The 110,274-nt window shown below is 63.9% G+C and carries 121 protein-coding genes and 2 tRNA genes (2 of these 123 cut by a window edge); 72 read left to right on the top strand and 51 right to left on the bottom strand.

The window, feature by feature from the left end; all coding sequences use genetic code 11:
- Nucleotides 1-138: the beginning of a M20/M25/M40 family metallo-hydrolase gene (locus P6U24_RS25890; protein ID WP_407155294.1), read on the bottom strand. The gene continues 993 nt to the left of window position 1, outside the view; 138 of the gene's 1,131 nt are visible here — the first part of the coding sequence; the start codon lies at nt 136-138; its stop codon lies beyond the left edge, outside the window.
- Nucleotides 139-429: 291 nt separating this feature from the next.
- Between P6U24_RS25890 and P6U24_RS25885 the strand changes: the two genes are divergently transcribed.
- Nucleotides 430-2,040, top strand: a complete 1,611-nt coding sequence (locus P6U24_RS25885; RefSeq protein ID WP_407155293.1) for an ABC transporter substrate-binding protein — start codon at nt 430-432, stop codon at nt 2,038-2,040.
- Between the two features lie 81 nt (nt 2,041-2,121).
- Here P6U24_RS25885 and P6U24_RS25880 read toward each other — a convergent pair whose 3' ends face one another.
- Nucleotides 2,122-2,268, bottom strand: coding sequence for a hypothetical protein (locus P6U24_RS25880; protein WP_407155292.1), 147 nt, complete (start codon nt 2,266-2,268; stop codon nt 2,122-2,124).
- A 205-nt stretch (nt 2,269-2,473) separates the two neighbouring features.
- Between P6U24_RS25880 and P6U24_RS25875 the strand changes: the two genes are divergently transcribed.
- A complete protein-coding gene (locus tag P6U24_RS25875) occupies nt 2,474-4,081 on the top strand; it encodes an ABC transporter substrate-binding protein (RefSeq protein WP_407155291.1) in 1,608 nt (535 codons plus the stop codon).
- 4 nt (nt 4,082-4,085) lie between these two features.
- On the opposite strand, the gene P6U24_RS25870 is transcribed toward P6U24_RS25875, so the two are convergent.
- The 3 genes from P6U24_RS25870 to P6U24_RS25860 form a co-directional block, all read right to left on the bottom strand.
- Nucleotides 4,086-4,292, bottom strand: a complete 207-nt coding sequence (locus P6U24_RS25870; RefSeq protein ID WP_407155290.1) for a hypothetical protein — start codon at nt 4,290-4,292, stop codon at nt 4,086-4,088.
- Nucleotides 4,289-5,482, bottom strand: a complete 1,194-nt coding sequence (locus P6U24_RS25865; protein WP_407155289.1) for a PepSY-associated TM helix domain-containing protein — start codon at nt 5,480-5,482, stop codon at nt 4,289-4,291. Before P6U24_RS25865 ends, P6U24_RS25870 begins: the two co-directional genes overlap by 4 nt.
- Before the next feature lie 138 nt (nt 5,483-5,620).
- On the bottom strand, nt 5,621-7,975 hold the full coding sequence (locus P6U24_RS25860) for a TonB-dependent siderophore receptor (RefSeq protein WP_407155288.1): 2,355 nt from the start codon (nt 7,973-7,975) through the stop codon (nt 5,621-5,623).
- A gap of 319 nt (nt 7,976-8,294) precedes the next feature.
- Here P6U24_RS25860 and P6U24_RS25855 point away from each other — a divergent pair, with 319 nt between their 5' ends.
- Complete coding sequence (locus P6U24_RS25855; protein ID WP_407155287.1) at nt 8,295-8,954, top strand: glutathione S-transferase family protein; 660 nt, start codon at nt 8,295-8,297, stop codon at nt 8,952-8,954.
- A gap of 77 nt (nt 8,955-9,031) precedes the next feature.
- On the opposite strand, the gene P6U24_RS25850 is transcribed toward P6U24_RS25855, so the two are convergent.
- Both P6U24_RS25850 and P6U24_RS25845 read right to left on the bottom strand, forming a co-directional pair.
- Nucleotides 9,032-10,387 carry a cytochrome-c peroxidase gene (locus P6U24_RS25850; protein ID WP_407155286.1) on the bottom strand — a complete coding sequence of 452 codons (1,356 nt, stop codon included), beginning with the start codon at nt 10,385-10,387 and terminating at the stop codon, nt 9,032-9,034.
- A gap of 87 nt (nt 10,388-10,474) precedes the next feature.
- Entirely contained in the window at nt 10,475-12,124 is a 1,650-nt protein-coding gene (locus P6U24_RS25845) for a phospholipase C (protein ID WP_407155285.1), read from the bottom strand.
- Between the two features lie 556 nt (nt 12,125-12,680).
- Here P6U24_RS25845 and P6U24_RS25840 point away from each other — a divergent pair.
- From P6U24_RS25840 to P6U24_RS25830, 3 genes are read left to right on the top strand one after another with little or no spacing between them, the layout of a single operon-like run.
- Complete coding sequence (locus tag P6U24_RS25840; protein ID WP_407155284.1) at nt 12,681-14,204, top strand: hypothetical protein; 1,524 nt, start codon at nt 12,681-12,683, stop codon at nt 14,202-14,204.
- Nucleotides 14,205-14,218: 14 nt separating this feature from the next.
- Complete coding sequence (locus P6U24_RS25835; RefSeq protein WP_407155283.1) at nt 14,219-14,659, top strand: SitI3 family protein; 441 nt, start codon at nt 14,219-14,221, stop codon at nt 14,657-14,659.
- Nucleotides 14,660-14,710: 51 nt separating this feature from the next.
- Entirely contained in the window at nt 14,711-15,316 is a 606-nt protein-coding gene (locus P6U24_RS25830) for a pentapeptide repeat-containing protein (RefSeq protein WP_407155282.1), read from the top strand.
- Between the two features lie 69 nt (nt 15,317-15,385).
- Here the strand turns inward: P6U24_RS25830 and P6U24_RS25825 are convergent.
- Nucleotides 15,386-15,472, bottom strand: a tRNA-Leu gene (locus P6U24_RS25825).
- Nucleotides 15,473-15,741: 269 nt separating this feature from the next.
- Between P6U24_RS25825 and P6U24_RS25820 the strand changes: the two genes are divergently transcribed.
- The gene (locus tag P6U24_RS25820) at nt 15,742-16,230 is read left to right on the top strand and encodes a hypothetical protein (protein WP_407155281.1); all 489 of its coding nucleotides are present in this window, start codon (nt 15,742-15,744) and stop codon (nt 16,228-16,230) included.
- Between the two features lie 15 nt (nt 16,231-16,245).
- Here the strand turns inward: P6U24_RS25820 and P6U24_RS25815 are convergent, their stop codons facing one another.
- Together P6U24_RS25815 and P6U24_RS25810 are read right to left on the bottom strand one after the other, a co-directional pair.
- On the bottom strand, nt 16,246-17,448 hold the full coding sequence (locus P6U24_RS25815) for an FAD-dependent monooxygenase (RefSeq protein WP_407155280.1): 1,203 nt from the start codon (nt 17,446-17,448) through the stop codon (nt 16,246-16,248).
- Nucleotides 17,449-17,470: 22 nt separating this feature from the next.
- Nucleotides 17,471-17,713, bottom strand: coding sequence for a zinc-finger domain-containing protein (locus P6U24_RS25810; RefSeq protein WP_407155279.1), 243 nt, complete (start codon nt 17,711-17,713; stop codon nt 17,471-17,473).
- A 276-nt stretch (nt 17,714-17,989) separates the two neighbouring features.
- On the opposite strand from P6U24_RS25810, the gene P6U24_RS25805 reads away from it, so the two are divergent.
- Both P6U24_RS25805 and P6U24_RS25800 read left to right on the top strand, forming a co-directional pair.
- Complete coding sequence (locus tag P6U24_RS25805; RefSeq protein WP_407160581.1) at nt 17,990-19,135, top strand: hypothetical protein; 1,146 nt, start codon at nt 17,990-17,992, stop codon at nt 19,133-19,135.
- A gap of 55 nt (nt 19,136-19,190) precedes the next feature.
- Nucleotides 19,191-19,943 carry an alpha/beta fold hydrolase gene (locus P6U24_RS25800; protein ID WP_407155278.1) on the top strand — a complete coding sequence of 251 codons (753 nt, stop codon included), beginning with the start codon at nt 19,191-19,193 and terminating at the stop codon, nt 19,941-19,943.
- Here the strand turns inward: P6U24_RS25800 and P6U24_RS25795 are convergent.
- Nucleotides 19,901-21,307, bottom strand: a complete 1,407-nt coding sequence (locus P6U24_RS25795) for a hypothetical protein (protein WP_407155277.1) — start codon at nt 21,305-21,307, stop codon at nt 19,901-19,903. The two genes, P6U24_RS25800 and P6U24_RS25795, sit on opposite strands and share 43 nt — an antisense overlap.
- A gap of 347 nt (nt 21,308-21,654) precedes the next feature.
- On the opposite strand from P6U24_RS25795, the gene cysE reads away from it, so the two are divergent.
- Together cysE and P6U24_RS25785 are read left to right on the top strand one after the other, a co-directional pair.
- Nucleotides 21,655-22,482: a serine O-acetyltransferase gene (gene cysE / locus P6U24_RS25790; RefSeq protein WP_407155276.1), complete on the top strand. Its 828-nt coding sequence runs from the start codon at nt 21,655-21,657 to the stop codon at nt 22,480-22,482.
- Between the two features lie 247 nt (nt 22,483-22,729).
- Nucleotides 22,730-22,942 (top strand): DUF3126 family protein, encoded by a 213-nt coding sequence (locus tag P6U24_RS25785; RefSeq protein ID WP_024510665.1) that lies wholly within the window; start codon nt 22,730-22,732, stop codon nt 22,940-22,942.
- Nucleotides 22,943-23,050: 108 nt separating this feature from the next.
- Here P6U24_RS25785 and P6U24_RS25780 read toward each other — a convergent pair whose 3' ends face one another.
- Nucleotides 23,051-23,758, bottom strand: coding sequence for a hypothetical protein (locus P6U24_RS25780; RefSeq protein WP_407155275.1), 708 nt, complete (start codon nt 23,756-23,758; stop codon nt 23,051-23,053).
- A 194-nt stretch (nt 23,759-23,952) separates the two neighbouring features.
- Here P6U24_RS25780 and P6U24_RS25775 point away from each other — a divergent pair, with 194 nt between their 5' ends.
- Nucleotides 23,953-24,282, top strand: a complete 330-nt coding sequence (locus tag P6U24_RS25775) for a DUF6949 family protein (protein WP_407155274.1) — start codon at nt 23,953-23,955, stop codon at nt 24,280-24,282.
- Nucleotides 24,283-24,381: 99 nt separating this feature from the next.
- Nucleotides 24,382-24,912, top strand: a complete 531-nt coding sequence (locus P6U24_RS25770) for a gamma carbonic anhydrase family protein (protein WP_407155273.1) — start codon at nt 24,382-24,384, stop codon at nt 24,910-24,912.
- Nucleotides 24,913-25,005: 93 nt separating this feature from the next.
- On the opposite strand, the gene P6U24_RS25765 is transcribed toward P6U24_RS25770, so the two are convergent.
- On the bottom strand, nt 25,006-25,173 hold the full coding sequence (locus tag P6U24_RS25765; RefSeq protein ID WP_407155272.1) for a hypothetical protein: 168 nt from the start codon (nt 25,171-25,173) through the stop codon (nt 25,006-25,008).
- Nucleotides 25,174-25,280: 107 nt separating this feature from the next.
- On the opposite strand from P6U24_RS25765, the gene P6U24_RS25760 reads away from it, so the two are divergent.
- Complete coding sequence (locus P6U24_RS25760; protein ID WP_407155271.1) at nt 25,281-25,748, top strand: hypothetical protein; 468 nt, start codon at nt 25,281-25,283, stop codon at nt 25,746-25,748.
- Nucleotides 25,749-25,950: 202 nt separating this feature from the next.
- On the opposite strand, the gene P6U24_RS25755 is transcribed toward P6U24_RS25760, so the two are convergent.
- Nucleotides 25,951-26,100: a hypothetical protein gene (locus P6U24_RS25755; protein ID WP_407155270.1), complete on the bottom strand. Its 150-nt coding sequence runs from the start codon at nt 26,098-26,100 to the stop codon at nt 25,951-25,953.
- Here P6U24_RS25755 and P6U24_RS25750 point away from each other — a divergent pair.
- Complete coding sequence (locus P6U24_RS25750) at nt 26,086-26,334, top strand: hypothetical protein (protein ID WP_407155269.1); 249 nt, start codon at nt 26,086-26,088, stop codon at nt 26,332-26,334. The genes P6U24_RS25755 and P6U24_RS25750 overlap by 15 nt on opposite strands.
- A 118-nt stretch (nt 26,335-26,452) precedes the next feature.
- Nucleotides 26,453-26,593, top strand: a complete 141-nt coding sequence (locus P6U24_RS25745) for a hypothetical protein (RefSeq protein ID WP_407155268.1) — start codon at nt 26,453-26,455, stop codon at nt 26,591-26,593.
- A 111-nt stretch (nt 26,594-26,704) separates the two neighbouring features.
- On the opposite strand, the gene P6U24_RS25740 is transcribed toward P6U24_RS25745, so the two are convergent.
- The 6 genes from P6U24_RS25740 to P6U24_RS25715 all read right to left on the bottom strand — a co-directional run bounded on the left by P6U24_RS25740 (nt 26,705) and on the right by P6U24_RS25715 (nt 31,033).
- Nucleotides 26,705-27,517 (bottom strand): dienelactone hydrolase family protein, encoded by an 813-nt coding sequence (locus tag P6U24_RS25740; RefSeq protein WP_407160580.1) that lies wholly within the window; start codon nt 27,515-27,517, stop codon nt 26,705-26,707.
- Between the two features lie 108 nt (nt 27,518-27,625).
- A complete protein-coding gene (locus P6U24_RS25735; RefSeq protein ID WP_407155267.1) occupies nt 27,626-27,985 on the bottom strand; it encodes a hypothetical protein in 360 nt (119 codons plus the stop codon).
- Nucleotides 27,986-28,046: 61 nt separating this feature from the next.
- Nucleotides 28,047-28,568 carry a hypothetical protein gene (locus tag P6U24_RS25730; protein WP_407155266.1) on the bottom strand — a complete coding sequence of 174 codons (522 nt, stop codon included), beginning with the start codon at nt 28,566-28,568 and terminating at the stop codon, nt 28,047-28,049.
- 291 nt (nt 28,569-28,859) lie between these two features.
- Nucleotides 28,860-29,243, bottom strand: coding sequence for a hypothetical protein (locus P6U24_RS25725; RefSeq protein WP_407155265.1), 384 nt, complete (start codon nt 29,241-29,243; stop codon nt 28,860-28,862).
- 206 nt (nt 29,244-29,449) lie between these two features.
- On the bottom strand, nt 29,450-30,085 hold the full coding sequence (locus tag P6U24_RS25720) for a transglutaminase-like cysteine peptidase (protein ID WP_407155264.1): 636 nt from the start codon (nt 30,083-30,085) through the stop codon (nt 29,450-29,452).
- Nucleotides 30,086-30,418: 333 nt separating this feature from the next.
- The gene (locus P6U24_RS25715) at nt 30,419-31,033 is read right to left on the bottom strand and encodes a PilZ domain-containing protein (RefSeq protein ID WP_407155263.1); all 615 of its coding nucleotides are present in this window, start codon (nt 31,031-31,033) and stop codon (nt 30,419-30,421) included.
- 387 nt (nt 31,034-31,420) lie between these two features.
- Between P6U24_RS25715 and P6U24_RS25710 the strand changes: the two genes are divergently transcribed.
- From P6U24_RS25710 to P6U24_RS25685, 6 genes are all read left to right on the top strand, one after another.
- Nucleotides 31,421-32,341 carry an AraC family transcriptional regulator gene (locus P6U24_RS25710; protein ID WP_407155262.1) on the top strand — a complete coding sequence of 307 codons (921 nt, stop codon included), beginning with the start codon at nt 31,421-31,423 and terminating at the stop codon, nt 32,339-32,341.
- A 189-nt stretch (nt 32,342-32,530) separates the two neighbouring features.
- The gene (locus P6U24_RS25705) at nt 32,531-33,808 is read left to right on the top strand and encodes an ABC transporter substrate-binding protein (protein ID WP_407155261.1); all 1,278 of its coding nucleotides are present in this window, start codon (nt 32,531-32,533) and stop codon (nt 33,806-33,808) included.
- A gap of 105 nt (nt 33,809-33,913) precedes the next feature.
- Nucleotides 33,914-34,777, top strand: a complete 864-nt coding sequence (locus P6U24_RS25700) for a carbohydrate ABC transporter permease (RefSeq protein ID WP_407155260.1) — start codon at nt 33,914-33,916, stop codon at nt 34,775-34,777.
- Entirely contained in the window at nt 34,774-35,592 is an 819-nt protein-coding gene (locus tag P6U24_RS25695) for a carbohydrate ABC transporter permease (protein WP_407155259.1), read from the top strand. The genes P6U24_RS25700 and P6U24_RS25695 overlap by 4 nt, the downstream gene beginning before the upstream one ends.
- A gap of 14 nt (nt 35,593-35,606) precedes the next feature.
- Nucleotides 35,607-36,644 carry an NAD(P)-dependent alcohol dehydrogenase gene (locus P6U24_RS25690; RefSeq protein ID WP_407155258.1) on the top strand — a complete coding sequence of 346 codons (1,038 nt, stop codon included), beginning with the start codon at nt 35,607-35,609 and terminating at the stop codon, nt 36,642-36,644.
- Between the two features lie 5 nt (nt 36,645-36,649).
- The gene (locus P6U24_RS25685) at nt 36,650-37,795 is read left to right on the top strand and encodes an ABC transporter ATP-binding protein (protein ID WP_407155257.1); all 1,146 of its coding nucleotides are present in this window, start codon (nt 36,650-36,652) and stop codon (nt 37,793-37,795) included.
- 11 nt (nt 37,796-37,806) lie between these two features.
- Here P6U24_RS25685 and P6U24_RS25680 read toward each other — a convergent pair whose 3' ends face one another.
- Nucleotides 37,807-38,364, bottom strand: coding sequence for a PAS domain-containing protein (locus P6U24_RS25680; RefSeq protein ID WP_407155256.1), 558 nt, complete (start codon nt 38,362-38,364; stop codon nt 37,807-37,809).
- A 509-nt stretch (nt 38,365-38,873) separates the two neighbouring features.
- Between P6U24_RS25680 and P6U24_RS25675 the strand changes: the two genes are divergently transcribed.
- Together P6U24_RS25675 and P6U24_RS25670 are read left to right on the top strand one after the other, a co-directional pair.
- Entirely contained in the window at nt 38,874-39,671 is a 798-nt protein-coding gene (locus tag P6U24_RS25675) for a rhomboid family intramembrane serine protease (protein WP_407155255.1), read from the top strand.
- A 230-nt stretch (nt 39,672-39,901) separates the two neighbouring features.
- Nucleotides 39,902-40,330, top strand: a complete 429-nt coding sequence (locus P6U24_RS25670) for a CBS domain-containing protein (protein ID WP_407155254.1) — start codon at nt 39,902-39,904, stop codon at nt 40,328-40,330.
- Nucleotides 40,331-40,332: 2 nt separating this feature from the next.
- On the opposite strand, the gene P6U24_RS25665 is transcribed toward P6U24_RS25670, so the two are convergent.
- Nucleotides 40,333-41,355, bottom strand: coding sequence for a patatin-like phospholipase family protein (locus P6U24_RS25665; RefSeq protein WP_407155253.1), 1,023 nt, complete (start codon nt 41,353-41,355; stop codon nt 40,333-40,335).
- Nucleotides 41,356-41,662: 307 nt separating this feature from the next.
- On the opposite strand from P6U24_RS25665, the gene P6U24_RS25660 reads away from it, so the two are divergent.
- Nucleotides 41,663-42,736: a hypothetical protein gene (locus P6U24_RS25660; protein WP_407155252.1), complete on the top strand. Its 1,074-nt coding sequence runs from the start codon at nt 41,663-41,665 to the stop codon at nt 42,734-42,736.
- Between the two features lie 232 nt (nt 42,737-42,968).
- Complete coding sequence (locus tag P6U24_RS25655; protein ID WP_407160579.1) at nt 42,969-45,443, top strand: putative bifunctional diguanylate cyclase/phosphodiesterase; 2,475 nt, start codon at nt 42,969-42,971, stop codon at nt 45,441-45,443.
- Nucleotides 45,444-46,298: 855 nt separating this feature from the next.
- Here P6U24_RS25655 and P6U24_RS25650 read toward each other — a convergent pair.
- On the bottom strand, nt 46,299-46,508 hold the full coding sequence (locus tag P6U24_RS25650; protein ID WP_407155251.1) for a hypothetical protein: 210 nt from the start codon (nt 46,506-46,508) through the stop codon (nt 46,299-46,301).
- Nucleotides 46,509-46,624: 116 nt separating this feature from the next.
- Between P6U24_RS25650 and P6U24_RS25645 the strand changes: the two genes are divergently transcribed.
- The 3 genes from P6U24_RS25645 to P6U24_RS25635 all read left to right on the top strand — a co-directional run bounded on the left by P6U24_RS25645 (nt 46,625) and on the right by P6U24_RS25635 (nt 48,352).
- A complete protein-coding gene (locus P6U24_RS25645; protein WP_407155250.1) occupies nt 46,625-47,158 on the top strand; it encodes a class I SAM-dependent methyltransferase in 534 nt (177 codons plus the stop codon).
- On the top strand, nt 47,155-47,418 hold the full coding sequence (locus tag P6U24_RS25640; RefSeq protein ID WP_407155249.1) for a hypothetical protein: 264 nt from the start codon (nt 47,155-47,157) through the stop codon (nt 47,416-47,418). Before P6U24_RS25645 ends, P6U24_RS25640 begins: the two co-directional genes overlap by 4 nt.
- Before the next feature lie 79 nt (nt 47,419-47,497).
- Entirely contained in the window at nt 47,498-48,352 is an 855-nt protein-coding gene (locus P6U24_RS25635; protein WP_407155248.1) for an arylamine N-acetyltransferase family protein, read from the top strand.
- 2,352 nt (nt 48,353-50,704) lie between these two features.
- Here P6U24_RS25635 and P6U24_RS25630 read toward each other — a convergent pair.
- The 3 genes from P6U24_RS25630 to P6U24_RS25620 all read right to left on the bottom strand — a co-directional run bounded on the left by P6U24_RS25630 (nt 50,705) and on the right by P6U24_RS25620 (nt 54,519).
- Nucleotides 50,705-52,840, bottom strand: coding sequence for a CHASE2 domain-containing protein (locus P6U24_RS25630; protein ID WP_407155247.1), 2,136 nt, complete (start codon nt 52,838-52,840; stop codon nt 50,705-50,707).
- Between the two features lie 122 nt (nt 52,841-52,962).
- Entirely contained in the window at nt 52,963-53,583 is a 621-nt protein-coding gene (locus P6U24_RS25625; RefSeq protein ID WP_407155246.1) for a FecR domain-containing protein, read from the bottom strand.
- 372 nt (nt 53,584-53,955) lie between these two features.
- Nucleotides 53,956-54,519, bottom strand: a complete 564-nt coding sequence (locus P6U24_RS25620; RefSeq protein WP_407155245.1) for a nitroreductase — start codon at nt 54,517-54,519, stop codon at nt 53,956-53,958.
- A 526-nt stretch (nt 54,520-55,045) separates the two neighbouring features.
- Here P6U24_RS25620 and P6U24_RS25615 point away from each other — a divergent pair.
- Nucleotides 55,046-55,966: a hypothetical protein gene (locus P6U24_RS25615; RefSeq protein WP_407155244.1), complete on the top strand. Its 921-nt coding sequence runs from the start codon at nt 55,046-55,048 to the stop codon at nt 55,964-55,966.
- A gap of 154 nt (nt 55,967-56,120) precedes the next feature.
- Here P6U24_RS25615 and thrS read toward each other — a convergent pair whose 3' ends face one another.
- Nucleotides 56,121-58,211 carry a threonine--tRNA ligase gene (gene thrS, locus P6U24_RS25610; RefSeq protein WP_407155243.1) on the bottom strand — a complete coding sequence of 697 codons (2,091 nt, stop codon included), beginning with the start codon at nt 58,209-58,211 and terminating at the stop codon, nt 56,121-56,123.
- A 215-nt stretch (nt 58,212-58,426) separates the two neighbouring features.
- On the opposite strand from thrS, the gene P6U24_RS25605 reads away from it, so the two are divergent.
- The 4 genes from P6U24_RS25605 to P6U24_RS25590 all read left to right on the top strand — a co-directional run bounded on the left by P6U24_RS25605 (nt 58,427) and on the right by P6U24_RS25590 (nt 62,367).
- Nucleotides 58,427-59,710, top strand: a complete 1,284-nt coding sequence (locus tag P6U24_RS25605) for a hypothetical protein (protein WP_407155242.1) — start codon at nt 58,427-58,429, stop codon at nt 59,708-59,710.
- A gap of 160 nt (nt 59,711-59,870) precedes the next feature.
- Nucleotides 59,871-60,512 carry a glutathione S-transferase family protein gene (locus P6U24_RS25600; protein ID WP_407155241.1) on the top strand — a complete coding sequence of 214 codons (642 nt, stop codon included), beginning with the start codon at nt 59,871-59,873 and terminating at the stop codon, nt 60,510-60,512.
- 92 nt (nt 60,513-60,604) lie between these two features.
- Nucleotides 60,605-61,780: an MFS transporter gene (locus tag P6U24_RS25595; RefSeq protein WP_407155240.1), complete on the top strand. Its 1,176-nt coding sequence runs from the start codon at nt 60,605-60,607 to the stop codon at nt 61,778-61,780.
- Between the two features lie 224 nt (nt 61,781-62,004).
- Nucleotides 62,005-62,367 (top strand): hypothetical protein, encoded by a 363-nt coding sequence (locus P6U24_RS25590; protein ID WP_407155239.1) that lies wholly within the window; start codon nt 62,005-62,007, stop codon nt 62,365-62,367.
- Between the two features lie 33 nt (nt 62,368-62,400).
- Here P6U24_RS25590 and P6U24_RS25585 read toward each other — a convergent pair whose 3' ends face one another.
- Complete coding sequence (locus P6U24_RS25585; protein WP_407160578.1) at nt 62,401-63,543, bottom strand: alpha/beta hydrolase; 1,143 nt, start codon at nt 63,541-63,543, stop codon at nt 62,401-62,403.
- Nucleotides 63,544-64,046: 503 nt separating this feature from the next.
- Between P6U24_RS25585 and P6U24_RS25580 the strand changes: the two genes are divergently transcribed.
- Nucleotides 64,047-65,426, top strand: coding sequence for an APC family permease (locus P6U24_RS25580; protein WP_407160577.1), 1,380 nt, complete (start codon nt 64,047-64,049; stop codon nt 65,424-65,426).
- Complete coding sequence (locus tag P6U24_RS25575; protein WP_407155238.1) at nt 65,423-66,655, top strand: hypothetical protein; 1,233 nt, start codon at nt 65,423-65,425, stop codon at nt 66,653-66,655. The genes P6U24_RS25580 and P6U24_RS25575 overlap by 4 nt, the downstream gene beginning before the upstream one ends.
- Before the next feature lie 18 nt (nt 66,656-66,673).
- On the opposite strand, the gene P6U24_RS25570 is transcribed toward P6U24_RS25575, so the two are convergent.
- Complete coding sequence (locus tag P6U24_RS25570) at nt 66,674-66,844, bottom strand: hypothetical protein (protein WP_407155237.1); 171 nt, start codon at nt 66,842-66,844, stop codon at nt 66,674-66,676.
- A gap of 196 nt (nt 66,845-67,040) precedes the next feature.
- Nucleotides 67,041-67,388 (bottom strand): membrane protein insertion efficiency factor YidD, encoded by a 348-nt coding sequence (gene yidD / locus P6U24_RS25565; RefSeq protein ID WP_407155236.1) that lies wholly within the window; start codon nt 67,386-67,388, stop codon nt 67,041-67,043.
- Between yidD and P6U24_RS25560 the strand changes: the two genes are divergently transcribed.
- Both P6U24_RS25560 and P6U24_RS25555 read left to right on the top strand, forming a co-directional pair.
- Nucleotides 67,387-67,557, top strand: coding sequence for a hypothetical protein (locus P6U24_RS25560; RefSeq protein ID WP_407155235.1), 171 nt, complete (start codon nt 67,387-67,389; stop codon nt 67,555-67,557). The genes yidD and P6U24_RS25560 overlap by 2 nt on opposite strands.
- Before the next feature lie 257 nt (nt 67,558-67,814).
- The gene (locus tag P6U24_RS25555) at nt 67,815-68,705 is read left to right on the top strand and encodes a hypothetical protein (protein ID WP_407155234.1); all 891 of its coding nucleotides are present in this window, start codon (nt 67,815-67,817) and stop codon (nt 68,703-68,705) included.
- 13 nt (nt 68,706-68,718) lie between these two features.
- Here the strand turns inward: P6U24_RS25555 and P6U24_RS25550 are convergent, their stop codons facing one another.
- Nucleotides 68,719-69,189, bottom strand: coding sequence for an iron-sulfur cluster assembly scaffold protein (locus P6U24_RS25550; protein WP_407155233.1), 471 nt, complete (start codon nt 69,187-69,189; stop codon nt 68,719-68,721).
- Between the two features lie 204 nt (nt 69,190-69,393).
- Here P6U24_RS25550 and folE point away from each other — a divergent pair, with 204 nt between their 5' ends.
- From folE to P6U24_RS25525, 5 genes are all read left to right on the top strand, one after another.
- Nucleotides 69,394-70,098, top strand: a complete 705-nt coding sequence (gene folE, locus P6U24_RS25545) for a GTP cyclohydrolase I FolE (RefSeq protein WP_407155232.1) — start codon at nt 69,394-69,396, stop codon at nt 70,096-70,098.
- 248 nt (nt 70,099-70,346) lie between these two features.
- Complete coding sequence (hisI, locus tag P6U24_RS25540) at nt 70,347-70,772, top strand: phosphoribosyl-AMP cyclohydrolase (RefSeq protein ID WP_407155231.1); 426 nt, start codon at nt 70,347-70,349, stop codon at nt 70,770-70,772.
- 198 nt (nt 70,773-70,970) lie between these two features.
- Nucleotides 70,971-71,990, top strand: a complete 1,020-nt coding sequence (locus P6U24_RS25535; RefSeq protein WP_407155230.1) for a transglycosylase SLT domain-containing protein — start codon at nt 70,971-70,973, stop codon at nt 71,988-71,990.
- Between the two features lie 286 nt (nt 71,991-72,276).
- Nucleotides 72,277-73,452 carry a DUF2336 domain-containing protein gene (locus P6U24_RS25530; protein ID WP_407155229.1) on the top strand — a complete coding sequence of 392 codons (1,176 nt, stop codon included), beginning with the start codon at nt 72,277-72,279 and terminating at the stop codon, nt 73,450-73,452.
- A 113-nt stretch (nt 73,453-73,565) separates the two neighbouring features.
- The gene (locus tag P6U24_RS25525) at nt 73,566-74,039 is read left to right on the top strand and encodes an L-2-amino-thiazoline-4-carboxylic acid hydrolase (RefSeq protein WP_407155228.1); all 474 of its coding nucleotides are present in this window, start codon (nt 73,566-73,568) and stop codon (nt 74,037-74,039) included.
- On the opposite strand, the gene P6U24_RS25520 is transcribed toward P6U24_RS25525, so the two are convergent.
- The 5 genes from P6U24_RS25520 to P6U24_RS25500 form a co-directional block, all read right to left on the bottom strand.
- Complete coding sequence (locus tag P6U24_RS25520) at nt 74,036-74,611, bottom strand: Hpt domain-containing protein (RefSeq protein ID WP_407155227.1); 576 nt, start codon at nt 74,609-74,611, stop codon at nt 74,036-74,038. The genes P6U24_RS25525 and P6U24_RS25520 overlap by 4 nt on opposite strands.
- 76 nt (nt 74,612-74,687) lie before the next feature.
- Entirely contained in the window at nt 74,688-75,233 is a 546-nt protein-coding gene (locus P6U24_RS25515) for a response regulator (protein WP_407155226.1), read from the bottom strand.
- A gap of 116 nt (nt 75,234-75,349) precedes the next feature.
- Nucleotides 75,350-76,129, bottom strand: a complete 780-nt coding sequence (locus P6U24_RS25510; RefSeq protein ID WP_407155225.1) for an NAD kinase — start codon at nt 76,127-76,129, stop codon at nt 75,350-75,352.
- Nucleotides 76,130-76,305: 176 nt separating this feature from the next.
- Complete coding sequence (locus P6U24_RS25505; protein ID WP_407155224.1) at nt 76,306-78,462, bottom strand: CHASE2 domain-containing protein; 2,157 nt, start codon at nt 78,460-78,462, stop codon at nt 76,306-76,308.
- Between the two features lie 47 nt (nt 78,463-78,509).
- Nucleotides 78,510-79,190 carry a hypothetical protein gene (locus P6U24_RS25500; RefSeq protein WP_407155223.1) on the bottom strand — a complete coding sequence of 227 codons (681 nt, stop codon included), beginning with the start codon at nt 79,188-79,190 and terminating at the stop codon, nt 78,510-78,512.
- 289 nt (nt 79,191-79,479) lie between these two features.
- On the opposite strand from P6U24_RS25500, the gene P6U24_RS25495 reads away from it, so the two are divergent.
- Together P6U24_RS25495 and P6U24_RS25490 are read left to right on the top strand one after the other, a co-directional pair.
- Nucleotides 79,480-81,054 (top strand): S10 family peptidase, encoded by a 1,575-nt coding sequence (locus tag P6U24_RS25495; RefSeq protein WP_407155222.1) that lies wholly within the window; start codon nt 79,480-79,482, stop codon nt 81,052-81,054.
- Between the two features lie 203 nt (nt 81,055-81,257).
- Nucleotides 81,258-81,551 (top strand): hypothetical protein, encoded by a 294-nt coding sequence (locus tag P6U24_RS25490; RefSeq protein WP_407155221.1) that lies wholly within the window; start codon nt 81,258-81,260, stop codon nt 81,549-81,551.
- Nucleotides 81,552-82,360: 809 nt separating this feature from the next.
- On the opposite strand, the gene P6U24_RS25485 is transcribed toward P6U24_RS25490, so the two are convergent.
- Nucleotides 82,361-82,912, bottom strand: a complete 552-nt coding sequence (locus P6U24_RS25485) for a tetratricopeptide repeat protein (protein WP_407155220.1) — start codon at nt 82,910-82,912, stop codon at nt 82,361-82,363.
- A gap of 372 nt (nt 82,913-83,284) precedes the next feature.
- Between P6U24_RS25485 and P6U24_RS25480 the strand changes: the two genes are divergently transcribed.
- From P6U24_RS25480 to P6U24_RS25465, 4 genes are all read left to right on the top strand, one after another.
- The gene (locus P6U24_RS25480) at nt 83,285-83,674 is read left to right on the top strand and encodes a hypothetical protein (RefSeq protein ID WP_407155219.1); all 390 of its coding nucleotides are present in this window, start codon (nt 83,285-83,287) and stop codon (nt 83,672-83,674) included.
- A gap of 156 nt (nt 83,675-83,830) precedes the next feature.
- Complete coding sequence (locus P6U24_RS25475) at nt 83,831-84,232, top strand: hypothetical protein (protein WP_407160576.1); 402 nt, start codon at nt 83,831-83,833, stop codon at nt 84,230-84,232.
- 272 nt (nt 84,233-84,504) lie between these two features.
- Nucleotides 84,505-85,218, top strand: coding sequence for an outer membrane protein (locus tag P6U24_RS25470; RefSeq protein WP_407155218.1), 714 nt, complete (start codon nt 84,505-84,507; stop codon nt 85,216-85,218).
- A gap of 215 nt (nt 85,219-85,433) precedes the next feature.
- Nucleotides 85,434-85,673 carry a hypothetical protein gene (locus P6U24_RS25465; RefSeq protein WP_407155217.1) on the top strand — a complete coding sequence of 80 codons (240 nt, stop codon included), beginning with the start codon at nt 85,434-85,436 and terminating at the stop codon, nt 85,671-85,673.
- Nucleotides 85,674-85,770: 97 nt separating this feature from the next.
- Here the strand turns inward: P6U24_RS25465 and P6U24_RS25460 are convergent, their stop codons facing one another.
- Nucleotides 85,771-86,025 (bottom strand): hypothetical protein, encoded by a 255-nt coding sequence (locus P6U24_RS25460; RefSeq protein ID WP_407155216.1) that lies wholly within the window; start codon nt 86,023-86,025, stop codon nt 85,771-85,773.
- Between the two features lie 351 nt (nt 86,026-86,376).
- On the opposite strand from P6U24_RS25460, the gene P6U24_RS25455 reads away from it, so the two are divergent.
- Nucleotides 86,377-86,484, top strand: a complete 108-nt coding sequence (locus P6U24_RS25455) for a glucose transporter (RefSeq protein WP_407155215.1) — start codon at nt 86,377-86,379, stop codon at nt 86,482-86,484.
- A 70-nt stretch (nt 86,485-86,554) separates the two neighbouring features.
- Here the strand turns inward: P6U24_RS25455 and P6U24_RS25450 are convergent, their stop codons facing one another.
- From P6U24_RS25450 to P6U24_RS25440, 3 genes are all read right to left on the bottom strand, one after another.
- Entirely contained in the window at nt 86,555-87,028 is a 474-nt protein-coding gene (locus P6U24_RS25450) for a hypothetical protein (RefSeq protein WP_407155214.1), read from the bottom strand.
- A gap of 224 nt (nt 87,029-87,252) precedes the next feature.
- Nucleotides 87,253-87,327: transfer RNA gene (locus P6U24_RS25445), tRNA-Thr, on the bottom strand.
- 180 nt (nt 87,328-87,507) lie between these two features.
- Complete coding sequence (locus tag P6U24_RS25440; RefSeq protein ID WP_407155213.1) at nt 87,508-87,990, bottom strand: hypothetical protein; 483 nt, start codon at nt 87,988-87,990, stop codon at nt 87,508-87,510.
- Between the two features lie 367 nt (nt 87,991-88,357).
- On the opposite strand from P6U24_RS25440, the gene P6U24_RS25435 reads away from it, so the two are divergent.
- Both P6U24_RS25435 and P6U24_RS25430 read left to right on the top strand, forming a co-directional pair.
- Nucleotides 88,358-88,795 carry a hypothetical protein gene (locus P6U24_RS25435; protein WP_407155212.1) on the top strand — a complete coding sequence of 146 codons (438 nt, stop codon included), beginning with the start codon at nt 88,358-88,360 and terminating at the stop codon, nt 88,793-88,795.
- Nucleotides 88,796-88,851: 56 nt separating this feature from the next.
- On the top strand, nt 88,852-89,280 hold the full coding sequence (locus P6U24_RS25430; RefSeq protein WP_407155211.1) for a hypothetical protein: 429 nt from the start codon (nt 88,852-88,854) through the stop codon (nt 89,278-89,280).
- 58 nt (nt 89,281-89,338) lie between these two features.
- Here the strand turns inward: P6U24_RS25430 and rlmB are convergent, their stop codons facing one another.
- A complete protein-coding gene (gene rlmB / locus P6U24_RS25425; protein WP_407155210.1) occupies nt 89,339-90,166 on the bottom strand; it encodes a 23S rRNA (guanosine(2251)-2'-O)-methyltransferase RlmB in 828 nt (275 codons plus the stop codon).
- Nucleotides 90,167-90,633: 467 nt separating this feature from the next.
- On the opposite strand from rlmB, the gene P6U24_RS25420 reads away from it, so the two are divergent.
- Complete coding sequence (locus P6U24_RS25420; RefSeq protein ID WP_407155209.1) at nt 90,634-90,900, top strand: hypothetical protein; 267 nt, start codon at nt 90,634-90,636, stop codon at nt 90,898-90,900.
- Nucleotides 90,901-90,910: 10 nt separating this feature from the next.
- Here P6U24_RS25420 and P6U24_RS25415 read toward each other — a convergent pair whose 3' ends face one another.
- The 7 genes from P6U24_RS25415 to P6U24_RS25385 form a co-directional block, all read right to left on the bottom strand.
- Nucleotides 90,911-92,446, bottom strand: coding sequence for a hypothetical protein (locus P6U24_RS25415; protein WP_407155208.1), 1,536 nt, complete (start codon nt 92,444-92,446; stop codon nt 90,911-90,913).
- 70 nt (nt 92,447-92,516) lie between these two features.
- Nucleotides 92,517-92,801 carry a hypothetical protein gene (locus tag P6U24_RS25410; RefSeq protein ID WP_407155207.1) on the bottom strand — a complete coding sequence of 95 codons (285 nt, stop codon included), beginning with the start codon at nt 92,799-92,801 and terminating at the stop codon, nt 92,517-92,519.
- Nucleotides 92,802-92,803: 2 nt separating this feature from the next.
- On the bottom strand, nt 92,804-93,022 hold the full coding sequence (locus P6U24_RS25405) for a hypothetical protein (protein ID WP_407155206.1): 219 nt from the start codon (nt 93,020-93,022) through the stop codon (nt 92,804-92,806).
- Complete coding sequence (locus P6U24_RS25400) at nt 93,019-93,258, bottom strand: hypothetical protein (RefSeq protein WP_407155205.1); 240 nt, start codon at nt 93,256-93,258, stop codon at nt 93,019-93,021. Before P6U24_RS25400 ends, P6U24_RS25405 begins: the two co-directional genes overlap by 4 nt.
- The gene (locus P6U24_RS25395) at nt 93,255-93,500 is read right to left on the bottom strand and encodes a hypothetical protein (protein WP_407155204.1); all 246 of its coding nucleotides are present in this window, start codon (nt 93,498-93,500) and stop codon (nt 93,255-93,257) included. Before P6U24_RS25395 ends, P6U24_RS25400 begins: the two co-directional genes overlap by 4 nt.
- On the bottom strand, nt 93,497-93,784 hold the full coding sequence (locus tag P6U24_RS25390) for a hypothetical protein (RefSeq protein ID WP_407155203.1): 288 nt from the start codon (nt 93,782-93,784) through the stop codon (nt 93,497-93,499). Before P6U24_RS25390 ends, P6U24_RS25395 begins: the two co-directional genes overlap by 4 nt.
- A 105-nt stretch (nt 93,785-93,889) precedes the next feature.
- Nucleotides 93,890-94,450, bottom strand: a complete 561-nt coding sequence (locus P6U24_RS25385) for a hypothetical protein (protein WP_407155202.1) — start codon at nt 94,448-94,450, stop codon at nt 93,890-93,892.
- Nucleotides 94,451-94,700: 250 nt separating this feature from the next.
- Between P6U24_RS25385 and P6U24_RS25380 the strand changes: the two genes are divergently transcribed.
- Genes P6U24_RS25380 through P6U24_RS25325 form a run of 12 tightly spaced genes read left to right on the top strand, consistent with a single transcriptional unit; the run spans nt 94,701 to nt 101,290 of the window.
- Entirely contained in the window at nt 94,701-94,913 is a 213-nt protein-coding gene (locus tag P6U24_RS25380) for a hypothetical protein (RefSeq protein WP_407155201.1), read from the top strand.
- Nucleotides 94,910-95,038, top strand: coding sequence for a hypothetical protein (locus P6U24_RS25375; RefSeq protein ID WP_407155200.1), 129 nt, complete (start codon nt 94,910-94,912; stop codon nt 95,036-95,038). Before P6U24_RS25380 ends, P6U24_RS25375 begins: the two co-directional genes overlap by 4 nt.
- Nucleotides 95,035-95,376: a hypothetical protein gene (locus P6U24_RS25370; protein WP_407155199.1), complete on the top strand. Its 342-nt coding sequence runs from the start codon at nt 95,035-95,037 to the stop codon at nt 95,374-95,376. Before P6U24_RS25375 ends, P6U24_RS25370 begins: the two co-directional genes overlap by 4 nt.
- Nucleotides 95,373-95,555: a hypothetical protein gene (locus P6U24_RS25365; RefSeq protein WP_407155198.1), complete on the top strand. Its 183-nt coding sequence runs from the start codon at nt 95,373-95,375 to the stop codon at nt 95,553-95,555. Before P6U24_RS25370 ends, P6U24_RS25365 begins: the two co-directional genes overlap by 4 nt.
- Nucleotides 95,552-95,875, top strand: a complete 324-nt coding sequence (locus tag P6U24_RS25360; RefSeq protein ID WP_407155197.1) for a hypothetical protein — start codon at nt 95,552-95,554, stop codon at nt 95,873-95,875. Before P6U24_RS25365 ends, P6U24_RS25360 begins: the two co-directional genes overlap by 4 nt.
- The gene (locus P6U24_RS25355; RefSeq protein ID WP_407155196.1) at nt 95,872-96,222 is read left to right on the top strand and encodes a hypothetical protein; all 351 of its coding nucleotides are present in this window, start codon (nt 95,872-95,874) and stop codon (nt 96,220-96,222) included. Before P6U24_RS25360 ends, P6U24_RS25355 begins: the two co-directional genes overlap by 4 nt.
- Nucleotides 96,219-96,746, top strand: a complete 528-nt coding sequence (locus P6U24_RS25350) for a hypothetical protein (RefSeq protein ID WP_407155195.1) — start codon at nt 96,219-96,221, stop codon at nt 96,744-96,746. Before P6U24_RS25355 ends, P6U24_RS25350 begins: the two co-directional genes overlap by 4 nt.
- A gap of 3 nt (nt 96,747-96,749) precedes the next feature.
- Nucleotides 96,750-97,394 (top strand): hypothetical protein, encoded by a 645-nt coding sequence (locus tag P6U24_RS25345; protein WP_407155194.1) that lies wholly within the window; start codon nt 96,750-96,752, stop codon nt 97,392-97,394.
- Entirely contained in the window at nt 97,391-98,542 is a 1,152-nt protein-coding gene (locus P6U24_RS25340) for a toprim domain-containing protein (protein ID WP_407155193.1), read from the top strand. The genes P6U24_RS25345 and P6U24_RS25340 overlap by 4 nt, the downstream gene beginning before the upstream one ends.
- Nucleotides 98,542-98,850, top strand: coding sequence for a hypothetical protein (locus P6U24_RS25335; RefSeq protein WP_407155192.1), 309 nt, complete (start codon nt 98,542-98,544; stop codon nt 98,848-98,850). Before P6U24_RS25340 ends, P6U24_RS25335 begins: the two co-directional genes overlap by 1 nt.
- Before the next feature lie 8 nt (nt 98,851-98,858).
- Entirely contained in the window at nt 98,859-100,844 is a 1,986-nt protein-coding gene (locus P6U24_RS25330) for a hypothetical protein (protein ID WP_407155191.1), read from the top strand.
- An 8-nt stretch (nt 100,845-100,852) separates the two neighbouring features.
- Nucleotides 100,853-101,290, top strand: coding sequence for an HNH endonuclease (locus P6U24_RS25325; protein WP_407155190.1), 438 nt, complete (start codon nt 100,853-100,855; stop codon nt 101,288-101,290).
- 549 nt (nt 101,291-101,839) lie between these two features.
- Here P6U24_RS25325 and P6U24_RS25320 read toward each other — a convergent pair.
- Complete coding sequence (locus P6U24_RS25320) at nt 101,840-102,724, bottom strand: ArdC family protein (protein WP_407155189.1); 885 nt, start codon at nt 102,722-102,724, stop codon at nt 101,840-101,842.
- A 110-nt stretch (nt 102,725-102,834) separates the two neighbouring features.
- Nucleotides 102,835-103,116 (bottom strand): hypothetical protein, encoded by a 282-nt coding sequence (locus tag P6U24_RS25315; RefSeq protein ID WP_407155188.1) that lies wholly within the window; start codon nt 103,114-103,116, stop codon nt 102,835-102,837.
- Between the two features lie 548 nt (nt 103,117-103,664).
- Here P6U24_RS25315 and P6U24_RS25310 point away from each other — a divergent pair.
- The 7 genes from P6U24_RS25310 to P6U24_RS25280 form a co-directional block, all read left to right on the top strand.
- A complete protein-coding gene (locus P6U24_RS25310; protein ID WP_407155187.1) occupies nt 103,665-104,246 on the top strand; it encodes a hypothetical protein in 582 nt (193 codons plus the stop codon).
- Nucleotides 104,247-104,562: 316 nt separating this feature from the next.
- Nucleotides 104,563-106,173: a hypothetical protein gene (locus P6U24_RS25305; protein WP_407155186.1), complete on the top strand. Its 1,611-nt coding sequence runs from the start codon at nt 104,563-104,565 to the stop codon at nt 106,171-106,173.
- 123 nt (nt 106,174-106,296) lie between these two features.
- Nucleotides 106,297-107,022 carry a hypothetical protein gene (locus P6U24_RS25300; protein ID WP_407155185.1) on the top strand — a complete coding sequence of 242 codons (726 nt, stop codon included), beginning with the start codon at nt 106,297-106,299 and terminating at the stop codon, nt 107,020-107,022.
- 124 nt (nt 107,023-107,146) lie between these two features.
- Complete coding sequence (locus P6U24_RS25295; RefSeq protein ID WP_407155184.1) at nt 107,147-107,887, top strand: hypothetical protein; 741 nt, start codon at nt 107,147-107,149, stop codon at nt 107,885-107,887.
- Nucleotides 107,884-109,497 (top strand): portal protein, encoded by a 1,614-nt coding sequence (locus tag P6U24_RS25290; RefSeq protein ID WP_407155183.1) that lies wholly within the window; start codon nt 107,884-107,886, stop codon nt 109,495-109,497. The genes P6U24_RS25295 and P6U24_RS25290 overlap by 4 nt, the downstream gene beginning before the upstream one ends.
- Complete coding sequence (locus P6U24_RS25285; RefSeq protein ID WP_407155182.1) at nt 109,494-109,775, top strand: hypothetical protein; 282 nt, start codon at nt 109,494-109,496, stop codon at nt 109,773-109,775. The genes P6U24_RS25290 and P6U24_RS25285 overlap by 4 nt, the downstream gene beginning before the upstream one ends.
- Nucleotides 109,772-110,274 carry the 5' portion of a hypothetical protein gene (locus tag P6U24_RS25280; protein ID WP_407155181.1) on the top strand. It continues 397 nt past the right edge of the window, so only the first 503 of its 900 coding nucleotides appear in the window; the start codon lies at nt 109,772-109,774; the stop codon falls past the right edge of the window. The genes P6U24_RS25285 and P6U24_RS25280 overlap by 4 nt, the downstream gene beginning before the upstream one ends.

Here is a 110,274-nt window from a genome sequence, read left to right as displayed (position 1 = left end):
GATCGCCATCTCGCGCGCGGCGAGGTCCAGCATGCGCTCGACCGCGGCCGCGTCCCAGGTCGGGCTTTCGCATTCCACCCAGCCGCGCAGACCCTGCAGCATGGCCTCGGTGTCAAAGGGAAGATTGGCTGGATTCATGAGAGCTCTCGTTAAGATGTCGCGCGCCAACAATGACAGCACGAGATGGCCTGGCGAATGCTTTGTAAAGCGAAAGCTATGCGCCCGTTAACGGCATTAGCCGCCGCAGCGGTCATGCGGCAAAAGCGGATTGACGGGCAGGGCCAGTGATGCAAGTGTCGAAAGCCGTGCTGTTACATGGTGTTAGTCCGCACAGAGATCGAACTGCACGCACATTGAACGGCACGCACAACGAATCATCGGGCTTTGATCAGTTTGACGCCAGAGCATCACCACGTCAGGAGAGACCGTATGTTCCAAACTTCGCGCTGGAAACGCCTTAAGCTCGCCACGAGCCTTGCCGTTTCGGTGCTGGCGCTGTCTTCCGCGCTGACCTCGCAGGCGAAGGCCGCGGGCAAGACCATCACCGCCGTGATGCATTCCGATCTGCGGTTGCTCGACCCGATCATCACCACCGCCTACATCCAGCGCGACTATGGCTACATGGTCTATGACACGCTGCTGGCGACGGACGCGAATTTCAAGATCCAGCCGCAGATGGCGGAGTGGAAGGTCTCCGACGACAAGCTGACCTACACGTTCACGCTGCGCGACGGCCTGAAGTGGCATGATGGCACGCCGGTCACGGCCGAGGACTGCGTCGCCTCGCTGAAGCGCTGGGGCAAGCGCGACGGCATGGGCCAGAAGCTCATGGACTTCACCGCAAGCATCGACGTGATCGATGCCAAGAGCTTTGCGCTGAAGCTGAAGGAGCCCTACGGCCTCGTGCTGGAAACGATCGGCAAGCCGTCGTCGGTGGTGCCGTTCATGATGCCCAAGCGCGTCGCCGAGACGCCGGCGGATCAGGCGATTACCGACCAGACCGGGTCCGGTCCGTTCAAATTCGTCAAGGCGGAATTTCAGCCCGGCGTGAAAGCCGTGTTCGAGAAGAACACCGACTACGTACCGCGCAAGGAGCCGCCGAGCTGGACCTCGGGCGGCAAGGTCGTGAAGGTCGACCGCGTCGAGTGGGTCACGATGCCGGATGCGCAGACGGCGGTGAACGCCCTGCAGTCGGGTGACATCGACTTCATGGAGAACCTCCCCTACGACATGCTGCCGGTGCTCGAAGCCAATACGGACATCAAGATCGAGGTCCTGAACAAGCTGGGCTACCAGACGCTCGGCCGCATGAACTTCACGCTGCCGCCGTTCGACAATGTGAAGGTCCGCCGCGCGGCGTTCCTGGCGCTGAACCAGAAGGACGTCCTCGACGCGCTGGTCGGCAATCCCAAATATCAGAAGGTCTGCGGTGCGGTGTTCGTCTGCGGCACGCCGCTGGAGATGGATGTCGGCGCCGAGACGCTGGTCAAGGGTGACGGCATGGCAGCAGCCAAGAAGGCGCTTGCCGAGTCCGGCTATGACGGCACGCCGATCGCCATCATGGCGCCGGGCGATGTGACCACGCTGCGGGCGCAGCCGATCGTCGCCGCGCAGTTGCTGCGCGAAGCCGGCTTCAAGGTCGACCTGCAGGCGACCGACTGGCAGACCGTGGTGTCGCGCCGCGCCAGCCAGAAGCCGGTGAAAGAGGGCGGCTGGAACATGTTCTTCACCAACTGGGTCGGCGCGGACGTCGTCAATCCGGTCGTCAATGCCTCGCTCAACGGGCGCGGCAAGAACGGCGGCTGGTTCGGCTGGGCCGAGGACGCGAAGATGGAGCAACTGCGCGACGCCTACGCGCGCGCGACCTCGCCCGATGAGCAGAAGAAGCTCGCGACCGAGATCCAGAAGGAGAACTACGAGCAGGTGCTCTACATCCCGCTCGGTCAGTATCTGTTGCCGAGCGGCTGGCGGAAGTCGCTGAACGGGCTGCTCGACGGCCCGGCGACGCCGATCTTCTGGAACATCGATAAGAGCGAGTGACGCGTCGTTCGCCCTAAGCCATGCACAAGGAAAGCGCGACGGATCTCCGTCGCGCTTTTTTGTTGCGCGGTTTTCTGACGCTCAGCAGTGGCTGTCGCGCACCGCCTCCGGCCCCTCGATGGTCAAGGGATGGGCGGTCTGCCTTGCCTGCGGCGATGGCAGTTTCAATTCAGACCGCTGCTGGTGGGCGCGGTCATTGCGCTGGCTGTCCTTGCGTTCGGTCGGCATGTCGATGCTCCGTTTCCACACAACAACCTTTCGCAATGCAACCAGTTCCAGAATGCGAGCGCGCCCGCACGTGTAGCAAGCGCGTGTTCGCGCTGTGATCGCTTTAGCGGAAGCGGCTTGCAACAAAGTCGATTGACGGTTTTGTGATCTGCTGCAACTCTCGATCCCCAGAGGACGCGAGCATCAGTCGTCGAGAGGGGATCGCATGTTTCATGATTTGCGGCGGACGTGGTCTGCGCTTGCTTCGTGCCTGCTGCTTTCAGCGCTCGCGCTGCCGGAGGCCTGGATCTCTCCTGCTGTCGCCGCCGGCAAGACCATCACCGCGGTGATGCATTCGGATTTGCGCGTCATCGACCCGATCTTCACGCCGGCCTACATCACGCGCGACCACGGCTACATGGTCTACGACACGCTGCTGGCGACCGATGCCGATTTCAAGATCCAGCCGCAGATGGCCGACTGGAAGGCCTCCGACGACAAGCTCACTTACACATTCACGCTGCGCGACGGCCTGAAGTGGCATGACGGCACGCCGGTCACCGCGGAGGATTGCGTCGCCTCGCTGAAGCGCTGGGCGACCCGCGATCCGATGGGCATCAAGCTGATGGAGTACACCGCGAGCCTGGAAGCTCCCGATGCCAAGACGATCACGCTGAAGCTGAAGGAGCCTTACGGCCTCGTGCTGGATTCGATCGCCAAGCCATCCTCGTATGTGCCGTTCATGATGCCGAAGCGGCTCGCTGAAACACCGCCCGACCAGCAGATCCCGGAGCAGATCGGTTCGGGACCGTTCAAGTTCGTGAAGAGCGAATTCCAGCCGGGTGTGAAAGCCGTCTACGTCAAGAATACCGATTATGTGCCGCGCAAGGAGCCGCCGAGCTGGACCGCCGGCGGCAAGGTGGTGAAGGTCGACCGCGTCGAATGGGTGACGATGCCGGACGCGCAGACCGCGGTGAACGCGCTGCAGGCGGGCGAGATCGATTTCATGGAATTCCCGCCGCTGGAGATGGAGCCCGTCCTGGCGGCGAATCCCGACATCACGATGAACGTGCTGAACAAGTTCGGCTACCAGACGCTCGGGCGGATGAACTTCCTCTATCCGCCATTCGACAATCTGAAGCTGCGGCGCGCGGCGTTCCTGGCGATGAACCAGAAGGAGGTGCTCGACGCGCTGATCGGCAATCCCAAATACTACAAGATCTGCGGCGCTTACTTCGGTTGCGGCACGCCGCTGGAGACCGATGTCGGCAGCGAGAGCCTGGTCAAAGGCAACGGCTTGGAGCAGGCGAAGAAGCTGCTCGTAGAGGCGGGCTATGACGGCACGCCGGTCGTCGTTCTTGCACCCGGTGATGCGATCACGCTCAAGCCCCAGCCGATCGTCGTGGCGCAGCAGCTGCGCGCCGCCGGCTTCAAGGTCGACCTGCAGGCCACGGACTGGCAGTCGGTGGTGACGCGGCGCGCCAGCCAGAAGCCGCCGAAGGAAGGCGGCTGGAATATGTTCTTCACCAATTCGGTGATCGCCGACGTCGGCAATCCCCTGGCCTCGACGTTCCTCGGCGCCAAGGGCAAGCAGGGCCAGTTCGGCTGGCCGGACGATCCCAAGCTCGAGCAGCTGCGCGATGCCTATGCCCGCGCCTTGACACCTGAAGACCGCAAGAGGATCTCGACCGAGATCCAGCAGGAGGCCTACGATCAGGTGATCTACATTCCGCTCGGACAGTGGACGAGCCCGAGCGCCTGGCGCAAATCGCTGACCGGCGTGCTGGAAGGCCAAGCCGTGCCGGTGTTCTGGAACGTCGACAAGAGCGAGTAACGGATCACGATGATTGGCTGACGTGGCCCGCGCGACCAATGCAGGTCACGATGACCATGAGCGGGATCGCCAACGCGATCCAGGACACGCCCCACCAGATTCCACCCTGACCGAGCAATGCGGACAACAGGCCGAATGTGGTCAGCGCTGCCAGGACGACCGGCCAGCGCCAGATCCTGTTCAAGCTGTGATGCGCGCGCGCTTTCGTCATTCTGCGGCTGCCGGCGTCATTGGGACGTTACCGACCGCGTTGCTGCTCTGCAGCTCCGTGTCGGCTTCGTCGGTGGAGGTGCGCCGCGACAGCCACAGATAGAGCCCGCTGCCTAGCACGAGGATGGTCACGAGATCGAGCAGCGCCCAGATGATCTTCAGCGGCATGCCACCATAGTCGCCGAAATGCAGCGGCCGTGACAGTTCCAGCGCCCGCAAGTACCAGGGCATGTTCACGACAGACGTCAGCTTGCCGGTGCGCGCATCGACCAGCGCCGGACTGAACAGCCGCGCGGTCAGCGGCGCGCGCCCCTTGGTCCAGACCAGGTAATGATAGGGTGAGCCGAAGGGCGACCCAGGGAAGACCACGCTGCTTGCGATCATGTCCGGCATCGCGGCCTTGACCGTGTCCAGCGCGGCTTGCGGTGAGCTCAATTCGGCTTCCGTCGGCACCGTGCTGCCGCGGAACGGGGCGAGCAGGGCTCTGACGTCGGTCATCTGCCACAGGCTGAACAGCGGCGTGGACAGTTCATTGATGACGCCGGTCAGGCCGATCACCGCCATCCAGGCGGCCAGGGTGACTCCGGTGAGATTGTGCAGGTCGAGCCATTTCAGCCGCCGCGAACGCCTTGTGCGCACGGTGCCAAAATCGAGCCGGCGCATGAAGGGGGAACAGAGGACCAGTCCGGAGACGATTGCGACCACGAATAGCAGCGCCATCAGGCCCATGAACAATTCGCCGGAGAGACCCGCAAAGAGATCCCGATGCAGGCTGAGCACGATGTCCATGATGCGGGCGCCGTCGCCGGCGAACGTTTTCGATTCCCGCATGACCTGTCCGGTATGGGCATCGAACTTGATCCAATGCGCCGAGCTGCGATCGGCCGTGAAGGCGGCCCATGACGGCACCAGCGCCACCATGATCTTCGGCTCGTCATCGTCGATGAAGATGTTGCCGACGATCTCGCCGGGATACCTTGCGCGCGCGGTGCCGGCGATCGTGTCCAGGCTGACGCTCGGCGCTCCCTCAGGCACTGCGGCGTAGGCCGGACCGCCCTCCAGCCAGCCGGCGATCTCGTCCTGAAAAACGAGCGGAAGTCCCGTGATGCAGATGAGCAGGAGGAAGGCAGTGCAGGCGAGGCTCGACCATTTGTGCACCCAGAACCAGCGACGAAACGAATTTCGTGTCACAGCACCGTCCCTCAATCATCGAGGCCGCAATTCCAACGGCTCCAAGTCAATAAGCCGGCCCTTGGCGAATTTCGATTAGAAGTCGTCCAAGGTGCCACTTCGATGCGCAGGGGCCAACGCGTCGGCCGGCGGTGAGAATCACCATCGATAGCGCAAGGTCGCGATCACCTCGCGCCGCAGGCCGTAGTAGCAACCAGTGTCCTGGCAGAGCGTCACATAGGTCTTGTCGAACAGGTTCGTGGCATTGACCTGCAGGGAGTAGCCCTTGAACTTCGGACCGAGCGCCGAGAAGTCGTAATGCACGGCGGCGTCGAACAGCGTCACCGCTGGCACATTGAGAACCGATGCGCCGGCGGTGTTGCCGGCGCTATCGCCGAGATAGCGGATGCCGCCGGCGATCCCGAAACCGTCGAGCTGGCCGCCATGGAACGTGTAGTCCGCCCATAGAGAAGCCGAATGCATCGGCATGCCGACCGGGTGCCGTCCGGTCGCACCGGCGACGTTGGTCCTGGTAATGACCTGATCGAGATAGGTGTAGGATGCCAGCAGCGACAGGCTGCGGTTGATTTCGGTCTTGCCCTCGAGCTCGATGCCGCGCGAGCGGATTGCACCGGTCTGGACGACATAGAGGGGATTGGAAAGGTCTGGTGTCGTGACGTGCTGCTGCAGCAGGTTGAACGCGGCGACGCTGTACAGGAACTTGGCATCGGGCTGATATTTGATGCCTGCCTCTTCCTGCTGCCCGGTGGTCGGCACTAGGGAATTGCCGTTTCTCACGAGGCCGGTGATCTGCGGCTGAAAGGACTCCGTGTACTGGATATAGGGCGCGATGCCGTTGTCGAACTTGTAGAGCAGGGCGCCGCGCTTGGTGAGGGCGTCGTTCGATGTCTGGGACGACGCCGTTGTCGCGCCGGTCGATAGTGACTGCGTCAGCGAGTTCTGAGTTGCGCGATCCCAGCGCAGGTCAAGCAGCGCAACCCAGTGATCGAGTTTGATCTCGTCTTGGGCATACAGGCCGACCTGATCGAAATTCTGCCGATTGGTCGATGTGAACGGTATCGAAATCGGCGTGTTGTAGTTCGGGTTGGTGACGCTGATTTCGGGCGCCGATCCGGAGCCGGACCTATTGCCGTAATTGCCGTTCTGATAGTCGACGCCGAACAGCGTGGTATGCGTGAACGGACCGAGCGCGAATTTTGCTTCGAGCTGATTGTCGATCTGGAATGTGCGCAGGTGCTCGTTTTCAGTGAAGGCCGACCGCGCCAGGCTGTTCGGATCTCTCGGGGGCTGGCCGTTCGGATAGATCGTCGTGATTGAGTTGGTGATGTCGGTATAGCGGACATTCTGCCGGACGGCGAACAAATTGTCGAACCGGTGTTCGGCCAGATAGCCGATCTGGCTGCGCTCGCGGCTCTCGTGGTCGACACTTGGTACGCCGGGATAGAAGCTGGTCGGAATGTACTGACCATTAGGCAGCGGGAACAGCGTTCCGATGCCGCTCTTGGGAAGCAGGTTGAAGAATCCTGCGTTCGGATCGTTCTGATGGGTGCCGAGAAACGTGATCGTCGTTTGATTATCGGGTCGCCAGGTCAAGGACGGCGCGATCATGACCCTCTTGTATTTTGTGTCGTCGACCTGAGTGCCGACATCGAAGCCTTGGGCGGTCAAACGGTAGAGGAACTGCTTGTCCTTATCGATCGGCCCGCTGAGGTCGACGCCGCCCTGGACGCGGCCGTAGCTGCCGGTCGACAGGAACATCTCGCGATAGGGATCTTCGGTCGGCCGCTTGCTGATCATCTCGACCAGGCCGCCGGGAGACGCCTGGCCGTAGAGGATCGATGCGGGGCCATGCAGGACTTCGAGGCGCTCCAGGCTGTAGGGATCGATAATGGAGGTCGAGAAACCCGTGGTGAACATACGCATGCCGTCGAGATACAGATCGGCCAGGAAGCCACGCACATAAACATAGTCAAAACGCCCGTCGGCACCGGTGGTCTCTGCTCTGGCGCCTGACGTGTAGCGCACCGCCTGGGGAATGTTCTGGACGGCCTGTGCCCGCATCTGGTCCTGCGTCACCACCGAAACAGCCATCGGCGTTTCGATCAAAAGTGCATCCGTCTTGGTGCCGGTGCCGCTGCGGGTGGCGACATAGCCATCGACATGGCCGTAAGCGGTCTCGCCTCTGGCGCCGCCGCCGCTTAAGGCGGCCGGCGTGGCCGTTGCTGCTCGATGCTCAGCGGAAAACGCGCGCGATGCACTTTGTGTTCGGCTGCTTTGCGGTGCGCGGACCTGCTTGGCGCGCCGCTTTGCGGGGCTGTCGATCGTGATCGAAGGAAGCTCCAGCGCACGGCCCGGCGGCACGGTTGCGGATTGCGCGAGCGCCGGTCCGGCAAGACAGACGCCGAGTACGAGAGCGCTCGATGCGCAGGCAGCGAGCCTCCAGGTCTCCACTTTCAAAAGCACTTTGAAACAGCCCCAAAGATCTTCGGTCAATCCGAAAATCATGGGGAACACGCTTATCGCAGATTCCACCTGCAACACATCACTTGGCATTTAGAAGATATGGACGGTTCGGTTGCAGCGAGCGAAGCTCGCCGCGATGCCATTCCAGCTTGCAATCTTGGAACTGAACTAATTCAAACTACGCGTTGCCACCGCGACTGCGGAGCGACTGGCGATCTGGCCTGCAGCATCGAAGCCCGGGGGCCGAGCCGCGCAAAGCAGAAGCGATCGCAATTGCCTCTGATGCCATGTCGTGAGACAATCTGGGGAAGCCGACAAGGCAGCCAATAGAGAGCGAGGGAGGGATCTGATGTCGGAATTCACAGTGCATTCCGTACCCGGCAGCCCGTTCGGGCGCGCCGTCTTGGCGACTCTGGAGGAGAAGGGCGCAGCCTATCGGTTTGCGCCGCTGCCGCCCGGCAGCTCGAAATCGCCGGAGCATCTGGCGCGTCATCCGTTCGGGCGCGTCCCGGTGCTGGAGCACGACGGCTTCATGCTCTACGAGACCCAGGCGATCCTGCGCTATCTCGACCGCGTGCTGCCTCAGCCGGCGCTGACGCCGGCGGATCCGCGGCAGGCCGCGCGGATGGATCAGGTGATGAACGTCAGCGACTGGTACCTGTTCCAGGGCGTGGGCAACGTCATCGGCTTCCAGCGCATTGTCGGCCCGCGCCTCATGGGGCTCACGCCCGACGAGGCCGTGATCGAGGCGGCGATGCCGCGGGCCCGCACCGTCTTCGCTGAGCTAGCGCGGCTGCTCGGTGAGCAGCCGTTCATGACAGGCGATACGCTGACATTGGCCGACCTGCACACGGCGCCGCAGGCAAGCTTCCTGTCGCTGACGCCGGAATGGGCGACATTGACCGCGCCGCATCCCAATCTGCTGGCCTGGATCGCGCGGATGGAGGCGCGGCCAAGCTTCCAGGCGACGACCGTGCAGAGGCTGGCCGAGCGCGCCAAGGCAGCTTGATCCGATATGTTGGGAGACCGGACGCCGCAGGCCATCGCGGATCGCCCGCGGCCAGCGCGCCGCTCTCAGCCATCCAGTTACGGCGTAGAGGCGCCAGGGCGATAACCGTCGGTCAGCGTGCCAAGGAAGGCGATGATGTCGGCGATCTCGGCATCATCGAGCGCCGGCTTCTCGCCGAACTTGCGATCATAGGGCGCGTCGACGACGTCGACGTTGCCGCGATATTGCGCGGGCAGGTCGTCGTAGCGGTCGATCTCGCCGTTCGGCAATCTGGGATACCATTTAGCCGGATCGGTCTCGCGCTCGACATAGAAGTGCAAAACCTGATCGAGCGAGCGAAACACGCCATTGTGGAAGAACACCTTCCGTGTGGCGACGTTGCGCAGTGTTGGGGTCTTGAACAAGCCGCAATAGGCCACCGTGCCCTCATAGTCCCTGCGCATCGGGCCGCACAGGCCGAGATCGTGGAAGTTGGCATCGTTATTGGCGGTGAGCTCGCGGTTGCGCGGCACGCCGAGCGCCTCGAATTGGTAGTCCGTGAAAGCGGGTCGAAACAGGCCGTCACGCGATGGACGATCGAGGTGGCAGGAGGCGCAATTGCCTTTCTCGGGATCATCGAACAGCTTCAGTCCGCGCTGCTCTGCCGCGCTCAGCTCGGCCTTGCCGGCGAGATAGGCGTCATATTTGCTGTCATAGGGGTGGAAGCTCGGCTCTTCCGCCTGAAAGCGCGCCAGCGCGAACAACGCCTCGTCGAGCGCAAGCTCCGGCCGGTTGAAGATGCCGGCGCCGAACAGCTTCCTGAGATCATCGGCGTAGGGCGCGCGCTTCAGCCGGTCTAGCAACTCCTCGGGGCTGCGGTTGTCCATCTCGTTCGGATCGAGCAGGGGTCCAAGCGCCTGGCCCTGGAAGGTGTTGGCGCGGCCATCGTGGTCGAGGCCGCCTTGCGGAACGTTCGCTTCCGCGGCTGCGCGCGCTGCGGCGTCGGCCGTGGCCTTCGCAATCGAAGCGACTTTGACGTTCGCTGCGGGCGTCGCAGCCCCGGGAGGGGTGGCCGAATCGAGCGGCACCGGATCGTTATCGGCCATTTCCGGATTTGGCCCGATCGAGAAGTTCGGCGTGTGCTCGAGATAGCGCAGCGACGGCACGGCGCGAAAGCCGGTCTGCTTCATGTCGGCGCCGCCGAGCTGAACGGCGCGATCGTTCGGCGGACCATAGGCGGCCTCGGGACTGTGACAGGAGGCGCAGGACAGCTTGCCGGAGCCCGATAGCGAGGCGTCGTAGAACATCTTGCGTCCAAGCTGCGCGACCGCGGAGAGTTCACTGACGGCGTCGGCCCCGCTCGGAACGGCGTCCGACGACCGCGCCGGACCTGCCGCCGCGACCGGAGATGCGAGCAGACCCAGCAGCACGCCAATGGAGCAAAGTTGTCTCACGAGGACGTCCGTTCAGATCAAAGTGAAAGATGGCAGATGGGGCGGACGAGAAGGTCCACCCCATCGTTTCAAGCAAGGCTTAGTCGATCAGCTCTTCGGCAGGCCGGTGTTCGGATCGAGGATCAGCTTGCGGGTCGGGGTCTGGGAGAAGTCGAACATATTATTGATCGTCCCCGCCATCGCATCGAACGAGCCCTGGCCGATGCGCTGACCCTTCAGCCAGTTGTCCTCGATGAAGCGCAGGATCGACGACTGATCGGTCAGGGTATGATCGACGAAGTTCGCCTTCGCGTAAGGCGAGATCACCAGCAGCGGCTGACGCGGACCGTAGCCGCAGCGGCCTTGCACCGGCTGGCCGTTGAGCCCGGGCAGCGGTGTCGACAGCGCGCCGGGCGTGCCCGGGAGCGGGGTGCAGTTCTGTGGTGCCGTGAACTGATCCTGCGCGCTCATCGAGGGATGGATGACGTGCTGAACGTGGTCATACCAGCCGTCGGAGTCGTCATAGGCCAGGATCACGGCCGTGCTGCTCCATTCCGGGCTCTGTTGCAGCAGGTTGATCACATTGACGACGAATGTCTGCTCGTCGAGCGGATCGGAGTTGGATGGATGCGCGTCCTGAATCGCCGGCGCCTTCAGGAAGCTGACCGACGGGAAGTTGCCGGCCTGCACCGCGGCGACGAAGTCCTTGATGTCGTATTGATGGTTGGCGCCGCCATCAGCCGAAGTGCCGATCGAAGCGACGTTCAAGGGGCGCGTGTGGCTCAGGTTCCGGGTCGAGGCATAATACTGGAACGGCTGATGGTGCGGGCTGTAATCGGTGACGTTGCCGCCGACCGTCGGCGAGGAGGTGCTGCGCTGACAGCCTGTTGTGCCGTTGGCATTGACCGCCGTGAGGTCGAATCCGCCCTGGAACCAGCCCCAGGTGATGTTGGCCGCGTTGAGGAGATCGCCGACATTCTTGCCGGTCATCTCGGTCGTCGGCTTCGTCGTCGACGAGCAGATGTCGCCGTGCGGATCGCTGTCACCATACATCGTGAAGCCGCCCTGGCCGTCGGCGACGATGTTGTTGATGGTGCTCGTCGGATTGCTGCCATTGCTGGCGGCAAAGCCGATGGCACCGTTGGTCTGGCCTGAAATCAGGTTGACTGCGCCGGGCGTCGACGGACCGAAATTCGTGCTGTAGGAATTGTCGCTCATCGCGAAATGCTGCGCGTAATTCCACAGCGCGGTGACGGTGTTGCCGTCGTAATAGCCCATCACCAGGCCCTTGGTGTTGAACACACCGGTGCCGCCGGTGCCGGCCGCGCCGGTGTTCTTCGGAAACAGGTCCATGCGGCCCGCGTCGAACGCGGCCTGCTCCGGACCATAGGCGTGGTTCATGCTCGCAGTGTGCGCCTGCGAGCGATCGAGCCGGAACGGATTGGCCGCGCCGGTGCCGTTGGCCGCGTTCAGGTTCGGATTGTTGTTCAGCAGGTCAGGGGTCAGGCCGTTGACGCTGGGCGTGTTCGGAAGTGCGGTGAAGGCCGGCTCGCCCGGGGGATTGGTCGCGTTCGGATAAGTGCCAAAATAATGATCGAAGGATTCGTTCTCGCCGAAGATGACGACGAGATGCTTGATCGGAGTCGCGGTGACAAGCGCGTCCTGCGGCGACGCGGCGAAGGCCGGCAGCGTGCCGTTCGCAGCGAGCAGCATCGACAGGCAAAGGGCAGTCGTTGCCCTGCTGATGTGGCGTGGCATGAGGTTCTCTTGATGATGGCGGACGAAGCGCTTCTGCCGAAAGACAGAAGCGGCCCCTGTCGGAGCTTTCGCCTTGTAGGTGCGACGAATGACGCAGAAATGACGCGTCAAAGTCGGAAACATTTCGGTTCTATGACGGCTTGCCGCGACCAATCGGCGCAATGCCTGACAGCTCGCGGCTAGTGTCGGCGCATGACCTGCGTAGCGCAACGCTTCGCCCGTGAAACAGGACTGAAATGTCGTGCGAATAGACTTCTCCCTGGACGTATGCATCGAGTGGGTTTCAGCAATGGTCGGCCGCTCGAGGTGGCTCGACATGAGCAACTGCAAGGGACTCCGCTGCGCGGGTCACTCGAACGAACGAGGTCAATCAATTAGTTCTGATGCGTCATCGACCTGACCGACGCTGGTGAATGATGTACGGTGCTCGCCGCACGCGTGCCGCATTCATCCCTTACGGGCTCGGCTTCATTCGAAGCATGCTTGCTGCGTCCGCGTAGACTTCGCTCAGACCGCATAGGCTGTTGTCGACCACGCCATTTGGAATGACCGCTTCATGCGAGGCAGGCTCCCTCCACGGGACTATCTGAAGCTGGATGCGGGTCTTACGACCCTGCTGATCGGCCCGCGAGACTTCTTCGGCGCCGTCGTGCCGGACAATCTCTTGGCTTATGGAATCGGTGAACTCGAAGAGGCGCTCAGGAGCTTCGAGCGGGATGCGTGCGAGCTTTCCAAGCTGCGCCGCTACTACCTGACGCTCACCGGATTCTCCTGCGATCGACATGGCGATCACGAGGTCGCATCCTTGCTGGCACGAGAGCTCCAACACCGGCGATATGTGGCTGTACGGGTGCCGCGGGTCATCGACACGAGCAGTCATGTCAATATGACGAGCCCGTCGCAAGCCGTGCAGATCCGTCACACTCTGGCGCGGCTCGATGCTCGGCCGAGCAGCGCGCGGACATCGGCTCAGAGCTCGATGACGCGCATAGCTGGGACGCGGCCGAGCCTAGCAGGCAGCGGCGTGGCCGCCGGCAGCACCGGCGCAAACATCCTGTCGTTCTCGCCGACGATTCCGCCGACGCCGCAGCAGCAGAGCTTTGTGGGTCCTCCGACCGCTCCGGCAAACACCGTCCCGGCCGGCCTCGAAGATCGGTTCATCGAGGTCCTCAAGAGGGTACCGAACTATCTGCCAGGCCAGATGAAGGCAGAGTTCATGGCGCTGCTGCAGCCGGTCCCGCTCGCCATGATGGCAGGGACCTTGGCGCTGTGGGCTGCCGGTCACTTTTTCGGTGTCAGCGAGGTGATCGATGCCTTCCTGCTGGGGTTCGGCCTGTGGATGCTCGGGACGGTCGTCTTTCACATCCTTGGCGAGTTGATCGATATCTTCAAGTTGACCATCGGCGCTTCAAGCCCGGCTGATCTCGATAACGCGGCACGAAAGCTTGCCGACGTCATCGCGCTGATCGGGGTCGCCGCTTTCGTTGCCCTGCTGACCAAGGTTGCGGGAAAGTTCCTGCCCAAGCAAAAGAGCGGACCGAAACCGCCGGAGCCGAAACCGCCCGAGCCCAAACCGGAGCCCAAGCCCGAGCCAAAACCGGAGCCCAAGCCTGAACCCAAGCCGGAGCCCAAACCGCTACCCGCGAAAGGCAAGGTGACTCCGACGGGGACGAAGGGCGGGAAGCCGTCGGGACGACCAACCAAAGTCAGGCCACAAGATGATGCCGCGACGCAGCGCAGCTTGCAGCGCGAGAATGAGTCGGCCGAAACGCTAGCTCGGAACGGTTATAAGGTGGAGCAAAATCCGGGCAAGCAGCCGAATGGCACAAACCCGGACTACAAGGTCGAGGGCGAAATTTTCGACAACTACGCCCCAGGACCCGGCAAGAAGCCTCGGGGTATCTGGTCGGAGGTGGAAGGCAAGGTTGTTGAGAAAAAGCAGACCAACAGAGTGGTGCTAAACCTTGACGATTGGGGTGGAGACAGCGAGGCACTTCAAGCCCAGTTCAGAGATCATCCGATTCCTGGCCTGGAGCAGGTTTTGGTGGTGAAGAACGGACAGGTATCCGACCTCTTTTGAAAGGCAGTCCTGCGATGTCGCTTGATTACTCACTCTATATCGATACCGAAGTGGGAATCCCCGAGATTGTCAGCCTGCTGGTGGCCGAACGGGGCTTTCTTGGTGATGGAAGGTCCGTCGAAAAGCAGGGCGTGAAAGCGGTTGTGACCGGAGTACATCCCATCACACGCGATCTCATTCGTGACGAAGTCGGCTTCTCGCCGACGGTTTCGATCTTGTTTACGATTGATAAGGGCGACGCGGCGACGGCGCGAGACGTGATGATTGCCGATGTGGCTGCCTTGCTCGAGCGGGTATCTGGGCATGCCATCCTGGTCATGTCCGGCGATCGTTCCCTCCTTGCCCGAAGAGGCGAACTCGTCGAGTTGAACGAGGGCTTCTATGATTTCTGGACGCCGGAGCGCCGCTCGCGGTTTCCGCTGCCACACGTGCTTGCGACCTTACCCGAGTTTTAACTCGTCCTTCTGCAGGCCCTTGGCACTGGAAGAACTTGGCCGAGCACGACAATGGCCCTGATGGAGGACCGGATTCGAAAGATGATCGAAGACCACCAGAGATGGGCAAAGTCTCTGGGGCGGTCGGGTCAGAAACTCGTCGCAGAGGATCTGGATTTTCATGCCGCTGAACTACCAGCCGTCGAGCTGACCAATGCGGAGATTCCGGGGGCCGACTTCTCGGGCGCAGTATTGCCCCGTGCCGATCTGTCGGGAAGCAATCTCGCCTCCGCTCAATTCACAGGTGCGGATTTGTCCGGCGCTGCCATGGTCAAGGCCATGCTCGACTACGCCAATCTGAGCAATGCACGTCTTGAAGGCGCGAATCTTCGGCGCGCCAGCTTTGTCGATGCAACGTTGACCGGGGCCCGTATCGAGGCGGCCGATCTGAGAGGTGCTGATCTCAGCGGTGCTGATCTTCGTGGTGCCGTGCTGGCGCGCAGCAACTTCGACAGAGCATTTTTCGATGATACACAGTTGTGCGGCGCCGACCTGCGCGGTCCCGTCGGCTTCGAAACCCTCATACGGTGCCGGATTGATATCGGCAGTCCCGGAAAGCCCGATGTTCTGGACGGGGATGCGGCACGGCAATGGCTGCTCGATGCTGCAAGGGCATGAGGCTCTGACCGAAGCGCAAGCCGATGGACACCTGCAGCAGGGCTTGGTGCGCAGGCGCATGGCATCTGCTGGTGCGGGCGGTGGGACTCGAACCCACACGACGTTGCCATCGAGGGATTTTAAGTCCCTTGCGTCTACCAATTCCGCCACGTCCGCTTTTGAGATCAGAGACTTAGCGCTTCATTCGCGGAAAGGGAATGAGGCGATCAGTGCTTTCCGAGCTCGCCCTATGCTTAAGCCAGCCGTGCTGCCCCGGTAAAGCCTCAATCTGGACATTAGCAGGTGCTCTGCGAAAGGCGCCAAGCCTGCGAAATGATGTCGCGATCGGGCGCTATATCGTTGTTCGCTCGCGACCTTTTAAGAACCGGCATGCGGCGGGCCGGACCTGAGACGATGTCTTAAGGGTGATGCACTATTGAGGCCGGATGATCGCTTCTGATTCCCAACGCGCGCGGGCCATCCGCGGCGCCACATTCGCTGCGCTGCTGGTGCTGTTGTGTCCTGCGCTCGCCGGCTGCGCCGGCATGAGCGACTCGATGTCGACGGCCTTCGCCGATCCGGCCAGATACGACCTCTACGACTGCAAGCAGCTCGAGACCGAGCGAAAATCGCTGGCTAACCGGTCTGCCGAGCTGCAGGGCCTGATGGCCAAGGCGGAAACCGGCGCCGGAGGGGCTGTTGTCTCCGAGCTCGCCTATCGCAACGACTACATTGCCGTGCGCGGCCAGACGCAGCTTGCCGAGGAGGCGTGGCAGAAGAACAAATGCGTGGAGACGCCGCCTCCGCCAGCGGCGGCCAAGACCACGGCTGCGAAGACCGCGGCGGCAAAGCCGGGCAAGCCCGCACGTTCCGCCAAGCCTGATCGGTCAGGTGCGCCGGCGTCGACCTTGCCGAAGGACGGCTCGACCTATTGATCAGATACGGCAGCGTCACAGCCGCCAATCGTAGATCCAGCTCTGCCGCGCCAGCAGCCGCTGCGGGCCGAGCGCCTGAATGGTGAGATCGCGCGCCAGCGCCATCGGCCCGGCCAGATGGTAGATCCGCCCCTGGCTGCGCGCCGCGCGCTGGACCTTGCCGACCCGGGGCCGGCGCAGCGCGGCATAGGCCTTCAATGCCGCGGCGACACCGGCCGCGCCGTCGAGCCGACTCTCGCTCAAGGTTTTCGCCAGCACCGCGGCATCCTCGATCGCCATGCCGGCGCCCTGGGCGGCGAATGGCAGCATGGCATGGGCCGAGTCGCCGAGCAGCGCGATCGCGCCGTTGACCCACGCGCCACTGTCCGGCACGCCGAACAGCGCCCATTTGCGCCAGCCATCGACCGCATTCAGCAGCATCCGCGCCGCGCCCGGCCAATGCGGGGAGGCGAAGGCGTTCTTGAGCTCGGCGGCGCTGCCTTCCGTGCTCCAGCCCGGCCGGTTCCAGGTGCCGGGCACGACCGCAACCACATTGATCTGGCGGCCGCCCGAGATCGGATAGGCGACCAGATGCGCATCCGGACCCATCCAGAGCTGGACGCGGGCGGACGCCAATTCGCGCGGCAATTGCCGCGCTTCGAGCGTGCCGCGCCAGGCGATCAGGCCAGAGAATTGCGCGCCGGCATGCGGAAACAGCTGGTGGCGAACCGTCGACCACACGCCGTCAGCGCCGATCAGGGCCACGGCGACGTCCTGCCGGCGGTGATTGCCGCTGCGCTGGACCACGGTGAGGCCCTTGGCATGGGCGGTGGCTTCCTCGAACTGGCAGCCCAGGCGCAGCTCGATGTCGGGATGGGCCTTGACCTCGGCCAAGAGACCAGCCTGGAGGTCGGCGCGGTGGATCACCCAATAGGGTGCGCCGGCCCTCTGGGTTGCAGCTTCGCCGAGCGGCAGCCGCGCGATCTCGCCGCCGGCCCGCGCGCTCATGATGCTGACGGCTTCGGGAACGACCGCGCGCGCGGCCAGCCGCGGCTTCAGGCCGAGATCGATCAGCACACGGCTGGCATTGGGCGAAAGCTGCAGGCCGGCGCCGACCTCCTCGAGCCGCTCGGCCTTCTCCAGCATCACCACGCGAAAGCCCTTGGTGGCCAGCGCCAGTGCCGCCGTCAGGCCCCCGATTCCCGCGCCCGCGATGAAAATGGTGCGAGACGCCGCCACTCCTGCTCCGAACTCGTCCAGATCAGGCGACGTCCTTCAGCACGCACTCCGGCGGCCGGGCTTCACCGGCGGCCAGGTCCGATGCGAAACGGTACAGCGTCGAGCAGTACGGGCAGATGATCTCCTTGTCGTTGCCGAGATCAAGGAAGACGTGCGGATGGTCGAACGGCGGATTGGCGCCCACGCACATGAACTCATGCGAGCCGATCTCGATGACGGGAACTCCGGCATCATTGTGGAAGTGCGGAACGATGCTATCGGCCATCGAATTCACCTTGAGTGGCAACGGGAGCGAACACAATCGACACAGCGCTCTCGATCTGGTACGGCGCCATGAAACAGCGCGCACCATACTGGCGGATGGTGCGGTTTCCTAGTGGCGGGAACCATGAGTCCTGTGCGGCTCATGTCGTTATTTTATTTTCGCGATCGAGATTCGACACAATCTCTGTTCAGCCGAGAAGCCCTCCTTTCGTCGGGGCCGTTGTGTCTTGGTATCTGCACATTATGTTCAGCGCGCAGAGGAGCGCAATTCGACGTGATGCGAGGACGAATCAGCACGGGTCTGGCCGGGTTGGCCATCAGCCTTGCCGTCGGCGCGGCGGTGTGGCCGCATGCCTACCATGCAGGTGCGGTGCTGGCCGCGCAGGACGATCCAGCGCGCCTCGCCGATCTGCAGCTCGATTCGGCCTTGCAGCACGATCAGGCCGCGATCACAGGGAATATTGAAGCCGCGCTCGTGGCCGGAGATGCCGATCTGGCCAACAGTTTCATCACGCTCGCGCAGGACAGACATATCGCCGTGAGCGACGAGCTGAAACGTCGCGTCAGCGACGCCGTCGCCGAGGAAAGTTCCGCTGCTCATGTCGCCAAACGCTTCGCCAGCGGCCTTTTCACCGGGACCGCCGATGATGTCGCGAGCCTCACTGGCACGGTCGCTGGCGATCTCTTCGTCTTCGGTGACGTCCGCGATGCCATTCGTGAAGGCAAGCATCTGGCGCTCGGCGAGGACACCGACCGCCTGGTGCTTGGCCTTGCGACGGCAGGTCTTGCCGTGACCGCGGCGACCTACATTTCGGCCGGAGGTGCGACGCCGCTGCGCGCGGGTCTGTCGCTGGTCAAGGACGCGCGCAAGGTCGGTCGGCTGGGCGAGGGGCTCGCCGCATGGGCCGGCCGCTCGGCCCGCGAGGTGGTCGATGCGCCGGCGCTGCAGCAGGCGGTGGCGACCGGCTCGGTGTTCCGGCCGAGCGAGACGGCGAGCGCCATCAAGGCGGCCTTCCGCGCCGAGAAAGCGGGCGGGCTGGTGCGCCTTGCCAAGGATGTCGGACGCATCACCGAGAAGGCCGGCACGCGCGGCGCGCTGGATTCTCTGAAGATCGCAGAAGGCCCGAAAGATGTCGCGCGCGCCGCCAGGCTTGCCGAGTCCGAAGGCGGCAAGACCCGCGCGATCCTCAAGCTGCTCGGCCGCGGCGCGCTGCTGCTTGCGGCCGGCGCCTTCAACCTCACGACTTGGCTGTTCGGCGCCATGCTGACACTGTTCGGCGTCCTCTGCTCGATCAAGTCGACCACCGAGCGGGCGACACAGGCCTGGTGCAACAGGCGCCGGGCGCGCCGCTTGCGACAGGCGCAGCAGGCTGCAGCGGTCGTTCCTGGTCCTGAACTCGCTGCCGCGCCCGCCTGCGGCTAGACTGCCGTCGCCTTGTTTCGTCTCTGTCTTCCACAAACCCCGCGGATGTCTGCCGATGCCGAGCTTTCATAACGGCGCAGTTGAAATCGCCTATCTCGATGAAGGCGAGGGCGATCCGATCGTGCTCGTGCACGGTTTTGCCTCGAGCAAGAACGTCAACTGGGTCTATCCGACCTGGGTGTCCGATCTGCGCAAGGATGGCCGCCGCGTCATCGCGCTCGACAATCGCGGTCATGGCGACTCGGCAAAGCTCTACGACCCCGCGCAATATGCAATCCCCGAGATGGCGAGCGACGTCGTCGCGTTGATGGATCATCTCGGGATTCCGCGCGCCGACGTCATGGGCTATTCGCTGGGCGGTCGCATCGCCGCCAACATCGCGCTGACGTCGCCGCAGCGTATGCGCTCCGCCATCTTCGGCGGTATCGGCATGGCGATGATCGAGGGCGGGGGGCCAGGCGAGAACGTGGCGCTGGCGCTGGAAGCGCCGTCGCTGGACGATGTGGCCGATCCGGTTGGACGGACCTTCCGCGCGTTCGCCGATCAGACCAGGTCCGATCGCCTGGCGCTCGCCGCCTGCATGCGCGGCTCGCGCGGGCTGATGTCGCGTGAGGACGCAGGACGGATCACCGTGCCCGTGCTGATCGCGGTCGGCACCACCGACGAGGTGGCGGGTCCGGCGGCTGCACTTGGCGCGCTGATTCCGGGAGCGGAGGTGCTCGATATTCCAAACCGCGACCACATGCGTGCGGTCGGCGACAAGGTCTACAAGGCCGGCGTGATCGACTTCCTCTCGCGCCGCCCGTAGTCGATATCGGTGCCTGCGAAATAGCGTGCCGCCGCCATCAAGGCCGTGAAGGTGGCGATCCAGACCATGCGCGCGCCATAGCGGTCGTGCGGGCCCGAGATCACGCCGCAGATCATGGCGTTGCCGAGCAATGCGAGCGTCACTGTCGCAGCGAGCAGCGTCAGGTCATCGCGGTGTCGCCGCCAGATCGCATGGCCAAGCAATGCAAGCATCGCCAGCATCGAGCCGAGCGCCACCGGCACATGCAGCCAGTTCACCAGTGCGAAATTGATCTCCCAATGCTGCTGATGCGCCGCATGCATCGGCTTGCTCTGCGAGGGGACATAGCGGTCGATGATGCCGTAGGTGTGCGGCAGCCAGCCGTTGGTGCCTTCGCCGGTCGCGACGTGCAGCAGTTGGTCGACCGTCGTGGCGACAGCCGCTTCTACCTGCCAGAGCGGATAATCCTGCAGCGAGTGAATGACGATATAGCCCATCTCGTCATTCATGCCTTCGAAGCGGCCGAGCGTGTTGAACATGCTGTTGCCCCAAAGGAAGTCGTCGGCGGTGGGCGGCAGCGCGTTGCGATAGGGGCAGAGCTTCAATTCCAGCTGCGGGCAGTGGTCGTTGAGATATTTCGTCACGATGCCGTCCTGGAGCATACGGCCGAAAGCGACGCCGACGCCGCCAGGAGTCCAGGCGAGCTGGCCGGCAAGTGCATAGTTTGCGGCGAGCAGCATGCCTGCACCCGCAATGAGGCTCGCGCCGCCCTGCATGAGGCTCGCGAGCGTGATCCTGTCGCGGAGAAATGGCCGTGCGATCAGGCCTGCGCAGCACAGCCCAAGCAGCACGCCGAGCGTTGCGCTGTGAGTGGCGGAGGCGAAGGCTGTGAAGCCGAACAGCACCCATTTCTCTAGCGCCGTGATACGGTCCGTTTGCGTGACCAGGATGAACAGGGCGAGCACGGCAAGCCCCGCGAAAATGTCCGTCAGCAGCATGCTGGCGAGCCAGGGCAGGGCGGTGGTCGTGATCAGCAGCAACCCGATCCAAAGCAGCCGCAGCGGCTGACCGTGGCCGAGCACCCGCAATGTCAATTGTAGGATCCAGAGCGTCGCCAGCGCCTGAAGCCCGAGATTGATCCAGAATCCGGTGCCTTCGCCGAAATGGAGGTATAGCCCGAACACCGTCGACCGGCTCGGCACCAGATAGCCTTCATACCAACGCGCCAGATAGCCGCCGGTGTCCCACTGCAGCAGCGGATAGCCGTTCCACAGGGCAGGCGCGATCAGGAAAAGCGGAATGATGACGACGGCGATCCAGACCGAACCGGTCTCTGCCGAGCGTGCGGGCAGGATCTGCGTGTTGCTGATGCCGACGTCCCCCATTTCGACCACCGTCGCCAAAAAACCGGCCCGGTGGATATTCACCAATAGTCGCAGAGCGATGGCCGGTAAAGCCTGACCGCCTCCGGGCTTCTCCGGGCAGAAAAATCTGTCCATTCCGAACACCGGGAGGCGGCCGGACAAAAAAGCACCGGTCGCCCGGCTTGAATTTCGGTTCCTGCCGACCACTTTGAGCCGACGGCGGCAGATGAACGTGTCTCATGCTGGCGGATGGAATGTGTCAATTCACGGGCGGCGCCCGGGAATGCCGACCTTTGCATTGCTCGTTTGAAGGACTCTTATCGGCCTCCCATGTTATAATTGCTGCCTATCGAACCCGTGAGAGAGCCATGGCCGTGCATCAGACCCATCCGCAGGGCGGCAAAGTCGCAGCGCTTGATCCGATCTGGGATCGCATCCGCAGCGAGGCGGAAGAGATCGTCCGCCGCGAGCCGGAGCTGGCCACATTCATCTATTCGACTGTGCTGCATCACGACAGGTTGGAAGATTCGGTGGTGCATCGTCTCGCCGATCGGCTGGATCATGCGGCGCTCTCCGGCGACCTGATCCGACAGACCTATGATGAAGCGCTGCGGGAGGAGCCCGATCTCGGCCACGCTTTCCGCGCCGATCTGGTCGCCGTCTATGACCGCGACCCTGCGACCTCCCGCTTCATCGATCCCTTGCTCTATTTCAAGGGCTTCCACGCGCTGCAGACGCATCGTCTCGCGCATTGGCTGCTGCGCAAGAACCGCAAGGATTTCGCCTTCTACCTGCAGAGCCGTTCCTCGGCGGTGTTCCAGACCGATATCAATCCTGCTGCCAGAATAGGTCGCGGCATCTTCCTCGATCACGCCACCGGCTTCGTCTGCGGCGAGACCGCGGTCATCGAGGACAACGTCTCGATCCTGCACGGCGTGACGCTCGGCGGCACCGGCAAGGAGAACGAGGATCGTCATCCCAAGATTCGTTATGGCGTGCTGATTGGTGCCGGCGCCAAGGTGCTCGGCAACATCGAGGTCGGCCATTGCGCGCGCATTGCCGCCGGATCGGTGGTGGTGAAGCCGGTGCCCAACAACGTGACTGTTGCAGGCGTGCCAGCCAAGATTGTTGGTGAGGCGGGCTGCGCGGAGCCGTCGCGCACCATGGACCAGATGATCAGCGCGATCGGACTTTGAACCCGCCGCAGAAGGTCAAGACTTTTCATCACGCGGATTTCGTGCGACGAGACGAGGCCCGCTGTGGATTTGACCGTCGTCGAATTTGTTTCGAGGGTGGGAAGCAGCATCCACGGCGTTTCATTCAAAGTCCGTCCAGCGTTGCAGGTGATATCGCAGCTGCAGCGGACGAGATTGTTGAGTTCAGGGCGCGAGCTGCGCATCGCGTCCTAATATTCCGAAACTCGCTGCCGATTGGAGACGACCCGTGGACGTTCAGGAAGTCAGGAAGCTAGACGCGTACCTCAAACGCGTGTTCGGCAATCCCAAGATCCGCGTGGTGCCGCGGCCGAAGAAGGACGATTCCGCCGAGGTCTATATCGGCGAGGAGTTCATCGGCGTGCTGTTCGTCGATGACGAGGATGACGATCGCTCGTTCCAGTTCCAGATGGCGATCCTCGAGGACGATCTGGTCGAATAGGCCACTCGGAATGTCATTGCGGCGCGCGCAGCAGCTCATAACCGCGCGCGTGCCGATCGCGCTATCCTTTCGCGCGCGCCGGCGCTTGCTGCTCTATTCCTTGCTGCTCTATCCCTTGGCGCTGTGAAGTTGCGCCGTCAGCCGCTCGATGGCTGCGGCAACGTCGCGCCAGCTTGACAGCCAGCTGCGCGGAAAGCGGAAGGTGAGGTCGGCGCCGTCGATGCGGCGCTCGGCGAGGCACATGCCGGGCGTTCTGCCGTCGCGGGTGCAGCGCGCGGCGAGCAGCGGTTGCTCGGCCAGGAACAGGTCCTCGGCGTCATAAGGTGTCCCGGCGCGAAAGCTGCGCATGGTCAGCCCATCCTGAACCGGTATTGCTTCGGGCGCGAGGTAGCGCGGATAGATGGTGCGAAGCCGCGCCTCCGGCGCCGTCGCATCGTGATGCGCCGCGATCGAGACGAAGATGCGGTCAATCGGCTGCGGCAGCTCGTCCACCTGCTCGGCACTGACATGCTTCGGCGCTGCCGGCGGTTGCAGCGAGGGGAAGTCGAAGCTGAGATCGACGCGCTCCTGTGGTCCGGAGTGGCGCTGGATCTTCATGCGAACCGCTGATGTCGGCACGTTGAACAGCGTATCCCCGACGCTGACCGGCAGGCGATCCGGTCCGCTTGCCGGCACAACGCCCCAGGTCGGCCACAGCAGATAGGCGACAACGGCGATTGCGACTGACGCGAGCAGGGCGCCGATCGCCATCTGCACCGCATGACCATGGGCATGCCAGCGCGGTGTGCTGCGTTGTTGGGCCGAAAACATCGTCATGAAGGGGCGCGTTCCGTCGCTCGCGAATCAGGTGGACTATGCCACGGACCCAGAGCTCCTGCAGGTCTTTGCCGGTATTGACGCCCGCGCCAAACGCGCGGCGCGCATTAACCGTTTCTTAAGGATGATGTGGCGCCGGCGGTCGTTTTCTGCGAAAGGAAGGCGGTCAGTTTTGTATGCGTGGATCGAGTCCGATGTCGCCTGAAGCGTTGAATTCCCTGTTCTCGCTCTGCATCGGTTTTGCGCTGGCCGGCGCCCTGGCAAGCGGCTACCAGGCCTTCGCGGAACGGCCGGCCGGCTTCGAGCTCTTGCAGCAGGGCGTCACCCAGCAACGGTTCGCGGCGGTGCCATTCCTGGTGTTTGCGGCCCCCTTCATCATCATGCGAAACACCTTGCGTGGCGCGCGCATCGAACGGCGCCGCTTCGAATTCGTGATGATGGCGACCGTCATCGCGGGCTTCTGGAGCATGATGTCCGGCACCTTCTTCGTGATGACGCTGCGCGCCGCCGGATTGCTGGTCTGAACGCGGAACTTCAATCCTCCTTCATCGGCGCTCAGGCCCGCTTTTCTTGAAAACGCATCTCGCGCCGTGCCAATGTCGCCTCGACAGAGGAGACGCGCGATGGCCATCTACGAGCTCGACGGGCAGGCGCCCGAACTTCCCAGTGACGGCAACTACTTCATTGCCGACAATGCGACGGTGATCGGACGCGTCCGCCTCGCCAGTGCAGTCACCATCTGGTTCGGCGCCGTGCTGCGCGGCGACAATGACCAGATCGAGATTGGCGAAGGCTCGAACATCCAGGACAATGCGACCTGCCATATCGATCCCGGCTATCCCCTGCGGATCGGCAAGAACTGCACGATCGGCCACAACGCGATCGTGCATGGTTGCACGATCGAGGACGATGCGTTGATCGGCATGGGTTCGATCGTGATGAATGGCGCCCGGATCGGACGCGGCAGCGTGGTCGGCGCCGGGGCTGTTGTCACCGAAGGGAAGGAGTTTCCGCCGCATTCGCTGATCGTCGGCGCACCGGCGCGCGTGGTGCGCACGCTGGAGCCTGCGCAGGTCGAACGCATGGGGGCTGCCGCGCGCTCCTACATCGCCAAGGGACCGCACTATCGGAAGGGCTTGAAGAAGATCGGCTGAGCGGAGCTTCGCGCGCTGCACAAACCGCTGCGCCAGCAATGGGGCGCAGCATCAGTCCGGTATGGTCAGCGTGCCGAGTCCGCGCACGCGACGTCAAGTTCCTTCGCCCTCGTCGGCGTCCCTCGCGCTTGCCACCCGCTCGTGGCCGCTTGCCCACAACGCGTATTGCTCGCTGCCTTCCTGATACGGGTTGGCTTCGGCGGGAATATTCTCGCGCGCGGCACGCTCACCTTGCTCGAACGGATCGGGGTCGGTCGTCATGGTGCTCTGCATCCTCCTTGGCCCTGCCCATCAATCGTCCTCGGAGCGATATCGTTCCGGAACGAGCGGTGGTCACGAAGGTTGAAAGGACAAAGGGAGATCGTCCCATGACCAGATTATCGCTCTCCACAGGCGTTGCCGTTGCGTTTCTCGCGGGCGCTTCAGTCGCTCTTGCGCAAGGTGGAGGTGGCGGTGCTGGCGGAGGAGGAGCCGGCGGCGCGGGTGCTGCGGCCGGCGGCGCAGCAAGCGGCCCGTCGGCCGGAAGCCCCAGCGCGGTCGGCACCCCAAGCGCAGGGACCGCCGGCGCCGGATCGTCTGGCGTCAGCGGCGTGCCGTCCGGGCCGGGTAACGCCGCCGGCCTCACCAATTCGGGAAATGATCCAAGCGGGGCGGGTAACTCGTCTAAGCTTGCGACACCGCCGCCGCCCGGGACCAACAGCGCCGGCACCGCGCAGTCCTCCGGTGTCACCACGGGATCGGGACGCGGTGCAGGCGATGGCAATGCGGACGCGGCAATCGCCGAGGAAAACAAGACAGTCGACCGCAAGTTGAAAGGCATCTGCCGAGGATGCTGAATGTTGCAGCAATGTTGCAATTTCGTCGCGCATAAGTGAGCTGGATTTCGCGGCGCACGGTCCAATTCAGACCTAAGTAAAACAACGATCGCGATGAACAGAATCGTTGCGACGTACTGAATCTGGAGACGTGTCGATGCGTAAGTTCATGATGGCTTTGGCGGCAGCCGCATCCCTGGCTGTAGTGACCCCGCAGGTCGCCTCAGCGCGCGGTGGTGGTGGTGGCGGCTTCGGTGGTGGTGGTCACGGCGGCTTCGGCGGCGGATTTCATGGCGGAGGCTTTGGTGGCGGCGGATTCCACGGTGGCTTGGCGGCCGGCGGATTTCACGGCGGCGGTATGGGTGGATTTCACGGCGGAGGCTTCGGCGGTTTCCATCATGGCGGCTTCCATCACCACGGCTTCGGCCCGGCCTTCGTGCTCGGATTCGGCGTTGGGTATCCCTATTACGGCTATGACGGCTACTATCCATACGTTGGCGACTATGCCTATAGCCACTACGGTTACGGGGAGAGCTGCTACATCGTACGCCACCGTGTGCGCACGCCGTATGGCTGGCGCTATCGCAGTGAGCAGGTGTGCGAGTGATCCGTCGGCTGATCGCGCCATCTGGCGCTGGATCAGCCCTTCATTCGATCCTGGTGCGCATGCACCAGGATCTCTATCGAGAGAGCTGGTAGCTCGCGACTAACAATGGACCGTGATCATGATGACACCACTTGCAATCCCAGGACTTGCCATCTTCATCGGTGTCATCGGCGCGGTGCTTGCCGGTATGCTGTCGAAGCAGCCGGTGCCCAAGCCCGTGCGTGCCAGGCCACGTGACAGCAAGGCCCGTCGCGGTTAGCATCCTTGCGGAGCGCGCCACCCGGCGGAGCGGCCGGGTAGCGCTGTCGTCCTGTTCGCTCGAAGATGATCTCCGCGCAACGCAAATTGCATCTGTCGCGAAGACGACTTGTCAGCTCAGCACGTTGTATTTCTTGAACCAGGCCTGCATTCGATTCCAGGCATCCTCGGCCGCTTCCTTGCGATAGCTCGCGCGATAATCGGCGTGGAAGCCGTGAGGCGCGCCGGGATAGATCTTGAACTCGGCCGTCTTCTTGTTGGCGGCGAGCGCTTCCTTCAGCGCCTCGACGCTCGCGACCGGAATGCCGGTATCCGCCTCACCGTAGAGACCGAGCACCGGAGCCTTCATCTCGGGCGCAAGCTGGTTCGGGCTTTTCGGCCAGACGGGATTGGGGGGATCGACGGGCGGACCATAGAACGCCACGCCCGCCTTCAGCTCGGGTGAGTGCGCGGCGTATTCCCATACCGTGCGGCCGCCGCGACAGAAGCCGATGATGCCAAGGCGGGAGGTGTCGCCGCCCTGCGACTTCGCCCAGGCGACGGTGCTGTCGAGATCGGACAGCAGCTCCGCATCCGGCTTGGCATTCACCAGTGGCAGCAATTGCTGGATATCCGTGATCTTGGTGAGATCGACGCCCTTGCGGAAATAGTAATCAGGGGCCACCGCGAAGGCGCCGAGCTTGGCCAGCCGCCGCGTCACGTCCTTGATGTACTCGTGCAGGCCGAAGATCTCCATCGCCACCAGGATGACCGGCGGATTGCTGGCGCTGGCCGGGCGTGCGAAATAGGCCGGCATCTCGCCGTCCGCGACCTTGACCTTGGCATCGCCGGCATTGAGTCCGTTGGTATCCGTGGTGATGACGTCGGCCCGAACCGGCCCCGCGGCGAGCGTGTAGCCGGCCGCAACAGCGGCAGAGGCGGTCATGAAGCCCCGGCGCGAGAACGGCGCGGTCTTTGTCAGTCCGATGGCATCTGGTGTCAGCAATGGCTCGGCAGTCATTGGCAGCTCCTCCGTACAATCACGGGGAAGCATTCAGCAAAGAATCCTTTGCAAGCGCAAGTCACCGCCGGACCAGAATTTTTGGTCGATCAGGGCGGAATAAATCCGCGTGTCGCGAAAAGCCGAGAGCGGGAATCGGGGCAGAAAAAACAAGGCCGTCGGCGCAGTATGACGCCAACGACCTTGCCAGCCCCGGATATTGAAATTGGCCCTGCGCCATCCTGAAATTGGCTGCCATCCGGTGACATCAGCATGGACCGAAATGCCGCGGTCTTCTGTGAAGCAGTTCACAAAGAGCCGGGAAAATTCGGTGGGGACTTTTACTGATTTGCTACCTCCTGACACTGTCACAGGATCACGCAAACGTCGCTTAAAGATTGCCGGCGCGGACAACTAACTACTTCCAGATGCCATCGCCCATCGCCGCCGCAAAGCATTCCCTGCGCGTGTCGCGTCAGGACCGGCTGCGGCGACGACGATGCGCGCTTTCTCCGGCATGGGCGCGGGCGCGAAGCGATCGGTTGCGCGTCGGCGCCGGCGAAGACGGCTCGGAGGTCTGGGCGCTGGCAAAGGATTGCCGCAGCCCGTCGACCGACTCCTTCAGCGCGGCGACCTGATCGGACAAGTGCCTGGTGTCGGCCTGCTGGGCGGCGAGCAGGCGCCTGACGGTCTGGAGTTGATCCTGCACCATCTGTAGCTGATCGATCGATTCCTGCTGCGTCGCCTCCAATCCCTTGGTCCTTTCGACCAGCTGCTCGGACGCGCGGGTGGTGCGGGCTTGCAATTGGTGGAGGGCGCTGGCGCGATCGGCCTCCGGCGAGGTGCCGGTATATGCGCGGGTCAACGCGACAGCGACGACGCCGAGTATCAGAAGGAGCAGCGCCGCGGCAGCAAGCGCGATCGGCTGTGAACCGCTGAGGGTGAACGCGCCCGATTTGTGAGCGGAAGGTCCGGTCTCACGTGTCAGCGGATTCATGAAGACCCACCCACCTCGAAAAGCCTTGAAACGGTCCCTTTGATGCCTTGCCGGATGTGGAAAGCAAAAGAAGCTCAAACAAGTTCAACGCACGCGGCAGCGCCATGTTCGCGCCGGAAGCGTGAATTCCGTCAGCAAATTGGAAAAATCAGGGGCTTGCAAGCCCTTAAGGCCGAAGCTGCCATTGTTCCCGGACGGCAGCTACTGCATGGCAGCACGCAGGTCCGGCCGCGAGACCTCGGCCGGGCAGGGCGAAGCGGGCCCGGCAGATCGCAGGTCAAAGGCTCGAAATCACTGCGAGGCGGAGCAGTTCTTGCAGATGATCAGCTTCTGCCTCAGCCGGGCATCGTCGGCCCGGTCGGCCGCCTGCTGCTCGTCCCAGCTCAGATCCGCGCGAGAGCCTCTGGCCGACTGGGACGACATGGCATCGACGCTCGCAGTTCTGCTCCGCCGGGGCTGCTTCTTTGGCGAGGTCACATCGACCGTGGCATCAGTATCTGCGGCCGGCTGCTCGCTCAGCCCGTCCCATGCGCCTGGTGCGGCCGCGACCGCCGCCGCGGCAGGAGAAGGGGCTGTGTTCAGCGCGAGCGGCCCGTTGCAGCCGCTCGATGACAGGCAGCAGTTCGACAGGGTGAGCGCTGCGGCGAGCAGCATGGCGCATCGCAATATCATCATGCCAACCACCTAAGACGTATGAGATGGTGAAATTCAAGGCCGGCCCCCTGGCCGCCGGGCGAATTCGCCTCTTACGCCGAAAGCAAGGCCGAAAAAAGTTGCGGCCAGGCTTGGGGGAGCCTGGCCGCGCGCGAACCGGTCTGGGACGGGGAGGGGTGGGGATGTGACCGGGTCGCGTAACTCAATCCTGTTCTGACGGTTCAGTGTTACCTGTAAGGTTGCTTGGCACTCGCCGTGGCCACTGCCGGGCGACCATCGCCGAGCGAAACCCATACATTGGGATCGCTCTGCGACTGCCGCTTGACGAAGCGGTAGCCGGTCTCGGTCCAGGCGACGACGTTCTCGTTCTGATTGTCGAGGACGTACTCGCCCTTGTCGGTCTTCACTGTCAGCACCGCATGGCCTTCGCCCTTGCGGTCGCGCACCACGGTGATCAGCAGCGCCTCGCGCGGCCAGCCGGCATCGATCAGCAGCTTGCGCTTCAGCAGCACGTAATCCTCGCAGTCGCCGTAGCCGTCCGTCGGCAGCGACCATTTCTCGATCACGCCCCAATGATCCATGTCGGTCATCGGCTTGACGTTCTCGTTGACCCAACGGTTGACCTTCGACAGATCACGCCAGGCCGTCTGCGACAGCACGATGTCGCGCGGCTGAGAGGCGCCGCCACGGCACTCCTCCGGATTATCGGAGCAGAATTCGATCCAGCCGATCGGCGCCCTTGTGGTATCGCCGAGGCTCGCATACAGCACACGCTCCTCGCCGGCATGTGCTGCGGTCCCCATTCCCAGCAACAGGGCGACGATCGCCAATCCTTTACTGCCCTGTCCCGTCCGTTTGAACATTGTGGCCCCCGTTTTCGTTGGGACCATGTGTCGCATAAAGATTTTGCGCCCACGCTAAGTGCTCGAAGCAAAGTCGAGACAAATGCTAGTAAAAACAAGCACTAAGTCGAGATAAGCTTGAATCGAATTCGGCTAAAATGCGAGACATCTGCAATTGATTCAAATGCGATGCATTAAGTCGCGAAAGACTGGAATGGCAGCGTTTATGGGCGCAAGAAAACGCTTGCGTTAACCCTGCTGGCCGGGGCGAGAACGCGGCACGATAACGCCGGCGCCGCGAAAAATGGGTGCCGCCCTATCCGGAAAATTGCGGGAAAAACAGGACCGGCGGCTTTACCGCGCGGTAACGCTTTCTTCGAGCGTATCGGCACGCTGCGGATGCACGAACTCGATGGCGAAGCCGTCTTCGAGATTGCGCACCACGCGCGCGGCCACGCGGCCGAGCATGACCTGCGATTTCATCTGCGGCCGGGTCTCGGCGGCGATCGCGGCACCCGACAGCGACATGTCGATGATGCGGCAGGTCATCTTGGTGCCGTCATCCAGCGTCAGCACGGCGATCGGGTTGCGCGGGATGATGCGGTCGTGGCGGCGGTCTTCTGGCAGATTCAGGATGTCGCGGTTGGCAAGCCAGGTGAGCTGGGCGGCGAGCTTGTCGCGCTTGCGCGCGGTCGCGCCGACTGTCATCGCAAAGCCGTTGTCGATGATGCGGGTGATCTTGCCCTCGACGCGGCCGATATGGTCGAGATAGGCGATGACGCGGTCGCCGACCGCGCCGATGCCGGGTGCGAGCAAGGCAAGCCCGCCCGGCGACATGTTGATCACCTGGCACGGAAACTCCCGGCGGTCGGGCAGCATGTAGCGGCCGAGCAGGTGGACCCTGACGCGCTGAAAGCGGCGGCGCTCCTCGGCTGCCGGCAGAGACTGTTTTTTGTTCGGCAACGCCATGTTGGCCACTCGAAACGGGCTTACGCAGGTTCGAACGACCCTACGGCCAGCAGGGTTAATGCGGCGTTAGCACTGGCCGTGCGTATCCGGATTTCACAGGCCGCGCAGCGCCCGCGCGCCAGGCGCTGTTGGCTTGGCAGCGCAGCTCAAATAGGCTTGCCGCATCAACAACACCAACGACATGTTGGGACTGGCTGAGGAAACGTCCGATGCGCGTAAGGCCCAGTTTGGTGCCTCTCCTCGTGGCCACGCTGTGGTCCCAATCGGGGGGAAGCGGCCGAGGAGAAGGTGACCCTGCCGGGCACGAGGACGCCGATGCCCTGCGTCAGCGATGCCCTGAGCCGCTGAACTGTGTTGCATGAATATCCAACAGAAACGTAGCGCCGCATGACGACCAAATTGGCCTCGCTCTCCAAGCTCGCGACCAAGCCGCCGGTGTTCGAGCACATCATGGTCGAGCCGTCGGAATCGTTCTTGTGGCGTTGCGACGATTATCCCTGGGAGCGCAACGTCTGGAACTATCATCCGGAATACGAGATCCATCTGATCCGCAACGCCTCAGGTGTCGCGCTGGTCGGCGATCACATCGGCCATTTCGGACCCGGTCACCTCACCGTTGTCGGAAGCGGCCTGCCGCACGACTGGGTCACCGTGGTCGCGCCGGGCACACGGATCCCGCAGCGGGACATCGTGCTGCAGTTCGATCCCGAGCGGATCAGAAGCGCCGCTTCGGTCCTACCGGAATTGGCGCAGGTCGATTCATTCCTGAAGCGCGGCCTGCGCGGGCTCTCCTTCCATGGCGAGACTCAGCGCGTCGCCGCCGCCATGCTGGAGGAGATGGGGCGGATGAGCGCGCTCGTCCGGCTGTCGCACTTTCTTCGCCTGCTACATCTCCTGAGCGTCTCCGAGGATTACGAGATCCTGTCGTCGGAAACCTTCACGCCCAATCTCGATCTGAGCGCTCTGGCGACGATCCAGCGGGCGCTCGGATTCATCCACCAGAACTTTAATCGCGACATTGCGCTCGGCGACGTCGCATCGATGTTCGGGATGAGCGAGACTGCGTTCTCCAGGTTCTTCAAGAAGAACACCGGCAACACCTTCACCGAGCACGTCACGATCCTGCGCGTTGCCGAAGCCTGCAAGCTGCTGTCCGATACGACGACGGCGATCACCGACATCTGTTTCGAGGTCGGTTATTCGAACATCTCGAACTTCAATCGCAAATTCAAGGAACGCCGCGGCATGACGCCGTCGCGCTACCGCGATCTGGCTCGCCGTCGCACCCGTTCCCGCATGGTGGTGTAGGGCACGGCTTGTTTTCGGAAGTGTGCAAAAAAGTACAGGTTTTGCGCATGGCGGCCGCTAGGAAGCGATCGGCCCGCTCGTATTTTCGATCAGCGGCGCATCCGAAATGGCTCACGCAGATCAGGACCCAGCGATGAAGGTCCGAGCGCCGTGGTTTCAGCAATGCCTTTGTTATCCAGGGAGGGAAGCATGGCACTTCACAACCGGCTGTCGGTTTATCTGGGCAGCATCCTGCTATCGACCGCGCTCGCCGGGTCCGCGTTTGCGCAGACCTGCAGTGGCTCGATCAAGGTGCTGGCGCAGTCGCGCGACGGCCTGACGCTGGCCGAAAAGTACAAGAGCGAGTTCGAGAAGCTCAGCGGCGGCGCCACCTTCGACATCGACTATTTGAACGAGAACGACCGCCGCGCCAAGACCAAGGCGGATGCCTCCACTGTCGGCAAGTACAACGTCTATTACATCGACGAAGCCAATGTAGCGTTGTTCGCCTCGTCGAAATGGATCGTTCCGCTGCTCGACTACTATCCCAAGCAATACGACTATTCGGATTTTGATCCCGGCCGGCAGAAGGTCGCGACCTATGACGGCAAGCCGTGGTTTGCGCCGCTGACCGGCGGCGGCGATCTGTTGGTCTATCGCAAGGATCTGTTGGAGAAAGCGGGCGTTCAGCCGCCCAAGACGCTCGACGAATTCATCGCCGCGGTGAAGAAGCTGCATGATCCAGAACACGGAGTCTATGGCGTCGCGCTGCGCGGTCAACGCGGATCGGGCGCCAATGTCTGGCGCTGGATGCCTTATTTCCGGGGCTTCGGCGGCAACTGGTTCGAGGGCAACACCCCGGTGTTCGACAGCGACGCCGCAGTGAAGGCGACCAACACCTATCTCGACCTGTTCAAATACTCTGCGCCAGGCACGCAGACCGGCAGCTGGGACGAATCGGTGGGCGCGTTCCTGTCGGGGCAGGTCGCGCTGCTGATCGAATCCACACCGCTGGCCGGTCTTGCGATCGACCCGAAAGTCTCCAAGGTCGTGGGCAAGGTCGGCTATCTGCCGCCGCCGACGCCGCTGACCGGCGGCGGCTATGGGCACGGCCTCGCCATCGGCGCCAAGGCGAACAAGACCGAGGAGGCGAAGGCCTGTGCCGGGCTCTTCATCGGCTGGGTGACCTCGAAGGAGAACGAGCAACGCCGTCTCGAGGCCGATCAGTTCGGTGAACTCAATCGCACCAGCATCCTGACCAGTGACGCGTTCGCGAAGCGCTATGGCGCCGACCTCGGCAAGGCGCTGGCGGACACCGCAAAGATGACGACGGTCAACTTCTGGCAGGACGCGCAATGGCCTGACCTTGGCGACCATTGGGGCATCGAGCTGGAGGAACTCGTGACCGGCACCCGCAAGGACGTGAAGGGCAGCCTTGATGAGCTCAACGAGTTCGCAAAGGGCTTGATGGCCAAGCGCAAATCCTGACAACCGGGGCTCGATGAAGCGTGCGGGATGACGGCATCCGCGTGTCGTCATCTCGCCTTGCGCTCATCTCGCCGCCCGGGACGCAAAGGTACGGGATCGCCAGATATGAAGTCCAAAACCTCCTTGCCGGCGGTGTTCATCTCGCCCTCGATGATCGTGCTCGCTGTGCTGGCCTTCGTCCCGACTGTGTTCGCGATCAATATTGCGTTTCAGGACAAGCAGCTCAGCAGCGAGGACAGCCATTATGTGGGGCTTGCTAATTTCATCGCGCTGTTCTCTGACCGGCGCTTCCTGAACTCGATTGTCGTCTCGCTAACTTGGGAGGTGATGACGGTCGTGGCCACGATGTGCATCGCGGTCCTGCTTGGCATCCTCATGTTCGAGGCGGCCTCAAGGCGCATGCGCAATATCCTGTCGGTCGTATTCCTGATCCCGGTGCTGATGCCGCGGGTGTCGGCGGCATTCGTCTGGAAGTTCGCCTTTCACCCGCTATTTGGTTTGGCCGTCTATCCCTACAAGGCGATCACCGGACAGCCGCTCGACCTCCTGGCCAACCCGTCGACGGCGCTTGCGACCGTGGCCTTCGTCGACGTCTGGCAATGGTCGCTGTTCTTCTCGGTGATCATCCTGCATCTGCTCGAGAGTCTGCCGCATGAGCCGCTCGAAGCCGCCGAGCTCGATCACGCGCGGACCTGGGAGCGCTACGCCTACGTCGCGCTGCCGATGCTCAAGATCCCGCTCATCAGCCTCACTTTCGTGAAGATGATCGAGTCGCTGCGTTCGTTCGATCTGATCTACGTGATGACGCGCGGCGGCCCCGGCATCAAGACCGAGACGCTGGATATGTACGCCTTCTCGCAAGGCTTCATCGAGTCCGGCAACATCTCCTATGCATCGAGCATGGCCGTGCTGATGATGGTCGTGACCACGATCGCCTTCACCGCGCTCTGGAAGCGGGTGCACGCATGAGCCGCCGTCGCAAGGGCCAATGGATCGCGAAATCGGCCGTCGCCGTCGCGGCTGCGCTTGCGGTCATTCCGGCGCTGTGGACGCTGCTGAACGCGTTCAAGAACAGGGTCGATATCGTGACGCCTGTGCCGCTGCTGATCTTCCAGCCGACGCTGGACAATATTCTGTATGTGCTCGGACGCGAGAGCGTCACCTCGGGCCTGATCAATTCCGTCCTGGTCTCCGGCGCTTCCGTGCTGATCGGCATGGTGCTCGGCCTGCCTGCCGCCTATGCGGTGGCGCGCTATCCGATCAAATGGGCCGACGACATCCAGTTCTTCGTGCTGTCGCTGCGCTTCCTGCCTCCCGTGGCGGTCGCCATTCCTCTGATGGTGATCTGGCTCGATCTCGGCCTCTATGACAGCCGCGCCGCGCTGATTGCGACCTATACGCTGCTCACGCTGTCCTCGATCGTCTGGCTCGCGGTGCCCGCGTTCAAGCGCGTGCCGAAGGAGGTGGAGGAGGCGGCCAAGGTCGACGGTTACGGGCCTTACGCGATCTTCTTCCTGATCGCGCTGCCGATCGCCTCGCGATCGCTGATTGGTGCGGTCGCCTTCAGCTTCGTGCTGGTCTGGAACGAGTTCCTGATCGCGCTGATGCTGACGACGTCGGACGCCAAGACGCTGCCGATCGTCGCCTCCGAGCTGACCCAGCTCGGCCGCGACGTGCCATGGGGCATCCTGAACGCGTCGGTCATCCTGCTTTCGCTGCCGCCGCTTTTGTTCATCGGGATTCTCAGCGGCTTCCTCAACAGCGTCATCAAGAAGAAAGCCTAAAAGGAGATTTCGTCATGCGCGCCCTGGTCCTGGAGAGAAAAGGCGAGCTTGCGCTCCGCGAGATCCAGCTGGACCACCGTCTCGGGCCGGAGGATGTCCGCATCAAGATCCATACGGTCGGCATCTGCGGCAGCGACGTGCATTACTACACGCACGGCCGGATCGGCAGCTATGTCGTCGCGGCGCCGATGGTGCTGGGTCACGAGGCGGCGGGCACCGTCATCGAAATCGGCTGCGAGGTCAGAGGGCTCAAGGTCGGCGATCGCGTCTGCATGGAGCCCGGCGTGCCCAATCTGGCCTCGCGTGCGTCCAGGCTCGGCAAGTACAATGTCGATCCCGCCGTCAGGTTCTGGGCGACGCCCCCGATTCATGGCGTGCTCACGCCGAGCGTGGTGCATCCGGCCGCCTTCACCTTCAAGCTGCCGGACAACGTCTCCTTTGCCGAAGGCGCGATGGTCGAGCCGTTCGCGATCGGCATGCAGGCGGCGGCGCAAGCGCGGATCAGGCCGGGCGACGTCGCGGCCGTGGTCGGATGTGGCCCCATCGGCATTATGGCGGCGCTGGCCGCGCTCGCCGGCGGCTGCGCCAAAGTCTACATCTCCGATGTGAGTGCCGAGAAGCTCGCGATCGCTGGCCGCTATGACGGCATCGTGCCGGTGAACATCCGGAGCGAAAGCCTCGCCTCCGTCATCGCGCGGGAGACGGACGGGTGGGGCGTCGATGTCGTGTTCGAGGCCAGCGGCAATCCGAAGGCGTTCGAGGACCTCTTTGCGATCGTCCGGCCTGCCGGCGCCGTGGTGCTGATCGGCCTGCCGGTCGAGCAGGTCGCGTTCGACGTGACCGGCGCCATTGCCAAGGAGGCACGCATCGAGACCGTCTTCCGCTATGCGAACGTGTTCGACCGGGCGCTCGCCTTGATCGCCGCCGGCAAGGTCGATCTCAAGCCGCTCGTCACCGGCACCTATTCATTCGAAGAGAGCATCACCGCTTTCGAGCGCGCGGCCTCGGGCCGGCCGACCGACGTCAAGCTGCAGATCCTGGTCGAGGGCTGACCATCGTGGCCAGAATATCCTGCTCGCACGTCTGCAAGTCCTACGGCCCGCTGGAGGTCGTAAAGGACTTCAATCTCGAAGTTGATGATCACGAGTTCGTCGTGTTCTTAGGCCCGTCCGGCTGTGGCAAGTCGACGATCCTGCGCATGGTGGCCGGGCTCGAGGACATCTCGGATGGCACGATCTCGATCGACGGGAAAGTCGTAAACGACCTGCTGCCCCGGGAGCGGGGCGTCGCGATGGTGTTCCAGAACTACGCGCTCTATCCGCATATGAGCGTGTTCGCCAACATCGCTTTCGGCTTGAAGCGCATGCGCGTGCCACGAGAGGAGATCGAGCGCCGCGTCCACGAGGTCTCGGCGATACTGGGTCTGGAGTCGTTGCTTGATCGCAAGCCGGCGCAATTGTCCGGCGGGCAGCAGCAGCGGGTGGCGATCGCGCGCGCCATGATCAAGACGCCGGCCGTTTTCCTGTTCGACGAGCCGCTGTCCAATCTCGACGCCAAGCTGCGCAGCCACATGCGCGTCGAGATCGCACGCCTGCACAAGCGGCTAAAGACCACGACGATCTACGTCACCCACGATCAGCTCGAGGCCATGACGCTCGCGGACCGCATCGTCGTGCTGCGCGCCGGCCTGATCGAGCAGGTCGGCACGCCGGCGGAGATTTACGGGTTTCCGAAGAGCCGTTTCGTCGCCGAGTTCGTCGGATCGCCGCGGATGAACCTGCTCGATGTCACGGTCGGGGAGGCGCCTGACAACAAATGGGTGCTCTCGACCGGACACGAGACGTTCCTGGTCGACCGCAGCCGGTTCGACCTCCATCGCGGCATGCGTGCCGTGCTCGGCATCCGGCCCGCCAATTTGAAATCCACCTCGCCAGACATCCGGTTCAATGGAGCCACCGGGACCGTCGATCTCGTCGAATATCTCGGTGATGGCGTGCTGCTCACCGTCGCGCTGCCCGGCGAGCCAGCGAGGCAGATCAGCGCCTTGGTGCCGGCCGAGGCTGCGCCCGCGCTGGGTACGGTCGTCGGCCTCAGTGCGCCGCCCGAGGCCATCCATGTATTCGATGCGGAAACGGGCCTGTCCTGCCGCAGCGTTTGTCCAATTGCCGTCGAGGCGGGACAGAACATACGAGACGCGTCCTAGCAGGGACCGCGCTAGCGCAATCCCTCGTAGACCATCAGGCCGCGCGCGAGCGCGAGCTTGCGCAGCGCCCGCGGCACCAACCGCTCCGTCGGCCGGTGCATGTAGCGCCAGGACACGATTTCGAGCGGGCCGAGCGGGCCCTGGATTTGTCCGAAGGGCGCGAGCAGCCCGGTCAGGCTGATCGGCTCGTGCGCGCGTGCGTTGAACGGCAGCAGCAGCAGCTCGAAATGTGCCGTCGAACCTGCAGGGGAGGGTGCCCTGATGCCGGCGACCGCCGGCAGCATCTCCTCGCAGACGATCGTGACGATCTCCTCGATCTCGCCGCGGCTCTGCGGCGCGAACTGCGCCGGGAAGCTTTGGTTCTTCACGTCGCCGCCGAGCAGGGCGCAAAGCCGCGTGCCGGCCATGCGGAGGGGAAAGCCGGCCTCCACATCGCAGGACAATACGAAGATGTCGCCGAGCAGCTCGCGCACGGCCGCAGGCTCGATGTCGCTTCGGTCGGGCGCGCGCCCATAGCCGCGCCGCTCGTCCCAATAGGCGAAGAAATCGCGGTTCGACGGATGTTTCATTGCAGCTCACCCTTGCGCCTGCAGTGATCGGGACATCTCTGTCCCGCTTTCGTGCAAGCGCGATCCCGTTTCTGTTGTGCAGGAGAGGTGGTGCAGCGTCCATGCCGGCGGTGCGATTGTGCGTGATTTCCCCGCCCGTTCCCGGCGTTAAGGTTAAATTAACGATGATGTTGGCAGCCGCGGAGCAACGGGTATGATCGTGCGTATCAGGCTCGTGCCCGGGAGGTGGAAGGCCCGGCACGATCAGGTGAAGTGGAAGTACACGAGGCGGCGTCAAACAGTCCGGTCATCGGCGGAAGAGGCGGGGAACACACCTCTGTCTCTTCCAACGTCAAGACCGGCAGGTATCTCGAGGGAGAGGCTTTCTCAGGGCCTCTCCCTTCGCTTTTTCTCATTTCGCTTTTTCTCGTCCCCTTCGCGCGATTAATCGATCATTTGTGCGCTTGCGCCGGGCCGGCAAAGCCGCCTATCTGAGCCCGACACCCCTCTCATCGAAGGTGCTCGGCGCTTTGGTTTCATCCGTCCCCGACGTCCCGCCACGACCGCTGCCGGACCTCCCGCAGCGCGAGCCGATCCTGACCTTGCCGGGCGCGCTCACCGCCTATGTCCTCCTGATCGCGGTGATCCATCTGCGCGTGCTGCTACCGGTCGAATGGGAGGAATGGACCGTCGACGTGTTCGGCTTCATCCCGAAGCGCTACGATTCCACGCTGATGGATGTCGATTTTCCGGGCGGCACCGGCGCCAAGATCTGGACCTTCGTCACCTATTCGCTGCTGCATGCCAATCTGGCCCATATCGGTTTCAACGTGCTGTGGCTGTTGCCGTTCGGCAGCGCGCTGGCGCGTCGCTTTGGCGCAGTCAGGTTCTTCATGTTCATGGCTGTGACTGCGGCCGCCGGTGCGCTCGCCCATCTGCTTACCCATGAGCACGCGCTGGCGCCCGTGATCGGCGCCTCTGCCTCGGTCTCCGGCACCATGGCTGCGGCGATGCGATTTGCCTTCGTGCGAGGCAGCTTCCTGTCGTTTGGCCGCAGCGACGCCGATGCGGCCGCGAAAGTGCCGGCGCTCTCGCTGGTGCAGGCGCTGCGCAATCGCCGCGTCCTGAGCTTTCTTGCGGTCTGGTTTGCGGTGAATATCGTGTTCGGCGTCTGGTCGCTCTCGATCGGAACGGAAAATGTCAACGTGGCATGGCAGGCGCATATCGGCGGCTTCCTGGCCGGGCTGTTGTTGTTCGCGCTGTTCGATCCCGTGCCGCACACAAAACATGCTGCAGCCGCGCTGCCGCCGGACCTGCCCGGGCGTTGATCGGGACGACGCTTGCGGCGCCCGGCGATTTCATTCATCATCGTGAAGTAGAAGAGCGGGCGGCAAGCCCGTGCGAACATTGGCCGCGGCCTGCAATGCGCCTGAGCATACGCGGGCCCCGAGCGGCGCCCGAACCAATCCGGCGCCAAACTGTTGATTGAAACTCGTAATCGAACGAAGACCGAAGCCGCTCCGGCAGAAGGGCGCATCGGCTTCTCAAGGAGACGACAATGACAGTACGCGCAATCCTCGACACCAAGGGCCATGACGTCGAGAGCGTGGAACCCGGAGTAACCTTGGCCGAAGCCGTCAAGCGTCTTGCGGAGCGCAAGATTGGCGCGGTCCTGGTCATGTCGGGCACGCGGATTGAGGGCATCTTGTCCGAGCGCGACATCGTGCGGGTGCTGGGCGAGCAGGGCGCGAGCGTACTGGACCAGCCGGTATCGAGCGTGATGACGCGCCGCGTCGTTAGCTGCCGTCCCACCGACACGGTCGCCGCCATCATGGAGATGATGACGCTCGGCAAGTTCAGGCATCTGCCTGTGATCGAAGGTGGTGTCGTGGTCGGCCTGATCTCGATCGGCGACGTCGTGAAGTGGCGCGTCCAGGAGTATGAGAGTGAGCAGGAAGCGCTCACTCAGTACATCAAGACTGCGTAGCCTCAGGACGCCTCGGCATCGCCGCTCGCCGGCGCCATCACGCCGATCGCTTCCTCGATCGAGTCGAGCGCGCGTTCGGCGGCACGCGCTCCGAACGCGATCAGGTCGCTGGCACGGTGGAAGTCGAACCAGCCGATCTGGCCTACCCGCGGCGTGATCAAGAGATCCGGCGGATCGCCCGCGAGCCGCGCGCGCGTGATGCGGTCCTGCATGATATTGAACGCATCGACCATGACCGAAGAGATGCCGGGCCGGCCGCCGCCGCCGAAGAACTCGCGCTTCACGGTGCGCTCCGGCGAGAAGAACTTGCCGAACCGCCGCCGCGGCGGCGGGGAGGTTTCGATCACCGTCTCCGGCACCGCGACCGGCTGGCCGTGCGAATAAATTGTGGTCGAGTGGGTGAAGACGTCGCTGGAGAGGTTGGCGGCGATGACGATCTCGGCGCCGAGCGCGCGGGCGGCCGACACCGGCACCGGATTGACCAGCGCGCCGTCGACCAGCCAGCGGTCGCCGATCAGGACCGGCGCGAAGATTCCGGGCAGCGCATAGGAGGCGCGCATCGCGTCCACCAGGCTGCCATGGGTGAGCCAGATCTCGTGCCCGGTGCGCACCTCGGTCGCCACCGTTGCGACCTTCGTTGGCAGCTCCTCGATCGTGATTCGGCCAAGCGTGGTTTCGAGCTGTGCGGCGAGCCGTTCGCCGCCGATCAGGCCGGACCCGTTGAGGCGGATGTCGAGATAGCCGAGAATGTTGCGCATCTGCAGGCTGCGCGCCCATTCCTCCAGCGTATCGAGATGGCCGGCCGCATAGGCGCCGCCAACCACCGCGCCGATCGAGGTTCCAACCACGACGTCGGGCACGATGCCATGTGCCGCCAGGGTGCGGATGACACCGATATGGGCAAAGCCGCGCGCTGCGCCGCCTCCGAGTGCGAGGCCGATGATGGGCTTGCGAACCGTTCCGAGGCCAACCTTGTTGCCGTCTCCCGTGCCGTTCTGGCGGCGTCCAATCAACATTTCCAGCACTACACGTCTCCAGCGCGTACTCGGCCTGGCGAGAGCCTAATGCCAGGCTACGCGACATAGTTGTACCGCGGATCAGCCCCCTTGCGGGACTGTAGCAGAAGCATGGTTTATGTGGGCTGCGATGGCTCCATTTGATGCCGCCGATTTGAAGTTCCGGCAACCCCGTGCAAAGAGCGTGCGGCAACCTGTCCAGGCGACCGCCGGCGCTGCGCCGGGAGCGCGCAAGACGGCCGAAAAGCGGCGCTTGCTTGCCTCCCCGTGGATGCCCAGGCTTGAATTTGCCGCGTTTTCGGTGAAAAGCAGCACGATGACGACGACAGGTGGCGGCATCCGTGGATTCCGGCCCAGCAGATCGCTGTGGCCGACGCTCGCCCTTGCCGTGCTGCTCGGGCCATTGACTATCACGCCTGCGGCTGCGCAATTCTTCAGCGACCGCCCGCCGCCGGTTCCACCGGCTGCCGTGCCCGATCCCGGCGCCGCGGTCAGCCTGGCGCCGCCATCGGGGCCGGGGGCCGGGCCGCCACCGCCGGCCATGCAGGCGCCGGCACCACCATCCGTCGCTGCCATTCCGCCCGTCGGCCCGGCTCCCGCCGCGCCGCCGGCCGCCGCGCCGGCTGCGCCGGCCCAAGGGGTGCTGTCGTTGTCGGCTCGCTATGGCAAGGACCTGCCGGGGGTCAATGGCGGGCTGGTGTGGCGGGTGTTCGCCGACCGTCCTGACGAGAGCGGTGCCTTCAAGATGCTGCGCGAGGATCGCAGCCCAGCCCCGAACATCACGCTGCCGCCCGGCAACTATGTCGTTCATGTCTCGCTTGGCCTCGTCAGCGCGGTGCGCACGGTCAGCCTGAAGGCGGAGACCGATCGCGAAGCATTCCTGCTGCCGGCGGGGGGCTTGCGGATCGAAGGCCGCGTCGGCGCCAGCAAGATTCCGCAGAACCAGATCTCGTTCGCGATCTACAAGGGCAGCCAGTTCGAAGGGGGCGAGCGGCCGCCCCTCGTGCCCAGCGTCGCGGCGGGCGACGTGCTGCTGCTGCCCGAGGGCACCTACTACATCATCTCGAACTATGGCGATGCCAATTCGGTGGTGCGCTCGGATATCCGCGTCCAGGCCGGCAAGCTCACCGACGTGACCGTGACGCATCGTGCCGCGGTCATCACCTTGAAGCTGGTGTCGGACAAGGGCGGCGAGGCGCTGGCGAACACCGCCTGGTCGGTCATCAACCCCGGCGGCGACGTCATCAAGGAATCCATCGGCGCTTTCCCCAAGGTGGTGCTGTCGGAAGGCGATTATCGCGCCATCGCCAAGAACGAAGGCAAGGTCTACGAGCGCGCCTTCAGCGTCGTGAACGGCGTCGACGGCGAGGTCGAGGTGATCGCGCGTTAGGCCGGTGGCGCGAACGCGTGCAGGACCGGCGAAAGACTGCATCGAGGCTGTCATAGTTTCTAATGCGCAATAACCATCCATCGATTTAAAACTGTCACAATCGCCGATCCCGCGCCGAATTCTGCATAGATTTACAATGCGTTAAGCCGGCTCCCCGCATTGGATACCGCACCTGCCCGAGGCCGATATGCGCGGGCAATGGCTTTGGGACGCGCTCGCGCGTGAGGATTCGATGACGGCCGGCAAGAAGAAGATCTCCGCGAAGCCGAGTAGCGAGTTGTTCGAAGACATCCCCGTCCTGAAACGCAAATGGCAGGCGGCGCTGAAGCCGGGCCAGACGCTGCCGCGCTACGAGGACGTGATGCTCGGCAGCCTCGGCCGTCTCGCCGATCACATCGCGGTCATGAAGAATGACAGCGGCGTGCTGCAGATCTCGCGCTCGGGCCGCTACGTGCAGCAATGGCTGCAGGACGAGCGCTGGGACATTCCGATCGCTGCGGTGTCGCCGGACTGCGCGACCGTGCTCAGCGAAGCCGCCGATTGCGCGCTCTCGGGCGGCCAGCCCTATCTCGCCACGGCGCATTGCGTGCGCGACGGTATGGTCCGCACCTACGACGTGCTGGCACTGCCCACGGCCTCGCGTTGGGGCACGACCTTGGTCGGGACCTATGTCAACGAGCGCGCGGCCCAGTACAATCTGCTCGACGCGATCTTCTCCACCACCGATGACGGCGTAGTGTCGCTGGCGACGATCCGCGATGCCGCCGGCAAGCCCTGCGATTTCCAGGTCGTCCATCACAATCAAGGCGCGGCAAGGCTGCTGAAGTTGCCATCGGCCAGCCTGCAGTGGCGCCGGCTGAGGCAAGGCGGGCATCTGCTTTGCGCGGCCGAGGTCATGGAGCGGCTGTTCGCGGTCGTCACTCATGGCGGGCGCGATCAGTTCGAACTCGACAGCGACGAGCGCAATCTGCGGCTTGGCGCGCATGCGTTCGGCGACATCGTCTCGCTGACGATCGCCGACGTCACCGCGCTCAAGCGCCGCGAAGCCTCGTTCCGCCTGCTGTTCGACAACAACCCCGTGCCGATGGGCATCTTCGACAAGGCGACCGCGAAGATTCTCAACATCAACGATGCTGCCGTCAGTCACTATGGCTATAGCCGCGCTCAGTTCCTGACGATGACGATCTGGGATCTGTGGCCGTCCGGCGAATGGGAGAACCTCGACGAGGCCCTGCTGCGGTTCGACGACACCAATCACTTTCATCAGGACTGGCGCCATCTCAAGGCCGACGGCAGCGAGATACAGGTGCTGACCTATGGCCGGTGCGTGGCCTTCGACGGTCGTGATGGCTTCCTGGTCGCTATCGTCGACATCACCGAGCGCCGCAAGGCCGAGGCGCGGATCGCCTACATGGCCCATCATGACGGGCTGACCGACCTGCCGAACCGCGCGTTCTATCAGGAGCGCCTCACACAGGCGCTGGAGCGCGGCGCGCCGGCCGGCAAACGCGTCGCCGTCATGTGCATCGACCTCGATTTGTTCAAGAACGTCAATGATTCCTTCGGCCATCCGATGGGCGATCGGCTGCTGCGGGCGGTGGCCGAGCGATTGAAAGCGCAGATGGGTAGCGGCAATCTCGCTGCCCGGCTCGGCGGAGACGAATTCGCCGTCATTTTCGGCGGCGGCATCTCGCCGAACGACGCCGGCGACTTCGCAGGTCGCCTGATCGCGACGCTGAGCGCGCCTTACGAGATCGACGGCAATGAACTCGTGATCGGCGCCTCGATCGGCATCGCGCTGGCGCCCGGCGATGGCGCGAGCTCCGAGGAGCTGATGAAGAATGCCGATATGGCGCTGTATCGCGCCAAGCAGCATGGCGGCGGCGTGCACCGGTTCTTCGAGAAGGAGATGGATCGCCAGGCCCAGAAGCGGCGCGATCTGGAGCACGATTTGCGCCGCGCCTTTGCGCATGGCGAGTTCGAGCTGCACTATCAGCCGCTGGTGGATGTCGCTTCCAACCGCATCAGCGGCTTCGAATCGCTGCTGCGCTGGCGAAGCCCCGATAAGGGAATGATCTCGCCGGTGGATTTCATTCCGGTCGCCGAGGACATCGGCCTGATCGTGCCGCTCGGCGAATGGGTGCTGCGCGAGGCCTGCTTTGAGGCCGCCAGATGGCCTGGCGACATCAAGGTCGCGGTCAATCTCTCCGCCGTGCAATTCCGCAGCCGCAATCTGGTGCAGGTGGTGGTGTCGGCGCTGGCGCAGTCCGGCCTCGCACCGACGCGGCTGGAGCTTGAGATCACCGAATCGATCCTGCTCGCCGAGACCGAGACCAATCTCGCGACGCTGCATCAGCTGCGCGGGCTCGGCGTCAGCATCTCGATGGACGATTTCGGCACCGGCTATTCCAGCCTCAGCTATCTCAGGAGCTTCCCGTTCGACAAGATCAAGATCGACCGCTCCTTCGTGAAGGATCTCGCTGATAGACCCGATTGCGTCGCGATCGTGCGCGCGATCGCCGGGCTTGGCCGCAGCCTCAATATCACCACGACAGCCGAAGGGGTCGAGACCACGGATCAGCTCGATTGGCTGCGTGCCGAGGGCTGCAACCAGGTGCAGGGCTTCCTGTTCAGCGCGGCAAAGCCGGCCTCCGAGCTCGAAGAGCTCTTGGTTCGCTTCGGAGCGCGCGTGTCGCAGGCGGCGTAAGACCGCATTGTCGCTCTCGTCCTCAGGGAGTGGTGCGGCTAGAGCCTTTTCCGTTCCGATTGAATCGGAACGGGGCTCTAGCTTCTTGTTTTGACGCGTTTTCTTGACGCGAACCGGTATCCACTTCGCTTGAAAACGCTCTGATCTTACTGCGTCACAGCCGCTGTCATTGCGAGCCAACGGGTCCGCGCAAAGCGCGGCCCGATGACAGGCTCCGCGAAGCAATCCGGGATCACGTACGCCACTCTGGATTGCTTCATCGCTATGCTCTTCGCAATGACGGCAGCCCGCGATGTCCTGTACCAGTGATACAGTCCTGTTCGGAAGCATCTCGAACCATCGGCCGGATGCCGGCTCCGCGCCGGTGTCCGATTTGAATGTCAAAAAGCCCGTATGTCGGGCGGCGGCTATCGTCTGCGCGGACATGGTTTCTACGCGGACATGGCTTCGCGTTCTCGCGGCCTGATGCGCCCGAGCTTTGCGAAAGTCGAGACCCTCTGGAACGAGAGGGTGCAGGGAATGCCGGGTGAAGGCCTCACGCATGGCCCGCCTGCAAAAAAAGAATGCAGGCGGCAGTCACCACAGGTGCAGCCGTCAGTCCGGCATTCCCTGCGCGATGGGCTTACGGCTTATACGCGCTCTCCCCGGGGACCGGCTCTCTTGCCCCCGTCAGTCATCCGGCTCATCAGACCCGACGACCTTGGCACCAGCACCGGGATGCCAGGACCACGCGACTTCGCCGTCCGTGTCGGCTTGCGTTCGTCTGACGCAGCCTTCACGTCCACCGCTCCCCGCACTCCACGTATCGTGACGACGCGTACGTCCCTCTGCATGAGGCGGGATGCGCATAATCAATCACAGATTCTGAAAAAACGAAAGAAGAATCTTGGGCGGCTGGAGCACGGCGCGCGTATCGCGTTGAGCCAGCTTACGAAATGAGTTGTTCGGTGCGGCCTGATGGTCACGCTTTCCGTCGATCTCCGATGGAGCGAGCGAGAAAAACCGCGCAACCGATTTGCCCGGCGGGCAGTCATCTGGCCGCACATCCGCGAAGGCCACGGGCATCCTCGGTCGTCCCTTGCCGTGGATCGAGAACTCAGCCAGCATGGTAGACGATATTGGTCTTGCCGCTGTCATTGCGAGATTTCGGGTGAGTCATGTCTGCCCAAGATCATTGGCAAATGGATGCCAGCGCTCCGGAGCTTTATGAGCGCTATCTGGTTCCGGCCATCACCTCGGTATGGGCGCGCGATCTGCTGGGCCGCATCAGGCCATCGCGCGAGGAAAGCATTCTCGATATCGCATGCGGGACCGGCATCGTGGCGCGCCTGGCGGAGCAGCGCGGGCATAACGGGCGCCTGGTCGGCATCGACCTCAACGCGGCTATGCTGGCTGTTGCGCGAACAAAGTCGTCCAGGATTGAGTGGATCGAGGGAAGCGCGCTCAGCCTTCCATTCGAGGCCGACTGTTTTGACGTCGTGCTCTGCCAACTCGGGTTGCAATTCTTCCCCGACCGGCCGCTGGCGCTGAAGGAAATGGCTCGGGTTGTCGGACGGGAAGGGCGCGTTGGGCTGAGCGTGTACAGCGCGATCGAGCGAACGCCCGCAGCGCACGCTTTCGTGCAGGCGCTCGACGAATTCTCGGAGCGGACTCCTCGCGAACGAAGCGTTCCGAACACCTGTCTTGCGACACTCAAGACATCGATATGTGGATGAGACAGGCGGGTTTCGGTATTGTGAATGTCGAGACCGTCGCCAAGCAGATCACCTTCCCATCGACCCTGGACTATGTCCGCTTTCAACTCACGGCGACGCCGATGGCTGCGCTCTTGAATGACAAGGATGCTCTTGAACGTGAGCGGCTGATCGATTCGATTGCTAAGGATACGGCTTCTCGCCTCGACGATTCGATGGTCGTGGGCGGCACGCTGACATTCCCGCAGGAGGCCTTCGTAGTGGCAGCCTCTTTGGGTTGATTGAAGCCACGGCAAGTCGTTCAACGGACCGATTTCGGATGCAGCGGAGCTGGCTAGCCGCTGTCGATGGGAGTCTTCTATGAGCGAGCCGTCATTTGACCAGCAAGCGTGGTTAGGCCGCATCGGTTACGCAGGCTCGCTCCAGCCTGCGCTCAATAACCTGCACAAGCTCATATTCGCCCACTCTCATGCCATCGCCTACGAGTCGCTGGACATCATGCTCGGCAGGACGCCGACGCTCGACATCGCCTCACTGCAACGAAAGATGATCGCGGGCGGCCGCGGCGGCTACTGCCTGGAGCAGAACATGCTGTTCCGCGAAGGACTGCGATCGCTCGGCTACAGCGTGACGAGCCTGCAGGGAAGGGTGGTGCGAGGCCTGGCCATCGATGCGCCGCGCCCGGCGATCCACATGCTGCTCCAGGTTAACTTGCCGGAAGGCCCGTACTTGGCAGACGTCGGGTTCGGCAATCTCGCGCCCACGGCGGCTCTGCTGTTGCGAGAGGGCATCGAGCAGGAAACGCCGCACGAACCGATGCGCTTCATCGACGTCGGCGGGGAGCTCACATTGCAGGCAAGGTTGCGCGGCGAATGGGAGCACATCTACCGCGTGATCCCGTATCCCAGATACGACAGCGAGTACGAGATCACCAATTGGTATACCGCTACGCATCCGCACACGCCTTATCAGAGCAACATCATCGCGGCACGTCCTGGTCCCGATCGAACGCGCATCACGATGTTCAATCGGCGCGTGACTGTGCGGCATGCGACGGGCGAGGCGGACAAACGCCATCTGAATGACGACACTGAGTTCAGGATCGTGCTGCGAGATGAGTTTGGGCTCAATATGACGGATGACGAGATCCGGACCTGCATCGACGTCATGGAGTGCAAAGGCGAGAAGGGAGCGCCGCATCCGTTCTTTGCTTGAACAGCACGCGTCCCGCGGCCTGCCCGATCACGTCCTGGGCGCTGATGACGCCGACGTCAGATTGGCCTTGAAGGCGGGCGGTAATCTCTCGATCAGGCGGCGCATCGGCACATCGGCAGGACGCTCGGCCATCAGCTTCTGGAGCAGCGGGGCGGCATGGGCGCTTCACGGTCGAGCATGGCACAGGCCTTCAGAGAGGCGTCCCGCCAGGCCGGCGGCGCGTCGTCAGGCAGGGCTCGAACCGCGCGCGATCGGCTCCTCGCAAGCAAACGACCGTCGCGACTTTGATGAATTTCCGCATGCGGCAATCCGGTTCAAACCGCGAAGATCAGCGAGCAATCGATTAGCAGTTTTGTCAGTAGAGGTGGACGACTCCTTGAAATGGCAGCAAATGCAAGCATCCGTTGGCGCGGCAAGACTGAGGCGGTGCAGGCGGAGTGATCGGAGGAAATGCACCGTCTCGTGACCATCATTGTTGGCGCTTCCCTTCGCATGATGTGATATTTTGAATCTAATACTCGACTGTCGGCTAGGTCATACACACTGGCCTTTCGGCTCGTCATCATGGAGCAGGCCCAAGCCGCGAGGCATCGCCATGGCATATCATCGGATTTCAACAAGCTTCATTGCTGCAGTGCTGCTGACATTGCCGTTCCAGGGCGTGCGGGCGGAGACCGCGCCCAAGGTCATCGAGGAAGTCGATTTCGCGATCTCCTGCGCGCCGGCGTCAAAGTCAGCATTCAAGCACGCCGTCTGGACTCTGCATTCGTTCTGGTACCCTGAGGCGTTAAAGCAGTTCACCGCGATTGCCGCGTCCGAGCCTGACTGTGCGATAGCCTATTGGGGCATCGCGATGAGTCATTGGTACCCACTGTGGTATCCGCCGTCATCGGCCGCGCTCAAAGCCGGCTCCGAGGCAGTCGCCAAGGCGATGGCAGCCCCGACCCAGACGCCGCGCGAGGCGGATTACATCGCAGCGATCGCCGCCTTCTATCGCGACAGTGACAAGATCGACCATCAGGCGCGTGCAGTGGCCTACAAAAAGGCGATGGAGCAGCTGTATGAGCGCTACCCGGACGACCGCGAGGCCGCCGTGTTCTATGCGCTGGCGCTGAATGCCAGTGCGCTCAAGACCGACAAGACCTTCGCCAACCAAAGACAGGCAGCCGAGATCCTCAACAGGATCTGGAAGGAGGAACCGAGTCACCCTGGCGTCGTGCATTATTTGATCCACAGCGACGACTCGCCAGAGTTCGCCGCGGCGGGGCTGGATGCCGCGATCTGCTATGCCAAGGTCGCGCCCGACGTGCCACACGCGCTGCACATGCCGTCGCACATCTTCACCCGGCTTGGCATGTGGCAGCAATCGATCGACTCGAACCGCGCCGCTCACGCTGCTGCCCTCAACTATGTGCAAAAAACCCGGGGGCCGGGGAGCTATGACGGGGAAACCCTCCACACGATGGACTATCTCGAATACGCCTATTTGCAGACCGCGCAGGATGGCCCAGCCAAAGAAGTGGTCGACGAACTAACCGGTTTTCGCGAGACTGAGGGTGCGAATTTGAGCGCAGCTTACGCTGTGGCAGCGATTCCGGTTCGTTATGTGCTCGAGCGCCGAGATTGGCCGGCCGCGGCCGCGCTGAGCGAGCCGGCGATCGGTTTTCCGCTTGAGCGCTTTCCCTGGGCCGAAGCGATGATCGCCTATGCTCGCGCGCTGGGCGACGCACGGACCGGGAACGTCGCCGGCGCTGAGGCGGAGATCGGCCGCTTTCAATCGCTCGAAGAGAGGCTGAAGGGCAACGACTCCTATTGGGCCAACCAGGTCGAGGTCCAGCGTTTGGCGGCCGCCGGTATCCTGGCCCACGCGCGAGGTGACGACAAAACGGCCGTCGCGCTGGTGCGGGCTGCGGCCGATCTGGATGCCACGATGGACAAGCACCCGGCCACCCCGTCCTCGGCGCTGCCGGCCCGCGAGCTGCTGGCCGATCTGTTGCTCGAACTCAACCAGCCGGCGGCGGCCCTGATCGAGTACAAGGCGATGTTGACAACCGATCCCAATCGCTTCCGCAGCCTTCTCGGCGAGGCCCGAGCCGCGAAACAGACGGGTGACTCCATGACCGCTCACGACGCTTACCGGAAGCTCGTGGCGCTAAGCAAGCCCGTCGGTCCGGCGCGCCCTGAACTGGCCGAGGCCAGATCCTACCTGGCGGACAGACTATCACGCGTGCACCCGATCCTAGAGGGAGCGGATCGAAGAAGGTCGCCGCTCGCTTCATCAGGGAGCGTCCTTCTTTGCAGAGAACGCGCGCGCCGACCTTCCAGCGTGCAGATGTCCCGCGGCTTGCGCGATCACGTCCGCGGCGCTGATGACGCCGACGATAGGCTGGCCTTGAAAGTCTGCGGTAATCTCTCGATCAGGCGGCGCATCGGCACGTCGGCAGGACGCTCGGCCAGCAGCTTCTGGAGCAGCGGGGCGGCCTGGGCGGCATCACGGTCGAGCATGGCATAGGCCTTTAGATAGGCGTCCCGCCAGGCCGGCGGCGCGTCGTCAGGCCAGGGCTCAAACAGCGCGATCGGCTCCTCGCGCCCACGGACCACGAGCTGCCCAAGCGGGCGTAGCAAGGACGCCTCGCATCGCGCCGCGGCACCTGGCCCGACACAGATTGTCGAGCCGAGCTCCTTATTACAGCCTTCGAGCCGCGCTGCCATGTTCACGGCGTCGCCGTGAGCTGTGTAGTCGAGCTTGGATTGAACACCGACATCGCCGACAATGGCGGGCCCGGTCTCGATTCCGATCCGCGTGCGGCCGAGCTGGAGTGCGGCCGCGGGTGCGCGGCGGCGAAAGCCTTCGCTCCACGCTCGAATGGCGAGCGCGCATTCGACCGCGCGTTGCGGGTGATTGTCGAGGTCGAGCGGTGCGTTGAACAGCGCGTGCAAGCCGTCTCCGACGATCTTGTCGACCATGCCGCCGTGACTGATCACGATGCCGGCAACGCCCTCAAAGTACTGATCGAGGGTCGCGACCAATTCCTCCGGCCCGGCGCGATGCATCGTGGCGGTGAAGCCCTCGATATCGGTGAACAGCGAGGTGACCTCGCGCTGTTCGCCATCGAGCTTGACCAGGTCAGGTTGTTCGACGATGCGGCGGACCACGGCGGGCGCGAGACGCTGTTCGAGCCGATGGCGGACGAATGCTTCCCGCCTGCGGGTCAAGGAGTAGGCGCTGCCCGCCGTCATGGTGAACACCAGCACCGCCGCGATGGAGGGCGTCAGCGGATCGACGAGGCGATCGGCCAGCGCGGAGGCTGCGATTGCAGCCGTCCACAGCAGCGCAATGATCGCGGTCAGGATGGCGCTGCCGGCGGCTGGGGACAGGGCGGCGCCAAGCACGATCGCGAGCGCCCCGATCATCAGGACCGCGAACGGCTGCACAATGGGCTCGATAGCCAGTCTGCGAGGCACGCGGCCGGAGGCCATCTGCTCGACCGCATCGGCCTGGATCTGTACCGACGGCGTCAGCGGGTCCGCGGCTGTCTTGCGCAGCCCGCCAAGCTGTGGCGCCGAACCGCCGAGCAACACGATCGCGCCCGCCAGCCGGCCGTCGCCGACTTGCCCCTCGAGGACGTCGACTGCAGAGACCGTGCGGGTGGCGCGACGCGATGGGGCCACCGGCGCGAGCCGCAACAGCGCGTCGTGCGACAGCGCAAGCTGCCGGTTGCCGACCACCAATGTGGGGGGATCGGCCTCGATGCGATAGCTCGCGGCGCCTTCTGCGAGGCGCAGCGCCTCAGTTGCCAGCCCAGGCATCAGGACGCCACCGGCGGCCACGAAGAGCGGGACCTGACGGATGGCACCGTCGGCGCTACCGGGCAATGAGAGCGCGCCGAGCCCGCTCGCCGCAGCCGCGAGTGATTCAGTCGGCCCGATCGCGCCCGTGGTCTGCCAGAGATCATCGAGCGGCAGCGGCCCGCGGGTCACGACCGCAGCACCAGGCAATGTGCCGTTGCGATCGGGATCGAGCACCATGCCGAGCGCGACAGGTGCGCGACTGATGGCTTGCGCCAGCAACGCATCGCCGTCCGGCAGACCTTTCGCGAGCGCGCTGATCTCGGCGCGACCGGTCACTGACCCAAGCCGCCGCGCGAGCGCCGCCGGCGAGCGGTCGTCCGGCTCCGCGAGCAGGATGTCGATCGCGATGGCGGCCGGCCGCTGTCCTGCTATCGCATCCATCAGCCGCGCCAACGTGTCCCGCGGCCAGGGCCAATCGCCCAATCTGTCGATGGAGCGGCGGTCGATGTCGACGACGATCACCTTCTGGTCCGATCGCGCGGGTCTGCGCAGCCATTGCTCGCCGGCGAGTTGCATATCGAAGGCGCGGTCGCGCAGGACGTCGCTCATGGGAAGCAGGAGGGTTGCCGCCAGGAAAGCGGTCAGCGTCGCCAGTCCCGCCACGACCGGCAGGCGCTGCTGCAATGCTCGCCGCATCCTACCCATCGACATGCTGCCGCGCGATCACGCCGAACCGACTTGCTAGTACAACAATGCGAGAGCCCCCTGGCTTGCCAGCGTGTCCTTCACCAACATGCAAAACCAGTGGCTTCATGGCTTCAACTGACGCTTGCGAGCGCGGCGCGGACGCGCTCGGGCCCCCATCGCTTGACCGGCGTCGGCGGCGTGCCAGGCGCGACGAAATCCGTGCCTTCACCTTCGCGCAGGATCACCTGCTGTCCCGCCGCGCTCACCGCCACCGAGCCGCGAGCGACGAACACGCCAAAACGGTCGTTGCTCGGCCCTGCGAAGAACCGCGTGCCGCGGACCGCGATCAGGGCGAAGGGGCTGCGAATTTGCACGGCCGAGTGGTGCGGCCGTCCGTCGAACAGCATTGGCCCTGAGCGCAGCGTCATCTCTCCGCCGGCATTGACCAGGAACCGGTCGATCTTGAGCCGCGCCTGTTCGCCCAGCTTCACCGTCGTGTCGCGGCCGAGCCGCATGGCCAGCCGGGACGCAAGTCCGGTCACGACCTCCTCGCTCAGAAAGACCGGCGCGGCCCGGTCGAGCGCGCGGCGGGCCGATTCGAATTCGCCGAACGCCTCGCCCGTGACGTCTTCGACCGCGCCGACTGGCTCGGCTGCGCGCGCCGATCTGAGGGCAAGAACGAGCGGGAGCGCCAGCGCTCCGTGGCGGAGAAGCCAGCGGCGATTGCGGGAATGCTCGCTTGAGGTGGTCATTGTCGTCCCCTTATGCGGGTGTTGTCGGGAGCGATGATTGTCGCAGATGCCGGGCTACGCGTTCTATCGTCTGCTTCACTAGCCCGGATGGTCATCCATCGCGCAGCGCCGCTCGGCATCGTCGACAGATGCAATGAACTCCCGGCACTTCGGCCTGTCGGCGCGCCAGCGCTCCGGCGCGAACGTCTGCATCCGAGCCGGCGACTACGCGCCGATGTTGGCCAATGGATCACCAGCTGACCAATTGATGCGAATAGAGCTTTGAATATGAAATCGCATCCCGATATTGCGGCAGACAGGTCGCGAACGTCAATCCGCTCCAACCGGCATGATCAGCCGGTGGAGCGGAAGCAGTCGCGTCGCAGGATGAACTTAGAACCGTGTCACGATCTCGGACAGGTTCGGGCGCGGCCGATCCTCGTTCGGCTTGCTCGGCGTGCCGATATGGATCAGCCCGGCGAGCTTCTCGTCCGGCTTCAGCTCGAGACCATCGAGCACGTCGCGGTCGAAGGCGAACCAGCCGGTGAGCCAGGCGGCGCCATAGCCCAGTGCGGTTGCAGCGGTCACGATGTTCATGGCGCTGGCGCCGGCGGACAGCTCCTGCTCGAAGGCCGGCACCTTCGGGTGCGGCCGGGTGAACGAGACCACGCCGATCACCAGCGGCGCATCGGTGAGGCGCTTCCTCTCGACCTCGAGATCGGCCTCGGTGGCCTGGGGATTCTTCTGCGCGAAGACCCTCGCGATGACTTCGCCCGCGCGCAGCCGTCCGTCGCCCTCGAACACGATGAAGCGCCAGGGCGCAAGCTTGCCGTGATCGGGCACGCGCGCGCCGATCGTCAGAATGGTTTCGAGGTCGGCCGGCGAGGGGCCGGGGCCGCTCATTTCTCGTGGTTTGACCGAACGGCGGGTCTTTAGGAGTTCGATGGCGTCGGGCATGAGGTCGGTCTCGTTGGAGCGTTTCAACCGAAGTGGATACCGATTCACCTCGAGAAACGCGTCAAAACAAATGCTGGAGCTTCCGTTCCGATTCCATCGGAACGGAAAGGCTCTGGGCGGGTCCATCTCGCCATAGCACGAAAGCTGGCCGCATCGCAGGCGTCCGGCTGGTTTCTCGGCTTTGCTTGGAGATGTTCTATCGCCTGGACCGCCGCAGGCGACGCCGCTGGTGCCCTGGCATCTGACGGCGGCTAGGCCTCTGCGCGGGTGGGCGCGAGGATCACGCCCGTCGCCGGCAGCGGTCCGGGCAGAACAGAACGCCATGCCATCGGATCGATAAATGTCTACAACTATCAAGGGAAATTAGGCTGGCCAGCCCGCAATTCATGAAATTCGCTCCTCAAATATGGGCGCAAACTGCCCAGTGCGGGGCTGTGTCGCAATTGTGGAAATTTGGGTGGATCGGCTAAATCACGGGGGTGCACCCCGCCGGCCACAGCCGGCCAACATCATGACGCCTGCGGAAATGACTGAACGGACGCCGACACCTGCTGCCGCCGACGCCGTCGTCCGCCTCTGTCGTCATCCCGGGTTCCCTCGTGCGATGCAGGCGGCTGCGCAATGTGCCGTCGATCTGTATCGGGCGGATCGGCTGCTCAATGCGCTGATGAACGACCGGGCGCGGGCGCTGTTCACCCACGTCGCGCTCTATCTGCACTACGCGGACGCGGAGGGGGGCAAGCCCGGGCTGACCGTCGGCGCGATGAAGGAGCTCTGCACGCAGATCGGGCTCTGCAGCCGCGGCCGCTGCGAGGCCATGCTGGCCGTGATGCGGGCCGCCGGCATGTTCGCTTCTGTGGCGAACCCGGATCGCCGCCGGCGGCCGCTGGTGCCGACCGAGCGATTGCTGGCCCTGCACCGCGAGCGTTGGGGCGCGCATTTCCGGGCGATGAGCGCCGCCATTCCCGAAGCCGCGGCCTATCAGGCTGCGCTGGATGATCCGCGCTTCATCAGGTCGTTCGTGCGCGAGCTCGGCCGGCGCTACATCGCCGGGATGCGTGTCTTGGATTCCGCGCCGGAGCTCGGGGAGATCGCCGAGCGCAATGCCGGCATGATGATCCTCTACAGCTTGGCTCTGGCCGGATCGAACGACGACGCTTTTCCGCCGCACAGGCCGGTGCCGCTCTCGATCAACGCGCTGGCGACGAGATTTTCGGTCTCCCGCAAGCATGTGCTGATGCTGCTGCGCGATGCGGAGGCTCAGGAGATGTTGATGCGCGGAGGGCCAGCGAACAACGAGATCACCTTTCTGCCGCGTGGGCGACAGGCGCTGGAAATGATGTTCGCCAGCCTGTTCCTCTACATGGCCGAATGCGCCGAGGTGGCGTTGCGGGCGACCGGCGAGGATCGATGCGCCATGGCCGCCTTGCCTGGCACGCCGCTATAGAAAGTGTAGAATGCAGTAACGCCCGCGCGTGACTTGCTCAAGGCGAGCGGCCTCGAGCCTATCGAGGATCAGAAATCCGGGTCCCGCGCAGCTTCCATGAATTCATAAAAAGAGCGGCGGCCGCGAATGCATTCGCGGCCGCCGTTGCTGTAAATTAGGCCGCCTCGCGCTGACGACGCTGGATGTCCGGCGGCGTTGCCTCCTCGACCAGGGCGGCGACGGCGTCCGCGGTCGGCATCACGGTCTGGCCATCGCGGCCGAGCCGGCGCACCGAGACCGAATGAGTCTCTGCTTCCTTCTTGCCGACCACGAGAAGGGCAGGGATCTTGGCGAGCGAGTGCTCGCGGACCTTGTAGTTGATCTTCTCGTTGCGCAGGTCGATCTCGGCGCGCAGGCCGGCGCGCCGCGCGGCCGCCAGCACCTGCTTGGCGTACTCATCGCCTTCCGAGGTGATGGTGGTGACGACGACTTGCGTCGGCGCCAGCCAGAGCGGGAAGCTGCCGGCATAGTGCTCGATCAGGATGCCGATGAAGCGCTCCATCGAGCCGCAGATCGCGCGGTGCACCATGACCGGCGCTTTCTTGGCGCCGTCGGCATCGATGTAGAACGCGCCGAAGCGCTCCGGCAGGTTGAAGTCTACCTGCGTGGTGCCGCACTGCCAGTCGCGGCCGATGGCATCGCGCAGCACATATTCGAACTTCGGCCCGTAGAACGCGCCTTCGCCGGGATTGATCTCGGTCTTGATGTTGTTGCGCTGGGTCTTGATCTCCTGCAGCACGGTGGCCATCACGCGCTCGGCATGATCCCACATCTCGTCGGTGCCGACGCGCTTGTCCGGCCGGGTCGAGAGCTTCACGGTCAACTCGCCCTCGAAGCCGAAATCGGCATAAGTCGAGAGGATCAGATCGTTGATCTTCAGGCACTCGTCGGCGAGCTGATCCTCGGTGCAGAAGATGTGCGCATCGTCCTGGGTGAAGCCGCGCACGCGCATCAGGCCGTGCATGGCGCCCGACGGCTCATAGCGATGCACGGCGCCGAATTCGGCGAGGCGCAGCGGGAGGTCGCGATAGCTCTTCAGCCCGTGCTTGAAGATCTGCACATGGCCCGGACAGTTCATGGGCTTGAGCGCAAACCAGCGCTTGTCCTCGGCCTCCTCGCCCGCCGACTGCGCCGCGAACATGTTCTCGCGGTACCAGCCCCAATGGCCCGAGGTCTCCCACAAGGACTTATCAAGGATCTGCGGCGCGTTGACCTCGTCGTAGTCGCCGGCGAGGCGGCGGCGCATATAGGCGATCAGGGCCTGGAAGATGCTCCAGCCTTTCGGATGCCAGAACACGACGCCAGGGCCTTCCTCCTGGAAGTGGAACAGGTCGAGCTCGCGGCCGAGCTTGCGATGGTCGCGCTTCTCGGCTTCCTCGATCTGCTTGAGATAGGCATCGAGCTGCTCCTGCTTGGCAAACGCGGTGCCGTAGATGCGGGTCAGCATCGGGTTGTTGGAATCGCCGCGCCAATAGGCGCCGGCCACCTTCATCAGCTTGAACGCATTGCCGATCTTGCCGGTCGAGGTCATGTGCGGACCGCGGCAGAGGTCGAACCAGTCGCCCTGGAAGTAGATCTTGATCGGCTCGTCGACCGGAATGGCATCGACCAGCTCGACCTTGAAGGCCTCGCCTTTGTCGCGGAACACCTGCTTGGTCTTTTCGCGGTCCCAGACTTCCTTGGTGAAGGGTTTGTCGCGCGCGATGATCTCGCGCATCTTCTTCTCGATCGCGGCGAAGTCTTCCGGGGTGAACGGCTCGTTGCGGAAGAAGTCGTAATAGAAGCCGTTCTCGATCACCGGCCCGATGGTGACCTGGGTGCCCGGCCACAGCGACTGCACGGCCTCCGCCAGCACATGCGCGCAGTCGTGCCGGATCAGCTCCAGTGCCTCAGGGTCGTCGCGGGAAATCAGCTCGAGCTTGGAATCGGTCTGGATCGGGTCGTGGAGATCCCTCAGCTCGCCATTGAGCGCCATCGCCACGGTGCGCTTGGCGAGCGAGGGCGAGATGCCCTTGGCGATGTCGAAACCGGTGATGTTCTGCGGATAGTCGCGCCGGGCGCCGTCCGGGAAGGTGACGGTGATCTTCTGCACCGGCTCGGCCGGCTTCAGATTGGTGAGGCTGTACTGGAAGCCGGATTCGGACTTGGGCTGGTCAGGCTTGGGCTGGTCAGGCTTGGACTGGTCAGACTTAGGCTGGTCAGGCATGGCGTTCTCCAAAGGCTCACTCCTGCGAACGAGCGCAGGTAAGCGGAGCAAGGGGTATAGCAGGGGATTTTGGCACTGCAACCGGACAAAGCGGAGAAAGCGGCTGGCGGGGTACGATGGGTAGCGCGGGCGTTGCAGCGGTAGGTCGATATGTTACAACCTAAGCGCCCCAGCATTTCCGGTCGATCTGCATGTTGTCCCGCGACGTGGGTCGGATGACGTCCCGCATCATCACACTGATTCTGCTCCTGTTGCTGTTCGGACCGGTGTGGGCCGCGCCTGGCGTGCAGCCGGCACGCCCGGTCGCCGAGAACGCCGCGCCGATTTCCTTCACCCTTGTGAAGGGACCGCCCGGCGCCTGCGGGCCCGGCTGCGACCGCTGGATCGCGGCCGAGGGAAAGATCGACGGCATGGCGGCGGCACGGTTCCGCAAGTTCTTGAAGCAGATCGGCGATGTCAGCCCGCCGATCTATCTGCATTCGCCGGGCGGCAATCTCGAACAAGCGCTCGCGATCGGCAACATGATGCGGGAGAGGAAGTTCACCGCGCGGGTCGGTCGCACCACGATAGAGGAATGCGGCTTCGAGGCGCAGGACGGCGATGTCTGCGTCAGGCTTAAGCAGTCCGGCCGCGAGCTGCATGGCGAGGTGTGGACGCGCGGGGCGACCTGCAATTCGGCCTGTCCCTATCTGATCCTTGGCGCCGTCACCCGCGAGATCGCGCCCGACGCATTTCTCGCCGTCCATTCGCCGCATGTGATCTTGAACTTCACGGGCGGCGTGCCGACGCGGGAGATGCGCGCCAAGGCGCTGGAGCAGGCGATGATGCGTTCGGACGGCATGGTTTCCGCGTATCTGAGGAAGATGGGCGTCGCGCAGGGGCTGCTGGCGGCGGCGCGTGCGGTCAAGTTCGAGGATATGCATGTGTTGACGCGCGAGGAGATTGCCGGTTTCGGCATCGATCCGCGTCGCCGGGTGGAAACGCCCTGGGTGTTCGAGCAGTTCAGCCGCGGCCTGGTCTACAAGACTGCAAGCGAACGCGCCGGTGACGGGAATGCCTTTCGCACCACCCGGATCCAGCTGTTCTGCATCGATGCCAATCAATATGAGCTTCATTTCCAGCGGCCGCCGCTGCCGCCGGGCACCTCTGAGCCTCGGATCAAGCTTGCGTTCGCAACGGGGTCTGTGGATTTCCTCTATCCCCCTCGCAGGGAACAGGGACAGGAGAAGACTCAGGAGAAGATTCAGGAAACTTGGGCCATGCGTCTCAGTGTCGGTCAGGCGGCAATGCTCGCCTCGAGCCCCCAGCTCACGATCGTGGACAAGGTCGCGACGGGCGGCCAGCCTGCGGCGACGGACCGTTTCGACGGCGCCGAATTGCGTGCGCCCCTGCTGAGGCTGATGGCAACCTGTCCGCCGCGCAACCTGGGTCTGGCGCGCTCGTCGGCCAACGGTCCGACGCCCAGTCTCGCCGGCAATCCCGCCAGATCATCGAATTGAGCCGCTGGCCGGGTCGTGAACCCATCAAGTGGGGAGGGCTCGCACACTAGCATGGCGAGCATGCGTCCCCTGGCTGCATGATGCGCGATCGATAGTCCGTTGCGCGACCGGCTTACCTCTGCGAGTGAGTACATCCAGCCCAATCGAGGAACGCTTAACTATGCTCACCGTCTATGGCGAAGGTCGTGGCTTCCGCGTTGTTTGGCTGCTCGAGGAATTGGGTTTGGCTTATCGGCTGCGCCCGGTCGATCTGCTCGCAGTTGAGAATGATCGCGATTTCCTCGCGATCAACCCCGCCGGCTTCATTCCCGCACTCCAGGACGGCGAGACGATCATGGTCGAATCGATCGCGATTCTTGAGTACCTGCTCGCCCGCTACGGCTCAGGTTCGCTTGCCGTGGCCCCGGATGATCCCGCCTTCGCTTCCTATCTGCAATTTCTGCACTTAGGCGAGGCCGGGCTCGCCGGGCCGATGAACACCGTCTTTGTCGGTCGCGAACTGGCGCCCGAAGCCGAGCGAGAGGCCCGGGTTACCTGCTGGGCACGCGAGACCTTCGAGAGCCGGCTGGGGCTGGTTATCCGCCGCCTTGCGGATTGCCCCTATCTCGCCGGCGACCGATTCACTGCTGCCGATATCTCGGTGAGCTACGCCCTCCTGCTCGGCCTGCGAACTGGCAACTACGTCCCCGGTTCTACCGAGCGGGACTATCTCGCCCGCACGTCGGCACGACCTGCCTACGTCCGAGCGATGGAAAGCTGCCAGGCCACCAAGGCTTGGGCGGCCAGATCACCGGGATTGTAGTGCCATGACGGGCGGTCGCCAGTGGTGGATCTCATCCATCGCATGAGATGATTTCATGCAAATGCATTGATGCGTCTGCTATTTTGCACCGCATGACCCGCCTGGACTCTCCGCCTCGATTCGCTCCCACCGCTCTGATGCTCGGCAATGTCGTCACCGGCTGCTCGGTGCTGGCACCGGCAGGCATGCTGCCCGAGCTTGCCACAGGACTCGACATCAGCATCCGCACTGCCGGCCTCCTAATCACCTTCGGCGCCATGACGCTGTGCATCGGCTCGCCGCTCACGGCCTGGCTGACCAGCCGGATCGACCGGCGCCGCCTGCTGGCCGTGACACTCGCGGTGCTCGGGCTCTGCAATCTCGCCTCAAGCTTCGCGTCCGATTATGCGAGCCTGATGGTGATCCGCCTGGTCATGCTCGCGGTCGGCGCGCTCTATACGCCGCAGGCGGCCGGCACTGCGGCGCTGATCGTCCCCGTGGAGCGCCGCGGCAGTACCATCGCCTATGTGTTTCTAGGCTGGTCCCTGGCGGCGGCCGCCGGCCTGCCGCTGATCACCTTCATCGCCAGCCATGTTGGTTGGCGAGCCGCATATTTTGCCGTCGGCGCGACCGGCATCGTGAGCTTGCTGCTGGTGGCCTGGCGGCTGCCCAGCGGGTTGCGCGGGGCGCCGGTCGAGCTGAAGACCTGGGCCGAGCTCGGCCGCAACCGCACCGTCGTGATGCTGCTGCTGATCACCACGCTGCAGATGTCCGGCCAGTTCGTGGTGTTCACCTATATGGGGCCACTCTTGAAGCAGCTGACCGGCGCCGATCCGAACCAGATCGGCCTCGTGTTCGCGCTCTATGGCATCTTCGGTTTCCTCGGCGTGGTGGTGGCGAGCCGCATCGTCGATTCCTGGGGGGCCTACCGCACCTCGCTGCTGTTCACCTGCGTGCTGTTTGCGGGCATCGGCGGCTGGGCGATCAGCGCGGGGAGCTATCCGATGATGGCGGTGGCGGTTGCGGTCTGGGGTCTCGGCTTCGCCTCGACCAACTCGATGCAGCAGGTCCGCCTGGTCGCGGCCGCGCCGCCGCTGGCTTCAGCTTCGGTCTCGCTGAACACGTCCGTGCTCTATATCGGCCAGGCCATCGGGTCGGCGGCCGGCGGTGTGCTGTTTGCGCGCGATCTCTGCCAGGACATGGGCTATGTGGCGGTCGCCTTCGTCACCCTCGCACTGCTCACGATCCTGATGACGCGCCCGGCAAGGCGGCTCGCCGCGGTGGCCTGAGGCCTCCTTGGCAGCGGTGCGGCAGCCCTTCGCACCTGCTAAGGACCGCTTTTTTTCATGGTCAAACTGTGATCGAGGCGCTTGGCAAGACCGGCCAGACCGGATTAAAGCCGCATTCCCTGGGGAATGGCGAGCGGGGTTGTCGAATTTTCTGCTACAACCGGCGGTCAGTTCCGCGAGGCTGCGACCCGGCGCGCGCCAATCGGATATGAAAGCGACGTGACATGAAGACGATGATGCTGAGTTTCGCTGCGGTGCTGGTCTCGACGGCCGCATTGGCCCAGGCAGACCCGCCGATGGTCGGGGACCACCCCCTGGTCCAGGTCAAGCCGCGCACGGTCGCGGCGACAAAGCAGCAGGCCACCAAGCAGCCGTCGACCGCGGTCAAGCTGCAGGCCTGTCTCGAGATCGATGACGGCACCAAGGAGCGGCTGAATTGCTACGACGCGGTGATCCCGCCAGCGCCGAAGCCGAAGACGATGAAGGCCAAGAGCGTGGCCGACTGCAAGTTCACCAAGGAAGAGGACGAGCGGCTGGCCTGCTTCAACGGCTTCGTCGAGGCCATGCCGAAGCTGCCCAAGACTTAAGAAAAAGACTTGAGCGAATTTGGCGGCCGCCCGTCAGCGGTTGGCGGAACTCGGGCGGCCGGCCGCGATCCGGATTGGCGGCTCGGCCGCGGCCATCTTGGTCAACACGTCCCGAATCGGATCGCGCGTCCAGGCTGATGTCACGTAGTCGCGATGGGTGACGCCTTCGGGCGTCTCCACGAACACCACGCTGCCCGGCCGCAGCGGATGGTCGATGTCCTCCGACACCGCGATTCCCTTGTCGCGCAGCATGCTGATCAGCTCGCGGTCGTGACGCGCCGTGGCGTGAGTGTAGGAGCTGACAAAAAAGCCGGAGCGGTTGCGCGCGATCCAGCCGGCGAACTTGTCGAGCTGGCCATAGACGGCGTCGAGCAGCACCACGCCGCGGATCCGGTCCGTGACGCCGCCGGTATCGAGGCTGAAGGCCGCCGGGAGGAAGCCGCCGCTATAGCCGACGATCACGATCGGCATGCGGGCAAAGGCCTCGGTCGCGCTGCCATCGCCGGTGAGACGGGCGAGGTTCACGGCCGCCTCATCCATGAAGCGCTTGAATCCATCCGGCCGCCAGAACTTGCCGGCGCTGGAATCGGCGGCATCCACCGCCAGCTGCGGTGCGAGCAGCACCGCGTTGACACCGGAATCGCTGATCTGCCGCGGCACCAATTGACGGTCGCGAACGTCGCGTTCGAGCGTTGCGCCATTGCCATGGAAGAACACCACGATCACGCCGGGTTTGCGGACGTCGAAATTCTCCGGCACGTGCACCAGCACACGGCTGTCGTTGTAGGTCTGGTCCTGCCAGTAGACCCGCCCCGACAGGCTGCGATGGCCGCGCCGCTCGCCATTGCTGACGTCGAGGAAGGGGGTGTCCGAAGCGGGATTGTTGCCGAAATAAGGGAAGGCCGATGATTTCATGCTGACCAGCGTGGTCAGCTCGTCCCTCCGGGCTTGCGAAGCGGAGGCTTGCGGCTCCAGCGATGCCATCTGGGTGCGTACGGGCCGCTCTTGCGCAGCCCTGGGCGCGAAGTCGGCCGGCGAATGGAGCTGGAAGCCTTCCGCAGGGGAGGGAAAACGATCCCCGAATTGCGTAGATGGAAAGCGCTCGTCGAAGGTGGATACCCGTGCGGCGTTGGCGGCGATCGTTGCCGGTTCGGGGGCCTTGTCGCATTGGGCCAGCATGAGGGAGGTCAGAATGAGTGTCGCCAGCCCTATGCTCCGGCGCGCGCTGCCTCTGCGGCAAGCAGTCCGTTCCGGTCGGCTGCCTTGCCGCGCATGCCCGCGCTCAAGAAATTTCGGATTGGCTCGGATCATCCGCCCCAAGATCCATGCAAAGACGCAAGCAGACCCACAACGCAGAACAAGCGACACGACACGACAGTCGCTAACAGTTCTCACATCCGCTCGGCTTCACCAGTCGTCGCCGGCCGCGTTAAGCCGAACGGCCCCGGGCAACTCCCCACATCCGGAGCACGTGACAAGCAGGAAATCGTGTCGTGATTGTGGGACCAGCGGCGTCAGGACGCAATGCCGTAACGTGCCGGGGATTCGCGTTTGGAGCATCAAGATACCGTAACTCGTGCCTTATTTAGCGCGCGTTAACCATGCTTGAATGGTTTAGGCCTCAACCTGCGATTGATCCGGCTGAGAAGGGGGAGGGGCGCGTGGCGTCCCGATGCGAGATGGCGGCATCCGAGGCAGACGACAATTCCTGGTCGGCCCGGCCGCGCGACGGGACGCCTCCCTCCGTGTCGATGCTGGCGGCGACGGCGCTCGTCGTCGCCAACATGATCGGTGTCGGCGTCTTCACCAGCCTTGGCTTCCAGGTCAAGGATATTCCCTCGGGCTTCTCGGTGCTGCTGCTGTGGGCGATCGGTGGCGTCGTGGCGCTGTGCGGGGTGTTCGCCTATGCCGAACTCGGCGCGATGTTTCCGCGCTCGAGCGGCGAGTACAATTTCCTGTCCCGGTCCTTTCATCCGGCGGTCGGCTTCATGGCCGGCTTCGTCTCTGCGACGGTTGGCTTCGCGGCGCCGGTCGCGCTCTCCGCCATGGCCTGCGGCCAATATGCCGCCGTCGTCCTGCCCGGTGTGCCGTCGCGCCTGCTCGCGGTCGCCGTGGTGTGGCTGGTGTCGCTGGTGCAGCTTGGCGGCGTGAAGCATTCGAGCACCTTTCAGCTCGTCTCCACTATCCTGAAGGTCGGCCTGATCGCGGCCTTCCTGATCGCCGGCGTCACGCTGCCATCGCCGCAGCCCATCAGCTTCGCGCCCGCGCTCTCGGATCTCGGGCTGATCACCAGCGGGCCGTTTGCGATCGGGCTGGTGTTTGTGATGTACGCCTTCTCCGGCTGGAACGCCGCGAGCTACATCATCGGCGAGATGCACGCGCCGGAGCAGGGCCTGCCGCGATCGCTGCTGGCAGGCACGGCAATCGTGCTGGTGCTCTATATCGCGCTCAACGCCGTGTTCCTGCTGGCAGCGCCGATGGCGAGCCTCGCCGGCCAGCTCGAGGTCGCAAGCATCGCAGGCAGCTACATCTTCGGCGCATTCGGCGGCCAGATCGTGGCGGCGATGATCTGCATCGGCCTCGTGCCGTCGATCGCCGCGATGATGTGGATCGGCCCGCGGGTGACGATGACGATGGGCGAGGACGTCCCTATGCTGGCTGTCTTCGCCCGCCGGTCGCGCGGCGGTGCGCCGATCTACGCCCTGCTGTTCCAGCTCGCAGTCGCCAACCTAATGCTGCTGACCGACAGCTTCGAAGCCGTGCTCGACTTTATTCAGTTTGCGCTGCTGGCGTGCTCGTTCCTCACCGTGCTCGGTCTCTTCAAGCTGCGTATCACGCGTCCCGATCTGGCGCGGCCATACCGCGCCTGGGGCTACCCGCTGACCCCTGCGGTGTTCCTGCTCGTGACCGGCTTCATGATGTATTATTTGTTTGCGCAGCGGCCTTTGCAGGCCGGGCTCGGCACTCTGGTCATGATGTGCGGCCTGTTGATCTATCTGCTGGCGCACAGGCATCCCGGCGGGAAGGTCGCCGCCTATCCGGGACACGAGCAGCGATGAGACGTGTCACCATGATGCTGGCGGTGCTTGCAGGCGTGGTCCTGCTGGCGTTCGCGCCTGCGGCGGCAGCCGAACCCGCGACCGCCGACGATACTGCGCGTCTGCTCGCCGGCATGCCGCCATCGGCCGCGTCGCCGCTCGCGCCCCTGACGCAGGATCCCGCCTGGCAACGCCATCAGCGCTCCTTCGACAGCGCCTTCGGTCAGCTCGAGCAGCGACAGCTCAGTCGGATCCATGCCTGGGCCGATGCCAATCTGGCGGCGCCGCGGCCGGCGATGTTCTACTTCTTCTCCGGACCCGACTTCCTCTACGCCGACGCCTTCTATTCCAAGGCAACCACCTATGTCATGGCCGCGCTGGAGCCGACCGGGCCGATTCCCGACCTCGTGAGGCTGCCGCGCGTCGGGCCATCGCTGTCTTATGTCGAGCACTCGTTGCAATCGCTCCTGAGCTTCTCGTTCTTCATCACCAAGCAGATGAAGACGGATCTGAAGGAGGGCGAGATCAGCGGTACGCTGCCGATCCTCTATGTGTTTCTGGCGCGCACCGGCAAGACCATCCGCAGTGTCGACCTGGTCTGGCTCGACGCCAACGGCGCGTTGCACGAGGCCGGCGAGCCGCAGCCGCCGCATGCGACGCAGGGCGCGCGTATCGTCTTTGCCGATGCCGACGGGCTTGAGAAGACGCTCTATTACGTCTCGACCGATCTCTCCAATTCGGGCGTGAAGTCGAGCGGCTTCCTGAAATTCTGCGACACTTTCGCACCGGGCAACAGCCTGCTCAAGAGCGCTTCCTATCTGCTGCACTCCGGCGCCTTCTCCACCGTGCGAAGCTGGCTTCTCAACAACAGCGCCACGATCATCCAGGACGATTCCGGCATCCCGCTCGCCAGCTATGATTCCAAGGCGTGGGGCTTCTTCCCGTTCGGCCGCTATGCCGGACCGGTCGATAAGTTCCCGAACATGTATCAGGAGCGCTACGCCGTCCTGTTCGAGCGTGCCCAGCCGCTCGATTTCGGCATCGGCTATCGCTGGCGGACCAACGAATCCAATCTGTTGCTGTCGGTCAGATTGCCGGCGGGCGAGACCAGCGCCTCGGCGGAAGCCGCCGTTACGCCGGAGAGGAGCGACCAGTTCGAGCGACCGCGCCGTGGGCCGCGGCCGCCGGCGCCGATCCCACTGTCACCGCCACCGCGGCGCGACGACTTCTGGTTCTGGCCGCGTTGGTAGTTGCCAGGCAAGACTGCTTCACCAATGCACGTGCTGGCTGGGGACGATGTAGCTCGTGGTGCTGGGCGGCGAAGCGGAGATGTCCTCGTAATAGCGCCAGACTCCGATGATGATCACGACCAGGGCTAGGACGGCGAACAGATCGATCTGCCTTGGGTCATGTCCCGATGGGCTTATTCTGAAGCGCATGATGTTTCCTCCCATCAGGAAACATCACATCAACGCGAGACGCGCGGCGGCCGTTCCAGGAAGAACGATTTCGCTCCGCGTCTAATCATGGCGTCTAAATAATAGCGCAATTAGTCCACGGACGGCTGACGAATCCTCAGCGGGCAGAATTGTCGGATGCACGAGTCGGCTGCAAAAGCTTGCTGCGGCGCAGTGATTAGCTCGGACCGTTGACGCCGCGCCAGCGCGCATAGCGCCATGGCAGATACCAACGCGCACCGCCCGGTGCGCTCGAAGGAACATTGTCGATTCCCGAAGTGCCGAAAGGCTGGCAGCGCAGCAGCCGCGCCAACGTCATCCAGCCGCCTGCCCACAAGCCGAAACGCTCGATGGCTTCATCGGCATAGACCGAGCAGGTCGGCAGGTGACGGCAATTGTAACCGACCAGCGGGGAGAGCGTGTGGCGATAAAGCCAAATGAGGACGCGCGCGCCGCGGCTTGGTAGTTCCGGAATCATACGGGCAAGCGCATGATCGTGGTCGTGGGGGCACATTGAGCGTTTCATGAGCGTCGTGCTTCAAACCGGGCTGTTAGTTGCGCGGTTCCTGGGCGGGGAACCTGCGTTCGTGCATTTTTCTGTGTCCTTGCCGCAAATACCGCAATATTTCAGTGCCATGCAGCATGTCAGCAGCTGGGCGAGTCGGCGGCTGGACGGCACGCAGTTCCCCGGATAGGTTTTCCTGACAGGGATGTGACAAGATCGTAACGCTTTGGCGCGAATCTTGCCACAGCCGGACTTACCAGTTGCGGCCGTCGGGAAGTTCGGATCACTTGTTCCGTAAGCGTGTGGTCGGAACTGCTTCAGTTCCAGTGTCGCACTGGCAAAAAAGAACCTCTACCGCTCCTATGCTTCCGAAGTTCGCTTAGGAGCCAGCCCGAAACGTGCGCGAACTTCGGACCTGGCGCACTTTGGCATGGGGCTTGGGAAGGATTGCGGGTGAGATTTTTGAAGTCGCTCAAACTGCGCTGGCTGCTTCTCGGCGGCGCAGCACTTACTGTAGCGCTCGGGAGCGCCATCTTCACCGTCGGCAACACAGCGCAGGCGGGCGCTACGCTCGAAGAGCGCAAACTGCCGATGCGCTTCAGCTGGGTGGCGTGCGATCCGAATTGCGGCTGGGTTTCAGCCGTCGGCATCGTCACCGGCGACACACCGAAGGATTTTGAGGATTTCGCCAGGGGACGCGATCTGAACGGCGCCACGCTGGTGCTGGATTCCAGCGGCGGCTCGGTGAATGATGCGATCACGCTCGGGCGCAGGTTCCGCGGCTTGAACATGCGCACCACCGTCGGCATCAGCTCGCGCGGGCGCGGGCAGGGCGATCAGGCCACCGTCGCGCCGCAGGCCTACTGCGAATCGATGTGCGTGTTCCTGCTGCTCGGCGGCACCACGCGCTACGTGCCGGACGCGGCGCATGTGCGCGTGCATCAGATCTGGATGGGAGACCGCGCCGACGACGCCAAGGCGGCGAGCTACAGCGCGCAGGACCTGATGATCGTCGAGCGCGATATCGGGCGGCTGGCCAAGTACACCTTCGACATGGGGGGCGCCGGCGATCTGTTGTCGCTCGCGCTCAACGTGCCGCCGTGGGAAGACCTCCATGAGCTGTCGCGCAACGAGCTTCGGCAGACTAATCTCGTGACCACCGATCTGGTCGCCGAGGTGCTGCCGCAGGTGAAGTCCGGCACGCCAGTCGCTGCTGTTTCAGCCAAGGGGCAGGAGCGTTTCGCTGACAAGGCCGAGCAGGGCCAGCCGGCGCAGAAGTCGACCCGGACTGCGGAAGCGCTGTCCTCGAGCACGGTCGCGGCGACGCCGGCGCAGTAGGGCCTGGACCGGTTCAGCCCGCGACGGCGGGCTGCTCCACCGGCTCTGCCGCCTTGGATTTAGCTTCGATCTGGTTGATCGCGTCGACCACGGCGTCGAAGGTCAGCATGGTCGAGGCGTGACGGGCCCTGTAGTCGCGCACCGGCTCGAGCAGCGCGATGTCGGCCCATTTGCCCTCCGGCGGGGCGCCGTTTTCCTTCAGCATCTTCCGCACGGTTTCGCGCAGCTCCCGCAGTTCGGCTGCGTTCGAGCCGATCACGTGGCGGGCCATGATCGAGGAGGAGGCCTGGCCGAGCGCACAGGCCTTCACGTCATGAGCGAAGTCGGTTACGACAGATCCGTCCATCTTGAGGTCGACCTTGACCGTCGAGCCGCAGAGCTTGGAATGCGCGGTCGCGCTGGCATCGGGATCCCTGAGCCGTCCGAGACGCGGAATATTGCCGGCGAGCTCGATGATCCGTTTGTTATAGATGTCGTTCAGCATGCCCAACGTTCCCGGATGTGCCGGCGCGGAGGCGCCCATTACCGACGCCGACGGTCTTGGCGGGCGGGTTTCACCGCCCTATATTGCCAATATATGGAGCCGTAAGGCGCAAATTCCAGCCATATCCTCAGGCGTCTGGCGCATGAATGCCCCGTCTGCCGGTGACACTCCGGTCGCTTTGCCGATCGGTCGAACGGAGAAAAGATGGACGCTTTGATCAAAACCCTGCGCACGAACAAGCCCGATGCGAAAACCGCCGAGGCCAAGCTTCCCGAGCGGCCCGCCGAGCTCGACCCGTCCGAATTCCTTGCCGCTGCCGTGCGCGCCGACCGGCCGCGCCCCTCGCGCGCCGAGGCCGAAGCCGCTGTGACCACGCTGCTGCATTACATCGGCGAGGAGCCGTCCCGCGAGGGCCTGGTCGATACGCCGCGCCGGGTGGTCGAAGCATTCGATGAGCTCTATCAGGGCTATCACCAGTGCCCGGCCGAGGTGCTCGACCGGACATTCGGCGAGACCGCGGGCTATGACGATTTCGTCCTGATTCGCGACATCGAGTTCACCTCGCAGTGCGAGCATCACATGATGCCGTTCTACGGCAAGGCGCATATCGCCTATACGCCGGTCGAACGGGTGGTGGGCCTGTCCAAGCTCGCCCGGCTGACCGACATCTTTGCGCGCCGGCTGCAGACCCAGGAGCATCTGACCGCGCAGATCGCGGCGGCGATCGACGAGATCCTCAAGCCCCGCGGCGTCGCGGTGATGATCGAGGCTGAGCACACCTGCATGTCGGTGCGCGGCGTCGCCAAGCATGGCGCCGTGACCTTCACCAGCCGCTTCACCGGCATGTTCCGCGACAATCCGGCGGAGCAAAGCCGTTTCCTGTCCATGGTGCGGGCGCCGCAGAGATAGCTTGGCTATTCTCCGCCGTCATCGCCCGGCTTGCCGCCTCCGCTGAAGCTTTGGCGCGCCCTTGAAGTTGTGGCCGCGTCGAAGCCGAAGGCGTAGACGGGACCGGGCGATCCAGTATTCAGGGACAGCTCGGCTGGTCCGTACTGCTGCGGCGCACTGGATCACCCGCTTTCGCGGGTGATGACTCTGAACGTGTCGTGCGAGCGGTGCAAAACAGCTTGGACGAACTGTGTGTTAGCGAGGCTTTCGTGTCCACATCATCAGAAGAGCGCGAGGAAGGGCTCGCGTTCCTGCCGAAATTCGACGCTGCCGGACTCGTCACGGTCGTCGCGACGGACGCAGCGACCGGCGACGTGCTGATGGTCGCCCACATGAACGACGAGGCGCTGCGGAAGACGGTAGCGACCGGGGAGGCCTGGTATTTCAGCCGCTCGCGCAACGCGTTGTGGCGCAAAGGTGAGACCTCGGGCCAGACCCAGCGCGTCATCGAGATGCGCACCGATTGCGATCAGGATGCGATCTGGCTGCGCGTCGAGCAGCAGGGCGCGGCCTGTCACACCGGCCGGCACTCCTGCTTCTATCGCAGGGTCGAGAACGGTGCTGATGGCGCAACGCTCGCCTTCGCCGATGCAGAGCGGCTGTTCGATCCGGCCTCTGTCTATCGCAGCAAATAGGGCGCTGGCCGAGTGCGGCCGGGCGCGCCTGCGCCAATGGCTGAGCCAGTGATGGGGCTGGGTTCCGAATTTAACCGGCCATTAACCATGATCGACGCAAGTTGACCCCGCCCGGGACGCTCGCTGCGCCCGGCATGTGCGGCGCGTTCGTCTGCCACGAATCTGCAAGAAGCAGTCTGCAGGAAAGCGGGTCATCTCATGTCGGTCGACGCTTCCAATTCCGCACCATCAAGTCCGCTCGATACGGTGCGGGCGAAGGTCGCCGGTGCCATCAAGCAGGCGGCTGATACGGTCGGCGCCAGCTTCGAATATTTGCTGTCCACCGCCAAGATGGAATCAGATTTCAATCCGTCTGCGGGCGCCTCGACCTCGTCAGCGCGAGGACTCTATCAGTTCATCGACCAGACCTGGCTCGCCACTGTCAAGGAAGCGGGCGGCCAGCTGGGCTACGGCCAGTATTCTGACGCCATCACCAAGACGGCGTCGGGCGACTACACGGTCAGCGATCCCTCGATGCGGCAGGCGATCATGAAGTTGCGCGATGACCCGAAGGCGTCGTCATCGATGGCCGCCGCTCTGACCCAGTCGAACAGCTTCCAGCTCACCGGCAAGCTCGGCCGCCGGCCGACCGATGCCGAGCTCTACATGGCGCATTTCATGGGCGCGGGCGGCGCCGCCAAGCTGATCACCAGCGCGCAGGACACGCCGCGGGCGACCGCCGCGCAGATGTTTCCAGGCGCGGCGGCGGCAAACCGGCCCATCTTCTACGACCAGGACGGCAACGCGCGCAGCGTATCCCAGGTCTATGCGGTGCTGACATCGCGCTATTCGGGCGCGGCCAATTCGCAGGCCACGCGCGGCGCGCTCGCGCTCTATGGCGGCGCGTCGAACGCCGCAGGCGGCGGCGCGATGCCGACGACGGACACTGCGACGTTCCTCTCGATGTTCCCCGACACACGCAATGCGCAGTCGCAAGGCACCACGATGGCCTCCGCCGATGGTTCATCGTCCGGCGCGACGTCTTCTCCCGATCCGATGTTCCGCTCGCTGTTCCAGGTCGATGGACAGTCGCAGCAGGCGGTGTCGCCGTCGGTGCGCCAATTGTGGGGACATTCGTCGTCACCGGTCGCGAGCGCGTCCTCAGCCGACCAAGCCACCGGCAATGCGCCGCGGCCGCTCGATCTGTTCAGCGATCCTAACGGCACATTCTCCGGCTGACGCACTCCGCGCTGCTACTCGGCAGCCGCTGCCTACCAACCCCCTGTGGGATCTCACGAAATTGACTGTATCGTCGCGAGGCGCCGCTCGCGGAAAGCGCCGTTTTGCCGCGTACAGAGAAGCGTCTCCTCGCGGTAGACTGGTCGCATCGTACCGGTTCCCCTTAATAAAAGGTCAATAAAACCAGCCACTTATGGTGAACGCTTTGTTAAGCATCATGGTTTACTGTCTCTGATGTTGAGGCCCTTTCGGCCTCGTTTTGACAGTTGCGTAAGCCGGAAAGACCATGATCGTTCGGCAGTTCATCAGTTGGGTAAGAACCGCGTCCGCCGGCGAGCGGGCTGAAGCGACGCGGGCCCTGGCGCGAGCCTGGGTGATCTCGGATCTCTCGGACGAGGATCGTGCGGCCGCTGAAGGCGCGCTGCTGATGCTCTTGGACGATCCGTCGCCGCTGGTGCGGCAGGCCATGGCGCAGGTGTTCGCGCATTCGCCGGATGCGCCCGCCGCCATCGTCCAGGCGCTCGCGACCGACCAGCCGTCGGTGGCGCTGCCGGTTCTCGAACATTCACCCCTGCTGATCGACGCCGACCTGGTCGACATCGTCGCAACGGGCAATTCGGAGATGCAATGCGCGATCGCGCGCCGCCTCAAGCTGCCGGCGCCGATCTGCGCCGCGATCGCCGAGGTCGGCAGCGCCGCCGCCGCGCTGGAGCTGATCGAGAACGCTTCCGCCGAGCTGCCGCCGTTCTCCTGGGACCGAATCGTCGATCGCCACGGCCATCTTGCCGCCATCCGCGAATCGATGCTGGTGCTGGACGACCTGCCGGCCGCGACGCGTGCGGCTCTGGTCGGCAAGCTGACAGAGACGCTGGCGCAATTCGTGGTGGCGCGGAACTGGCTCAGCGCCGATCGCGCCGACCGGGTCGCCACCGAGGCGCGCGACCGTTCGACTATCACCATCGCTGCGCAGACCCGCGGCGGCGAGCTGCGCGGCCTGATCCGTCATTTGCGCGCCACCTCGCAGCTCACTGCGGGCCTGATCTTGCGGGCGCTGCTCTCGGGCAATATCGAGCTGTTCGAGATCGCGCTGTCGGAACTCTCGGGCCTGCCACTGGCGCGCGTCGGCTCGCTGCTCAACGATCGCGGCACCGCGAGCCTGCATGCGCTGCTCAGCCGCGCCGGCATTCCCGACTCGACTTTCGATGCCTTCCGGATCGCGCTGGACGTCTGCCACGAGACCGGCTTTGCCGACAGCCTGAGCGGCGCGGCGAATCTGCGCCGGCGCATGGTGGAGCGCGTGCTGACGCACTGCTCGACCGAGCACGACGCCGCCGAGCCGCTGCTGATCCTGCTGCGCCGCTTCGCGACCGAATCCGCGCGCGAGGAGGCGCGCAGGTTCTGCGACCAGATCATGGCGGAAGACGCCGTGGCTCCGCTCGACTACGCGCCGCTCGCGGCGTGAGCTTTTTTCGACGCCAAGGCACGCCAAGACATCAGCCCCGGGATGCACATGAGCGTCCCGGGCTTGTGGCGTTTGGTGGTATGATGCCGACGCAAGGAGAAGGGGAGGTCAGCGTGAGCATTCCCGTCATCGAGCAGGCCAAGATCCAGGCCCAGGTGCTGGTGCCCTTGATGAAGGCGCTGCAGGCCGAGCTTGGCGAGGCGCGCGCCAACGCGCTGGTACGCCGGACGCTGCGCGACCTCTATCGCCGCTATGGCGAAGAGTTCTGGCAGTCGAGGCCCGAGAAGAACCTCGGCCAGGCCATGGCATCGGCGTTCGCGACCTATGCGCGCGACGAGGCGCTCGACTATCGCGTCATCGCGCAATCGGCGGACGCTTGTGAAATCGATGTGACGGCTTGCCGCTATGCCGAGTTCTACAAGGCGCTCGGCGAGCCGGAGCTCGGCTTCCTGCTGGTCTGCAGCGCTGATTTCGACACTGCGGCAGGTTTCGGCGATGATGTCACGCTGACGCGCACGCAGACCATCATGCAGGGCGCGAGCCACTGCGACTTCCGCTACCGGCGAGCGGGCAGGACAGGCAGCTAATCGGGTATGATGCTCGGCGCCAGGATGGCTTCCAGATGCTCGGGGCGGTCCTGGTTGACGTGGATGAGATATTCGTCGGCGACCTTGCGCAGCCGGCGGCTCAGCTCGCGCGCGGTAGCGACGGTGTCGAGCTTGGTGCGATCGTGCACGATCGCCAGGATCGCGTTGATGTGGTGGGTGAACAGCTCCGCCGGGACCTTCTCGAGGTCGGGCGCGTGCTCGATGATCCGGCACAGGCTGTCGGCGGCGGCCGCCGCGGACGGAAAGCCGAAGGTCGCGGCGTCGCCCTTGATGTCATGCGCGGCGCGAAACAGCTCGTCGCAGGCCGTGTCCGTGAAGCCGCTCCTCTGGATCGCGGCGTAGGCGGCCGAGAGGCGGCCAGCCTCGGTGTCCATCCAGGATCTGAACTCGCCGGAGAGGCCGGCGAGGGCCGCTTCCGCGCGCGCCACGGGATCATCGAGATCCTTGGCATCGACTCGCCGCAGCACCTTCTTGAGCGGATTGGGCTGGGTGATGACGTGATGGGTCGCGTAGGTCTTGACCTCGATCCCCGGAGCTTTCTGTTTCGCCATCGTCTGTTCCTGGCTTGATTTGCTCGCGTCGATGCGGGAGCGATGAGGACCTTGCGTCAGCGTTGATCCCGCCGCGCTAGACGGTCGAGCGTGCCTTGTCGATCAATGACGGCTGCTGCACGATCTCGAACTCGCCGCCGATGCGACGCTCGGGACCGATATAGGCGGTGTTGGTGTTGCGGCGCCGGTCGGGGCCGAAATAGGTCTTGGTCTTGATGAAGGGGCGGGGATTGGCCACCACGTTGAGAATGCGCTGATAGAGGCCCTTTGCCGAGATCGGCTTGGCGAGGAATTCGGTGACCCCGGCATCGCGCGCCACCGTGACGCGCCGCTTCTCCGAATGGCCGGTCAGCATGATGATCGGGGCATAGGGGTTGCCCTTGGATTCCGGCTGCCGGATCATCTGCGCGAGCTCGAGCCCGTCGAAGATCGGCATCGCCCAATCGGTGATGACGATGTCCGGAACGTAATGGGTGTACATCTCCAGCGCAGTTGCGCCGTCCTCGGCCTCGTAGGCCTCGCGCGCGCCGAACGAATGCAGCAGCGTTCGCAGGATGCGGCGCATATGCGGATTGTCGTCGCAGATCAGGAAGCGCAGCTTGTTGAAGTCGATGCGATACATGGAATCGGCCCGGCTCCGCAGAGTGTCGGTATACTGGCGTTAACCATACCGGGCCGAGGGTTAAGGAACGGTTGTCGGTGTTGCGTGAGCAGCCGCGCCCCGGAGAAAACCGGGTCTCAGTAGCCGAACTGCTCGCGCAGGATGCGTTCTTCCAGGCTATGGCCGGGATCGAATAGCATCCGCATCGAGATGGTCTTGTCGGACAAAACCTCGACCCGGCGGACGTCGCGCACTTCGTCGTGGTCGGCGACCGCGGCGACGGGCCGCTTCTCGCCTTCCAGCACCTCGATGATCACATAGGCGGTGTTCGGGAGCAGGGCGCCGCGCCAGCGCCGCGGCCGGAACGCGCTGATCGGCGTGAGCGCCAGCAGTGCCGCATTGATCGGCAGGATCGGGCCCTGCACCGAGAGGTTGTAGGCGGTCGAGCCCGCGGGCGTCGCCACCAGCACACCGTCGGCGATCAGCTCAGGCATGCGCTCGCGCTCGTCGATCAAGATGCGCAGCCGCGCCGCCTGCGCGCTCTGGCGAAACAGCGCGACCTCATTGATGGCGTGATGGATGTGGACGGTGCCGTCGACATCGGTGGCGCGCATCAAGAGCGGGTGGATGACGGATTCCTGCGCCGCGTCCAGCCGGGTCCGCAGGTCGTGCTGGCTGAACTCGTTCATCAGGAAGCCGACGGTGCCGCGATGCATGCCGTAGATCGGCTTGCCCGTGCGCATATGTTCGTGCAGCGTCTGCAGCATCAACCCGTCGCCGCCGAGCGCGACGATGACGTCGGCAGCCTGCGGATCGCAATTGCCGTATTCGTCGGTGAGCTGGACGAGCGCCGCCTGCGCCTCGACACTGGGGCTCGCGACGAAGGCAATCCGCTCATATCGCTTGGACGTATTCATGGACTTTACTGGCTCGATGGGCCGCCGATCTCACGCTGCCTTCGTCGTCTAGCCGACCTTGGGCTTGGTTGTCGAGACGAGGCGGGCGGACGTTCAGTTGGCAGGTTAATGGGGCAGGGGGTGGGGGGCTTGCAGTCGAAAATCCGGCCTCGGCAAGGCCGGATGTCACGCCGGTGTCATTTCTCCTGCAGGCTGCGGACCGGGTCCCAATCGGCCGTAGTGCCGCCTTCAGCAGCCTTTCCGGCGCGCGCCGCGAAGAGGGCGCTCGGCCGGTCGAAGGCCGCCGAGATCGCAAAGCTGTCCGCGGCGCGCCGCAATGCCCCACTGCGCCAATGAGCAAGGCCCGCGGCATAGCTCGCGAGCACCGCTTGCTGTTCGCTGCCGATCTCCGATGCGAGGCCGTGCAATTCAAAGATCCTGATCGCCTGCGCGCGGCCTTTCACCCTGACCGTATCGAGCTCGCGCCAGGCGAAGCTGTCGCCCGCCAGCGCCACCGTGGTGTCCGAGGCGATGATGGTGGTGCCGTAGAACTTGTTGGCCCCCTCGAGCCGCGAGGCGACGTTCACGGCGTCGCTCATGACGGAGTAGTTGAAACGGCGCTGCGAACCGAAATTCCCGACCAGCGCATCGCCGCTGTTGATGCCGATGCGCTGGGCGACCGTGATGCCGTGAAACGCCGTCGAGCTGCGGTTCAGCTCGGCGAGCCGCGCCTTGCAGCCGAGCGCGGCGCGGGCCGCGTTCGCGGCGTGATGGGGATCGTCGAGCGGCGCGCCGAACACCGCGACCACGGAGTCGCCGATATACTTGTCGACATAGCCGCCATGGTCCTCGATCACGTCAGTCATCGCCGAGAGATATTCGTTGGTCAGCGCCATCAGGTCGTGCGGCGACATCCGCTCGGCGATCTCTGAGAAGCCCTCGATGTCGGAGAAGAACACGGTGACCTCGCGCGTCTCGCCGCCGAGCTGCGGCAGCTTGTGCGAGGCCAGCATCCGCTCGATCTCCCGCGGCGCCAGGTAATAAGCGAAGCTCTTCTGCAGCAGCCTGCGGTCCTTGTCGCTCACCATGAAGCGGTAGCCGACCATGGCGGCGAGCGCGAGCGCCCCGGCGCCGAGCGGCTCGCCAAGCGGCAGCACGATGGCATGATTGAACAGCAAGGTTGCCGCTGCGGTGTAGAGCACGGCGGCGCCGAACAGGATCGCCGCGGCTGTCGCCGGCTTGAAGAGCTGCGCCAGCTCGCCGGCCGCCAGCGCGATCATCACCGCGAACAGAAACGCGGACATGCGGCCGAGCTCCACCGCCGCTTCGTTGCGGATCAGATTGTTGACGGCGGTGGCATGGATATAGACGCCGGGAATGGTGCTGCGGACAAAGCCCTCGGCCTGCTTCTGCTCAGGCAGGGCGCAGCGTGGCCGGCGTGCGCCCTCGGCCCGCGTCGCGAAGCGCTTGGAGGTCTGCAGCCGGTCCTCGAATCCGGTCACGGTACCGACCAGAACGACCTTGCCGGCGAACTCGCGGCGAAAATAATCCTTGTCGCCCTTGAGCGCGCAGGCCCTGAGGTCCGCGAAGGAGTAGGTCGGAATGTCGTCAGCGCCGCCCTCGAAATTCAGCGTCATCGTGTTGGGGACGCTGCCGGCAACGTGGTTGCCGGCAAGCGTGGCTGAGCCGTCGGCCTCGATCACGGGCTCGGTGCCGAGCGCCCGAGCTGCGAGCTCCAGCGACATCGACGGCACTGCGCGATCATTGGCGGTGAAGGTCAGTGGAATCCGCCGGGCGACGTCGTCGCGATCCATGTAGATGTTGAGCGGCCGCAGATTGGCCATGCCGCGGACGGCGATCTGTTGACCGCGCGAGGGCACAATGGGCTGTGCGCCCACGACCTCGCCCAGCACGACCTTGCCGGCGGTCGCTCCGCTCGCGAGCGCACGCAGGAAGTCGCGATCGACGCCGCGCACCTTGTCGCCCAGCGTGCTGTCGCCGAACGGGATCTCGGATTGCTCGATCGAATACTGAAACACGATATCGAAGCCCACCACCTTGGCACCGCCCTCCAGCATCGCGCCGAGCACGTGGCCGATCTCGCCGGTCCAAGTCAGCAGTGGCGATCCCTTCAAGGGAGGGGTGCGATAGCTTTCCTCGTCGATGCCGACGACGACGGTGGGACTTTCCGCCGGATCGTGCCGGGGGCCTGATGTTTCGAAGCGCAACCAGGTCAGGACATCGAGCGACAGCCCGCGACCGCGATCGAACAACGGCGAAGCAAATAGCGCGGCACTCGCGAATGCGATCGCCAGCACGGCGAGGATGTCGCGCGTTCGCCGGCCGATCGTCACGGAATGTGGCTCGCCGATTCCGCCTGCAAATTTTCCATCGGCAAGGTTCAATCCATCCGGATCAGGCGTCCGACCGCGGGTCCGGGGCCGGTCTTGGCCTGCGGATCGACGCGGAAGACGATGCGCAGGCTGCCGAACGTCGCGGCATAGGTGCCGCCGGGTGTCAGCGAATATTTCGTGCCGGCGAAATCATAGAACCTGCCCTTGAACTGCCGTCCGTTGAGCTCGATTTGCTGACGCTCGCCGGGCCGGTCGAGTCGTTCCACGAGGAGCGTGCCGCGGCCCTTCGCCTCGACCAGCGGAGAAGCGCCGTAGAGGATCATCTGGGGCAGGGCGGCCTCGGCGTCCTGCCCGATGCCGCGCACGATGGTGGCGGCGACCTCGCTGGTCTCGCGCACGATCGCCTGGGCGTGACCCGCATCGCAATTGACGATGTCGTTCTTCAGATTGGCGCCATCGACCTTGCTCGCGCCGGTTCCGACCGTCACGCTGCCGGCGCCGCTGACAGTCTCGCGGCGGCACGATTTCAGATAGCTCAGCACCAGCATGCCGTCGGGACCGAGCTTGATGACCTGTCCGGGCGTGACATAGTCCATCAGCTCCGCGCCCGCGACCTGGCCCTGGACGTCCTCGATCAGGGCAACGGGCGGGGCGGCGAGTGCCGGCGTCATCAGCCCCGGCGCTGCCAGCCCGACAATTGCCACGACGGCGAGCATGGATGTCTTCATGTCTGAACTCCGCGAGCGGGAGCCGCTCCGGTGGACCGGCTTTGTGGTCGGATCGTGTCGAAAACGGAAACGAAGCCACATCGTGGCCACGGTACATCCCCCTGTGTGTGACGTCCGGTCGCGCCAATCGGTTCAAGCGGATCGGCACTCAGGGGCACTCGCCTCGATGTGATCCGGATCACGGAAAAATTCAGATAGGCTCCGCGCAAGGTCTTCTGCTACATCGTGTAGCGGAAGGTGTCTGCCGCTATTCGTAGGATGGCATTCGCGTCGAAGCCGGGAGGATAGGATGATTGTTCTGCGTTCATCGCTGCGGGGACTCGGCCTCGCCGCGCTCGTCTTCCTCACCGTGCTTCAGGCGGATGTTGCGCGCAGTGAGGATGCACCGTCACCGCAGCCGCAATCGACGCCGGCGCCCGCACCTGCGCGCCCCGGTCCGGGCGGCAATCGCGCCGCCAGCACGCCGAGTTCGCCCTCGAGCGCCGAGCAGCACAAGCTGCCGCCGGACTCTACGACGAAGCAGACGATCGAGCTGCCGGGCCGCACGCTCGCCTTCACCGCGACCGCCGGCTCGATCCGGCTGTTCGACGACAAGGGCGAGCCGCAGGCGGACATCGCCTACACCTCCTATCAGCTCGATGGCACCGATCGTGCCAAGCGCCCTGTCACGTTCCTGTTCAATGGCGGACCCGGCGCATCCTCGGCCTATCTGCAGCTCGGCAATGCCGGGCCATGGCGGCTGCCGATCAATGCGGACGTCGTGACGCCATCGTCTACGCCCGAGCTGCAGCCCAATGCCGACACCTGGCTCGATTTCACCGATCTCGTCTTCATCGATCCGGTCGGCACCGGCTACAGCCGCTTCGTCGCGACCGGCGAGGACGTGCGCAAGCGCTTCTTTTCCGTCGACGGCGATGTCAACGCGCTCGCGCTGGTGATCCGCCGCTGGCTGGAGAAGAACGATCGCCTGATTTCGCCGAAATACGTCGCCGGCGAAAGCTATGGCGGCATCCGCGGGCCGAAGGTCGTGCATAATCTGCAGATGCAGCAGGGCATCGGCGTCAAGGGCTTGATCCTGATCTCGCCGCTGATGGACTTCCGCGAATATTCCGGCACCAGCCTGCTGCAATATGTTGCGAGCCTGCCGAGCTATGCCGCGATCGCGCGGCAAATGAAGGGGCCGGTCACACGCACCGATCTGGCCGATGTCGAGCGCTATGCCAGCTCCGATTTTCTGCTCGACCTGATCAAGGGGCAGGCCGACTCTGCGGCGACCAATCGCATCGCCGACAAGGTCGCCGAGCTCACCGGCATCGACCAGGGGATCAGCCGCCGGCTCGCCGGGCGCTTCGAGATCGGGGAATTCCGCCGCGAGTTTGCCCGTCGCGAGGGCAAGGTGACGGGACGCTATGACGGCTCGGTGCTGGCGCTCGATCCGTTTCCGGATTCCAGCTACTCGCGGATCGGGGATCAGTCCGGCGATGCGCTGACCGGACCCTTGACCAGCGCCGCGATCGATCTGACGACGCGCAAGCTGAACTGGCGGCCGGATGGTTCCTACGAGCTGCTCAGCGGCGCCGTGGGGCGCGCCTGGGATTTCGGCCGCGGCCAGCATCCGCCGGAATCGCTCACCGAGCTCCGGCAGATCCTCGCGCTCGACCAGAACCTGAAGGTGCTGGTAGGGCACGGACTGTTCGATCTCGCCACCCCGTATTTCGGGTCGCAGATCATGCTCGATCAACTGCCGGATTTTGCCAGGCCGCCGCGGGTCAGGCTCGTGGTCTATCCTGGCGGCCACATGTTCTATTCACGCGATGCCGCCCGGCAAGCCTTCCGCGGCGAAGTCGAGGCGCTGACGAAGTAGGAAAGGGGCTCGCTCCTTCGGCTCTGACGAGAGATGGTACCGCGGAAATCGGTCGACCTCTCCCCGTCGGGGAGAGGTCGGCGCGTAGCGCCGGGTGAGGGGCTTTGCCCATAAAGATAGACCGTAACCCTCACCCGGATTGCTATCCTTGGTGCGAACCGGCGCGCGGGCTTCCATTTTCCTGAATAGCGAAGGATCATGCGATGACTGGCAGAGACGTCCTGAAGGTCATTTGCATGACCGTGTGTATTGTTTCCTCGGGTTCTTCTTGGGCGCAGGATGACGCGACCGTGTCTGCAAGAAAAATTGCGGATGGCTACATGAATTCGACATCCAACCGCTCGTTGAAGGGTTTCGATCATGCTGATCCTGCAAAATACGGTCATGTGATCGGGTTTCACTACTTCGAGGAAAAAGACCTCGGAGACGGCTGGAAGGGGGACGCGGAGGCCCGACTATCTTCGTTGACACAGATAAGATGTCTGTGGTGGGAGTAATGTCGCCTGTTCTTGAGGCGCGCCCTGTATCTGTTGGCGGCGATATGAGTGACGAGCTGGCAAGCAACGTGATCTCATACTTTCGAAAAACACAGCCGGATTTCGACATTGCAAATTATAATTTCAGTGTAGGGGATGCCGGAGGCATCTCGTACCTGTACATTGAAAGAAAATTTTTCGATCGTGGCATATACAAGTGCAATTGCGCACTTATCATAGAAAATAGAACCAGCCGGGTTCTTGGGAGCACCTTCAGCTTTGAGGAACACTATAAGCTTATGGACAATGGAGATAGCATGTTTTCCCCGAAGACGAGGAAATGAGCGCTGTGCATTCCGTTGGCCAAGTCCTTGCTGAAACCGCTGCCTAACGCTCGTTCCGATTTCGTGCGCATAAATGGGTGAGCTGCAACGTCACTAACTATCGCGCAGCTTTCAAATCCGCGCGAGCTTTTCGCTAATCGCGCGATCCTGACCGCAAGTTTGCGTTGGGGACGCTCTCTTTGTGCGGGGTGGCAGTGACGATGCAATCCGACCTCTCCAATCGGAGAGGTGGACTATCGCTGCCGAGGGATCTTCATCCGATCTCGTTGATCCGTCAGTTCCGTGTCCTTTCGCCGCGCCCCTTGGAAATATCTGCGCTTGATCTCTGCGCGGACGACACGCTCGGACGTACACGTGCGCCTGCGAGCCAGATACCGGCCATCGCGCCGCTCTTGCCGCGCATCGGAAATGACTTCTGGCACAACAGAAAAAGGGCGCAACCCGAAGGTTGCGCCCAGGTCTCTCAAGACTGGATCAGATTTCTTCTTAGTAGACGAGGCCGGTGCCCGGCTGCTTCTCGAGAGCCGAGGCGAGCGAGCGATACTCGGCGCTGTCGGTGCCGGCGAGCTGAGCCACCTTGCCGAGGTGATACTGCGCCTGTTCGCGATTGCCCTGCTCGAGCTGCCACAGGCCGTAATACTGCCAGGTGCGCACGTGGTTCGGATCGTCCGCGAGCGCCTGCTCGTAGTACTGCTTCGAGGCCTGATAGTTGCCGAGCTTGCGATAGGAGTAGCCGATCAGGTTGGCGACGTCGGCGACATCCTCACGATGCAGCGCCTTGAGCTGCTCGATCGCAGCGGCGTAGTCGCCGTGATCGTAGATCGTGGAATAGGCCGTGCGATAGGCGGCAAGGAATTTCGGATCTTCGATGCTCGAGCTCCGGTCGCCCTTCTTCTTGCTCTTGGTCGACGAATCGGACGCCGGCGGCGAGGGGGTATCGCTGCCTGCGGCATAGGCCTTCGACAGCAACAGCGGCCCGGAGGCCACGGCCATCGAGAACAATGCCAGCGTGGCGATCCTGATTGCAGACTTGCTCATTCATCTCTCCCGAGTTCGTTGGCAATCCAACAGGTAGGTATGCGGAAACGAACGTCCGCAGTGCCGAAATATTCCCGGAGCTTTGCGCGGTTTTTGCGCCGCGATCTGTGCATTATACCGGCGGGAAGGTGACAGCCTAGTGCAGCGCACCTAGCGCTCGCAAATGTGTTCGAAAAGGTGAGTATAGATATTTCGAGCGACCGGCAGCGTGCACGTTTGCCTTCCCAACCTGCACGGAGGTTCATCCAGATGAACACAAACCGGTGAGGCGCTTCAGGGTGGGTTCAATGCCGTGCACCTAGTCTCCTTCACATGATCGAGAGCCCCGGCCATCCGGCCAGCTCTTCCCGATCCGCAACCATGGAGACGACTATGCTGAAGAAGATGTCGATTGCGCTGCTCGCGGCTTCTATCCTGGCTGCCCCTGCGCTGGCCGCCGGCTCCGCCAAGACCACCGCGCCCGCCAAGCCGGCGCAGACCGCCGCGAGCCCGATGAAGAGCGGCGAGGCCAAGAGCGCCGCGGTGAAGAGCGGCGAAGTGAAATCCACCGCCGGCAAGCGGCACCTCAAGAAGGTGGTGCGCCATCACCGTGTGAAGCACCGCCACTATGCGCATCGCCATCACAACAAGGTGAGCGCGATGCAAGCCTCCGCGAAGTCCCACGCGCCCGCCAAGACCCACAAAGTCGGCCTCAACAAGATCAAGAAGACCGGCCCGAAGCTGAGCTTCAAGCGCGTCACGCCTGCGACGCGCCGCGGCTAAGAGTCCGCTCTGTCACCCGGCGCGCACCCCGTGCGCGCCGGGGGCGGGGTACCGGCGGCGGATTTTCTTTCCCCGCCGAATTGTCTAGAAGCTGGTGAGGGTGGTCTGTGGACCTTTGCTTCGGGCGAGCAGGGCTTGGGGATTTCGGCACGATATCTGGCATTGCTGCTAGCGCTTGCGCTGGCCGGCTGCCTGACCGACGGGGAGGACAGTCGCAGTCTGTCGTTCACGAGCGATCGCGGCGTCGACAGCCAGCCGTTTCCGGGCAACTATCGCACTGAGATCCTGGCCTTCATGAAGACCTATCTCAACAATCCGGCCGGCCTGCGCCAGACCGCCATGGCGGAGCCGGTGCAGCGGACGGTGGGCGGTCGGCTCCGCTATGTGAGCTGCCTGCGGTATGCGGCGCGTGAATCCGACGGCAGCTATCGTGAGGCCCATGAGCATGCCATCGTCTATGTCGATGGCCGGCTCGATCGGGTGGTTGAGAACGCCGGTGAGCTTTGCGCCGGCGCGACCTATGCTCCGTTCCCGGAGCTTGCCGCCCTGACCCGCTGATTTGCCTCCCGCTCTACCGTTGCGGGAGCTGTGGCAGATCACAATCGAGCGAGCCGACGAAACCCATTGCTGCCTCATCTCGACCCATCATGGGGCAGTATGGGCGCTGGACTTGGTTTCACGAAAAATTCGGGAAGCCTATGGAACAAAAGGGCTTTGTTGCTTAACTGCTACAAAGGCGACGTCATAACAGCTGCATCAGGGGCCACATGGCAACCTAAATGCGGCCACGTTGTTCGATAGATGTCGCAACTGACGAACGGGGACCTCCGATGAAAAGAGTCTTGCTGAGCGCTGTAGCCTTTTCGGCGTTGGCCGTCCCGGCATTCGCGGCTGACATACCGGCGCGCCCCTACACCAAGGCGCCGATCTACACCCCGCCGCAGGCCATCTATAACTGGACCGGTTTCTACATCGGCGGCCATCTCGGCGGCGCGTTCTCCCAGAACAACAGCCTGGAAGGCAACAACGGTCGCTTCCTCGGCGGTGTGCAGGGCGGCTTCGACTACCAGTTCGCGCCGAACTGGGTGACGGGCATCGAGGCCCAGTACAGCTGGATGGATCGCAACACCACCAATTTCGGCTTCCCCGGGGCGACGGTGATTTCATCGACCGGCGCCAACCAACTCGGCTCCGTCACCGGCCGGCTTGGCTATACCTGGGGCCCGGCCTTGCTCTACGCCAAGGGCGGCTATGCCTGGCGTGATGGCAACGGTCTCGGCGTGAACGTCGCAGGCGCGCCGGCGGCCTTCACCACGAACGGCAACCACAAGGACGGCTACACCGTCGGCGCCGGTCTCGAATACATGTTCGCACCGAACTGGTCAGCGAAGGCGGAGTACCAGTACTACAATTTCGGCAACACGACGTTCACCAGTGGGCCTGCGCCGATCGTGGGCAGCCGCTTCAACAGCGACGAGCACACGGTCAAGGTCGGAGTGAATTATCGCTTCGGCTGGGACGGTCCAATCGCCAATAAGTACTGAGGTTATGCGGCGATCGACGCCTCCCTCTCTCCGCGCACGGAAAGAGCGCGATAACGACGCCCGCGGCTGATGACCGCGGGCGTTTGCATCTATGCAATTCGGCAGCCGCGCCATGCGCGCATCGGACTCACCGGATGCAAATTTTTTTCAAAGCTTCGTGAAACTTTCGCCGTCAATCGCTATTATGGGTTCGCCGGTTTGATGGATAATCCCAAATGCGTATCTTGGTGTCGGTGCTGATCCTGTCCGCGGCCGCGTTGCCGTGCTCCGCTCAAACCATCCTGAAATCCGAGCCTCTGATGCTGGCGCCCTACGAGGTGGCGTTCGTGCAGAACGCGGCCTGTCCGTCGGGCAAAGTGCTGAAGGTCACCGGCTCGATCCGGGGTCTGAGCCGCAAGAAAGCCTGTGTCGCCCTTCCTGCCGAGCAGGCATCGCTGACCGTCGCGACGCCTTAGACGCGATCAAGGCTCTCAAGATGCGGCTGCCCCGCCGGGACAGCCGCTGTTGTCGTAGCGTGCGCGACTCATGAAGCGTCGTCACGCGCAGAGGTCTTCACGCAGAGAAGGGGATGTTGAGCTGCAGCTGCTGCTCGGCATCGGCCCGGTTTTGCCACGGGTCCTCCTCCGGCTCGGCCGCACAGGCCTTGATCTCGTAATCATTGTCGAGACGCAGGTGAACGGCGGAGCGCCGTGTATTGGTCGTGACGTCGACCACAAGTCCGCTTTCCCGCGCCAGCCTCCAGACGTCGGCCTCGGTCGGATAGGCCTTGCTCAACTTGGCTTCGTCGCAAAACAGCGCGTAGGGCATTTAGGTACGGCTCCGTGGACTCGAAGAATGAACCGAGGATGAACAGGGGTTGCAGCGATAGGCGGGCGGGGCTGGGGCGGGAAATGGGCCTTTTCGGCCCAGTGCGGCGGAGCTGAAGTTCGGACGGGAAGTGCCTCGCGCATTCATCATCGAAGCTTCAAAACCAAGGTCATACCGACACTTAGGCCAGCCCGTGCGGCTTCGACTCGAGCAGCGCGCCGATGGGCCGCTGGCCAAGATGTGGGCGAAGTTTGGAATCGGAGCAGCACGATCCAAATCGTAAACGAGTCCTAAATTTTTCAAAAAAGAATCCCTGGGACTCCCGGACTAGAATCGCCGGATGGTTAATCCATGGGAACCGATCTCCATACCTTCTGCGGGCGCACGCAGCTCACGCTGGCCTTTGGCTTGCTCGTGGCTTGCGTGGCGAACGTCGCGCTGTTGTTCGCCTGGCTCTGACGCGGTGGTTTGCCGGCCGTGCCTTACGCGCCGACGGAGGAGACGGGAGAAACGGAAGGAAATCAGCGGATTACTTGCCGGGATTGCGGACGTCGTTCATCGACGCCCGCAGCCGCTCCAGGGTCGAACTGAAATATTCCTGGCGCTCGCGATTGAAGCGCTCCTGGTTGGCACGGAAGCTGGCGATGCGCGCCCGGATCTCGGCCTGCATGTCGCGCTGCAGCCCGAGCTGCGAGGCGATGCTGGTGAACGGATGTCCGGTGATCGATTCCGGCGGCGCGGCTTCCGGCTGGTCCGGCGCCGTGGTGCCGGTCGCGGGTGGTGTGAGCGATTCGGCCACCCCGGCGGCGCTTGCCTCCGGCTCGGCGTTGTGCGGGGAGGGAGCGGCAGCGATCTCGGCAGACAGCTCCGGCACCGGTGGCACCGCGGATGCGACCGCAGACGCAGGCGCAAGTTGTGAGAAATCCGTCGGCTTGCCGGTGACCGATTGCACGAATGCCAGCGTCTGGGCAATCAACGCATCGCGTTCTTCCCGCCAGGACATCGTGGCCATCCCCCTTGGTCACAACTGCAGCAAACTCGCGAAATGAAATCAAGCTGGAACTCCAGGGACTTCGGCTGCCCCTGGGCACGGACGGTAAGATAGCCCCCGTCGAACTGCCCACTCTATGGCCGTCTCGCGGCGGCCCGGGTTCCCTAACGCAGATCAGCCAAAAAAGGGTTGCAATCCCTATGTCGCGAGCAGTGGTCGCGGTGGCACATACCTTGTGGTGCCGGCTGAGGGGATTGAACCCCCGACCTTCGGTTTACAAAACCGCTGCTCTACCGCTGAGCTAAGCCGGCGAATCCATCGACAGGATGAGCCGCCCGGCAGTTCATCTTGCACTTGAACAGGAGATGGGCGGCGCGCCGTTCCTACCAGAACTGGCGAAGCGAAGCTACCGCTGTCGGCCCGCCGCGAGCGCGAACACGGCAACAGGGCGGCCGGAGAGGCCGCCCTCTATTCCGAAGATCGGTGCCAGCTTACTGGCAGTGACGCATGACGTTGCCGTCCTTGAACATCGTGCCGGGGCGGCACACGATACCATTGTGGGCGGCATAGGTGTTCCAGTCGCCGTACCAGCCATTCTGGCCGCGGTCATAATAGGTGGCATCACCCCGCTCGAGCGCCATCGGCGGAGGAGCCGCGGCGGCATAGCGGTTGTCATAGGCATAGGCGTTGGCGGGGCCGCGGAATGGTGCGGTCGCGATCGCCCCGGCGGTCCCGATGGCGGCGCCGGCGACGCCCGCTGCGGTCCCGACCGCTCCTGCGGCGACATCTCCCGGCCAGAAGCCGGATTCACGACGCTGGCCGTTCCAGCCATAGGTCCTGCCGGCGTTGGCGTCCTGCTGCTGCACGGTCCGCTGCGTCATGTGGTGACGGTGGCTCTTCATTTCCTTCGCCATGGTCGGGCCCGCGAACGCGGTCGCAAGAATTGCTGCCCCGATGATCGCGATTTTTCTCATTTGCTGCTCCACTGTTGTGCCCCCCTCAGTAAGCGCGATCCGTCGCCACTGTTCCGCGCCGGGCTCGAATGGCCTTCAAAGCGATGTGATGAGGCGTGAATCGGGGTGACGCGGTCCGCGCGCGATCGCGTGGCGGGTTGAAAGGCCAGAGTCCCGTCCGCAACCGCTGATCGCTTTCATCGCCTCGCTCGCGTCCGCCATTGGGTCGTGCCGAGCATGCATCGTCCGCGCAGCCTCGATAATCGGCGGCATTAACTGGGATGAATGCTGGAGTCGTTAGGCTTACCGGCAGATTGCGCCGCCGCCTTAACCCCTTAAGGCGGTGCGTTCGGTTATTGGTAAGAGGGGCAACCGCCACGTGAATTCCATGCGCTTCGCAACAGCTTTGGTCATCCTGCTCGGAACGGTGCCGGCCGCGTTTGCCGGCGGCTTCGATCTCGTCATTCCCGCGAGGCCCGGCGTGCCGATCATCATCAATGGCATCGATGTCTCCTACGCCGTGGTGGAGGGCGACTACGGGCTCGGCAAGGGCGTTCATCGGCAGCCGACCATCTATGGCGGCCGCTACGTCGATTCCGAGCCCTATGTCGGTCACTATTATCCGAGCCTCGGCAGCCAACCCGGCTACGGACGGATGGAGATCGAGCCGCCCGCCAACCGCAAGCTGCCCAAGCCCGCCGAAAGCTATCACGACTATTGGGGCGCTCAGTCGATGATGCAGCCTCCGCAGCCCGAGGTGCCGATGGATCCGCCCGCGGTCATCCTGGCGCCGCAGGATGGTGGGCCGCGCGGCTACGGCCGCTAATGAGGATGCCGTCCAGACAAGCTTCAAACAAAAAGACGACCTGACAGGAGAGCGTAATGCGTCGAACCATTTCAGCACTTGCAGCCCTGATCGGCTTTGCGATCGCGGGCAGTGCGCCCGCGATGGCCTGCGGCTACACCCCCTGCGGCTATGCCTATCCGCCGGGAGCGGCCTATCCCTATCAGGCGCCTTATGCCTGCGGCAGCTGCGGCTATGGCTACGGCTACACTTATGAGCGGCTGGCTGAGCCGGACACGCAATACTACTACGTCAACCAGGGGCCGACCTACACCGGCCCGGGCCGCTTCGCGCCATATCCGACCTATCATGAGAGCGCGCTGGTCGGTTATGCCTATCCGCGCCATCACTATTATCACGGCGCCGGCGTTGCAGGGCCGGCGGTCTACGCCCATCGGCACCACGCCTATCGCTGGGGCCATTCGAGCTACTATCACGGCCGGCGCGTGCTGCGCCGTTACTACTGATCACTTCAGATATTGAGGTGCTGGCGCCCGTTCGCATCATGCGAGCGGGCGTTTCATTTTAGCTCATAAGACCAAGCCGGCTGGCGCCGACATAGAGCGCGAGCACCGCGGCGTTGGAGACGTTGAGGCTCTTGATCTCACCGGGCATGTCGAGCCGGACCACCACGCTGCAGGTCTCACGCGTGAGTTGCCGCAGGCCCTTGCCTTCCGCGCCGAGCACCAGCGCCAAGGGCTGGCGCAGCTCGATCGCGGCGATGTCGCTTTGGCCTGCGCTATCGAGGCCGACGGTCTGAAAGCCGCGCTCGTTCAGCCGGGTCAGTGCGCGGGCAAGGTTTTGCACCGTGATCAGCGGCACCAGCTCCAGCGCGCCGGAGGCGGATTTCGCCAGCACGCCGGTCGCCTCCGGGCTGTGGCGTGCGGTGGTCACGATCGCCTTCACCGCGAAGGCCGCGGCCGAGCGCAGGATGGCGCCGACATTGTGCGGATCGGTGATCTGGTCCAGCACCAGGATCATGCCTTCCGCAGCCAGCGTGTCGATGTCGGGCGAGGGCAGGGGATCGGCTTCCGCCAGCAGGCCCTGATGCACCGCGTCCGGGCCGAGCCGCTGGTCGATCTGGCTCGGACGGACGATTTCCGGCGCCACCCGGGTCTCGATCTGCTCGTCGGCGAGCCGGCGGGCAGCGTTTTCGGTGAGGTAGAGCTTGCGGATCCGGCGTTTCGGATTGGCCAGCGCCAGGGTCACGGTGTGCCAGCCGTAGAGAATCACCGGCCCGTCCCCGGCGGAATCGCGCTCCCAGGCGGGCCGTTGGCGGCCAAAGCCGCGGCTCTTGCCAGAGGATTTGGCACCGCCACGCCGGAACGGGGGCTTTCGGTCACGCTCGCTCATGGAACGGCTTGTGTCACGGGCGGCGGATTCTGGCAATTTGGCGGTGCCAAAAAATGAGAATGGGCGGGCGGAGACGAAGAACCGGCTGGTGAGAAACAGGGAAATTTCCTGTTTGCCTTGGTTGACTTTGCCATCCCGGTTCGACCATAAACGCCCCGGCCGCGCAGCCCGCCAGACGGGCCCCGCGGCCTTACCGTCTTCCATGGCCTCTTCTGGTCCGAAAGCCGCCGTTTCGCGGGTAGACCATCGACGTCATGGCAGCCGAATCAGCCGCCTCATGGCTTCGCAGGTTCGAGTCCTGCCTCCCCCACCAAAATGAAATCAATCACTTAGTGCGGAACAAAGCGCGACCTCGTTTTCGCCGTGCGACTTTTTCTCCGGCCGTGCGACTTTTATTAGTCGCACGCGATTTGACGACTATGTTCTCTTTGTGTTCTCGTTGTCCGTCGAACGATCGGAGAGACGAGATGTCGAGGAAGGACCGCATGGAATATCGCCGTCAGAAGGAGGCGGAGCGGCGTGCCGAGCCGAGCCTGCGGGACCAGGAGCTGCTAGTCTTGATGGGGCGCGTGCGCAACTTCACCTATGGCGGCGAGCTGGGCGATGATCCACGCTGCCTGGCGCAGCGCGCGTTGCAGAAGGCGATCGACGAGATGGCCGGCGTGCTTACCGGAGATCCGGAATACTACTACGCCAAGCATTTCAGCAGCCTGCAGGGTCCGCTGGACCCCTAAACCACGCGCGTCACGCCAGGCCTTCCTTACTGACGAAAGCCACAAGCTTTTCCATCGCGACGTCGGCGCGATCGGCGTTGCGGGCGCGATAGCTCTTCATGATCAGCTGTGCCGACTGATAGCTGTGGCCGGTGATGTCGCAGATCGATAGCAGGTCGTTGCCTGCGCGATCGAGCAGCATGACGCAGGTGTCGCGCAGGTCCTGGTCGTTCTTCAGATCAGCGTTGCCGTAGCGCTCGTCGATAAAGGCCAGCGCCGGGCATGGCGCCAGTTTCCAGATCGGCAGCGCCACTACATTGTCGGCGGCCGCGCGGCCGGCGCCCGCGTCCTCGCGCGTGGCGAGCTCGGCGAACCAATCACGCAGGCGCCTGGCGCGCGCGTCGAGCGTGGCCTGGCGCTGCGCATCGTTGGCGACCGGCAGGCCCTTGAACAGCGTCGCCTCGGCTTTGGCGAGCTCGGCGGCGAGCCCCTGTGCGCGCGCCATGGCCTCGCGCGGGCTATGACGCGCCAGCCACCCGAAGGTCGCGAGATCGCGGATATCGGTGAAGACATGGCGATAGGTGTTGGCGTTGTAGGAACGGCCCGTGGTCTCGTCGATCACGATCTGCGCCGGGGGCTCAGGCAGGCCTCGCTCGTCCTTCAGCGCCATGACGCGGCGGCGCGCCAGCAGCAGCCGCGCCGCGAGCTGCGGCGCCTCCTTGATCTCGACCAACTGGCCGGTCTTGCTCTGGCGCAGGTGCCGGCGCCCGTTAACCAGGCCTTCGTCCTTCATCGCGAGCCGGTCGGACAGGCGCTGGCCGGTGAATAGAGCGAGATATTGCGCATCGCCGATCGAGGGCCGGCCAAACGCATCGGCGGCTGCAACGACCGCTGCGAACTCGTCGAGGCCGATCAGCACCACGCGGCCGTCAGGACGATCGAATTCCATGTCGAGCCGCGGATTGGTCCCGAGCCGCCATTTCGGGCTCTCGCGGCCCCAGCTGAAGGCGGCCGAGATCGCGGCGATAGCAGCGAGCGCCATGGTGTGGCCGCGCCGCGCCTTCAGGTAGTTGAAGAACACGCGCAGCTCGGGCGCGCCGATTGCCTTGGGTGGCACGGACGCAATCTCCTCGCGCGGCCGATCCTCCTCCGGCGTGCCGTCATGCCGCCGCGTCTTGGCCTCCTCGCGGCTCTCCGGCTTGTAGAGCACGGCGCGCATCGCCTTGCGATAGGACGCGATCGAGGCCGGCGCCAATGCCTGCACCTCCTCGGAGGAGAACCAGTCGCGCATCAGGTCCTCGAGCGTCGCCGGCCGCGCCAGCGCGGCGGCCACCACCGTGCGGCGGCGCTTGCCCTTGCCCTTGCGGGCCTCAGCGATCGCGGCTGCGTGGCTGCGTGAGACCTCCGCGGCCTCCTCATAAGAGAACCAGCGGCCGACCGGGCGGCCCTTCTTGTCGTGCGGCGGATGGCGCAGGTCGCGATCGGTAAAGCCGAGCATGCGCTCGCGTGGGCCGTTCGAGGCGGGGCGGCCCTCGCGCCATTTGATGTAGCGCAGTTGGACGGTCATGGACTTAGCTCCGGTGCAGCGGAGGAGGCGGGGAAATGGAGGCCGGCGCAGCCGGCCATGTCAAGAGTCGTCAGGAGATGTGCCCATATGCCGCCATCAGGCGGGCGCGGTGCTCCTCCTCGCTGGCTGGATCGGGTAGCGGAAAGGCGTCGTTGGCGAAGCCCTTGGGCCGCGCCGGGTGGTGCCGCGTTAGCCAGGCGTCAAAGCCGGAGCGCTCCCATTTCAGCGGCCCGCGCTCGCTGATCGGTCGCGGCAGGCCATCGCAGAAATGCCGCTTCAGGCGGCTGTGGTAGAGCGTCGCCACACTGATTCCGATGGCCTCGGCGACCTCGCGCGAGCTGTAGGGTTTGGGCATGATCAGGATCCGAGGCAGCGGTATGGCCTGACCTGGCGGTAGACCGCGAAATCGTCGCTGCGTTCTTGGAAAAGGAAAGGCTCGCCGTCGCGCATGATGAGCTCCGGCAGCAGGTGATCGCAGACAAGGGTCGCGGTGCCGCAGCGGATGCCGTCGAGATCCATCAGGGCGACGCGGACCGCCCTGATGACACCTGTTGTTTCCGCTGCGGCCGCGCTCATGACTGCTTGGCCTTGGCGAGTTGCTTACGAAGCGAGGCAACCTGGCGCCGCAGCTCCCAGATCTCGGCGCCGGCCCAATGAGTGCCCTTCTGCCGGATCTCGTCACGGACCTTGTCGGCTTGGGCCAGGTCGCGCCGGATGCGATCGTCGATGATGGACATAAACACTTTGCACAGCGCGTTAGCGGCGGTCTCGCTCAAATCGTCGCACGGGTTGTTGTCATCTGGATCGGTCATGCGGCCATCCCCGATGCGTCGGCGATGTCACCGTCGTCGATCCAGTAAGGGCGGGGCATGCCGTCGCGCTGCACCAGCACCCGGCCGCAGAAGCCGTGCGACCGCACGATACCGGTGTAGACGTGCCCGTTACGGACCCACCTGACGGGAGCGCCGACCGGATAGTCCTCGGCCAGCGCGCGCTGGATCTCGCGCCCGGCAGCGCGCAAGGCCTCTCGGGCTTGGATAAGACGAAGGCTCATGACGCCACCGATTGCTCGTTGGCGAGCCGGCGGGCGGCGTCGGCGTGGTCGTTGATTTGCGCCGGCGTCCAGCCGAGCAACTGAAGATCTTCGCGGGTGATGCCGCCCTCGCGATGCGAGGCCTCTCGCATGTCGGACGCCATGCGCTTGACCGTCTCATCGGCGCCGAGCAGCGCGCGCGCGGAGACCAGCGAGGTGTCGACATAGGCAGGAATATGCGCGGCTGGGACGCGGACCGGCATTGGCCGGGAGGGCAGGCGATTGCAGTAACGGGAACGACGCATGGAAAGCCTCCTGTGCAAATCAGCAGGTGGAGGATGCCATGTGCAAGATGTGTTTGCAAGTTTTGCAAGTCTCACATGAAGCGTTTCATGTGAAACATGTGCTTTTTAGGCCGCGGCGCGCTCCCGCAGCCGGTGCGGCAGCAGCACTCCTCGAATCACCACGGCCTTGTTGTCGACCACCAGGGTGGCGGGCGGCTGCGGCTCGTTGGTCCGCGGCACCAGCAGGTTGACGGCGCCGGCGGGCTGATATTGGCGCATGACAGGCTCCGGCCTCGCATGCTCGCGGACCGTGGCGTAGACGGCGTCTCCGGGTCGTGGGCTGCCGTGCAGGTCGATCAGCACGATATCGCCGGGCATGAAGCCTTCGAGCTCCAACGCCCGGGTATGGAGGCGCCAGGCCTCGATGCCCTCGCGGTTGCCGATCAGGCTGCGCACCGCCTGCGCCAGATAGGTATCCCAGTTCGCTGTCATCTCCACGGGCTCGGCCTCTTGCCGAGCCTCGGCCCAGGCCGCTTGGGTCTTTGTCGGCGTCGGGCTGTCCGAATTGATCTGCCGGAGCTGTTCGACCTTGTCGAGCGTGGCGGGATGCAGCGTCTTCTCGGAGCTGTCCGGCAGGCGGACGAAGCGGGTGAAAGTAGATGGGGATAAGCCGAGCTGGCGAGCCATGTGAGTGGCCGTGATGTCCAGCTCCTTCAGCGTGTCCCGGATATAGGCGCGCTGCTTCGCGCCGATCTCGGCTCGCTGGGAACGCTCGGTTTTTTGGCCATTTGCAAATCCAACCTAGCAAACACGCTAGGTCTAGTATGCAAATCCCCGACGCACTCCACATCATGCAACATTGATCTTGACTATATGCCGCAAATCACAGCTTAGGTGTGCAACTATGCACACAATCGTTGCGATTAGCGAGATAAAAGTGCGGGCTGAGGCCATCGGGCTCAGTCTGAGCCAGCTTGCGCACCGCGCCGGGTTGTCCCCGTCGACCGCGCTACGGATCGCCAAGGGCAAGACCCAGGCCGGCTGGATTTCCACCAACGAAAAGCTTGTGACCGCGCTGACCCGCGAGGAGCAGCGCGTGCGCGACCACCTGGCGAAGGTTTCGCCGCCTGCAAATGGGGAAGCCGCATGAGGCGCCTGTCACCGCACACCGAAGAAGAGGGGCGGGACCTCCGCCTGGTGCTCTCCTGGACCGTCGCCGCGCTGGTGATCGGCATCGCCGTCAACCTGGCCACCATGGCGGGATGGCTGCAATGACGGACACCGTGCCGCGCACTGCTGGCATCACCGATACGCCGTTCGGCCAGGTCGCCGACATGCAGCGCAAGGAGATCGAACGCACGGTCGGGCTCGACCTCGCCAAGTGCAACGTCTGCACGATCGTGATCGCGCTGAACGAATTCGAACACAGCCGCATCGCCCAGCTCGGCCATCGTTTCGAGACCTGGCCCGATGCCGTGCGCGCGCTGATGGAAAAGGAGCTGTCCGGCTTCTCGACGCGCAATGGCGGTGCCCGGATCGAGGCAATCACCACCGCGATCGGCGGCGAGCCGAAGTGCTTCATCCTCTGTCTGCACTGGAGGGCGAAGTCGTGAGGGCCATAAGGGCGGGCGCGGTTTCGCGGGCGCAGCTGAGGAAGTATCGCGAGGTGATCGCGTGGTGGCTGTCTCGCTTCGACACTGCCGAGATCGCCGAACGCCTCGACCTGCCAGAGCACCTCGTGGCGCGCTGGGTAGCGAATTTCCGCGACGTGATGTTTGAGGCCGCGTCATGAGAGATCAGGCCGCTGTCCTGCAGGCGCTGATCATCGCCGCCGAGCACGTGCTCGGCCTGCGCAATCCCGGCGAGCCCGAGGATCTGCTCAATCTCGCGCTTGAGATCGAGAAATGGTCCAGCCGCGCCGCGCCCGATGGGCGCGTGATCTTTGCTTATACCGAAATGCTGGCCGATGCGGTCGGGACCGCGGCCACAGCGATCCGGCTGCACAACGCCAGCGATTTCCAAATCTACTTTCGGATCATCGGCGTGATCCTGCCCGACGTGCGCGTGGATTTCGGCCGCGCGATCGAGATGCGCAGGAGGCCGACACCATGATCATCATCCGAGTAGAACTGCATAGCGCAATCACACGCAAGGTCACCGAGCTTGCGCGCATGCGCATTTGCAACATCGGTGGGACCGTCGATCGCGGAGACTATCATGTTGCGACCTTACGGGGGCGGTCGACGGAGCAGTTAGATCGCGGCGCGGTCACCCGCGAAGGGAATGTTCGGGACTATCCGCGCCGAGCCATTCACGTCTGGCACCTCGTGGCTCGCGCGCTGATCGCGCTCGGCTACGCAGGTAAGGGCGTGCAAATCGAAGCGGCTGATCTGTTTGAGGCCGCGACTGATCAATCCAGCAACCAGCCAACTAACACGCGCCGGCCGGAGGGCACATGAAGCCGCAGAAGCAGCTCAACAGGCATCGGCCGGAGCAGGGCATCTACGGCGATTGCCATCGCACGGCGATCGCGTGTGTGCTCGACATGGATGCGCAGGACGTGCCGCACTACATGGACGCGAGCGCGTATGACGACGGCGCCGAAGCCGCACACGATCGCGTAGAGGCGTGGCTCAATGCGCGCGGCATCGTCACCATCAACATGCTATTTCCTGGCGAGACGCCACTGAAGGACGTTCTCTGTACAGTGTCGGCATGCAATCCACGCAGCCGCCCCGTCTTCATTCTCGGCGGCCAGAGCAGAAACGGCGTTAATCACAGTGTCGTCTGCTGTGATGGTGAGATCGTCTGCGATCCATCGCAGGACGACAGCAGCATCGTCGGTCCGTGCGATGACGGCTACTATTGGCTCACCTTCTTCGGGCATGTGCAGGGCGCCCATTCGCTTACGCCTGTAGCCGCGATTATCGCAGAAGATCATCCCGCGCAGTCAGAGATCGCCGACATCATGAGCGAGGGCTGATCCGTGTCCGCGATCGCGCCTCGTCAGCTCGACATCATCGCGGACACCGCGCTTGCTGCGGATCCGCGGCTTGCGACCAAGAACCACATTGGTTCGTCAACCGTTGCCGTCACCAAGTCGAAAGCCGAAAACCACACTGGTTCGTCAACCGTCGAAAGCATCGACCGGCGGCGTAAGGCTGCCGGCCTTAGTCATGGCGAGCTGTGCCGGCTTGCCGGGATCGAGGTCAACAACTGGTTTGCTCTGCTGCGTGGTGCCCATCGGCCATCGCCGAAGACGCTGGCGAAATTGGAGGCCGCGTTTGGCGAGGCCAAGCCAGTCAAGCCGCGCGGCATCATCTCCGGTTTTCATCGCCTCGTTGTCGGCCTCTGCGCCGATGCGCTCGGTGCAGATCGTGATGCAGTGCTGGCGACGGACATGAGCAAGCAGCGGCCGCAGAACCCGCAATGGCTACGCGCGGCGCAGATCCAGATGATGGCGACCTACATCACCGCGGTGGAGCTTGAGGTCGGCAATGCCGAGCTCGCGCGAGCGCTCGGGCAAAGCCGTCAGGCGGTGCAGAAGGCGCGCAACCGCGTCGAGGATCTGCGCGACGACGCCGCCATCGATGCGGCGCTGGTGCGCGTGGCCGGGATGGTGCGGCGATGAAGATTGATCTCCGCACGCGCCAGGGCTGGGACGATCTGAAGCGGTTGATTGACCTCCGCATAGCCGACGTGCTTGCGCTGTGCGGTCTGGACATGCCCAGCCGCAAGGGCTGGACGCTGATCGATGATCCCCGGGGAGACGGCCGCGATTGCTTCGGCCTATGCCTGCGCGCCGACGGGCTATCATGGAAAAAATTCAACGGTACGCAAAAGGGCAGGGCGCTGGAGCTCGTCGCCTATTGCAATGGCTGGTACGATCAGGAAAAGCGCGGAGCGGAGCCAGCGGCCAAGCTGGTGCTGGCGCGGCTCGGTGTGGGACAGATGAGCCGCGCCGAGATCGAGGCGGCGAAGCGCATCGCTGCGGATCGCCGCACAGCTGATCAGGAGGACGGCCAGCGCCGGCGCGAGCGCAAGGCGGCTGCTGCCTTTGCTATCTTCGCCGGCGCCAGGCGCGTGCTCGACACACCGGCCGAGATTTACTTACGCGATCGCCGGGGCGTCGACCTGCGCCAGGCGCCGTTCCTCGGCCCGCGTGGTGGCAGCATCGCGCCGGGATCGCTGCGCTTCGTCGCGCAGCATCGATATCTCCGACGCAATAAGCGCAATGAGGTGCTTGGCGAGTTCGTCGCGCCGGCGCTTGTGGCGTGCTGCACTGATGGCGCCGGCCAGATCAAGGCGGTGCACCAGACCTGGCTCAAGCCTGACGGCAGCGACAAGGCCGCGATCGCGCCCGCGCCCGATGGCACAGCGCAACCGGCGCGAAAGGTGCTCGGCGAATTTGGCGGCTGCGTCATCCCGCTATGGCGGGGCGACGGGCATTTGTCGGTGCGCGAGGCTAACGAGAACGGACTGTTGCAGACGCTAGTGCTGACGGAAGGCGTCGAGGACGGCCTGTCGGCGCTGCTCGCAGCACCGCAGCATCGCGTATGGGCGATGATCTCGCTGTCCAACATGGCCAACGTCGCGACCAGGCTGCCGCCCTGCATCGATAGCGTGATCGTGCATCGCCAGAACGACTGGGACAAGCCGGCCGCGGTCGCTGCCTTCGAGCGGGGCCTGGCGGCGCTGCGCGCGTCCGGACGCGCCGTGACCGAGGTGGGCGCGGTCTACGGCAAGGATCTGAACGACACATTGAGGGGAGCAGCATAATGGAAGATCTGAAACGAACCGCGCCGCCGGAAGGCTTCAAGGGCAAGAAGAACATCTACGTCTGCGAGAAGTGTAGAGGCCACGTCGTGACCGTCGATGTCGATGCTGGCGTGACGCCCTTCATGATCGCCTGCGAGGCTGTTGAGAAGTGCTCGGGCATGATGAAATCCAGCATGTATCGTGTATTCGATCAGGACATCGGTGCATCGCATGAATGGTATCGCCCTTCGATTGCGACAAGCCTCTCCGGCGCGACACTCGACCACGTGATGAAGGGCGGCTTGCTGCTGCGGCGGGTGAAAAAGTAACTACATAGATGGCCCGCTCTCCCACGCCCGGCGCCAACGCCAACGTCGTTTCGATGGACAAGGCCCAGCGCAAGCTGGAGCGGATCCGCAAGGCGCGCCGCGATGATCCGCCGCCGATGACGCCCCGCGGGCCGAACGACGTGCTGGCCGGCAAGTGGAATGCCGATATGTACGGCATGCCTTCAGATCCCGGCTGCGAATGCCCGGTTGAGCCGATTGGTTTCGAAGGTGGCAGCTTCTACCTGATCGACAGCCGCGGCCAGTTTCGTTCGATGTCGGCAAGTGACATGAACCAGGTCGGGATCCAGGACCTGTTCAGCCAGGCGCCGAACTATCCGAAGTGGATGAAACCGCGCTGGCACGTGCCCAAGGGCACCGATCCCGACACTGGCAAGCCGTTCCCGCCCAAGATCAAGAGTTTCGAGGCAGACGAGATCAAGGAGGTGCTGTTCTACGCGTGCTCAATGCGCGGCTTTTTCTCACCGGCGGATCGCATGCGCGGCCGCGGCGCCTGGACCTGGCGCACCGGCAACATCGTCTATCATGCTGGCGACGCACTATGGGAGATCCAGAACGGCAAGTTCGTTGACCGTGCGACCGGCGTGCACGAAAACAAGCTCTATCCGCGCTTGGCGCCGATCCCGGAGCCATGGACGCAGCCGATCTCGCCGGAGGAAAACCCCGCCGGGAAGCTGCTTCAGATCTTCCGCAAATGGAATTGGACACGACCGGAGGTCGATCCGGTTCTGCTGCTCGGCTGGATCGGCTGCGCCATCCTCGGCGGCGCGCTGGACTGGCGATCGAGCGTGCTGATCCTCGGCGATTGGGGCACCGGCAAGTCGACCCTGCAGGACAATATCCTGGCCGTGTTCGGCGACGCGCTGATGCGCACCGCCGACACGACGGCCGCAGGCCTCTACCAAGCTATGGCGCATGACTGCCGGCCGATTGCGCTCGATGAGCTGGAGCCGGACAGCGATCCGCGCAAGCTCAACGCGGTGACGCATCTGATGCGCACCTCGGCTTCCGGCGACATCGGCCAGCGCGGCGGCCCGACCAAGGGCGAGGCCTCGAAATTCCAGATGAAAAGCGCCTTCCTGTTCTCGGCCATCAACAACCCGTTGCATGCCGCGCAGGACCTATCGCGCTGCGCAGTGCTGCGCTTAGGGCCGATCAATCGTAACCAGCCGATGCCGCCAGCGATCGACGCCGAGACCACCGGGCCGATGATGATCGCGCTGATGATGCAGGGCTGGGGGCAGGGAGGCATCGGCTTCAACCAGGCGCGCGCCCGCTTCATGCGCGCGCTCGAAGAAGGCGGCCACGCGCCGCGCGGGCAGAAGCAATATGGCACGCTGCTGGCCTGCGCCTGGCTGCTGCTGGGGCCGGAGCTGTCGGCCGAGCTCGATGTGAAGCTTGGCCCCGACGAAGATCTGCATTGGGCCGAGCTGCTCGCCGCCAACGCGTTGCCGGAGGTAGAGGACGCCAAGCCGAATTATCGGCAATGCGTCGACAAGATCCTGACCACGCCGGTGCTGGCCTGGCGCAATTCCCAGCGCAACACCATTGGCCAGGTGCTGCAGGAGCTGCGCACCACCGACGATGAAGGCAATGCACGTCCGGAGGAGGCGCAGCTCGATCGCGGCACCGCCAAGCGCGACGTTATGATTGCGGGCTTCGGCCTGTTCTCGGTGCCGGAGATCGTCGCAGGCGTGATGCGTTCCGAGCGCATCACGCTCGCGGCCGCTTGCGAGCGCTACAACCTCCCGGCCGCAGGCTGGGTGCTGGCGGTGCCGAACGCCTCGCCGAAAGTCGCGGCGCACCTGGCAGGCACCGAGTACGCGCAAGGCGGCTGGAAAGATGCGCTGCGTCAGTGTCCGGTCCCTGGCGTGATGATCAGCCATGCTGAAATCAATCACCGCACGATCGACGGCACCAAGCAGCGCTGCACGCTGATCGTCTTGGACCGCTATCACGACGCGCCGGAGAAGTAGGTGAGACATTGGCTGCCGGATCTCGCTGGCACGCCATGGCGCGCCATCATCCTTCGGAACGGCAGCAAATCTGGTGCCTGGTCGATGCGATCGATTATCCCTGGCTGGTCGAGACCAATTGGAATGTCTGGTGGAGCGGCCGGGCGCGCTGGCAGCTCTACGCCAAGCGTAATGTTGGCCGCGACCGCGCCACAGTGCGCATGCACCGCGAGATCCTGAAAGCGGTAGACCCGCGCCCGGCTTTCGAGATCGCAGCGCTGCACGGCGACCATCGCAACGGGCAGACGCTTGACAATCGCCGCGCCAATCTGCGCTGGCTCACGCCGGCCGAGAACCGGCTCAACGTCCATGAGCGCGAGCGCATTCCGTCGCTTGACTTGATCGTGCTGCAGCTGAAAGCCCGGGAACGGCCGCGGCTTGAGGCGCTGGAGGCGATCCCGTTCTGAGTTGCTCTGCAAGCCGAAAAAGCAGATAAGGCGGACGCCTGTAAAACGGAGGTAATTCAATGGCGAACTTCAAACACATCAAATCCGGGGGGAAGAGTATTTCATCCGGCTTGACCAGATCATCTATATCGAAAAGCATCCGGACGGATGCAGCATCGTATTCAACGGTTCGATGAATGATCGCCGTATCAGCCTGTTCGTTGAGGCTGATCCCTTCGACATCGTCGACAATGACGTGAGCTGATTCGGCACGGTTTGCCCGCAAGCTCTAGCGGCTTCGGATTTCCGCCTGTACCGCGTCAATTTCGGCTCGCCGGCGGCCGAGTAGGGCGCCGATTTCATCCCACACCGTGCTAGGGATCTCGTAAGGCTCGGCGACCCAGCGCCGCATGGTGCGATCGGAAACGTTGATGGCCCGCGCTAGCTCTGATTGCCAGCGAGGGCCGTAAAGGGCCTCTCCGGCCCGTTCCAAAAGCTTGCGGTGATCGACCATCGGAGCCCCAAAGGAAAAACGGCGGCCGCATCAGGTGGCCGCCGCAAAGCCATATATCAGGCCGCCAGTTCCTCCAAGGGCTCGGCGTTGTTTGCCGTATCGCGGAGATAGTTCGCGGCCGCCTGCGCCTTGCTGGCGACGGTGAAGATTGCGCGGCTATCGGCCTTCAGGACCTTGATCCAGCCCGCAAGATAAGCCGCCTGGTTTGCATGGGCGTTGTCCAGGCCAAATTCGGCGCAGAGGAAGGCAGCCGAGAGCTCAGCCACCAGCTCCTCCATGGCGTAGGCGTCAGTGCCGAACCGGCCGGACAGATCGCGATCGAGACGCGATTTGTGACCGGTCCAATGCGCCAGCTCGTGGAAGGCGGCCGCGTAATATTCCGGCGCGTTGTGGAAATCAGCGAAGGCCGGGACCGTGATGAAGTCGCGCGAGGGAATATAGCAGGGCTTGCCCTTGCCCTCGCGCAGATCGGCGCCGCTGGCCACAATGAACTCGTCGGCGAGGATCTCGCGCTCATCGAGGTTTGCCGGCGCCGCCTTTGCCTTTCCAGTGATCACGTCATTGGGCAGGCCTTCGCATTGATCGACATTGAACACCGTGTATTCGCGCAGCATCGGAATGCACTTGGTTTCGTCGGGGTTGGAGCTGTCCGCGACTTCAAGCTGTTTGAAAAAATACAGCTTCATGCCGTGCTCGCCCTTGCGCACGTGGCCGCCGGCTTCGAGCGCCTGCTTGAAGGTGAGGAAGCGAGGTCGGGACCATCCGCGCTCGGCAGAACCCCAATAGAGAAGCACGTTAATGCCCGAATAAGGACGATTGGTAACGGCGTTCATCGGCATCATGCTGCCGGAGGTCGACCAGCCCTTAACCCATGGCAGCGTGCCAGCTTCCAGCTGGGCGACGATTTTGTTGGTCACTTCAATGTAGAGATCGCGCTTCATGTTGACCGGGCCTCCTTAGCCCTTGTCCGGCGGGGCTAATCCCCATCCGTTATGTGTCCTAAATTTAGGACATACAGAAGCAGCTGTCAACCCGGTCCGCGAAAAAATAGTTAGCTGATGATCTTGTACGCCCGCGCCCGCTTGCGCCGCGTCGATGGCGCCGGGCGATCTCGTCCGTGATCCAGCGCTTGAATCATCGCGATCCGCGCCAGCATTGGATCGCCGCCGCGCTCCGCGACCAGCATCAGCACCTCGACCGCTGTAAGCCAGTGCGCTGCGCGCTTCTCTTGCGGGCTTAGCTTCATGATGTAGTTGGCACAGTCACGCAGCGTGATGAGCTCGCGGCCGCGCGGAAGCACGATCGGATCATAGAACGGCGTCGACCAGGGCATTAGCACCGCTCACGCATTTGCGTTTCCCTCGCCCGCGCCCGTTTGGCGATAAAAAAGGTCCGCGCGGCTTGTCTCGGGACGCGCTCTACCATCTCAAGTTCACCCATCTCACCCTCGTCACGCGCGCCCCGCGCCGCGCGGCCTCTGTTTGTTCGCTCACAACGATTGACGTGGCGCGATTGATGCCAGTTTCGGCGTGCGGTCCTGCGTAGCACCGTTGGGCGCGGGGAAGGGCCACCATCCTAATCAGGTGGCCGCGCTAGTGGCCTTGATCAACATCATGAAATCATAGCGTTATCCAGCGTGGCGGCCACCTCGGCCACCGCGGCCACGCTGTTTCCGTGCGCATGTGCGCGCGTGCGCGCGCGCGAGGGAACGTGGTGGCCGGAGTGGCCGCAGTGGCCGCTATACCTATTATCCTTTTAAAACCAAATAGATATAAAAGGCCACTAGCGCGGCCACTCCGGCCACTTGTCGGACCGCTCGCACGGTTGCCGACGCCGGAAGCGAATTAAATATGCCCGGATATTCAACGGGATCGGTCGCAGATGGCGAATTCGGACGGAAAGGGCGCGGTCGGGCGTGAGATTGCGGCGGCGGCGGCCGCGGCGGCCGAAAACGACGCCGCGCAGCTCGACATGCTTATGCCGCCGACCAGGTCGAACCTGTTGCCGGGCGAGGCGCAGCGGATCGAGGCATCGATCCGGAAGAACCGCGCGGGCCGTCCGCCTGGCGCGCGCAACATCGCCACGCGCCAAATGGTTGAATTCCTGCGCAAAACCATGGGCGATCCGCTGATGCAGCGCTGGCGCTACGCGATGTTCACGCCGGAGGCGCTGTCGATCGAGCTCGGATGCACCAAGCTGGAAGCGCTGACATTTCTCGACAAGCTATGGGCGGATCTCTCGCGCTACTGCTATGCCCAGCTCGCCCAGGTCGACGGCGCAGGCAATGCAGTGGCACCACGGTTTACGATGGTGATCGGCGGGCAGAATGCGCCGCAGGTCGGGCCCAATGGCCAGGCGCAGGCACCGTGGCTCTACCTTGAAGAAACACCGCAAAATCAGGCGCTTATCGGACAGCCTGCAGACGTGTCGCACAAGGACGTGTCGCACGACGACGAGAACTGAAGCGATCTCAGCGGCTTGGCCATCTCAGGCCGCTAATCCCAAATCACCGGCCGGAGTGCAGACCGCGCCGGTGATCGACCGCTCGGCTGGGCGCCAGCGGTCCCGGCCGGCGCGCTCCCCCAGGACGCGCCGGCCTTCGTTTTTCGGATGGTACCCCCCCGGGGGGGCCGGAGGGGGTACCCCCCAAACCACCCCAGCGACGACCCCCTGCGGGTCGCGCGCGCGATTTTTTTCCCGTTCGGCCCTGTTGGATCGCAGGTCGTTCGGAAAGCTGCGCGGAATTTTGGAGACGGCAAAAGGGGCGGGGAAGCCGCGCATGATCGACGATGGCGCGTCACCCCAGCAGCTGCTGGAGAAGACTTCGCTCGCGGACGTGCTGGGCTCCGCGAACCCGTACAAAAATCAGATGCAGTGGCTGGAGAGCGATGACGAATTCAGGAAGCAATTTCCTGATGCGGTCGACGAGCTGCACAAGGGAGAGAAGACCGGCACTGTCAACTTGATGCGCAGCGCGGGCCCCATCAGCGACGCCTACATTCTCGCGCACAATCCGGCCGATCTGCTCAACGGGCCTGGCGGCTCGGGCAAGACGACAGCGAGTTGCAAGAAGGCGCTGGTAGAGGCTCAACGAGTTTATCCCGGTGCAGACGGGGTGCGCCGCTACGTGCTCGGCACATGGCGACAGAAGTACATCAACATCTGGAAGGCGACAATCCCGTCGTGGTGGAAACTTTTCCCACGCGATCTCGGCAAGTGGAATGGCTCGGCGCCTCGGGACGCCGAGCATGTCATCACCTTCGAGGACGAGTTCGGCCCGATCTTGCTGACTAATCGCTTCCGCGCATTCGGCGAAACGGCGGACCCGGATGACCTGCTCGGCAACGAGTTCACCGATTGCTATCTCAACGAATGGACGACGCTGCCGGAGGAGTTGTTCACAGCTTTGATCGACCGCGTCGGCCGCGAACCGCCGCGCGAGATCATCAAGCGCTCCGGCCGCTTCTATGGGGATGCCAACGCGCCGGATGTGCTGAACTACGTCTATCGCGATTTCTACGAAACGAAGCGGCCTGGTTACGTGCTGCATCGCCAGCCAGGCGGCCTCGATCCCGGTGCCGAAAATCTGGAGGCGGTAGGCCGCGGCTATTACGAAAACTCGGCGATGATGAATTCGCACCGGCCGTGGTGGATCAAACGGATGGTGCACAATAAGCCGGGCTTCACCCGTGCTAACGCGCCGGTCTGGGCGGAATGGGACGACGACCGCAACATGGCCGTCAAAACCATTCCTGTGATCAAGGAATTACCCGTCATCACCGGTACCGATGGCGGCCTGACGCCCTCGACGGTCTACATGCAGGAACGTTCGAACGGCCAGCTGCGGATCTTGGCAGAATGCCCGCTGGAGCGCGGCGGCATGCGCGAGCTCGCGACCGCGATGCTGGCGCTCGAGGAAACGCGCTTCGCCGGCTGCCAGTTCGTCTCGCGCTGCGATCCAGCGATGGGGGCAGGCGAGGACCTGGAGGAAGGCAGCGACCGCGAGCGGTTGTCGGAATATCTCGGTCGCGAGGTCGAGCTCGCGCCGACCAACAATCCCGACGCGCGCCATGAGGCGGTGCGCTCCAAGATCCGCCACACCTGCGAGGGCGGCGAGCCGGGGCTGTTGGTTGATCCCTCATGCAAGACCATCCGGCGCGGCGCCAACCAGACGTTCCATTTCCGCAAAGTAGCAGGCACTGACGATCTCGGATCAGTCGCCAAGACCTTCGATGGCCACACCTGCGAGGCGCTGGAGTATGGCGCGCTGGTCTGTGGTACCGCCGCGGCGGCCAGGCGCACCAGCGAGATCAAGCGCGAGCAGGAGCGGATCCGGCAGAAAAACCGGGAAGCCGGCCGTTACAGCCCCTTCGGACGGCGCCGGGCGTGATCAGACTAGACTTGCTCTTGGCAGATCTGCACTTAAGCTTTTTTTGACCCGGAGCGGACGTAGGACTACAATTCCGTGAATATAGCAGGATCGATTAGACCAAAGGATTTCAGGAGCAGTAAGTTGAGCCAAGGAAGTAACCAGTGGGGCATAGAGCTCAATGGCCCGGAAGCGGATCAGAAGGTTTGGCTCATGCTGCTGAAGCCGCCTTTCGATCCTTTCATCGAAGAGGTTAAGGATGAGCGCGGCGACTATCTGGCCCTGCGATCATCAGCCTTCGACGGGATGATGACTTCGGAAGAAGTCCATCAGGCGGCCAAGCAGTTGTTCAATACGCTAAACGTGGTGATGTCAAAGAACGCGGACACCGATCCCGTCACCGACGGGGCGGTGATCGAGTTTGTACCGGACGGCCAGCCCCGCAAACATTTTTACCTCAAAGCGGAAGGCGGCAAGATTCGCGTGCGTGGCGGCATTGTCGAGTTAATGGTGAAAGATGCGCAAGGCAACGTGATTGAGCCCGCACCTGCACCATCCAGAGCGCAGCTTTGGATGCGCGCGGCGGCTTTGGAGCCCGAAATTGGCAGCGCCTTGCGCTATCTGCAGGACAAGCCCGGCTGGTTCGAGTTGTACAAGGCGTATGAAGCTGTCAAGGATATGCCAAACGGCGGCATATCGGGCAGCGAGATCAAGCGCTTTACGCAGACAGCAAATGCCGGGGAGCGGCATCACCCCAATGAAAAGATCAAACCGCACAAGCGCCCAATGGAGTTATGGGAAGCCCGCTCACTTATAACTCAATGGGTCTCGGCTGCGATTGACGACATCCTGGGGAAGAATCCTGAATGACAACGTGCTGAATAGATCGGGCTACTTCTGGCCCACCGCAGATCCGCGGGCTGGCGGCGGCGAGGTCAGATTCGGCGCCGGAAATAACGGTTGACGGCTCGCGGCCTGGGGCATCGTGCCCGGCATGGTTCGCGAAACGACCCCTCCGGATATTTCCTACATCGCCGCGCATCTACGCGCGGACGATGCGGAGGAGCAGTTCGCGACCCGCTTCGCCACCGATGTGCCTTGGATGTCGCTCGCAGATGACATGATCGCCCGATTGCCGTCGGCGATCATGTCATTCTGTTTCATCGACCGCACTGGCCGCCCGGCCTCGATCCTCTCCGCCTATCTGGTCTCGCCAGGCGTCGCCCGGCTGCATCGTGTCGCAACCGACAGCTGGCGCGAGGTCGCGATCGAGGTGTTTCGCTTCGGCATCGTGCGGTTCATGCCGGCACTAGCCGCGGCTGTGCATCGCGCCGAATGCAGCATCCTGGCGAAGCATGAGCTCGCGCAGACGACGCTGCAGCGGCTCTCGGCTTCAAACCGAAGGCCTCGCTCGCGCGCGCGGCTGCAACGGCGAAGATTTTCTCAACATGGCCTGGGTGAAAGCCTGATGTGCGACCTGTTCGGAAGTGCCGACACCTCGGCGGCCGATGCCGCCACCGCGCAGGCGCAACAAGCGGCGACGCAGGCGTTGAAGCAGCAGCTTCAGGCGCAGGCCGATGCCGCGACCGCGGCCGACAATGATAGCGAGGCGGCGCGTCGCGCCCGAGAGAGCCAGGAAGCCGCGCTCCGCGCGAGCGGTGTGTTCGGCGCCATCGACCCTGGCACTGCGCCAGCGTCCGGCACGACCTTCACGCGGACTTTGTTCGGCCAATGACCGCTTATTCAACCCAGGACATCCTCGCGCGGCACGGCCACCTCAAAGAGGTGCGAGCGCTGGAGGAGCCGGCCTGGCGCGATATCGCCCAGATCATCGATCTCGACGGACAGGAATTCCAGATTAACGAACGGCGCCAACGTGACGATCTGTTCGTGTACGACAGCACGCCGCTGTACGCGCTGAACGACTACGTCGGCGGCCTGTTCGGGGAGAGTATGAACCCAGCGGAGCGCTGGTTCGAGCTGACGATCGAGGACAAGGATCTCGCCAAATGGGGTCCGGTTCGCAAATGGTTCTGGGACCAGGGCAGCCAGCTGTACGCATCGCTATCGCCGTCGCAATCGACCTTCTACAGCGAGGCCTCGCCATGGCTCGCTAACATGGGCCGCTACGGGAACGGCTTCATGTATCAGGAGGAGTGGCCGGAACGGCAGGCGATCATCGACCGTTCGATCCCGATCGGCGAAAGCTTCATCAATGTCGACCTCGCCGGCAATCTCGATGAATTCCATCGCGCGTTTCATCTGACCGGCGCGCAGATGATGCAGAAGTTCGGTGATGCCGCCGGCGGCGCGCAGGAGCAGCACCGCTACAACGTGGTGCACGCCGTTTGCCTCAATCCGGATTTCAAACCCGGCGCCCTGGGGCCGCGCGGTAAGCGCTGGCTCTCGACCTACGTGTCCGAGGATCTGAAAAACTTTCGCCGCGATGGCGCCTATTACGAAATGCCGTACCACGCGCTGTTCTGGAACAGGCGCTCGGGCAAGGCCTGGGCGACCGGCCCGGGCCACGACGCCCGGCCGGACATGAACATGAACAACGAGATGGAGCGATCCAATCTCGTTGCTGCGCAGTTCGCCGCGGAGCCGCCCATTCTCACTCACGACCAGGCCGTGGTCGAGGCCGAGGACATCGTGCCGAATGCGGTGCTGAACGGCACCATGTCGGCGCAGGGCAAGCGGCTGCTGGAATATCTGCAGCGCGGCGACAATCCGCAGCACGCGGAGAAGAAAACCGAGGAGCGCCGCGCGGCGATCCGCGAAGCGTTTCTCTACGGCACCATGCAGATCCTGCGCAACCGGCCGCAGATGACCGCAACTGAGGTGATGGCGCTCAAGAGCGAGCGGCTGAAGTTGGTCGCGCCGTTCCTGGTTCGGATCCAGCAGGGACTAGCGACGCACATCGCGCGCCGCTTCGCGATCCTGGCGCGCGCCGGACAGACCATTCCGCCGCCACCGGAACTGCAGGGTCGCGCGCTGGCGGTGCAGTTCGTCTCGCCGCTAGCGAAGGCGCAGGAGGCGGCGACTGGCACGGCGGTGCTGCAGTGGATCAGCTCGCTCGGGCAGATCGCGGTTTCGATGCAGCGGCCTGACATCATGGACAAGGTCAATATCGACGCCGTCGCCGACGTGCTGCACGGCGCCATGGTCAAGCAGCCCGACGTCATCAACGATGACGACAAGGTCGCACAGATCCGCCAAGCGCGCGCGCAGGCGCAGGTCCAGCAGATGCAAGTCGAACAGGCTGCGCAGCTGGCTTCGACCTATGCCGATATGGCCCATGCGCGTCAGGCCGAAACCTCCGCGAGACGGAGGGCTGTGCCATGAGAGCCTGGCGCGAATGGTTCATCACGGCCTGGCGCGATGGCGGCAAGCGGCACCTCGTGCTGTCCGATCTCGCCGCGATCGGCACCCAGCATCCGCATTTTCTCGCTGATCTCGCGCTGCGCGGCAACGTGTTCGATGACAGCGATCCGCCGACTGATCCAATCGCGCTCGGCATCTATCTCGGCCGTCGTCAGCTCGCGCTGGAGACGCTGAAGCTCTGCAAGAAGACACCACAGGAATTGTTCGGCTACCACACCGCACCGGAGACCAAGAGATGAGTGGATCTGCACCGCCGCCCGCACCCGCACCGGCTCCATCGCCCGCGCCTGCACCCGCACCGGCCCCGGCACCTGCACCCGCACCGGCGCCGGCTCCGGACAAAGGCCCGTGGTACATCTCGGCCGACTACGGCTTCGATACCGACACACAAAAGTTTTTTGAGGGTAAGAACTATCCGGACGTCAAGACCGCGCTGACGTCGCTGCGGCATGCCGACCAGGTCGCGCGCGACCGCAACGTGCTGTCCAAGCCTGATCCGGCAAAGCTCAACGAGTGGGACGGCTGGGAAAGCCTGGGCTGGAAGAAGGACGCCAAGGACTACACCATCCAGAAGCCGGAACTGACGCAGGGGCAGAAGCTCGATGAGGCGCTGTTTGCCTCGTTTGCCAAGGACGCGCACGATCTGCGGATCCCGCTCTCGACCGCCCAGGAGCTGTTTCACCGCCAATTCAAGGCGGCCTATGAGCGGATCGGTGCACTCGATGCCGATGGTGCCGC

It is taken from the genome of Bradyrhizobium sp. STM 3557, assembly GCF_045571465.1.
In the GTDB taxonomy this organism is placed as follows: Bacteria; Pseudomonadota; Alphaproteobacteria; order Rhizobiales; family Xanthobacteraceae; genus Bradyrhizobium.
This window is presented reverse-complemented; position numbering and strand designations above follow the sequence as displayed.

Coding starts and splice junctions, on each gene's coding strand:
- P6U24_RS25885 (WP_407155293.1), top strand. CDS start 430: ATGTTCCAAACTTCGCGCTGGAAACGCCTTAAGCTCGCCACGAGCCTT.
- P6U24_RS25880 (WP_407155292.1), bottom strand. CDS start 2,268: ATGCCGACCGAACGCAAGGACAGCCAGCGCAATGACCGCGCCCACCAG.
- P6U24_RS25875 (WP_407155291.1), top strand. CDS start 2,474: ATGTTTCATGATTTGCGGCGGACGTGGTCTGCGCTTGCTTCGTGCCTG.
- P6U24_RS25870 (WP_407155290.1), bottom strand. CDS start 4,292: ATGACGAAAGCGCGCGCGCATCACAGCTTGAACAGGATCTGGCGCTGG.
- P6U24_RS25855 (WP_407155287.1), top strand. CDS start 8,295: ATGTCGGAATTCACAGTGCATTCCGTACCCGGCAGCCCGTTCGGGCGC.
- P6U24_RS25845 (WP_407155285.1), bottom strand. CDS start 12,124: ATGCCACGCCACATCAGCAGGGCAACGACTGCCCTTTGCCTGTCGATG.
- P6U24_RS25840 (WP_407155284.1), top strand. CDS start 12,681: ATGCGAGGCAGGCTCCCTCCACGGGACTATCTGAAGCTGGATGCGGGT.
- P6U24_RS25835 (WP_407155283.1), top strand. CDS start 14,219: ATGTCGCTTGATTACTCACTCTATATCGATACCGAAGTGGGAATCCCC.
- P6U24_RS25830 (WP_407155282.1), top strand. CDS start 14,711: ATGGCCCTGATGGAGGACCGGATTCGAAAGATGATCGAAGACCACCAG.
- P6U24_RS25820 (WP_407155281.1), top strand. CDS start 15,742: ATGATCGCTTCTGATTCCCAACGCGCGCGGGCCATCCGCGGCGCCACA.
- P6U24_RS25810 (WP_407155279.1), bottom strand. CDS start 17,713: ATGGCCGATAGCATCGTTCCGCACTTCCACAATGATGCCGGAGTTCCC.
- P6U24_RS25805 (WP_407160581.1), top strand. CDS start 17,990: ATGCGAGGACGAATCAGCACGGGTCTGGCCGGGTTGGCCATCAGCCTT.
- P6U24_RS25800 (WP_407155278.1), top strand. CDS start 19,191: ATGCCGAGCTTTCATAACGGCGCAGTTGAAATCGCCTATCTCGATGAA.
- P6U24_RS25795 (WP_407155277.1), bottom strand. CDS start 21,307: ATGGGGGACGTCGGCATCAGCAACACGCAGATCCTGCCCGCACGCTCG.
- cysE (WP_407155276.1), top strand. CDS start 21,655: ATGGCCGTGCATCAGACCCATCCGCAGGGCGGCAAAGTCGCAGCGCTT.
- P6U24_RS25780 (WP_407155275.1), bottom strand. CDS start 23,758: ATGACGATGTTTTCGGCCCAACAACGCAGCACACCGCGCTGGCATGCC.
- P6U24_RS25775 (WP_407155274.1), top strand. CDS start 23,953: ATGTCGCCTGAAGCGTTGAATTCCCTGTTCTCGCTCTGCATCGGTTTT.
- P6U24_RS25770 (WP_407155273.1), top strand. CDS start 24,382: ATGGCCATCTACGAGCTCGACGGGCAGGCGCCCGAACTTCCCAGTGAC.
- P6U24_RS25765 (WP_407155272.1), bottom strand. CDS start 25,173: ATGACGACCGACCCCGATCCGTTCGAGCAAGGTGAGCGTGCCGCGCGC.
- P6U24_RS25760 (WP_407155271.1), top strand. CDS start 25,281: ATGACCAGATTATCGCTCTCCACAGGCGTTGCCGTTGCGTTTCTCGCG.
- P6U24_RS25750 (WP_407155269.1), top strand. CDS start 26,086: ATGGGTGGATTTCACGGCGGAGGCTTCGGCGGTTTCCATCATGGCGGC.
- P6U24_RS25745 (WP_407155268.1), top strand. CDS start 26,453: ATGATGACACCACTTGCAATCCCAGGACTTGCCATCTTCATCGGTGTC.
- P6U24_RS25740 (WP_407160580.1), bottom strand. CDS start 27,517: ATGACCGCCTCTGCCGCTGTTGCGGCCGGCTACACGCTCGCCGCGGGG.
- P6U24_RS25730 (WP_407155266.1), bottom strand. CDS start 28,568: ATGAATCCGCTGACACGTGAGACCGGACCTTCCGCTCACAAATCGGGC.
- P6U24_RS25725 (WP_407155265.1), bottom strand. CDS start 29,243: ATGATGATATTGCGATGCGCCATGCTGCTCGCCGCAGCGCTCACCCTG.
- P6U24_RS25720 (WP_407155264.1), bottom strand. CDS start 30,085: ATGTTCAAACGGACGGGACAGGGCAGTAAAGGATTGGCGATCGTCGCC.
- P6U24_RS25715 (WP_407155263.1), bottom strand. CDS start 31,033: ATGGCGTTGCCGAACAAAAAACAGTCTCTGCCGGCAGCCGAGGAGCGC.
- P6U24_RS25710 (WP_407155262.1), top strand. CDS start 31,421: ATGACGACCAAATTGGCCTCGCTCTCCAAGCTCGCGACCAAGCCGCCG.
- P6U24_RS25705 (WP_407155261.1), top strand. CDS start 32,531: ATGGCACTTCACAACCGGCTGTCGGTTTATCTGGGCAGCATCCTGCTA.
- P6U24_RS25700 (WP_407155260.1), top strand. CDS start 33,914: ATGAAGTCCAAAACCTCCTTGCCGGCGGTGTTCATCTCGCCCTCGATG.
- P6U24_RS25695 (WP_407155259.1), top strand. CDS start 34,774: ATGAGCCGCCGTCGCAAGGGCCAATGGATCGCGAAATCGGCCGTCGCC.
- P6U24_RS25690 (WP_407155258.1), top strand. CDS start 35,607: ATGCGCGCCCTGGTCCTGGAGAGAAAAGGCGAGCTTGCGCTCCGCGAG.
- P6U24_RS25680 (WP_407155256.1), bottom strand. CDS start 38,364: ATGAAACATCCGTCGAACCGCGATTTCTTCGCCTATTGGGACGAGCGG.
- P6U24_RS25670 (WP_407155254.1), top strand. CDS start 39,902: ATGACAGTACGCGCAATCCTCGACACCAAGGGCCATGACGTCGAGAGC.
- P6U24_RS25660 (WP_407155252.1), top strand. CDS start 41,663: ATGACGACGACAGGTGGCGGCATCCGTGGATTCCGGCCCAGCAGATCG.
- P6U24_RS25655 (WP_407160579.1), top strand. CDS start 42,969: ATGACGGCCGGCAAGAAGAAGATCTCCGCGAAGCCGAGTAGCGAGTTG.
- P6U24_RS25650 (WP_407155251.1), bottom strand. CDS start 46,508: ATGCCCGTGGCCTTCGCGGATGTGCGGCCAGATGACTGCCCGCCGGGC.
- P6U24_RS25645 (WP_407155250.1), top strand. CDS start 46,625: ATGGATGCCAGCGCTCCGGAGCTTTATGAGCGCTATCTGGTTCCGGCC.
- P6U24_RS25640 (WP_407155249.1), top strand. CDS start 47,155: ATGAGACAGGCGGGTTTCGGTATTGTGAATGTCGAGACCGTCGCCAAG.
- P6U24_RS25635 (WP_407155248.1), top strand. CDS start 47,498: ATGAGCGAGCCGTCATTTGACCAGCAAGCGTGGTTAGGCCGCATCGGT.
- P6U24_RS25630 (WP_407155247.1), bottom strand. CDS start 52,840: ATGCGGCGAGCATTGCAGCAGCGCCTGCCGGTCGTGGCGGGACTGGCG.
- P6U24_RS25625 (WP_407155246.1), bottom strand. CDS start 53,583: ATGACCACCTCAAGCGAGCATTCCCGCAATCGCCGCTGGCTTCTCCGC.
- P6U24_RS25620 (WP_407155245.1), bottom strand. CDS start 54,519: ATGCCCGACGCCATCGAACTCCTAAAGACCCGCCGTTCGGTCAAACCA.
- P6U24_RS25615 (WP_407155244.1), top strand. CDS start 55,046: ATGACTGAACGGACGCCGACACCTGCTGCCGCCGACGCCGTCGTCCGC.
- thrS (WP_407155243.1), bottom strand. CDS start 58,211: ATGCCTGACCAGCCTAAGTCTGACCAGTCCAAGCCTGACCAGCCCAAG.
- P6U24_RS25605 (WP_407155242.1), top strand. CDS start 58,427: ATGACGTCCCGCATCATCACACTGATTCTGCTCCTGTTGCTGTTCGGA.
- P6U24_RS25600 (WP_407155241.1), top strand. CDS start 59,871: ATGCTCACCGTCTATGGCGAAGGTCGTGGCTTCCGCGTTGTTTGGCTG.
- P6U24_RS25595 (WP_407155240.1), top strand. CDS start 60,605: ATGACCCGCCTGGACTCTCCGCCTCGATTCGCTCCCACCGCTCTGATG.
- P6U24_RS25590 (WP_407155239.1), top strand. CDS start 62,005: ATGAAGACGATGATGCTGAGTTTCGCTGCGGTGCTGGTCTCGACGGCC.
- P6U24_RS25580 (WP_407160577.1), top strand. CDS start 64,047: ATGGCGGCATCCGAGGCAGACGACAATTCCTGGTCGGCCCGGCCGCGC.
- P6U24_RS25575 (WP_407155238.1), top strand. CDS start 65,423: ATGAGACGTGTCACCATGATGCTGGCGGTGCTTGCAGGCGTGGTCCTG.
- P6U24_RS25570 (WP_407155237.1), bottom strand. CDS start 66,844: ATGCGCTTCAGAATAAGCCCATCGGGACATGACCCAAGGCAGATCGAT.
- P6U24_RS25560 (WP_407155235.1), top strand. CDS start 67,387: ATGAGCGTCGTGCTTCAAACCGGGCTGTTAGTTGCGCGGTTCCTGGGC.
- yidD (WP_407155236.1), bottom strand. CDS start 67,388: ATGAAACGCTCAATGTGCCCCCACGACCACGATCATGCGCTTGCCCGT.
- P6U24_RS25550 (WP_407155233.1), bottom strand. CDS start 69,189: ATGCTGAACGACATCTATAACAAACGGATCATCGAGCTCGCCGGCAAT.
- folE (WP_407155232.1), top strand. CDS start 69,394: ATGGACGCTTTGATCAAAACCCTGCGCACGAACAAGCCCGATGCGAAA.
- P6U24_RS25535 (WP_407155230.1), top strand. CDS start 70,971: ATGTCGGTCGACGCTTCCAATTCCGCACCATCAAGTCCGCTCGATACG.
- P6U24_RS25530 (WP_407155229.1), top strand. CDS start 72,277: ATGATCGTTCGGCAGTTCATCAGTTGGGTAAGAACCGCGTCCGCCGGC.
- P6U24_RS25520 (WP_407155227.1), bottom strand. CDS start 74,611: ATGGCGAAACAGAAAGCTCCGGGGATCGAGGTCAAGACCTACGCGACC.
- P6U24_RS25515 (WP_407155226.1), bottom strand. CDS start 75,233: ATGTATCGCATCGACTTCAACAAGCTGCGCTTCCTGATCTGCGACGAC.
- P6U24_RS25510 (WP_407155225.1), bottom strand. CDS start 76,129: ATGAATACGTCCAAGCGATATGAGCGGATTGCCTTCGTCGCGAGCCCC.
- P6U24_RS25500 (WP_407155223.1), bottom strand. CDS start 79,190: ATGAAGACATCCATGCTCGCCGTCGTGGCAATTGTCGGGCTGGCAGCG.
- P6U24_RS25495 (WP_407155222.1), top strand. CDS start 79,480: ATGATTGTTCTGCGTTCATCGCTGCGGGGACTCGGCCTCGCCGCGCTC.
- P6U24_RS25490 (WP_407155221.1), top strand. CDS start 81,258: ATGACTGGCAGAGACGTCCTGAAGGTCATTTGCATGACCGTGTGTATT.
- P6U24_RS25485 (WP_407155220.1), bottom strand. CDS start 82,912: ATGAGCAAGTCTGCAATCAGGATCGCCACGCTGGCATTGTTCTCGATG.
- P6U24_RS25480 (WP_407155219.1), top strand. CDS start 83,285: ATGCTGAAGAAGATGTCGATTGCGCTGCTCGCGGCTTCTATCCTGGCT.
- P6U24_RS25470 (WP_407155218.1), top strand. CDS start 84,505: ATGAAAAGAGTCTTGCTGAGCGCTGTAGCCTTTTCGGCGTTGGCCGTC.
- P6U24_RS25465 (WP_407155217.1), top strand. CDS start 85,434: ATGCGTATCTTGGTGTCGGTGCTGATCCTGTCCGCGGCCGCGTTGCCG.
- P6U24_RS25460 (WP_407155216.1), bottom strand. CDS start 86,025: ATGCCCTACGCGCTGTTTTGCGACGAAGCCAAGTTGAGCAAGGCCTAT.
- P6U24_RS25455 (WP_407155215.1), top strand. CDS start 86,377: ATGGGAACCGATCTCCATACCTTCTGCGGGCGCACGCAGCTCACGCTG.
- P6U24_RS25450 (WP_407155214.1), bottom strand. CDS start 87,028: ATGTCCTGGCGGGAAGAACGCGATGCGTTGATTGCCCAGACGCTGGCA.
- P6U24_RS25440 (WP_407155213.1), bottom strand. CDS start 87,990: ATGAGAAAAATCGCGATCATCGGGGCAGCAATTCTTGCGACCGCGTTC.
- P6U24_RS25435 (WP_407155212.1), top strand. CDS start 88,358: ATGCGCTTCGCAACAGCTTTGGTCATCCTGCTCGGAACGGTGCCGGCC.
- P6U24_RS25430 (WP_407155211.1), top strand. CDS start 88,852: ATGCGTCGAACCATTTCAGCACTTGCAGCCCTGATCGGCTTTGCGATC.
- rlmB (WP_407155210.1), bottom strand. CDS start 90,166: ATGAGCGAGCGTGACCGAAAGCCCCCGTTCCGGCGTGGCGGTGCCAAA.
- P6U24_RS25420 (WP_407155209.1), top strand. CDS start 90,634: ATGTCGAGGAAGGACCGCATGGAATATCGCCGTCAGAAGGAGGCGGAG.
- P6U24_RS25415 (WP_407155208.1), bottom strand. CDS start 92,446: ATGACCGTCCAACTGCGCTACATCAAATGGCGCGAGGGCCGCCCCGCC.
- P6U24_RS25410 (WP_407155207.1), bottom strand. CDS start 92,801: ATGCCCAAACCCTACAGCTCGCGCGAGGTCGCCGAGGCCATCGGAATC.
- P6U24_RS25405 (WP_407155206.1), bottom strand. CDS start 93,022: ATGAGCGCGGCCGCAGCGGAAACAACAGGTGTCATCAGGGCGGTCCGC.
- P6U24_RS25400 (WP_407155205.1), bottom strand. CDS start 93,258: ATGACCGATCCAGATGACAACAACCCGTGCGACGATTTGAGCGAGACC.
- P6U24_RS25395 (WP_407155204.1), bottom strand. CDS start 93,500: ATGAGCCTTCGTCTTATCCAAGCCCGAGAGGCCTTGCGCGCTGCCGGG.
- P6U24_RS25390 (WP_407155203.1), bottom strand. CDS start 93,784: ATGCGTCGTTCCCGTTACTGCAATCGCCTGCCCTCCCGGCCAATGCCG.
- P6U24_RS25385 (WP_407155202.1), bottom strand. CDS start 94,450: ATGGCTCGCCAGCTCGGCTTATCCCCATCTACTTTCACCCGCTTCGTC.
- P6U24_RS25375 (WP_407155200.1), top strand. CDS start 94,910: ATGAGGCGCCTGTCACCGCACACCGAAGAAGAGGGGCGGGACCTCCGC.
- P6U24_RS25370 (WP_407155199.1), top strand. CDS start 95,035: ATGACGGACACCGTGCCGCGCACTGCTGGCATCACCGATACGCCGTTC.
- P6U24_RS25360 (WP_407155197.1), top strand. CDS start 95,552: ATGAGAGATCAGGCCGCTGTCCTGCAGGCGCTGATCATCGCCGCCGAG.
- P6U24_RS25355 (WP_407155196.1), top strand. CDS start 95,872: ATGATCATCATCCGAGTAGAACTGCATAGCGCAATCACACGCAAGGTC.
- P6U24_RS25350 (WP_407155195.1), top strand. CDS start 96,219: ATGAAGCCGCAGAAGCAGCTCAACAGGCATCGGCCGGAGCAGGGCATC.
- P6U24_RS25340 (WP_407155193.1), top strand. CDS start 97,391: ATGAAGATTGATCTCCGCACGCGCCAGGGCTGGGACGATCTGAAGCGG.
- P6U24_RS25335 (WP_407155192.1), top strand. CDS start 98,542: ATGGAAGATCTGAAACGAACCGCGCCGCCGGAAGGCTTCAAGGGCAAG.
- P6U24_RS25330 (WP_407155191.1), top strand. CDS start 98,859: ATGGCCCGCTCTCCCACGCCCGGCGCCAACGCCAACGTCGTTTCGATG.
- P6U24_RS25320 (WP_407155189.1), bottom strand. CDS start 102,724: ATGAAGCGCGATCTCTACATTGAAGTGACCAACAAAATCGTCGCCCAG.
- P6U24_RS25315 (WP_407155188.1), bottom strand. CDS start 103,116: ATGCCCTGGTCGACGCCGTTCTATGATCCGATCGTGCTTCCGCGCGGC.
- P6U24_RS25310 (WP_407155187.1), top strand. CDS start 103,665: ATGGCGAATTCGGACGGAAAGGGCGCGGTCGGGCGTGAGATTGCGGCG.
- P6U24_RS25305 (WP_407155186.1), top strand. CDS start 104,563: ATGATCGACGATGGCGCGTCACCCCAGCAGCTGCTGGAGAAGACTTCG.
- P6U24_RS25295 (WP_407155184.1), top strand. CDS start 107,147: ATGGTTCGCGAAACGACCCCTCCGGATATTTCCTACATCGCCGCGCAT.
- P6U24_RS25290 (WP_407155183.1), top strand. CDS start 107,884: ATGACCGCTTATTCAACCCAGGACATCCTCGCGCGGCACGGCCACCTC.
- P6U24_RS25285 (WP_407155182.1), top strand. CDS start 109,494: ATGAGAGCCTGGCGCGAATGGTTCATCACGGCCTGGCGCGATGGCGGC.